This window comes from Streptomyces sp. NPDC037389, from assembly GCF_040636475.1.
GTDB classification, from domain to species: domain Bacteria; phylum Actinomycetota; class Actinomycetes; order Streptomycetales; family Streptomycetaceae; genus Streptomyces; species Streptomyces hesseae.
On record NZ_JBEZUS010000009.1, the window covers coordinates 87,072 to 200,346 of the forward strand.

General features: G+C 72.4%; 104 protein-coding genes (2 of these 104 only partly in view). 42 read left to right on the top strand and 62 right to left on the bottom strand.

Annotated elements, in window-relative coordinates; all coding sequences use genetic code 11:
* Positions 1 to 1,556 carry the 5' portion of a TerD family protein gene (locus tag AB0E98_RS21000; RefSeq protein WP_361704718.1) on the bottom strand. It extends 217 nt beyond the left edge of the window, so only the first 1,556 of its 1,773 coding nucleotides appear in the window; it begins with the start codon at positions 1,554 to 1,556; its stop codon lies beyond the left edge, outside the window.
* A 105-nt stretch (positions 1,557 to 1,661) separates the two neighbouring features.
* Positions 1,662 to 2,258, bottom strand: a complete 597-nt coding sequence (locus AB0E98_RS21005) for a M48 family metallopeptidase (protein ID WP_361704721.1) — start codon at positions 2,256 to 2,258, stop codon at positions 1,662 to 1,664.
* A gap of 244 nt (positions 2,259 to 2,502) precedes the next feature.
* On the opposite strand from AB0E98_RS21005, the gene AB0E98_RS21010 reads away from it, so the two are divergent.
* Together AB0E98_RS21010 and AB0E98_RS21015 are read left to right on the top strand one after the other, a co-directional pair.
* Positions 2,503 to 3,708, top strand: a complete 1,206-nt coding sequence (locus tag AB0E98_RS21010) for a ThiF family adenylyltransferase (RefSeq protein WP_361705264.1) — start codon at positions 2,503 to 2,505, stop codon at positions 3,706 to 3,708.
* On the top strand, positions 3,701 to 5,065 hold the full coding sequence (locus AB0E98_RS21015) for an AarF/ABC1/UbiB kinase family protein (protein ID WP_361704724.1): 1,365 nt from the start codon (positions 3,701 to 3,703) through the stop codon (positions 5,063 to 5,065). The genes AB0E98_RS21010 and AB0E98_RS21015 overlap by 8 nt, the downstream gene beginning before the upstream one ends.
* Before the next feature lie 32 nt (positions 5,066 to 5,097).
* On the opposite strand, the gene AB0E98_RS21020 is transcribed toward AB0E98_RS21015, so the two are convergent.
* From AB0E98_RS21020 to AB0E98_RS21040, 5 genes are all read right to left on the bottom strand, one after another.
* On the bottom strand, positions 5,098 to 5,310 hold the full coding sequence (locus tag AB0E98_RS21020; protein WP_361704726.1) for a hypothetical protein: 213 nt from the start codon (positions 5,308 to 5,310) through the stop codon (positions 5,098 to 5,100).
* A gap of 92 nt (positions 5,311 to 5,402) precedes the next feature.
* The gene (locus tag AB0E98_RS21025) at positions 5,403 to 5,723 is read right to left on the bottom strand and encodes a hypothetical protein (RefSeq protein ID WP_361704728.1); all 321 of its coding nucleotides are present in this window, start codon (positions 5,721 to 5,723) and stop codon (positions 5,403 to 5,405) included.
* Complete coding sequence (locus AB0E98_RS21030) at positions 5,720 to 6,082, bottom strand: WhiB family transcriptional regulator (RefSeq protein WP_229351036.1); 363 nt, start codon at positions 6,080 to 6,082, stop codon at positions 5,720 to 5,722. Before AB0E98_RS21030 ends, AB0E98_RS21025 begins: the two co-directional genes overlap by 4 nt.
* 131 nt (positions 6,083 to 6,213) lie before the next feature.
* On the bottom strand, positions 6,214 to 6,504 hold the full coding sequence (locus tag AB0E98_RS21035; protein WP_361704731.1) for a hypothetical protein: 291 nt from the start codon (positions 6,502 to 6,504) through the stop codon (positions 6,214 to 6,216).
* A 146-nt stretch (positions 6,505 to 6,650) separates the two neighbouring features.
* Positions 6,651 to 8,858 carry an ATP-dependent DNA helicase UvrD2 gene (locus AB0E98_RS21040; protein ID WP_361704734.1) on the bottom strand — a complete coding sequence of 736 codons (2,208 nt, stop codon included), beginning with the start codon at positions 8,856 to 8,858 and terminating at the stop codon, positions 6,651 to 6,653.
* 166 nt (positions 8,859 to 9,024) lie between these two features.
* On the opposite strand from AB0E98_RS21040, the gene AB0E98_RS21045 reads away from it, so the two are divergent.
* Positions 9,025 to 9,267 carry a mycoredoxin gene (locus AB0E98_RS21045; RefSeq protein WP_229351040.1) on the top strand — a complete coding sequence of 81 codons (243 nt, stop codon included), beginning with the start codon at positions 9,025 to 9,027 and terminating at the stop codon, positions 9,265 to 9,267.
* A gap of 107 nt (positions 9,268 to 9,374) precedes the next feature.
* Here the strand turns inward: AB0E98_RS21045 and nudC are convergent, their stop codons facing one another.
* The 5 genes from nudC to AB0E98_RS21070 all read right to left on the bottom strand — a co-directional run bounded on the left by nudC (position 9,375) and on the right by AB0E98_RS21070 (position 19,055).
* Positions 9,375 to 10,316, bottom strand: a complete 942-nt coding sequence (nudC, locus tag AB0E98_RS21050; protein WP_361704736.1) for an NAD(+) diphosphatase — start codon at positions 10,314 to 10,316, stop codon at positions 9,375 to 9,377.
* 65 nt (positions 10,317 to 10,381) lie between these two features.
* Complete coding sequence (locus AB0E98_RS21055; protein WP_361704737.1) at positions 10,382 to 11,821, bottom strand: dipeptidase; 1,440 nt, start codon at positions 11,819 to 11,821, stop codon at positions 10,382 to 10,384.
* A gap of 47 nt (positions 11,822 to 11,868) precedes the next feature.
* Positions 11,869 to 15,162 carry an ATP-dependent DNA helicase gene (locus AB0E98_RS21060; protein WP_361704739.1) on the bottom strand — a complete coding sequence of 1,098 codons (3,294 nt, stop codon included), beginning with the start codon at positions 15,160 to 15,162 and terminating at the stop codon, positions 11,869 to 11,871.
* Positions 15,163 to 15,193: 31 nt separating this feature from the next.
* The gene (locus tag AB0E98_RS21065) at positions 15,194 to 18,496 is read right to left on the bottom strand and encodes an ATP-dependent DNA helicase (RefSeq protein WP_361704741.1); all 3,303 of its coding nucleotides are present in this window, start codon (positions 18,494 to 18,496) and stop codon (positions 15,194 to 15,196) included.
* A 214-nt stretch (positions 18,497 to 18,710) separates the two neighbouring features.
* The gene (locus AB0E98_RS21070; protein WP_361704743.1) at positions 18,711 to 19,055 is read right to left on the bottom strand and encodes an MGMT family protein; all 345 of its coding nucleotides are present in this window, start codon (positions 19,053 to 19,055) and stop codon (positions 18,711 to 18,713) included.
* 260 nt (positions 19,056 to 19,315) lie between these two features.
* Here AB0E98_RS21070 and AB0E98_RS21075 point away from each other — a divergent pair, with 260 nt between their 5' ends.
* The 7 genes from AB0E98_RS21075 to AB0E98_RS21105 all read left to right on the top strand — a co-directional run bounded on the left by AB0E98_RS21075 (position 19,316) and on the right by AB0E98_RS21105 (position 29,569).
* The gene (locus tag AB0E98_RS21075) at positions 19,316 to 21,946 is read left to right on the top strand and encodes a flippase-like domain-containing protein (protein WP_361705267.1); all 2,631 of its coding nucleotides are present in this window, start codon (positions 19,316 to 19,318) and stop codon (positions 21,944 to 21,946) included.
* A 94-nt stretch (positions 21,947 to 22,040) separates the two neighbouring features.
* On the top strand, positions 22,041 to 22,436 hold the full coding sequence (locus tag AB0E98_RS21080; RefSeq protein ID WP_126915918.1) for a helix-turn-helix transcriptional regulator: 396 nt from the start codon (positions 22,041 to 22,043) through the stop codon (positions 22,434 to 22,436).
* A gap of 12 nt (positions 22,437 to 22,448) precedes the next feature.
* Positions 22,449 to 23,216: a molybdate ABC transporter substrate-binding protein gene (gene modA / locus AB0E98_RS21085; RefSeq protein WP_361704745.1), complete on the top strand. Its 768-nt coding sequence runs from the start codon at positions 22,449 to 22,451 to the stop codon at positions 23,214 to 23,216.
* Complete coding sequence (locus AB0E98_RS21090; RefSeq protein ID WP_361704748.1) at positions 23,213 to 25,141, top strand: ABC transporter permease; 1,929 nt, start codon at positions 23,213 to 23,215, stop codon at positions 25,139 to 25,141. The genes modA and AB0E98_RS21090 overlap by 4 nt, the downstream gene beginning before the upstream one ends.
* Positions 25,142 to 25,230: 89 nt before the next feature.
* Positions 25,231 to 26,796 carry an alpha/beta hydrolase gene (locus tag AB0E98_RS21095; protein ID WP_361704750.1) on the top strand — a complete coding sequence of 522 codons (1,566 nt, stop codon included), beginning with the start codon at positions 25,231 to 25,233 and terminating at the stop codon, positions 26,794 to 26,796.
* 126 nt (positions 26,797 to 26,922) lie between these two features.
* Complete coding sequence (locus tag AB0E98_RS21100; RefSeq protein ID WP_361704753.1) at positions 26,923 to 27,912, top strand: hypothetical protein; 990 nt, start codon at positions 26,923 to 26,925, stop codon at positions 27,910 to 27,912.
* Between the two features lie 64 nt (positions 27,913 to 27,976).
* The gene (locus AB0E98_RS21105) at positions 27,977 to 29,569 is read left to right on the top strand and encodes an alpha/beta hydrolase (RefSeq protein WP_361704755.1); all 1,593 of its coding nucleotides are present in this window, start codon (positions 27,977 to 27,979) and stop codon (positions 29,567 to 29,569) included.
* Between the two features lie 56 nt (positions 29,570 to 29,625).
* Here the strand turns inward: AB0E98_RS21105 and moeZ are convergent, their stop codons facing one another.
* The 12 genes from moeZ to AB0E98_RS21165 all read right to left on the bottom strand — a co-directional run bounded on the left by moeZ (position 29,626) and on the right by AB0E98_RS21165 (position 43,365).
* Complete coding sequence (gene moeZ / locus AB0E98_RS21110) at positions 29,626 to 30,804, bottom strand: adenylyltransferase/sulfurtransferase MoeZ (protein WP_361704758.1); 1,179 nt, start codon at positions 30,802 to 30,804, stop codon at positions 29,626 to 29,628.
* Positions 30,805 to 30,867: 63 nt separating this feature from the next.
* Entirely contained in the window at positions 30,868 to 31,638 is a 771-nt protein-coding gene (locus tag AB0E98_RS21115; RefSeq protein ID WP_361705269.1) for a spherulation-specific family 4 protein, read from the bottom strand.
* Complete coding sequence (locus AB0E98_RS21120; protein WP_361704761.1) at positions 31,635 to 32,549, bottom strand: NAD-dependent epimerase/dehydratase family protein; 915 nt, start codon at positions 32,547 to 32,549, stop codon at positions 31,635 to 31,637. The genes AB0E98_RS21115 and AB0E98_RS21120 overlap by 4 nt, the downstream gene beginning before the upstream one ends.
* A 97-nt stretch (positions 32,550 to 32,646) precedes the next feature.
* Positions 32,647 to 33,612 (bottom strand): hypothetical protein, encoded by a 966-nt coding sequence (locus AB0E98_RS21125; RefSeq protein ID WP_361704763.1) that lies wholly within the window; start codon positions 33,610 to 33,612, stop codon positions 32,647 to 32,649.
* A 65-nt stretch (positions 33,613 to 33,677) separates the two neighbouring features.
* A complete protein-coding gene (locus tag AB0E98_RS21130) occupies positions 33,678 to 35,216 on the bottom strand; it encodes a DUF3492 domain-containing protein (protein ID WP_361705271.1) in 1,539 nt (512 codons plus the stop codon).
* A gap of 155 nt (positions 35,217 to 35,371) precedes the next feature.
* On the bottom strand, positions 35,372 to 37,000 hold the full coding sequence (locus AB0E98_RS21135) for an ABC transporter ATP-binding protein (protein WP_361704765.1): 1,629 nt from the start codon (positions 36,998 to 37,000) through the stop codon (positions 35,372 to 35,374).
* Complete coding sequence (locus AB0E98_RS21140) at positions 36,997 to 37,986, bottom strand: ABC transporter permease (RefSeq protein WP_361704767.1); 990 nt, start codon at positions 37,984 to 37,986, stop codon at positions 36,997 to 36,999. Before AB0E98_RS21140 ends, AB0E98_RS21135 begins: the two co-directional genes overlap by 4 nt.
* On the bottom strand, positions 37,983 to 38,972 hold the full coding sequence (locus AB0E98_RS21145) for an ABC transporter permease (protein WP_361705273.1): 990 nt from the start codon (positions 38,970 to 38,972) through the stop codon (positions 37,983 to 37,985). The genes AB0E98_RS21140 and AB0E98_RS21145 overlap by 4 nt, the downstream gene beginning before the upstream one ends.
* 26 nt (positions 38,973 to 38,998) lie before the next feature.
* Entirely contained in the window at positions 38,999 to 40,723 is a 1,725-nt protein-coding gene (locus AB0E98_RS21150) for an ABC transporter substrate-binding protein (RefSeq protein ID WP_361704769.1), read from the bottom strand.
* Positions 40,724 to 40,884: 161 nt separating this feature from the next.
* On the bottom strand, positions 40,885 to 40,977 hold the full coding sequence (locus AB0E98_RS21155) for an Ms4533A family Cys-rich leader peptide (protein ID WP_346429068.1): 93 nt from the start codon (positions 40,975 to 40,977) through the stop codon (positions 40,885 to 40,887).
* A 65-nt stretch (positions 40,978 to 41,042) separates the two neighbouring features.
* Positions 41,043 to 42,380 (bottom strand): DUF3152 domain-containing protein, encoded by a 1,338-nt coding sequence (locus tag AB0E98_RS21160; RefSeq protein WP_361704771.1) that lies wholly within the window; start codon positions 42,378 to 42,380, stop codon positions 41,043 to 41,045.
* Positions 42,373 to 43,365 (bottom strand): alpha/beta hydrolase, encoded by a 993-nt coding sequence (locus AB0E98_RS21165; protein ID WP_361704772.1) that lies wholly within the window; start codon positions 43,363 to 43,365, stop codon positions 42,373 to 42,375. Before AB0E98_RS21165 ends, AB0E98_RS21160 begins: the two co-directional genes overlap by 8 nt.
* A 152-nt stretch (positions 43,366 to 43,517) precedes the next feature.
* Between AB0E98_RS21165 and AB0E98_RS21170 the strand changes: the two genes are divergently transcribed.
* From AB0E98_RS21170 to AB0E98_RS21185, 4 genes are all read left to right on the top strand, one after another.
* Positions 43,518 to 43,748, top strand: a complete 231-nt coding sequence (locus AB0E98_RS21170; protein WP_361704774.1) for a hypothetical protein — start codon at positions 43,518 to 43,520, stop codon at positions 43,746 to 43,748.
* A 182-nt stretch (positions 43,749 to 43,930) separates the two neighbouring features.
* A complete protein-coding gene (locus tag AB0E98_RS21175; protein ID WP_361704775.1) occupies positions 43,931 to 44,569 on the top strand; it encodes a TetR/AcrR family transcriptional regulator in 639 nt (212 codons plus the stop codon).
* Positions 44,570 to 44,768: 199 nt separating this feature from the next.
* Positions 44,769 to 44,996 carry a DUF3107 domain-containing protein gene (locus AB0E98_RS21180; RefSeq protein ID WP_311615121.1) on the top strand — a complete coding sequence of 76 codons (228 nt, stop codon included), beginning with the start codon at positions 44,769 to 44,771 and terminating at the stop codon, positions 44,994 to 44,996.
* 200 nt (positions 44,997 to 45,196) lie between these two features.
* Positions 45,197 to 45,475 carry a hypothetical protein gene (locus tag AB0E98_RS21185; RefSeq protein WP_361704776.1) on the top strand — a complete coding sequence of 93 codons (279 nt, stop codon included), beginning with the start codon at positions 45,197 to 45,199 and terminating at the stop codon, positions 45,473 to 45,475.
* Between the two features lie 66 nt (positions 45,476 to 45,541).
* On the opposite strand, the gene AB0E98_RS21190 is transcribed toward AB0E98_RS21185, so the two are convergent.
* On the bottom strand, positions 45,542 to 46,300 hold the full coding sequence (locus AB0E98_RS21190) for a ferritin-like fold-containing protein (RefSeq protein WP_361704778.1): 759 nt from the start codon (positions 46,298 to 46,300) through the stop codon (positions 45,542 to 45,544).
* Positions 46,301 to 46,821: 521 nt separating this feature from the next.
* Between AB0E98_RS21190 and AB0E98_RS21195 the strand changes: the two genes are divergently transcribed.
* Together AB0E98_RS21195 and AB0E98_RS21200 are read left to right on the top strand one after the other, a co-directional pair.
* Positions 46,822 to 49,410 (top strand): DEAD/DEAH box helicase, encoded by a 2,589-nt coding sequence (locus tag AB0E98_RS21195; protein WP_361704781.1) that lies wholly within the window; start codon positions 46,822 to 46,824, stop codon positions 49,408 to 49,410.
* A gap of 147 nt (positions 49,411 to 49,557) precedes the next feature.
* Positions 49,558 to 50,421: an alpha/beta fold hydrolase gene (locus AB0E98_RS21200; RefSeq protein ID WP_361704782.1), complete on the top strand. Its 864-nt coding sequence runs from the start codon at positions 49,558 to 49,560 to the stop codon at positions 50,419 to 50,421.
* Here the strand turns inward: AB0E98_RS21200 and AB0E98_RS21205 are convergent.
* Positions 50,418 to 51,200, bottom strand: coding sequence for a VOC family protein (locus tag AB0E98_RS21205; RefSeq protein WP_361704784.1), 783 nt, complete (start codon positions 51,198 to 51,200; stop codon positions 50,418 to 50,420). The genes AB0E98_RS21200 and AB0E98_RS21205 overlap by 4 nt on opposite strands.
* Before the next feature lie 278 nt (positions 51,201 to 51,478).
* Here AB0E98_RS21205 and AB0E98_RS21210 point away from each other — a divergent pair, with 278 nt between their 5' ends.
* Positions 51,479 to 51,631 carry a hypothetical protein gene (locus AB0E98_RS21210; protein WP_164737832.1) on the top strand — a complete coding sequence of 51 codons (153 nt, stop codon included), beginning with the start codon at positions 51,479 to 51,481 and terminating at the stop codon, positions 51,629 to 51,631.
* Positions 51,632 to 51,706: 75 nt separating this feature from the next.
* Here AB0E98_RS21210 and AB0E98_RS21215 read toward each other — a convergent pair whose 3' ends face one another.
* The 4 genes from AB0E98_RS21215 to AB0E98_RS21230 form a co-directional block, all read right to left on the bottom strand.
* Entirely contained in the window at positions 51,707 to 52,312 is a 606-nt protein-coding gene (locus AB0E98_RS21215; RefSeq protein WP_311615110.1) for a MarC family protein, read from the bottom strand.
* 205 nt (positions 52,313 to 52,517) lie between these two features.
* Positions 52,518 to 53,381 (bottom strand): PHP domain-containing protein, encoded by an 864-nt coding sequence (locus AB0E98_RS21220; protein ID WP_361704787.1) that lies wholly within the window; start codon positions 53,379 to 53,381, stop codon positions 52,518 to 52,520.
* Positions 53,382 to 53,463: 82 nt separating this feature from the next.
* Positions 53,464 to 54,105 carry a DUF6758 family protein gene (locus AB0E98_RS21225; protein WP_361704788.1) on the bottom strand — a complete coding sequence of 214 codons (642 nt, stop codon included), beginning with the start codon at positions 54,103 to 54,105 and terminating at the stop codon, positions 53,464 to 53,466.
* A 108-nt stretch (positions 54,106 to 54,213) separates the two neighbouring features.
* Complete coding sequence (locus tag AB0E98_RS21230; protein WP_361704791.1) at positions 54,214 to 54,813, bottom strand: suppressor of fused domain protein; 600 nt, start codon at positions 54,811 to 54,813, stop codon at positions 54,214 to 54,216.
* Positions 54,814 to 55,311: 498 nt separating this feature from the next.
* On the opposite strand from AB0E98_RS21230, the gene corA reads away from it, so the two are divergent.
* Positions 55,312 to 56,421: a magnesium/cobalt transporter CorA gene (corA, locus tag AB0E98_RS21235; RefSeq protein WP_361704794.1), complete on the top strand. Its 1,110-nt coding sequence runs from the start codon at positions 55,312 to 55,314 to the stop codon at positions 56,419 to 56,421.
* 109 nt (positions 56,422 to 56,530) lie between these two features.
* Here corA and AB0E98_RS21240 read toward each other — a convergent pair whose 3' ends face one another.
* Complete coding sequence (locus AB0E98_RS21240; protein WP_361705276.1) at positions 56,531 to 57,439, bottom strand: DMT family transporter; 909 nt, start codon at positions 57,437 to 57,439, stop codon at positions 56,531 to 56,533.
* A gap of 120 nt (positions 57,440 to 57,559) precedes the next feature.
* Here AB0E98_RS21240 and AB0E98_RS21245 point away from each other — a divergent pair, with 120 nt between their 5' ends.
* Positions 57,560 to 58,069: a hypothetical protein gene (locus AB0E98_RS21245; protein ID WP_361704796.1), complete on the top strand. Its 510-nt coding sequence runs from the start codon at positions 57,560 to 57,562 to the stop codon at positions 58,067 to 58,069.
* A 25-nt stretch (positions 58,070 to 58,094) separates the two neighbouring features.
* Here the strand turns inward: AB0E98_RS21245 and AB0E98_RS21250 are convergent, their stop codons facing one another.
* Entirely contained in the window at positions 58,095 to 58,913 is an 819-nt protein-coding gene (locus tag AB0E98_RS21250; RefSeq protein ID WP_361704798.1) for a hypothetical protein, read from the bottom strand.
* 185 nt (positions 58,914 to 59,098) lie between these two features.
* On the opposite strand from AB0E98_RS21250, the gene AB0E98_RS21255 reads away from it, so the two are divergent.
* The 3 genes from AB0E98_RS21255 to AB0E98_RS21265 are packed head-to-tail and all read left to right on the top strand — an operon-like array spanning position 59,099 to position 62,230.
* Entirely contained in the window at positions 59,099 to 60,385 is a 1,287-nt protein-coding gene (locus tag AB0E98_RS21255; protein ID WP_361704800.1) for a CBS domain-containing protein, read from the top strand.
* Positions 60,382 to 60,996 (top strand): DUF1003 domain-containing protein, encoded by a 615-nt coding sequence (locus AB0E98_RS21260; RefSeq protein ID WP_361704802.1) that lies wholly within the window; start codon positions 60,382 to 60,384, stop codon positions 60,994 to 60,996. Before AB0E98_RS21255 ends, AB0E98_RS21260 begins: the two co-directional genes overlap by 4 nt.
* A gap of 43 nt (positions 60,997 to 61,039) precedes the next feature.
* A complete protein-coding gene (locus AB0E98_RS21265) occupies positions 61,040 to 62,230 on the top strand; it encodes an Mrp/NBP35 family ATP-binding protein (protein WP_361704803.1) in 1,191 nt (396 codons plus the stop codon).
* Positions 62,231 to 62,290: 60 nt separating this feature from the next.
* Here AB0E98_RS21265 and AB0E98_RS21270 read toward each other — a convergent pair whose 3' ends face one another.
* The 6 genes from AB0E98_RS21270 to sigE all read right to left on the bottom strand — a co-directional run bounded on the left by AB0E98_RS21270 (position 62,291) and on the right by sigE (position 67,413).
* Positions 62,291 to 62,482: a YegP family protein gene (locus tag AB0E98_RS21270; RefSeq protein ID WP_361704806.1), complete on the bottom strand. Its 192-nt coding sequence runs from the start codon at positions 62,480 to 62,482 to the stop codon at positions 62,291 to 62,293.
* 132 nt (positions 62,483 to 62,614) lie between these two features.
* Positions 62,615 to 63,307, bottom strand: coding sequence for a hypothetical protein (locus tag AB0E98_RS21275; RefSeq protein WP_361704808.1), 693 nt, complete (start codon positions 63,305 to 63,307; stop codon positions 62,615 to 62,617).
* A 118-nt stretch (positions 63,308 to 63,425) separates the two neighbouring features.
* Positions 63,426 to 63,884, bottom strand: a complete 459-nt coding sequence (locus AB0E98_RS21280) for a sec-independent translocase (RefSeq protein ID WP_361704810.1) — start codon at positions 63,882 to 63,884, stop codon at positions 63,426 to 63,428.
* 167 nt (positions 63,885 to 64,051) lie between these two features.
* Entirely contained in the window at positions 64,052 to 65,695 is a 1,644-nt protein-coding gene (locus AB0E98_RS21285) for a trypsin-like peptidase domain-containing protein (protein WP_361704812.1), read from the bottom strand.
* A 108-nt stretch (positions 65,696 to 65,803) separates the two neighbouring features.
* Positions 65,804 to 66,604: a zf-HC2 domain-containing protein gene (locus tag AB0E98_RS21290; protein WP_361704814.1), complete on the bottom strand. Its 801-nt coding sequence runs from the start codon at positions 66,602 to 66,604 to the stop codon at positions 65,804 to 65,806.
* Positions 66,601 to 67,413 carry an RNA polymerase sigma factor SigE gene (gene sigE, locus AB0E98_RS21295; RefSeq protein WP_361704817.1) on the bottom strand — a complete coding sequence of 271 codons (813 nt, stop codon included), beginning with the start codon at positions 67,411 to 67,413 and terminating at the stop codon, positions 66,601 to 66,603. The genes AB0E98_RS21290 and sigE overlap by 4 nt, the downstream gene beginning before the upstream one ends.
* Positions 67,414 to 67,600: 187 nt before the next feature.
* Between sigE and AB0E98_RS21300 the strand changes: the two genes are divergently transcribed.
* On the top strand, positions 67,601 to 68,266 hold the full coding sequence (locus AB0E98_RS21300; RefSeq protein WP_361704820.1) for an O-methyltransferase: 666 nt from the start codon (positions 67,601 to 67,603) through the stop codon (positions 68,264 to 68,266).
* Positions 68,267 to 68,480: 214 nt separating this feature from the next.
* On the opposite strand, the gene AB0E98_RS21305 is transcribed toward AB0E98_RS21300, so the two are convergent.
* Positions 68,481 to 68,648 (bottom strand): DUF3117 domain-containing protein, encoded by a 168-nt coding sequence (locus tag AB0E98_RS21305; protein ID WP_126915881.1) that lies wholly within the window; start codon positions 68,646 to 68,648, stop codon positions 68,481 to 68,483.
* Between the two features lie 324 nt (positions 68,649 to 68,972).
* On the opposite strand from AB0E98_RS21305, the gene AB0E98_RS21310 reads away from it, so the two are divergent.
* Positions 68,973 to 69,773: an enoyl-CoA hydratase-related protein gene (locus AB0E98_RS21310; RefSeq protein WP_361704823.1), complete on the top strand. Its 801-nt coding sequence runs from the start codon at positions 68,973 to 68,975 to the stop codon at positions 69,771 to 69,773.
* A 27-nt stretch (positions 69,774 to 69,800) separates the two neighbouring features.
* Here the strand turns inward: AB0E98_RS21310 and AB0E98_RS21315 are convergent, their stop codons facing one another.
* Together AB0E98_RS21315 and AB0E98_RS21320 are read right to left on the bottom strand one after the other, a co-directional pair.
* Positions 69,801 to 70,394: a DNA-3-methyladenine glycosylase I gene (locus AB0E98_RS21315; RefSeq protein ID WP_361704826.1), complete on the bottom strand. Its 594-nt coding sequence runs from the start codon at positions 70,392 to 70,394 to the stop codon at positions 69,801 to 69,803.
* The gene (locus AB0E98_RS21320) at positions 70,391 to 70,837 is read right to left on the bottom strand and encodes a DivIVA domain-containing protein (RefSeq protein ID WP_361704829.1); all 447 of its coding nucleotides are present in this window, start codon (positions 70,835 to 70,837) and stop codon (positions 70,391 to 70,393) included. Before AB0E98_RS21320 ends, AB0E98_RS21315 begins: the two co-directional genes overlap by 4 nt.
* A 115-nt stretch (positions 70,838 to 70,952) precedes the next feature.
* Here AB0E98_RS21320 and folP point away from each other — a divergent pair, with 115 nt between their 5' ends.
* Positions 70,953 to 71,813 carry a dihydropteroate synthase gene (gene folP, locus AB0E98_RS21325; RefSeq protein WP_361704831.1) on the top strand — a complete coding sequence of 287 codons (861 nt, stop codon included), beginning with the start codon at positions 70,953 to 70,955 and terminating at the stop codon, positions 71,811 to 71,813.
* A 61-nt stretch (positions 71,814 to 71,874) separates the two neighbouring features.
* Here folP and AB0E98_RS21330 read toward each other — a convergent pair whose 3' ends face one another.
* On the bottom strand, positions 71,875 to 72,624 hold the full coding sequence (locus AB0E98_RS21330; protein WP_361704834.1) for a TIGR00730 family Rossman fold protein: 750 nt from the start codon (positions 72,622 to 72,624) through the stop codon (positions 71,875 to 71,877).
* A gap of 105 nt (positions 72,625 to 72,729) precedes the next feature.
* Positions 72,730 to 73,809 carry a succinyl-diaminopimelate desuccinylase gene (gene dapE / locus AB0E98_RS21335; RefSeq protein WP_361704837.1) on the bottom strand — a complete coding sequence of 360 codons (1,080 nt, stop codon included), beginning with the start codon at positions 73,807 to 73,809 and terminating at the stop codon, positions 72,730 to 72,732.
* Positions 73,810 to 73,882: 73 nt separating this feature from the next.
* On the opposite strand from dapE, the gene AB0E98_RS21340 reads away from it, so the two are divergent.
* Positions 73,883 to 74,794 carry a hypothetical protein gene (locus AB0E98_RS21340; RefSeq protein WP_361704840.1) on the top strand — a complete coding sequence of 304 codons (912 nt, stop codon included), beginning with the start codon at positions 73,883 to 73,885 and terminating at the stop codon, positions 74,792 to 74,794.
* A gap of 289 nt (positions 74,795 to 75,083) precedes the next feature.
* Complete coding sequence (locus AB0E98_RS21345; protein ID WP_311615063.1) at positions 75,084 to 75,482, top strand: ATP-binding protein; 399 nt, start codon at positions 75,084 to 75,086, stop codon at positions 75,480 to 75,482.
* Positions 75,483 to 75,608: 126 nt separating this feature from the next.
* Here the strand turns inward: AB0E98_RS21345 and dapC are convergent, their stop codons facing one another.
* Together dapC and fdxA are read right to left on the bottom strand one after the other, a co-directional pair.
* On the bottom strand, positions 75,609 to 76,706 hold the full coding sequence (dapC, locus tag AB0E98_RS21350; protein WP_361704842.1) for a succinyldiaminopimelate transaminase: 1,098 nt from the start codon (positions 76,704 to 76,706) through the stop codon (positions 75,609 to 75,611).
* 106 nt (positions 76,707 to 76,812) lie between these two features.
* Positions 76,813 to 77,142, bottom strand: coding sequence for a ferredoxin (gene fdxA / locus AB0E98_RS21355; RefSeq protein WP_229351726.1), 330 nt, complete (start codon positions 77,140 to 77,142; stop codon positions 76,813 to 76,815).
* Positions 77,143 to 77,256: 114 nt separating this feature from the next.
* On the opposite strand from fdxA, the gene AB0E98_RS21360 reads away from it, so the two are divergent.
* Both AB0E98_RS21360 and AB0E98_RS21365 read left to right on the top strand, forming a co-directional pair.
* Positions 77,257 to 78,264, top strand: coding sequence for a GNAT family N-acetyltransferase (locus AB0E98_RS21360; protein WP_361704845.1), 1,008 nt, complete (start codon positions 77,257 to 77,259; stop codon positions 78,262 to 78,264).
* A 62-nt stretch (positions 78,265 to 78,326) separates the two neighbouring features.
* Positions 78,327 to 79,178, top strand: coding sequence for a transglutaminase-like domain-containing protein (locus AB0E98_RS21365; protein WP_361704848.1), 852 nt, complete (start codon positions 78,327 to 78,329; stop codon positions 79,176 to 79,178).
* Positions 79,179 to 79,196: 18 nt separating this feature from the next.
* On the opposite strand, the gene AB0E98_RS21370 is transcribed toward AB0E98_RS21365, so the two are convergent.
* From AB0E98_RS21370 to AB0E98_RS21405, 8 genes are all read right to left on the bottom strand, one after another.
* Positions 79,197 to 79,826, bottom strand: coding sequence for a response regulator transcription factor (locus AB0E98_RS21370; RefSeq protein ID WP_361704850.1), 630 nt, complete (start codon positions 79,824 to 79,826; stop codon positions 79,197 to 79,199).
* A 16-nt stretch (positions 79,827 to 79,842) separates the two neighbouring features.
* The gene (locus AB0E98_RS21375) at positions 79,843 to 80,973 is read right to left on the bottom strand and encodes a sensor histidine kinase (RefSeq protein ID WP_361705279.1); all 1,131 of its coding nucleotides are present in this window, start codon (positions 80,971 to 80,973) and stop codon (positions 79,843 to 79,845) included.
* Between the two features lie 135 nt (positions 80,974 to 81,108).
* Entirely contained in the window at positions 81,109 to 81,849 is a 741-nt protein-coding gene (locus AB0E98_RS21380) for an ABC transporter permease (protein ID WP_361704851.1), read from the bottom strand.
* Entirely contained in the window at positions 81,846 to 82,799 is a 954-nt protein-coding gene (locus AB0E98_RS21385; RefSeq protein ID WP_361704854.1) for an ABC transporter ATP-binding protein, read from the bottom strand. The genes AB0E98_RS21380 and AB0E98_RS21385 overlap by 4 nt, the downstream gene beginning before the upstream one ends.
* 154 nt (positions 82,800 to 82,953) lie before the next feature.
* Positions 82,954 to 86,310 (bottom strand): hypothetical protein, encoded by a 3,357-nt coding sequence (locus AB0E98_RS21390; RefSeq protein ID WP_361704857.1) that lies wholly within the window; start codon positions 86,308 to 86,310, stop codon positions 82,954 to 82,956.
* A 199-nt stretch (positions 86,311 to 86,509) separates the two neighbouring features.
* Positions 86,510 to 86,887: a DUF6113 family protein gene (locus AB0E98_RS21395; RefSeq protein WP_361705281.1), complete on the bottom strand. Its 378-nt coding sequence runs from the start codon at positions 86,885 to 86,887 to the stop codon at positions 86,510 to 86,512.
* Between the two features lie 8 nt (positions 86,888 to 86,895).
* Positions 86,896 to 87,792, bottom strand: a complete 897-nt coding sequence (gene mshB, locus AB0E98_RS21400) for an N-acetyl-1-D-myo-inositol-2-amino-2-deoxy-alpha-D-glucopyranoside deacetylase (protein WP_361704859.1) — start codon at positions 87,790 to 87,792, stop codon at positions 86,896 to 86,898.
* Positions 87,793 to 87,897: 105 nt separating this feature from the next.
* A complete protein-coding gene (locus AB0E98_RS21405) occupies positions 87,898 to 88,092 on the bottom strand; it encodes a hypothetical protein (RefSeq protein WP_126915863.1) in 195 nt (64 codons plus the stop codon).
* 223 nt (positions 88,093 to 88,315) lie between these two features.
* Between AB0E98_RS21405 and AB0E98_RS21410 the strand changes: the two genes are divergently transcribed.
* The 8 genes from AB0E98_RS21410 (at position 88,316) to AB0E98_RS21445 (ending at position 98,458) form a co-directional block, all read left to right on the top strand.
* A complete protein-coding gene (locus AB0E98_RS21410; RefSeq protein WP_361704862.1) occupies positions 88,316 to 90,439 on the top strand; it encodes an alpha/beta fold hydrolase in 2,124 nt (707 codons plus the stop codon).
* Positions 90,440 to 90,660: 221 nt separating this feature from the next.
* The gene (locus AB0E98_RS21415) at positions 90,661 to 91,683 is read left to right on the top strand and encodes an ABC transporter permease (protein WP_361704864.1); all 1,023 of its coding nucleotides are present in this window, start codon (positions 90,661 to 90,663) and stop codon (positions 91,681 to 91,683) included.
* An 81-nt stretch (positions 91,684 to 91,764) separates the two neighbouring features.
* Positions 91,765 to 93,564 carry an ABC transporter substrate-binding protein gene (locus tag AB0E98_RS21420; protein ID WP_361704866.1) on the top strand — a complete coding sequence of 600 codons (1,800 nt, stop codon included), beginning with the start codon at positions 91,765 to 91,767 and terminating at the stop codon, positions 93,562 to 93,564.
* Between the two features lie 80 nt (positions 93,565 to 93,644).
* A complete protein-coding gene (locus AB0E98_RS21425) occupies positions 93,645 to 94,622 on the top strand; it encodes an ABC transporter permease (RefSeq protein WP_361704868.1) in 978 nt (325 codons plus the stop codon).
* A 40-nt stretch (positions 94,623 to 94,662) separates the two neighbouring features.
* Complete coding sequence (locus AB0E98_RS21430) at positions 94,663 to 95,688, top strand: ABC transporter ATP-binding protein (RefSeq protein ID WP_361704870.1); 1,026 nt, start codon at positions 94,663 to 94,665, stop codon at positions 95,686 to 95,688.
* An 11-nt stretch (positions 95,689 to 95,699) separates the two neighbouring features.
* Positions 95,700 to 96,752 (top strand): oligopeptide/dipeptide ABC transporter ATP-binding protein, encoded by a 1,053-nt coding sequence (locus AB0E98_RS21435; protein ID WP_361704873.1) that lies wholly within the window; start codon positions 95,700 to 95,702, stop codon positions 96,750 to 96,752.
* A gap of 167 nt (positions 96,753 to 96,919) precedes the next feature.
* Positions 96,920 to 97,045 (top strand): cittilin family RiPP precursor, encoded by a 126-nt coding sequence (locus AB0E98_RS21440; RefSeq protein ID WP_361704875.1) that lies wholly within the window; start codon positions 96,920 to 96,922, stop codon positions 97,043 to 97,045.
* An 87-nt stretch (positions 97,046 to 97,132) separates the two neighbouring features.
* A complete protein-coding gene (locus tag AB0E98_RS21445; RefSeq protein WP_361704878.1) occupies positions 97,133 to 98,458 on the top strand; it encodes a cytochrome P450 in 1,326 nt (441 codons plus the stop codon).
* Between the two features lie 43 nt (positions 98,459 to 98,501).
* Here the strand turns inward: AB0E98_RS21445 and AB0E98_RS21450 are convergent, their stop codons facing one another.
* The 8 genes from AB0E98_RS21450 to AB0E98_RS21485 all read right to left on the bottom strand — a co-directional run bounded on the left by AB0E98_RS21450 (position 98,502) and on the right by AB0E98_RS21485 (position 107,689).
* Complete coding sequence (locus AB0E98_RS21450; RefSeq protein WP_361704881.1) at positions 98,502 to 99,695, bottom strand: type II toxin-antitoxin system HipA family toxin; 1,194 nt, start codon at positions 99,693 to 99,695, stop codon at positions 98,502 to 98,504.
* Complete coding sequence (locus tag AB0E98_RS21455; RefSeq protein ID WP_361704884.1) at positions 99,685 to 101,322, bottom strand: DUF262 domain-containing protein; 1,638 nt, start codon at positions 101,320 to 101,322, stop codon at positions 99,685 to 99,687. Before AB0E98_RS21455 ends, AB0E98_RS21450 begins: the two co-directional genes overlap by 11 nt.
* A 52-nt stretch (positions 101,323 to 101,374) precedes the next feature.
* Positions 101,375 to 101,785: a hypothetical protein gene (locus AB0E98_RS21460; protein ID WP_361704887.1), complete on the bottom strand. Its 411-nt coding sequence runs from the start codon at positions 101,783 to 101,785 to the stop codon at positions 101,375 to 101,377.
* Positions 101,786 to 101,926: 141 nt separating this feature from the next.
* Entirely contained in the window at positions 101,927 to 103,021 is a 1,095-nt protein-coding gene (locus tag AB0E98_RS21465) for a dipeptide ABC transporter ATP-binding protein (protein WP_361704889.1), read from the bottom strand.
* On the bottom strand, positions 103,002 to 103,997 hold the full coding sequence (locus AB0E98_RS21470) for an ABC transporter ATP-binding protein (protein ID WP_361704891.1): 996 nt from the start codon (positions 103,995 to 103,997) through the stop codon (positions 103,002 to 103,004). The genes AB0E98_RS21465 and AB0E98_RS21470 overlap by 20 nt, the downstream gene beginning before the upstream one ends.
* 11 nt (positions 103,998 to 104,008) lie before the next feature.
* Positions 104,009 to 104,923 (bottom strand): ABC transporter permease, encoded by a 915-nt coding sequence (locus AB0E98_RS21475; RefSeq protein ID WP_361704893.1) that lies wholly within the window; start codon positions 104,921 to 104,923, stop codon positions 104,009 to 104,011.
* A 106-nt stretch (positions 104,924 to 105,029) separates the two neighbouring features.
* Positions 105,030 to 105,953, bottom strand: a complete 924-nt coding sequence (locus tag AB0E98_RS21480) for an ABC transporter permease (protein ID WP_361704894.1) — start codon at positions 105,951 to 105,953, stop codon at positions 105,030 to 105,032.
* Between the two features lie 89 nt (positions 105,954 to 106,042).
* The gene (locus tag AB0E98_RS21485; protein WP_361704897.1) at positions 106,043 to 107,689 is read right to left on the bottom strand and encodes an ABC transporter substrate-binding protein; all 1,647 of its coding nucleotides are present in this window, start codon (positions 107,687 to 107,689) and stop codon (positions 106,043 to 106,045) included.
* Between the two features lie 235 nt (positions 107,690 to 107,924).
* On the opposite strand from AB0E98_RS21485, the gene AB0E98_RS21490 reads away from it, so the two are divergent.
* The 4 genes from AB0E98_RS21490 (at position 107,925) to AB0E98_RS21505 (ending at position 112,561) form a co-directional block, all read left to right on the top strand.
* The gene (locus AB0E98_RS21490; RefSeq protein ID WP_361704900.1) at positions 107,925 to 108,815 is read left to right on the top strand and encodes an SDR family oxidoreductase; all 891 of its coding nucleotides are present in this window, start codon (positions 107,925 to 107,927) and stop codon (positions 108,813 to 108,815) included.
* Positions 108,816 to 108,970: 155 nt separating this feature from the next.
* On the top strand, positions 108,971 to 109,351 hold the full coding sequence (locus AB0E98_RS21495) for a DUF6507 family protein (RefSeq protein ID WP_311615022.1): 381 nt from the start codon (positions 108,971 to 108,973) through the stop codon (positions 109,349 to 109,351).
* A 62-nt stretch (positions 109,352 to 109,413) separates the two neighbouring features.
* Positions 109,414 to 111,903, top strand: coding sequence for a hypothetical protein (locus tag AB0E98_RS21500; protein ID WP_361704903.1), 2,490 nt, complete (start codon positions 109,414 to 109,416; stop codon positions 111,901 to 111,903).
* 13 nt (positions 111,904 to 111,916) lie between these two features.
* Positions 111,917 to 112,561: a hypothetical protein gene (locus AB0E98_RS21505; RefSeq protein WP_361704905.1), complete on the top strand. Its 645-nt coding sequence runs from the start codon at positions 111,917 to 111,919 to the stop codon at positions 112,559 to 112,561.
* A gap of 23 nt (positions 112,562 to 112,584) precedes the next feature.
* Here the strand turns inward: AB0E98_RS21505 and AB0E98_RS21510 are convergent, their stop codons facing one another.
* The gene (locus AB0E98_RS21510; protein ID WP_361704908.1) at positions 112,585 to 113,028 is read right to left on the bottom strand and encodes a hypothetical protein; all 444 of its coding nucleotides are present in this window, start codon (positions 113,026 to 113,028) and stop codon (positions 112,585 to 112,587) included.
* An 80-nt stretch (positions 113,029 to 113,108) separates the two neighbouring features.
* Here AB0E98_RS21510 and AB0E98_RS21515 point away from each other — a divergent pair, with 80 nt between their 5' ends.
* Positions 113,109 to 113,275: the beginning of a DUF6177 family protein gene (locus AB0E98_RS21515; protein ID WP_361704910.1), read on the top strand. It continues 1,306 nt past the right edge of the window; 167 of the gene's 1,473 nt are visible here — the first part of the coding sequence; it begins with the start codon at positions 113,109 to 113,111; its stop codon lies beyond the right edge, outside the window.

Sequence of the window (113,275 nt, forward strand, 5' to 3'; positions counted from 1 at the left end):
ACGACGACGGTGCCGGTGCCCTGGAACTGCATGGTGAACAGCGCCCCGCCGGGGATGCCGTGGCCGTCGATCCGGCGCACCTCGTGGTGCAGCGACTCGTCGAAGGCGAGCACCGCGTCGGCGCTGACGCAGATCGCGTCGTTCTCCAGCTGGATGGGGTGGACGTGCGCGGAGTTCTCGGCGAGGAAGACCTGGCCGCGGCCGGTGCAGCGCATCAGCTGCATCTCCTGGCCGGTGGCGCCGCCGACGATGCGGCCCATGAAGCCGGCGCCCTTGTAGCCGAAGTCGACCTTGCCCTGGTACAGCACCATGCTGCCCTGCCGGGCGAGCACGGGCTGGGGGTCGGCGCCGAGGTCGACCCGGATGAGCTTGGAGTTCTGGAGCGTCCAGCGCTGTCCGGTGGGAACCTCGCGGTACTTGTCCAGCGCCGCCTGGACGCCGGGCACGACGGGCGGGGGCGTGCCGGGGGCCGCCGGGGCGTACGGGCCGGGGTGGCCCTGCTGGGCGGGGGCGTACGGGGCCTGCGGGGCGCCCGGGTAGGGCTGCGCGGGTGCGCCGGGGACGCCGGGCTGCCCGGGGGGCGGGGGCGGCGCGCCGTACGGCTGCTGCGCGGGGTACGCGTGGGCCGGCGCGGCGGCCTGCCGGCCGTACGGGGCGTGCTGCCCCGGAACGCCGGGCGGGCCGGGCGGCGGGACGACACCGGCGGGGGGCGTGTGGCCTCCGCCGGGCGTGTGGCCGGGGGGCGTGTGGCCGGGGGGCATGTGGCCGGCGCCGGAGAAGTAGCCGGGCGGGGCGATGGGCGCGGCGAGGGTGGGGGCGGCGTGCACCTGGGCCGCCGGGGGCGGGGTGCTGCCCGGCGGGGGCGCGAACCCCTGGGCGGGCGCCGGGGACTGGGGCGCTTGCTGGGCGGCGGCAGGCTGCTGCCCGGGCGGGGGTGCGAAGGCCGGGGGCGCACTGGACTGCGCCGGGGGCGCGAAGGCGGGCGCGGCGGCGGCCGGGGCGGGTGCCTCGGCCGGAGCGGGCTCCTCCTCCAGTACCTCGCCACCGAAGTTCGTCAGCAGCGCCTCAAGACCGCCGTCGAAGCCCTGACCGACGGCGGCGAACCGCCAGACGTCCTTGAGGTAGATGTCACCGAGCATTACCGCGCGCTCGGTGGTGAACTCCGTGCCCGTGAAGGAGTAGCGCGCCACCTCCATGCCACCCGCGACGACCCGGAGGTAGCCCGGGCCCGCCTGTGACATCTGGCCGGCGCCGTCCAGCGTCGCCGTGAAGCTGAGCTTGCGGATGTGGGCCGGGACGCGGTCGAGCGTGACCCGGAAGGACTCCGTGTCACCGGCCTGCTCGCCCAGCTGCTGGATGGCCTCCTCCGGCGACTTCGGCTGGTTGAAGAAGACGAAGTAGCGGTCGTCCGAAAGCTTCTCGTCGGCGTCGAGGCCGAAACAGCTGACGTCGAAGGTCAGGCCGGGGCCGCCGATCTGCACTCCCACATACAGATCCGTCCCCGCCGTCAGGTCACTGATCTTGGCCTTGTGGCCGCGCTGGAATTCCCTGGACATGCGTGACGCCCGTCCCCCATCCGTACCCGTGGTGAATGCGTTGCGCCAGGCTAACCGCTGGCGGCGACAGCCGCCGATCCCGGGGCGGCCCGGCTCACGGGCCCGTCACTCGCTGCGGGCCGACGGGAGGTGGGGCAGCCGGTCGGCGGCGACCACGCCCTCGAGGTAGCCCCGGGCGCGCTCGGTGCGCGGGTACGCCTCCAGGAGCCGCCAGAACTCCGGGCCGTGACCGGGGACGAGAAGGTGCGCCAGCTCGTGGAGGAGGACGTAGTCGACGACGTACTCGGGCATGCCCTGGAGACGGTGCGAGAGACGGATGCTGCCCTCGGCGGGGGTGCACGAGCCCCATCGGGTGTTCTGATTCGTGACCCAGCGCACGGAGGCGGGCCGGGCGCGGCCGTCCAGATACTGCTCGGAGAGGCGACGGGCCCGGTCGGCCAGCTCGGTGTCGCCCAGCATCCGCCGGCTCTCCTGCGCCGCGAGCTTGTCGAGCATCACGCCCACCCAGCGCCGCTCCTCCGCGTCCGACATCCGGGCGGGGATGAGCACGATCGTGCGGTCGCCCTCACGGTACGCGGAGACCGTCCTCCTGCGGCGCGTGCTCCGCCGGACCTCGACCGCGTCGGCCTCCTGGCCTCGGGAAAGCGGGCTCGGGGCGCTGCGCGGCGGTCTCGCGGCACTGTGCAGGGGGTCGACGGGCACGCCCCGACGTTACCCGCTGGCGGTACGGGAAGTCCCGCCCCTCCGTCGGTTGTCGGGGAAAGACCCCAAGGAGCGCACGGCTTGTACGACTAACGCCCCCTTCCTGTGGACAACGCCGCGCGGCCGACGGCCGCGGCGGGCAGGCTGTGGCACGGACGAGGGGGGAACCATGCAGACGACGACCACGATCACGACTGCGACCACAGCCACGACCGGGATCGGGCCGACCGGGATCACGCATCCGATGCTCAAGCCCGCGCTGCGCCGGGCCTGGCGCAGCCGGGACACGGTCCAGTTCGGGGTGGCCCCCGCGCACGCGGTGCTGCTGGGGCCGGTCGACACGGCGACGGGCTCCTTCCTCGGGCTGCTGGACGGGACGCGGGGGATGCCCCTGCTCCGTGAGGAGGCCCGGGGGATGGGACTGCCGGAGGGGCGGGCCGACGAGCTGGTGGGGCGGCTGGCGGCGGCCGGGCTGCTGGACGATCCGCGCGGGGGCGGAGCGGAGGCCGCCGCGCTGCGGGGCCGGGGCGGCGGCCTGGAGCGGCTGCGGCCGGACCTGGCCGCGCTGTCCGTGCTCCACTCCGAGCCCGGCGCGGCGCTGCGGGTGATGGCCGCGCGGCAGAGGGCGCGGGTGCAGGTGCGGGGCGCGGGGCGGGTGGGGGCGACGGTCGCGGCGCTGCTGTCCGCGTCGGGAGTGGGCCGGGTCGATGTACGGGACGGCGGCTGTGTGGAGCCGTGGGACGTCGCGCCCGGGGGTGTGGGCGCCGAGCGGACCGGGGAGCGGCGGGACGTCGCCGCGCGGCACGCCGTACGGCTGGCCGCGCCCGTGCCCCCACCCCGGGGCCGGGCGGGCGGCTCCCGGGGCGGGCGCGGGGAACGGGCGGCGGAGGGCACGGAGAAGCCGCTGGGGCTGGTGGTGTTCGCGCCGCGCGACGGTCTGGCGGCCTTCGCGCCGGACCCGGCGGCGGCCGAGGAGCTGATGGCGGCCGGGACCCCGCATCTGTACGCGGGGGTGCTGGAGGCCACCGGCCTGGTGGGTCCGCTGGTGCTGCCGGGCGGGTCGGCGTGCGCGGGCTGTATCGAGCGGGAACGGGCCGAACGGGACGCGGCATGGCCCCGGATGCTCGCCCAGTGGAGGTCCGGGCGCGTCTCGGGGGTACCGTCTTGCGACATGGCACTGGCCACGGTCGTGGCGGGGCTGACCGTGGTGTGGGCGCTCGCCCTTCTCGACGGTGGGGCCGCGCCGGGCGCCGGGGTCCGGCTGGAGCTGGCCCTGCCGGGTCCGGTCTGGCACCCCCGGCCCGTCGCACCGCATCCGCGGTGTCCGTGCGGTGCCGCGGCCCGGGGCGACGGGATGTCCAGGGGTCGCGGAGGTGGCGCACGGGAGAATGACCCGGTAACCGCCGTCCGAGGCGTGGCTGTTCAGCTAGTTGGAGGGGCGCATGTCTGATCTACCCCGCAAGGCGGTCACGCGTACCGTCAAGTTGGCCGCGCTGCCATTGGGGTTCGCGGGGCGCACGGCGCTCGGGCTGGGGAAGCGCATCGGTGGCCGCCCGGCGGAGATGATCGCCGCCGAGTTGCAGCAGCGTACTGCGGAGCAGCTCTTCTCGACCTTGGGGCAGCTCAAGGGGGGTGCCATGAAGCTGGGGCAGGCGCTGTCCGTCTTCGAGTCGGCTCTCCCCGAGCAGATCGCCGGACCCTACCGGGCGGCGCTCACCAAGCTCCAGGAGGCGGCTCCCCCGATGCCGGTGGCCTCGGTGCACGCGGCGCTGGCGGAGCGGCTCGGCGAGGACTGGCGCGAGCTGTTCGAGGAGTTCGAGGACAAGCCGGCGGCGGCCGCGTCCATCGGGCAGGTGCACCGGGCCGTCTGGCACGACGGGCGCGAGGTGGCCGTCAAGGTGCAGTATCCGGGAGCGGGTGACGCGCTGCTCTCCGATCTGACGCAACTGGGCCGGTTCGCCAAGCTGCTGGGGCCGCTGGTGCCCGGGATGGACCTCAAGCCGCTCATCTCCGAGCTGCGCGACCGGGTGTCGGAGGAGCTGGACTACGAGCTGGAGGCGCGGGCCCAGAGCGCCCACGCCCGGGAGTTCGCCGGGGATCCCGATGTGACGGTGCCGGACGTCGTCCACCACGGGGATCAGGTGCTGGTGACGGAGTGGCTGGACGGGGTGCCGTTGTCCGAGGTGATAGCGGACGGCAGCCAGGAGATGAGGGACCGGGCCGGGCAGTTGCTGGCGCGCTTCCTCTTCTCGGGCGCGGCCCGCACCGGGCTGCTCCACGCCGACCCGCATCCGGGCAACTTCCGGCTGCTGACCGGGGACGCGCCCGACGGCCCGCCGGAGAAGTGGCGGCTGGGGGTGCTGGACTTCGGCACGGTCGACCGGCTGCCGAGAGGGCTGCCCGTCGAGATCGGCACGGCGCTGCGGCTGACCCTTGAGGGCAAGGCGGACGCGGTCCATGAGCTGCTGCGCGACGAGGGCTTCGTCAAGCCGGAGATCGAGCTGGACCCGGGGGCGGTGCTCGACTATCTCCTGCCCATCATCGAGCCGGCGCAGGTGGAGGAGTTCACCTTCACCCGGGACTGGCTGCGGGCGCAGGCGACCCGGATCGCCGATCCCCGCTCCCCCGCGTACCAGCTGGCCAGGCAGCTCAATCTGCCCCCGGCCTATCTGCTGATACACCGGGTGACGATGAGCACCATCGGGGTGCTCTGCCAGCTGGGTGCCACGGTACGGCTGCGTGACGAAATGGAGGCGTGGGTGCCCGGTTTCACCACCGACGAGCGCAGTCAGGACACTTCCGCCTGAGGGCGGTCCGGGGCGCCCCGGTCCGTCCCGGCTCACCACCAGGACGAGTCGAGGCGCCCTTCGATAGCTCTGAGGTTGGCGCGGGCACAGTCGTCACAGAAGTAGTGGCGGCTGCCGTTCTCGACGGAGCAGATCCAGGTCGGCGGCGGTGTCCCACCCGGTGCCGGGGCGCCACAGCGAGCGCACGCTACGGGCCTGTCGGCCTTGGGGTCCAGCCGCGCGGATTCATGCGTCTTGCGGTCCACTCCCAGACGATATCCCCGTGAGCGGGCCCGGCGTGGGTGGCGCACCCGAACGGGGTGCGGGGCCGGTCCGAAAGGACCGTCCCCGCGGTGGCTCACTGCATCACGGCCATCGCCAGGGCCCGGCGGGCCCGCAGCGAGGCGCGCTCGGCGCGGCGCTGCATCCGGCGGGCGGCGGCCAGCCGCACGGCCCTCCGTTGGGACTCGGCCTCCCTCAGCCGGTCGTGCATATGAGCCCTGGCCAGGGCTTCTGGGATGAGTTGCATGGCGTGGTTCCTGTTCTGGCGCGAGGCGGTCGCGCCGGTGCGTTCATGGGTGGTGCCGGGGGCGAATGGCTCGGAGGTGGGGTGCATCGTCGGGTCCTGCTTCTTGGGGTCGTGCGTCGGAGGGCGGTCGATGGTGCCGATGGCGGTCATGCGCTGACCGGGTTCTTGCGCGGACGACCACGGGGACGCTTGCGGGCGACGACCACACCCTGGACGAACAGCTCGCCACCCCAGACGCCCCAGGGCTCGCGGCGGTCCTTGGCCCCGGCGAGGCAGGCGGCGCGCAGCGGGCAGGTCTGGCAGAGGGACTTGGCGTACTCGACGTCGGCCGGGGACTCGGCGAAGAAGACCTCCGGGTCATAGCTGCGGCAGGGCACCGGGACGCCGAGGTTCTCAATGGCCTCGTCGAGGTCGGTCAGGGCGGTCAGCGGGGTCAAGGTGTCCTCCGTGGGGACGGGCGGGGGGATCAGGTCGGTCGCTACGGACGGGGTGTGCGCCTTGAGTTGCACGGTGGTGTTTCCTCGTCTGTTGTTCCGGCTGGTGGCCGGGCTGGTTTCCCCCGGCTGGGGGGCAAACAAAAGGGCCGCGGATCCCGGTGTGGGTTCCGCGGCCCTGGAAGGTGCCGACCTGATCATGCCGATCAGGCTGGATCTCTCCAGGGTTCGAGCCCACGGAAGGCCCACGTCTTGGGAAGGTGGTGCGCTGCGTTCAGGGATCCGGCGCCATTGGCGACCGCCGCGACGGCATAGGCCTGGTGCGCCTGTGCCTCAGCTGCTGCCCTTACCTCGGATCCCTTGGTCGGTCGCTGTTCCGGCCGGACCGGGGTGGCGCCGGACAGACCGGTGCCCTGGAAGGCGCCGAGGAAGCCGAGCATGGCGGCGGAGCCGATCTGGCGATCGGTCATTTTGTCGCTGGCCATAAAGCTGATCATTGTCTCCGCCTCCTCTCGGCGTCTCGGGGGACCGCTGTGACACGGTCCAAGTTTTCGGTTTCAGTACAGCACGGAATCAACGGAACCTGAAAGGCCCGTCGCTTCCCTGCTCGGAAGGCTATGGGCACTGCCTCCACACGCGCAAACTATTTTTCCGGAGTTTCTTGGGAGGTGTCCTGGGACACATCCGTCGAGCCCGGATCTTCGCCCGCGCACAGGGCGAGAACGTCGGCTCCGAACTTCCCGAGCTTCCGTCCTCCGACACCTGAGATGCTCGCGAGCTCCGCTTCGGTTCCCGGAACGGCCTCGGCGATCGCGAGAAGCGTCTTGTCGGTGAAGACGCAGAAGGCGGGCTGACCCAGCAGGCGGGCCTGCTCGGCCCGCCAGTCGCGCAGCCGTTCGTGGAGCGCCTCGTCGAGCTCGCAGGGGCAGTCCTCGCAGCGCATCAGTTTGATCTCGCCCGCGTCGGTCAGGGTCCGGCCGCAGACCCGGCACCGGGCGGAGCCGCGCCGTCTGCGCGCCCCGGCGCCCCGCTCGACGCCTCCCTGTCCGGCCGCGGCGGAGTAGGCCGGGCGGACGGCCGCGGAGCCCGGCCGCAGGCCGTTGAGGAAGCGGGTGGGCCGCCGGGAGGGCCGGCCGCCGGGTGTCCGGGACAGCGCCCAGGACAGCGACAGATGGACCCGGGCCCGGGTGACGCCGACGTAGAGCAGTCGGCGCTCCTCCTCCACCTGTTCGTCGGTCTTGGCGTAGGTGATCGGCATCATGCCCTCGGCGAGCCCCACCAGGAAGACGGCGTCCCACTCCAGACCCTTGGCCGCGTGCAGTGAGGCGAGCGTCACACCCTCCACCGTGGGCGCGTGCTGGGCGCTCGCCCGCTCGTCCAGCTCGGCGACCAGGTCGGCGAGGGTGGACTCCGGGCGGGCCCGGACGAAGTCCTCGGCGAGGCGCACCAGCGCCGCCAGGGACTCCCAGCGCTCACGGACCGCCCCCGAGCCCGCCGGGGGCTCGGGCGTCCAGCCCCGCGTGCCGAGGACGGCCCGCACCTGGGAGGGCACGTCGTCGACGCCGGCGAGCTGGGGGTCGGAGTGGCCGCCGGCGCGGGCCGCGCCCCGCAGCAGCAGCCCGGCCTCGCGCACCTCGGGGCGCTCGAAGAAGCGCTCGGCGCCGCGCAGCTGGTAGGGCACCCCGACGTCGGCCAGGGCCTGCTCGTAGATCTCGGACTGGGCGTTGACGCGGTAGAGGATCGCGATCTCGCTCGCGGGCACCCCGGAGTCCATCAGCTCCCGGACCCGGCGGGCCGTGCCCTCGGCCTCGGCGGGCTCGTCCGCGTACTCCCCGTAGACCGGCTCGGGGCCGCGGTCGCGCTGGGAGACCAGCTCCAGCCGGTGCTCGGCGGCCCGGCCGCGGGCCTGGGCCAGCAGCCCGTTGGCCAGGTGGACCACCTGGGGGGTGGAGCGGTAGTCCCGGACGAGCTTGACGACGGTGGCCTGCGGATGCCGGGCCCGGAAGTTCAGCAGGTGGTCGGGGGTGGCGCCGGTGAACGAATAGATCGTCTGACTGGCGTCACCGACCACGCACAGACTGTCGCGGTCGCCCAGCCACAGCTCGAGCAGCCGCTGCTGGAGCGGGCTGACGTCCTGGTACTCGTCGACCACGAAGTGGTGGTACTGGCGGCGGACGGTCTCGGCGATGTCGTGCCGGTCCTGGAGGACGCCCACGGTCAGCAGCAGCACGTCCTCGAAGTCGATCACGCCGCGCTCGCGCTTGAGCTGCTCGTACGTCCCGTAGACCAGGGCGATCTCGGCGGGGTCCCGGGGGGCCTCCCGGCCGGTCTTGGCGGCGACGGCCGGATAGTCCTCGGGGACGGTCTGGGTGACCTTCGCCCACTCGATCTCGGCCGTCACATCGCGCAGCTCATTGCGGTCGAGCCGGATCCGGCAGCGGGCCGCCGCCTCCGCCACCACCTGGACCTTGCGCTCCAGCAGCCGGGGCAGCTCGCCGCCCACCGCCTTGGGCCAGAAGTACTGGAGCTGGCGCAGGGCGGCCGAGTGGAACGTACGGGCCTGGACGCCGCCCGCGCCCAGCTGGCGCAGCCGGCCGCGCATCTCGCCCGCCGCCCGGTTGGTGAAGGTGACGGCGAGCACACTCGAGGGCTGGAGCAGACCGGACCGGACGCCGTAGGCGATGCGGTGGGTGATCGCACGCGTCTTGCCCGTACCGGCGCCGGCCAGCACGCACACCGGACCGCTCAGGGCCGTGGCGACCTCGCGCTGCTCGGGGTCGAGCCCGTCGAGCACCGCGTCGGCCGAGTCCGGCACCTGGGGGAAGAGAGTGGAGTGCGTTGCTGCTGTCACCCCGCCATGCTGCCAGGTCCGGCGGGGCAACCGGGAATGTCGTCCACAGACGGGGCAGGGCGGTCGTACTAATACGGGGATGCGTCGGAAACGCTCGGGAATGCTGGGCCGTGGGTGTGCGTTCTTCCTCCGGAATCTCCCCCGAGGAAGAAGGAGCGCGGGTCGCATGTCGAGCACCGTGACGATGTACAGCACCACCTGGTGCGGCTACTGCCGCCGTCTGAAGACCATGCTGGACCGCGAGGGCATCGCCTACAACGAGATCAACATCGAGCTCGACCCCGAGTCGGCCGCCTTCGTGGAGAAGGCCAACGGCGGAAACCAGACGGTCCCCACCGTGCTCTTCGCCGACGGCTCCACGCTCACCAACCCCTCGCTGGCGCAGGTGAAGGCGAAGATCGGCGCCTGATCCCTGATCTTCCGAGGCAAGGAGCCCCCGCTACGGCGGGGGCTTCCTCATATCCGGATGTCCAACCCGGAGGGAAGTTCACGAACCGTGCCGGCCGGCGGTGCTCCCTACGGGAGCGGCTCGCCGTACCAGAGTTCGATCAGGCGGGCCGCGATGGAGATGCCGGTGGGAGGCAGGACCTCGCCGCTCTCGAACGCGGCCCGCAGCTCGTCACGGGAGAACCAGCGCGCCTCGTGGATCTCCTCGCCGTCCACCTGGATGTCCGAGGACGTCGCCCGGGCCATGAAGCCCAGCATCAGGCTGGACGGGAACGGCCAGGGCTGGCTGGCGATGTACTCCACGTCGCCGACGACGACGCCCGCCTCCTCGGCGACCTCACGGCGCACCGCCTGCTCGATGGACTCCCCCGGCTCCACGAAGCCCGCGAGCGTCGAGAAACGGCCCTCCGGCCAGTGCATCTGGCGGCCCAGCAGCGCCCGGTCCTTCGCGTCCGTGACCAGCATGATCACGGCCGGGTCGGTACGGGGGTAGTGCTCGGCGCCGCAGGCCTGGCAGCGGCGGATGTGGCCCGCGGCCGCGATCACCGTGCGCTCGCCGCAGCGCGAGCAGAAGCGGTGCAGGCGCTGCCAGTTCTCCAGGGCCACGGCGTGGACGAGCAGGCCCGCGTCGCGCGGGGAGAGCAGCAGGCCGGCCTCCCGCAGGCCCGCCGGGCGCGCGGACTGGTCGATGCGGCCGGGCAGCGCGTCCTTCTGGAGCGCGAAGTAGGCCACGCCGTGCTCGTCCTTGCCGAGGAAGTAGCGGTGCGTCTCGGTGACCGGCGCCTCGAAGGCGGGCGTCATCACCAGTTCGGTGCGGCCGTCGGGGGTGTCGTCGATCAGCGCCTGACCGCCGGAGACCACGAAGACCCGCGTCGTGGGGTGGCTCCACGCCGCGGCGAGCCACGCCTCGTCCAGACGGTGGTGCGCGGCACGGTCGATGCCGCTCGCGCCGCTCAGTGCGACGTCGAGCGCATCGGGCCGGGTGGCGGTGAATTCGGTCCAGGTGGTCACGGCTGCTTCCAACTCCCCCTCTTGACAGTGTTCATGCTTCTTGGGCACGGGCCCTCGCTTCGCCACTAGGCGCCGGCGCGGCCGGTGCCCGTGCCCGTGCGGGCCGTTTCGGCCAGGTCCCCCCACAGGTGGGCCGCGGTCTCCACGCCCTTCATGAGCAGGTCCAGCTCGACCTTCTCGTTCGGCGCGTGCCAGCCGTCCGACGGCACCGAGATGCCGAGGAACAGCACCGGGGCGCCCAGCACGTCCTGAAGGTCCGCCGCCGGGCCCGAGCCGCCCTCCCGCGTGAAACGGATCTTCTGGCCGAAGGCCTTGGTCATGGCCCGGACGACCGACTGGAGCGCCGGGTGGTCCAGCGGGGTCAGACAGGGGCGGGTCGAGCCGGTGAACGTGATCTCGTGCCGGATGCCGCCGCCCTGCGGGAGGCGGGCCGCCACCCAGTCGCGCACGGACTTCTGGACGCGGTCGGCGTCCTGGCCCGCGACCAGCCGGAAGGACAGCTTCAGCCGGGCCGACGACGGGACGATCGTCTTGCCTCCGGGGCCCTGGTAGCCACCGCCGATGCCGTTGACCTCCGCCGTGGGGCGCGCCCACACGCGTTCCAGTGTGCTGTAGCCCGCCTCGCCGAGGGTGCCGTGCGAGTGCGCGGCACGCAGCCAGCGCTTCTCGTCGAACGGCAGCTCGGCGATCAGCTCGCGCTCCTGCTCGGTCAGCTCCACGACCCCGTCGTAGAACCCCGGGATCGTCACCCTGCGGTCCTCGTCGTGGAGGGCGGCCGCCAGCCGGGCGGCCTCCGTGGCCGGGTTGGGCACGGCGCCGCCGAAGGAACCGGAGTGGATGTCCTGGTCCGGGCCGTACAGGTCGATCTGGCACTCGGCCAGGCCCCGCATGCCCGTGCACACCGTCGGGGTGTCCTCCGACCACATGCCCGTGTCCGAGACGATCACGGCGTCGCAGGCGAGCCGGTCGGCGTGCGCGGCGATCAGCGCGGGGAAGTTCGGCGAGCCCGACTCCTCCTCGCCCTCGATGATCAGTTTGAGGTTGACGGCCGGGGCGGTACGGCCGGTGGCCGCCAGGTGGGCGCGGACGCCCAGGGTGTGGAAGAACACCTGGCCCTTGTCGTCGGCCGCGCCGCGCGCGTACAGCCGGCCGTCGATCGTCCTCGGCACGAACGGGTCCGTGTGCCAGCCGTCCTCGCGGGCGGCGGGCTGGACGTCGTGGTGGCCGTAGACCAGGACCGTGGGGGCCTCTTCCACGCCGGAGGGCCACTCCGCGAACACGGCGGGGGCGCCGTCGCCGCCGCCCGTCTCCCAGAGCTCCGCCGTCGGGAAGCCCGTCTCCTTGAGCTTCGCCACCAGCCACTCGGCGCTGCGGCGCACATCGGCCGCGTTGGCCGGGTCGGCCGACACGGAAGGGATGCGCAGCCACTCGGCCAGGTCGGCGAGGAAGGCGGCGCGGTGCTCGTCGATGTACGCGCGGACGGCGTTGTCCGGGGCATTGCTCATGCCATCGAGCCTATCCGGACACGCGGGGCGACCAGGACCGGGTTTCCTCACACGTCCTCCCCCAGGAGGATCCGTTCCAGCCCGGCGCGGTCGGGCAGGTCCGGGGGGATCGCCTTCTCGCCGTCGCGGATGTACACGAAAGCGGCCGTCACGGAGGAGAGCGGCAGTCCGTGCTGCTCCGCCCAGGCCAGGCGGTAGATCGCCAGCTGGAGGGGGTCGGCGGTCTGCGCGCGGGCGGTTTTCCAGTCGACGATCTCGTAGCGGTCGCCGTCGGCGTCGGCGTTCGTGTTCCGTTCGCGGTACACCGCGTCAATGCGGCCTCGGATCGTGCGGCCCGCGAGGGTGAGCTGGAAGGGGGCCTCCACCCGGTACGGGGTGCGGCGCGCGTACGGGGTGCGCTGGAATGCCTCCTTGAGCTCGGCCAGGTCCTGCTCGTCGGCGATCTCGCCCGGGTCGACGCCCCCCGGGAGCTCCTCCGGGCCCAGGAAGGGCAGCGGGAGGGCCTCGAAGCGGGACTCCAGCCAGGCGTGGAAGCGGGTGCCCCGGCGGGCGGCGGGCTGGGGGCGGCGCGGCATGGGGCGTGCGAGGTCGCTCGCGAAACCGTCGGGGTCCGCGGCCAGGTGCATCAGCTGGGTGGCGGTCAGGCTGGACGGCAGCAGCACGTCGTGGACCTTGGCGCGGGTGCGCCGGAGCTCGCCGGCGAGAGCGTTCAGGTCGCGGTCCCAGGAGGCGATGGCGCGGGTCTCCTCCGGGGGGAGCGATTGCGTCGTGGGGCCGACGGAGCCCTCCCGGCCCTCCTCCATGGCTTCCATGTCCTTCAGGTGTGCCAGGACCGCCCCGGCCGCCTCTCGGCGGCGCGCCAGGGAAGCCCCGTCCAGGGGCAGGGGCCAGGCATGGTCCGTCTCCTGGTGGAGTGCCGGGTTCTCCGCGTCCTCGGCCGGGGCGTCCGCCCAGGTCTCGATCTCGCCGTGGCCCGCCTCGCAGTGGGCGCGGAGGGCTTCCAGGAACTCCGACGGGCCGCGCGTCCGCTTCTGGTTCGGGCCCCACCAGTGGCCGGAGCCCAGGAGGAGGTTTCGGGGGCGGGTGAAGGTGACGTAGCCCAGACGCAGTTCCTCGGTGTGCTGGTGGGCCTTCATCGCGCCCTTGAAGGCCGTCAGGCCCTTGGCGGTCCAGTCGGTGACGTCGGGGAGGGTGGCGGTGTCGCCGCGCAGGGCGTGCGGGAGGACCTTGGGCTGGGACGTCCAGGAGTCGCGGGACTGCTCGCTGGGGAAGGTCTTCGCCACCAGGCCGGGGACCGCCACCACGTCCCACTCCAGGCCCTTGGACTTGTGCGCGGTGAGGATCTTGACGGTGTCCTCGCCGCCGGGCAGGGAGTTGTCGAGGCCCTTCTCGTACTGCGCGGCCGTGCGCAGGAAGCCGAGGAAGGCGGCCAGGGTGACCTCGCCGTCCAGGGCGGCGAAGCCGGCGGCGACGTCCATGAACCGGGTGAGGGTCTCGCGGCGGCGGGCCGCCAGGGCGTGCGGGGAGGCCGACAGCTCGACCTCCAGGCCCGTCGTGGCCAGGACGCGGTGGAGGACGTCCATCAGCGGGTCGCCGAGGCCGCGGCGCAGGTCGCGGAGCTCGGCCGCGAGGCGGGCGAAGCGGACGCGGGCCTCGGCGGAGAAGGGCAGGTCGTCGCCGGGGTCGGCCGACAGGAAGGTGTCCAGGGCGTCGGCCAGGGATGTCGTCTCCGTGGGGTCCACGCCCTCCACGGCCTCGGCGAGGCGGCGGTCGGGGTCGGTGCCGGTGGGGCCGTAGGGCACGAGCGTCCGGGCGCGGCGGCCCAGCAGGGCCAGGTCCCGGGGGCCGACGCGCCAGCGGGGGCCCGTCAGCAGGCGGACCAGGGAGGCGTTGGCGGTGGGGTCGTGGAGGACCTCGCAGACCGCGACCAGGTCGGCGATCTCGGGCAGGTGGAGCAGCCCCGAGAGGCCGACGACCTCGACCGGGATGTCGCGCCGGACGAGGGCGCCCTGGATCTCGGCGAAGTCGGTGGCCGTGCGGCACAGGACGGCGATGTCGCCCGGGCGGGTGCCGGTGCGGACGAGGTGGGCGAGGGAGTCCGCGAGCCAGTCGAGCTCCTCGGCGTGGGTGGGCAGCAGGGCGCAGCGGACGACGCCGTCGCGCTCGGCGCCCGGGGCCGGGCGCAGGGCCTCGACGCCCTCGTGGCGCTCGCGGAGGGGGGCGGCCAGGGTGTTGGCGAGGTCCAGGAGGCGGCCGCCGCTGCGGCGGTTCTCGCTGAGGGAGTAGCGCCGGGCGGGCTGCCCGTCGGTGTGGGGGAAGTGCCGCGGGAAGTCGTCGAGGTTGGCCACGGAGGCGCCGCGCCAGCCGTAGATGGCCTGGCAGGGGTCGCCGACGGCGGTCACGGCGTGGCCCGTGCCGGCGCCGAAGAGGCCGGCCAGCAGCAGTCGCTGGGCGACGGACGTGTCCTGGTACTCGTCGAGGAGGACGACCTTGAACTGCTCGCGGAGGATGCGGCCCACCTCGGGCCGGGTGCGGGCCAGCTCGGCGGAGCGGGCGATCTGGTCGCCGAAGTCGAGGAGGTCGCGGGAGCGCTTCTCCGCGCGGTACGCCTCGACGAGTTCCAGGAGCTCCAGGCGGGCGCGCACCGTCTCGGGGATCTTGCGCAGGTCCGCGTTGGTGAGCCGGGCGCCGGCGAGGGTCTCCAGGAGTTCGCGGTCGTACGCCCGTAGCCCCTTCGGCTCGACCAGGTGCTCCGCGAGTTCGCCGTCGAGGGCCAGCAGGTCGGTGACCAGGTCGGCGAAAGGGCGGGTGAGGGCCGGGTACGGGCCCGGTGAGAAGCGCAGGACGCGGGCGGCGAGCTGGAAGCGGGTGGCGTCGGCGAGGAGGCGGGAGGTGGGTTCCAGGCCGATGCGCAGGCCGTGCTCCTTGAGGAGCTGGCCGGCGAAGGCGTGGTACGTGGAGATCCGGGGCTCGCCGCCGGTCTCCTTCTCGGAGGGCTCCGCGCCGATACCGGCCCTGTCGACACCGGCCCCGTCGACACCGGCCCCGTCGATACCGGCCCCGTCGATACCGGCCCGGCCGAGGGCCTTGCGGACGCGCTCGGCGAGCTCGCCCGCCGCCTTGTTGGTGAACGTCAGTCCGAGGACCTCCTCGGGCGCGACCTGCCCGGTGCCGACCAGCCAGACGACGCGCGCGGCCATGACCGTGGTCTTGCCGGACCCGGCTCCGGCCACGATGACCTGCGGGGCGAGCGGCGCGGTGACGCAGGCCGTCTGCTCCGGGGTGAAGGGGATGCCGAGGAGCTCCTTGAGCTGCTCGGGATCGGTCAGGCGCGGGGTCACGCCGGTAACGCTAGAGGGACCCACTGACATCTCACTCCACGATCTGCCGGCCCTCGGGCCGGGCACTGCACGAGGCGCGGAACGAGCAGTGGTCGCACTGCCGGCCGGGGCGGGGGGTGAAACGTTCCTCAAGGACCCGGCCCGCGGCCTCGGCGAGCAGATCGCCGACCCATTCGCCGTCGAGGGGCTCCTGCGCCTGGACCTTGGGGAGGGTCTCCCCGCCGTCCTTCTTGGCCGCTCCCTGGCGCAGGTGGACGAGTTCGGCGCCGCCGGGCCGGGGCCGGACGCCGCCGAAGGCGTCGTCCACGGCGCCCTCGGCGACGGCGAGCTGGTAGACGGCGAGCTGGGGGTGGTGTTCGACGTCCTTGGCGGAGGGCGCGCTCTTGCCGGTCTTGAAGTCGACGACGTACGCGCGGCCCTGGGCGTCCTGCTCGACGCGGTCCATGGAGCCGCGGATGCGCACCTGGTACTGCTGTGCCTTGAGGGTGACGTCGAAGGGGTGCTCGGTGGCGACGGCGTCGCGGGCGCGCTCCATCACATGCCAGCGCAGGAAGCGCTCCAGGGCGGCGCGGGCCTGCTCCATCTCCTGCCGCGACTTCCAGGGGGCGTCGAAGGCCAGGGACTCCCAGACGGTCTCCAGTCGCTCCATCAGCACGGCGAGGTCGGCCGGGGTGCGGCCGGAGGCGACCTCGTCGGCCAGGACGTGGACGACGTTGCCGAAGCCCTGGGCGGCGGTGGCGGGGGCGTCCGCCTTCACCTCGCGTCCCAGGAACCACTGGAGGGAGCAGCCGTCCTCGGTGAGCTGGCCGAGGGCGGAGCCGGACAGCGCGAGGGGCCGCTCCGGGTCGCGCAGCGGCACCTCGTTGTGGGTCGGCTCGTCCAGGCCCCACCAGCGGTAGGGGTGCGCGGCGGGGACGAGCGGCTGGCCCTCCTCGTCGCGCAGGGCGGCGAGCCGGGCGAGGCGTTCGGCGGCGGCGGCCCGCAGCGCATCGGAGGCGGCGGGGTCGACGGTGGTGGCGCGCAGCTCGGCGACGAGCGCGGCGACGGCCAGGGGGCGGCGCGGGCGCTGGGTGACGTCGACGGGCTCGGTGCCCGGCTCGGCCAGGAAACGGGAGGGCTGGTCGCCGTCCTCGGCGGCCGCCTTGACCGCCGTGACCACGAGCCGGTCGCGGGCGCGGGTGGCGGCCACGTAGAACAGCCGGCGCTCCTCGGCGAGGAGGGCGCCCGCGCCGAGGGGCTCGGCGATGCCGTCGCGGCCGATGCGGTCGGCTTCCAGGAGCGAGCCGCGGCGCCGCAGGTCGGGCCAGAGGCCCTCCTGGACGCCCGCGACGACGACGAGCCGCCACTCCAGGCCCTTGGAGCGGTGCGCGGTCATCAGCCGTACGGCGTCGGGGCGCACGGCCCTGCGGGTGAGGGTGTCGGCGGCGATGTCCTGGGCGTCCAGCTCGTCGAGGAGGTTCAGGGCGCCGCGGCCGCCGGTGCGTTCCTCCGCGCGGGCGGCGGTCTCGAAGAGGGCGCAGACGGCGTCGAGGTCGCGGTCGGCGTTGCGGCCGGCCGGGCCGCCGCGGTGCGCGGCGCGGCGCAGCCGGGTGGGCCAGGGGGTGCCGTCCCAGAGGTGCCAGAGGGCTTCCTCGGCCGTGCCGCCGCGCGCCAGGAGGGCGCGCGCGCCCGCCAGGAGGGCACCCAGTCGCTGGGCGGGGCGTGCGTACGACGGGTCGTGCGCGACGAGGCGGGCGGGCTCGGCCAGGGCTTCGGCGATGAGGGTGTCCGAGGGGCGCGGCATGCCCTCGCCCGCCGCGCGCTCCTCCTCGCGGAGGGCGCGGCCGAGACGGCGGAGGTCCGCGCTGTCCATGCCGCCCAGCGGGGACGTCAGGAGGGTGAGCGCCGTCTCCGGCGTGAGCCAGGGCCGCGCCTGCGGCGCGGGGTCTCCCACCTGCCCGCCCGTTGCCGCGTCAGGGGCGTCCACCGTGGGTTCCGCCACCGCCCGCAACGCCGTCAGCAGCGGCGCCACCGCCGGTTCGTGGCGCAGGGGGATGTCGTCGCCGTCGACCTCGACCGGGACGCCCGCCGACGTCAGGGCGCGGCGCAGGGACGGTATCGAGCGGGAGCCCGCGCGGACGAGGACGGCCATGTCCTGCCAGGGGAAGCCGTCCTCCAGGTGGGCGCGGCGGAGGATGTCGGCGATGTTGTCGAGCTCGGCGCCCGCCGTCGGGTAGGTGTACGCCTCCACCCGGCCCCCGTCCCGGACGGCCGTGAGCTCGCGGTGGGCCCGTACGGCGGCGGCCGGCAGCCGGGTCAGCGGCATCCGGTGGGTGAGCAGCCGGGTGGCGGCGAGCAGGGCGGCGCCGGAGCGGCGCGAGGTGGTGAGGACCGCGACCGGGGCGGGCGTGCCGTCGGTGCGCGGGAAGTCGTGCGGGAATTCGAGGATGCCGCCGACGTCCGCGCCCCGGAAGGCGTAGATGGACTGGTCGGGGTCGCCGAAGGCGATCAGGGTCCGGCCGCCGCCCGCCAGCGCGCGCAGCAGCCGCGCCTGGGAGGCGTCGGTGTCCTGGTACTCGTCGACGAAGACCGCGTCGTAGCTCCGGCCCAGCTCTGCCGCGACCTCGGGGCGCCCGGCGAGGAGGACGGCGCGGTGGACGAGCTCGGCGTAGTCGAGGACGCCGCGCGCGTCGAGGACGTCCAGGTACTCGGCGAGGAAGGAGGCGGCCGCACGCCAGTCGGGGCGGCCCGCGCGGTGGGCGAAGGCGTCGAGCTCGCCGGGACCCAGGCCCAGCTCCCGGCTGCGGGCGAGGACGGCGCGCATCTCGTCGGCGAAGCCGCGGGTGGTCAGGCAGGCGCGCAGCTCGTCGGGCCAGCGGACCCGGCCGCGGCCCTCCTTGCCCAGCTCCAGCTCGCCCTCCAGCAGCTCGCGCACCATGACGTCCTGCTCCGGGCCGGACAGCAGCCGGGTGGGCTCGACGAACAGCTCGACGTCCTGGTGGGCGCGCACCAGCGCGTAGCAGTAGGAGTGGAAGGTGGTGGCCTGCGGGCCCTGGGCGCCGCCGAGCCGGGCCGTCATCCGGTCGCGCAGTTCGACGGCCGCCTTGCGGCTGAAGGTCAGCACGAGGATCCGCGCGGGGTCGGTGCCCCCCCGCACCCGTTCGGCCACCGCCTCGACGAGCGTGGTCGTCTTGCCCGTACCCGGACCGGCGAGCACCAGCAGCGGTCCCCGCCCGTGGTCAACCACCGCGCGCTGGCACGCGTCCAGCTCAGGAGGGACCACCGGGCCCGGCGGCGTGCGCACGAGGCGGTACGCGCCCGTGGCGGGCCGCTGGTGGGACGACGAGGAGCTCACGTGTGTTGCCGGTCCTGAGGGGGGGAAGGTACGGGTGGTCGGTCGGCCGGGACGCGTCACGGCGAGAAGGGCGACCCCCGACGCTACGCCAGGAGACCCGTGTGGCGCAGTGCGTCCCGGGAGCCTCCGTCCCTCTTCGGTGATCTCATCCGTTCGGGTAACGCCTTGCGGTCACGGGCCGGGGCGCGGCCCGGCGGTGGCGGCCCCCGGGCCGTCAGGTGTGCGGAGTCACATCCGGGGCGCCGTCCCAGCGGGCGCGGGTCATGACGAGCCGGGGCATCCGGACGTCGGCCGCGCGGCCCGACTCCCGCAGCGGGGTGCCCTCGGCGCGGTAGTGGGCCAGGGCCTCCCGCTCATGGCCCGGCAGCAGCACCCCGTCCGCCCGGACGACACGCCACCAGGGCACGGCCCCGCCGTAGAGGGCCATGACACGGCCGACCTGCCGGGGGCCGCCCTCGTCGAGCCATTCGGCGACGTCTCCGTAGGTCATCACCCGGCCCGCCGGAATCAGCTCGGCGACGGCCAGCACCCGTTCCGCGTACTCGGGAAGCTCGTCCATCCGGTGCATACTGCCGCATCGCACCCCGGACGGGCCCTCCCGACCGGCGGAACCAGGCCGTCCACAAGATCACCCAGAGTGCGTCATCGCACTACAGGGCGTACGATCCGGAGTCCGCGCCCCCCGAAATGCACCCTGATACCCCCTTGCCCGGCCGGGCCATGCCACCATCTTCCGGGCGGTGACTGGTGATACGAGACCGAGAAGAGACCGACGAGCAGCAGGGCGCGCAGCCTCCGGACGAGGCCCGCGCCCGCGACGTGCTGCCCTGCGACAGGGACCGCGGCGCGTACCCGTGCGAGGACGGTGAGGGCCACATCGACAAGGTCTCCGGCGACGAGCCGCTGCTCCCCGCCCGTGTCCACCGCCCGGCCGACCTGGTCCGGCTCTTCCTGGGCATCGTGGGCATCGCCCTCGTGCTCGCGCTCGCCGCCTTCGCCCACGCCACCACCTCGGGCCTGGCCCAGGACATCAGCGCGAGCACCGGCAAGGCGCCCCATCTGCTGGCCAGCTTCGCCGGGCTCACGGCGAACATCGCGGTCTTCATCGTCCCGGTGGCCTTCGCCATCGAACGGCTGATCAAACGCGACGGGCTGCGCATCGCCGACGGCGTCCTCGCCGCCGTGCTGGCCCACGGCGTGTCCCTCGCCACCGACCTGTGGGTGGCCGAGTCGGCGCCCGAATCCATCCGCGCCGCGCTCACCCAGCGCGCCCCCGGCGGCGGCTTCACCGACCCGGTGCACGGCTATCTGGCGCCGGTGATCGCGTATATGACGGCCGTCGGCATGTCCCGGCGGCCGCGCTGGCGCGTGGCCATGTGGGCCGTGCTCCTCCTGGACGCCTTCGCGGTGCTGGTCAACGGCTACACCACGCCGTTCTCCATCGCCATCACCGTCCTGATCGGCTGGACCGTCGCCTACGCCACCCTCTACGCCGTCGGCTCCCCCAACGTCCGCCCCACCGGCCAGCACCTCCTCGCCGGGCTGCGGCGCGTCGGCTTCCGGCCGGAGACCGCGCTGCGCGCCGAGGACAACGAGACCGCCGAGCAGCACCCCGACCGGGGCCGCCGCTACATCGTCACCATGGAGGACGGGCCACCCCTCGACGTCACCGTCGTCGACCGCGAGCAACAGGCCCAGGGCTTCTTCTACCGCGTCTGGCAGCGCCTGGCCCTGCGCGGGATCACCCAGCGCCGCAGCCTCCAGTCGCTGCGCCAGGCCCTCGAACAGGAGGCGCTGCTCGCCTACGCGGCCATCGCCGCCGGCGCCAACGCGCCCAAGCTCATCGCCACCTCCGAGCTGGGCCCGGACGCCGTGATGCTCATCTACGAGCACATCGGCGGCCGTCCCCTGGTCTCCGTCCCCACCGAGGAGATCACCGACGAGCTGATGCGGGGCGCCTGGCACCAGCTCAAGGCACTCCAGTCACGCCGCATCGCCCACCGCAGGCTCGACGGCGACGCCCTCCTGGTGGATCGTTCCGGCAATGTGGTCCTCACGGACCTGCGCGGCGGCGAGATCGCGGCCGGCGACCTGGTGCTCCGCATGGACGTCGCCCAGCTCCTCGTCACCCTCGGCCTGCGGGTCGGCGCCGAGCGGGCCGTGGCCACCGCCGTGGAGGTCCTCGGTCCCGACGCCGTCGCCAACAGCCTCCCGCTCCTCCAGCCCCTCGCCCTCACCCGCGTCAACCGCGCGACCCTGCGCCAGCTCGCCCGCGAGCGGGCGCAGCGCGAACGGGACCGGGTGCTGGAGAACGCCCGCCTCGCCAAGGAGGCCCGGGACGCCACCCGCGCCGCCGAGGCCGAGCCCGCCGACGCCAGCCGCAAGGCGCTCAAGGCCGAGCGCCAGGCGGAGAAGAAGGCGATCGACGAGGCCATCGAGGAGGCCCGCGAGGAGGACCTGCTCGCCCAGATCCGCCGCCAGGTCCTGCTCATCCGGCCGCAGGCGCCGATAGAGCCGGTCCGCCTGGAGCGCATCAAGCCCCGGACGCTGATCAGCTTCGTCGCGGGCGCGATCGCCGCGTACTTCCTGCTGTCCCAGCTCACGCACGTCAAGTTCGGCGATCTCGTCGACAAGGCCAACTGGGCGTGGGTCGCGATGGCCGTGGCCTTCCAGGCGCTGACCTACGTGGCCGCCGCGATGAGCCTCCTCGGCTTCGTACCGGAGAAGGTGACCTTCGGCCGGACGGTCCTGGCGCAGGTCGCGGGCTCGTTCGTGAAGATCGTCGCCCCGGCCGCGGTCGGTGGCGTGGCCCTGAACACCCGCTTCCTCCAGCGGGCGGGCATCCGCCCGGGCCTGGCCGTGGCGAGCGTCGGCGCGTCCCAGCTCTTCGGCCTGGCCTGCCACATCATGCTGCTGCTGTCCTTCGGCTATGTGACGGGCACGGAACGCAGCTCCTCCCTGGGCCCCTCCCGGACCGTGATCGGCGGCCTGCTGACGGCCGCGGTCCTGGTGCTGGTGGTCGCCGCGATCCCGGTGCTGCGGAAGTTCGTCTCGACCCGGGTCCGGTCGCTGTTCGCGGGCGTCGTGCCGCGCATGCTGGACGTGCTCCAGCGGCCGCAGAAGCTCTGCTTCGGCATCGGCGGGATGCTGCTGCTGACGGCGGCGAACGTGATGTGCCTGGACGCGTCGATCCGGGCGTTCGGGGGCGACCTCAGCTACGCGAGCATCGCGGTCGTCTTCCTCACCGCCAACGCGCTGGGGTCGGCGGCGCCGACGCCGGGCGGTGTGGGGGCGGTGGAGTTCGCGCTCACGGGTGCGCTGACCTTCGCGGGGCTGCCGGCGGAGCAGGCGGCGCCGGCCGTTCTGCTGTTCCGGCTGATGACGTTGTGGCTGCCGGTGCTGCCGGGGTGGGCGTCGTTCAGCCACCTGACGCGGAAGGGTGCGATCTAGGGGGCCCACTGAACGCCTGGTCCAGGGGGCAGAGCCACCCGGACCAGGCGTTCAGCCTTGCATATGCGAGCCACAGCGACATACCGTGCCGCACATGCGGTCGTACACCATCGGGCAGGCAGCCCGCCTCCTGAGCGTCAGTCCCGACACCGTCCGCCGCTGGGCCGACGCGGGCAGGATCCCCACCCGTCGTGACGAGGCCGGCAAGCGGATCGTCGAGGGGCCCGATCTGGCCGCCTTCTCCGTGAGCCTCGCCGCCGAGGCGAACGAGAGCGACGACGAACCGCACACCAGCGCGCGCAACGCCTTCCCGGGGATCATCACCGCCGTGAAGCTCGGCGACGTGGCCGCACAGGTGGAGATCCAGGCCGGGCCGCACCGGCTGGTCTCCCTCCTCACCCGCGAGGCCGTGGAGGAACTGGGCCTGGCCGTGGGCATGGAGGCCGTGGCCCGGGTGAAGGCCACCAACGTGCACATCGACCGCGCCTGACCAGGAGAGACAATGCCCCGCACCCTCGCACGCACGGCCCTGGCGGCAGCGCTCCTCCTCCCCCTGGCCACGGCCTGCGGCGGCAGCGGGGACAAGAGCGACGACGCCAGGCGGCGGACCACCCTCACGGTCCTCGCCGCCGCCTCCCTCACGGACGTCTTCAAGGAGGCCAAGGCCGTCTACGAGAAGGAGCACCCCGGCACCAAGGTGAACTTCTCCTTCGCCGGCTCCCAGGAGCTCGCCGCCCAGGTGCGCCAGGGCGCGCCCGCCGACGCGCTGGTGACGGCCGACACCAAGACGATGGACGGTCTCGCCCAGCAGACGAACGCCCCCACCACCATCGCGAAGAACCGCCTGACGATCGCCACGGCCCCCGGCAACCCCCAGAAGGTCCAGGGCCTCTCCGACCTCTCCCGGTCCGGCCTCAAGGTGGTCCTGGCCGCCCCCGAGGTCCCCGCGGGCCGCTACAGCAAGAAGGTCCTCGACCAGCAGCACGTCGACGTCAAGCCGGTCTCCCAGGAGCCCAGCGTCCGCGCCGTGCTGAGCAAGGTCACCCTCGGCGAGGCGGACGTGGGCATCGTGTACGTCACGGACGCCACCGCGGCCAAGGGCAAGGTCGCGACCGTCGCCGTCCCCGACGCCCAGAACGCGGTGGCCGCCTACCCCGCCGCGACCCTCAAGGGCTCGAAGCACACCGAGGAGTCGGCCGAGTTCGTCAAGTGGCTCAGCTCGTCCGAGGCCCAGAAGCTCCTCCGTGAGGCGGGCTTCCAGCAGCCATGAGGGCCCGTACGCCCCTGACCCTGGCGATCCCCTCCGCCCTCGCCGCCGGCTTCCTGTTCCTCCCCCTGGCGGGCGTCCTCACCCGCACGCCATGGGGCTCCCTCCCGTCCCGGCTCACCTCCGGCGAGGTCACCCGGGCCCTCATCCTGAGCCTCACGGTCTCGGCGTACTCCCTGGCGCTCTCCCTCGCCCTCGGGGTGCCCCTCGCCTGGCTGCTGGCCCGGGTGGACTTCCCGGGCAAGGCACTCGTCCGCTCCCTCGTGATGCTCCCGATGGTCCTGCCGCCGACCGTCGCGGGCGTGGCGCTCCTCCAGGGCTACGGCCGCCGGGGCGTCCTGGGGTCCTGGCTGGACGAGTGGTTCGGCGTCACGATCCCCTTCACGACCACGGCGGCGGTCATGGCGTCGACCTTCGTGGCCATGCCCTTCCTGGTGATCAGCCTGGAGGGCGCTCTCAGCGGCCTCCACCCCCGCTACGAGGAGACGGCGACTTCCCTCGGCTCTTCCCCCCTCCGAACGTTCCGCACGATCACCCTCCCGATGATCGCGCCGGGCCTCTTCGCCGGAGCGGCGCTCTGCTGGGCGCGCGCGCTGGGCGAGTTCGGGGCGACGATCACGTTCGCGGGCAACCTCCCCGGCATCACCCAGACGCTCCCCCTCCAGGTCTACCTGCTCCTCCAGGACGACCCGGAGGGCGCGACAGCGGTCAGCCTTCTCCTCCTCGCCATCGCGACAGCGGTCCTCCTCACCCTCCGGGGCCGCTGGCCGCAGACGCCGACGGCGGGAGTACGGCCAAGTGCGGGGCACCCGGAACCGGATACGGCAACGGCCGTACATCACGCGGTCCCGGAGGGCCCTCCCCGCCCCGGCCCCGCCCGCACCACCCCGCACCCCCTGCGCACCACGGTCACCGGCGCAGTCCAAGCGGCCCTCGACGCCCCCGCCGGCACCACGATCGCCGTCGTGGGCCCCAACGGCGCCGGCAAGACCACCCTCCTCCGCGCCCTCCTCGGCCTCACCCACCGCGCCACGGCGGACACGCTCACCCTCGGCGGCCAGGACGTCTCGTCCGCCCCGCCCCACCGCCGCCGCATCGCCTGGGTCCCCCAGGACGGCGCCCTCTTCCCGCACCTCACGGCACTCGCCAACACCGCCTACGGCCTACGCGCCCAGGGCACCCCCAAGGGCCGGGCCCACGCCACCGCCCAGCAGTGGCTGAACCACCTGGGCATCGGCCACCTCGCCCACCGCAGGCCCGGCCTGCTCAGCGGCGGCCAGGCCCAGCGCGTCGCCCTGGCCAGGGCCCTGGCCGCCGGTCCGCACCTGCTGCTCCTCGACGAGCCGCTGGCCGCCCTGGACCAGTCGGCCCGCGCCCAGGTGCGCCACGCCCTGCGCACCCACCTCGCCGACTTCCCCGGCGTGTGCCTGATCGTCACCCACGACCCCGTGGAAGCCGTATCGCTGGCCGACCACGTGCTCGTCCTGGAGGACGGCCGTACGACCCAGTACGCGCCCCCGGCCGAGCTGGCCCGGCACCCCCGCTCCCCCTGGGTGGCCCGCATGCTGGGCCTCAACGCCTGGCCGGCCGAGGCGACGGCCGACACCCTCGACCTGGGCAACGGCGCGACCCTGACCACGGCGGACCCACCCCCCACCCCGGGCCCCGGCCTCGCCGTGATCGCTCCCGAAGCGGTGTCCCTCCACACCACCCGCCCCACAGCCACCACCAGCAGCCCTCGCAACGTCTGGCAGGGCAAGATCCGCGAACTCACCGCGCAAGGCAGCAGAATGCGCGTCCTCGTGGACGCGGACCTTGAGATCGTCGCTGAGATCACCCCGGCCGCGGCAGTGGAGCTGAGGCTCGCCGAGGGCACTCCCGTCTGGGTCACCGCGAAGGCGACGGAAGTCGGATTCGTCCCCCGGTAACCCGTACGACCCGTCCCCCATACGGCCCACCCTGCGCGCGCCCCGGCCCGCCCCGCCCAAAAGTGGGAGGCGTGTCCAGATCCGTACGCGTGTCCAGAGGGCGAGCGCTGCTCGCCGCCGCGCTGCTGACCACGGTCACCGGGCTGACCGGGCTCACCGGTTGCAGCGGCGACGCCGACGGCGAGGCGCGGCAGGCGGCGCCCTCCTCCGCGAGCGCCGCCACGGCTGCCGCCGGCGCCGCCCTCCAGAAGCAGAAACCGGACTGGAAGCCCTGCCCGCCCCCCAGCCGCAGCGAGGACGCGGGCACCGCCGGCCGGCCCCCCGGCCCGGACTGGGAGTGCGCGACCCTGCGCGCGCCGCTCGACTACGCCCACCCGGACGGCGAGAAGATCGGCATCGCCATGATCCGGGCGAAGGCCACCGACCAGTCGCGCCGCATCGGCTCGCTCGTCTTCAACTTCGGCGGCCCCGGCGGCTCCGGAGTGACGACGCTCCCGGCGTTCGCCGACGACTACCGCACCCTGCGCACCCGCTACGACCTGGTCAGCTTCGACCCGCGCGGGGTCGGCCGCAGCAGCGGGGTGACGTGCCTGCCGGACAAGGAACTGGACGCGTACTACGCGGCGGACGCCACCCCGGCCACCACCGCCGAACAGAACGCCCTCGTGGGCCGGGTGAAGAAATACGCGGAGGGCTGCCAGAAGCGCTCGGGCAAGGTCCTCCCCCATATCGGCACCACGAACGCCGCCCGCGACCTGGACCTCATGCGCCAGGTCCTGGGCGACGACAAGCTCCACTACTTCGGCGTCTCCTACGGCACCGAACTTGGCGGCGTCTACGCGCACTTGTTCCCCAAGAACGTCGGCCGGGCGCTCATGGACGGCGTGGTGGACCCGTCGAGCGATCCGTTGCAGAGCGCCCTCGCCCAGGCCGCGGGGTTCCAGCTCGCCCTCGGCGACTACATGACGGCCTGCACGAAGACGTCGGACAACTGCCCCACGGAGCAGCAGATCAGCTCGCTCCTCGACCGGCTGGAGAAGAAGCCGGTGCCGGGCAGCGGGGGCCGCGACCTCACGCAGTCGCTCGCCACCGGCGGTATCGCGCAGTCGCTCTACTCGAAGCAGTTCTGGGACTACCTCACCGAGGGCGTCGAGGACGCCGAGAACGGCGACGGGAAGATCCTCCTCATGCTGGGCGACTCCATGAACGGTCGTGGCCAGGACGGCACTTACAGCTCCCTCCAGGCGTCCCTCAACGCCATCACGTGCGCCGACTTCGCCCAGCGCTACACCGCGGACGACATCCGGCGCAGGGCGGCGGAGTTCCGCAAGGCGTCACCGGTCTTCGGGGACTTCATGGGGTGGAGCCTGTTGCAGTGCACCGGTTGGCCCGTAAAGGGCGAATGGCAGACGCCCGATGTCAGCGCGAAGGGCTCGGCGCCCATCCTCGTCGTCGGCAACACCGGCGATCCGGCGACTCCTTACGAGGGAGCGCGCAAGATGGCCCAGGAGCTCGGCAAGGGCGTCGGAGTCGAGATGACGTACCGGGGAGAAGGCCACGGCGCCTACGACAGCGGCAACGCCTGCGTGAAAAGCGCGGTTGACGCATACCTGCTGGAAGGTACTGTTCCGGCACCCGGGAAGGTGTGCTCATAGCACCCATAGCACATCACACCGGTACTACGAACTCCAGCGGCTCGAATGTCAGTGGCCCGCACTACCATCGCCCGCACAGAGTTTCACTCGGACCGTTTTCACCGCGGGCGACGGAGGGGGACAGAGGTGTTACGGACGGCCGAACACCCGGGCCGCAGGGCCAGACTGCTCACCGGCGCCCTGGCCATAGCGGCGTTGCTGGCGGCCCTGATGGCCCTGTGGCAGGCGCAGTTCAGGCCGCTGGCCAGGCAGGACTACTGCTGGGGCACTTGGCCGGAAGAGGGCGGCCCGTTCCGCGGGGAGACCGGTGGCGCCCGGCAGCGCGTGTCCCGGGAGAGCGCGCCGGGTCCCGGCCGTCCCCACGGCCGCTGCACGCTGAGCTGGCGCGGCGGCGACCGCGGGGGCCGCGGCACCGAGCGTCGCCTGGAGGTCCGTTACGGCACGGGCCCCGAGGCGGCGGACGAGCGCCGGGCCTGGCTGACGGGGCTGTTCGCCGGGGGCGACTCGCCGCTCCCGGACGCCCTCCCGGGCTTCGTCACGGCCGCGTCGGGCACGTTGGTGCTGCCGGAGTCGTGCGATGTGCGCGGCCGCCCGTCAGTGGTCACACTGACCGGGTCGTTCCCGGACGCCTCCCCCGCGCGGACGGGCAGGCTCCTGCTGGAGGTGGCCAACCGGGCGGCGAAGGCGACGGGGTGCGCCGGGGAGGCACGGCCGATGGCGTCGCCCGGCGCGCCCGGCGCCTGTGCGATACCGGGCATAGCCGGTCCGGCCGGCACGGGCAGTGCCGAGCCGGACTTCGAGACGTGCGCGCTGGCGGCGACGGACGCGTTCCGCTGGGCGGCCCGGTTCGCGATGACCGCCCGGCCCAGGATCGTCGCCCTGTTCGACGGCCTCACGGGCGACAGCCCGCCCGCGCCCGGCTGGCGGGCCCATGGGCGGATCGAGGCGACGGGCGCGCTCGTACGGGCCGACTGCGCGGGCCGCCCCACGGTGTTCACCATGCGTACGGGCCCCGGCCGCACCGGCACCCGGGCCGACGATCCGCGCCGGGCGTTCCCGGCCTTCGTGGACGCCGTCGCGGGGCGGATCGGCTGTGCGCCCCTGCGCTCCGCCTGACAACGTCCGTACGCCGGGTCCCCAAGGGGCCGGGAAAGGGCGATTCATCCGTAGAGTCGGTGGAATGAGTCCCACACGGCCCCGGGTCACGGCCCTCGCCTCCCTCGCCGCCACCGTCCTCGTGATCGCCCTCGCCGCCACCGGATGCGGTGACAACGGCGGCGACAGAGCCGGCGGCCAGGACGGCGGCAGCGGCAGCGGCGCCGACAGCGGCAATGGCAACGGCGGCAAGAACGGCTCCCCCGTCCCCAAGCTCAGCTGGAAGACGTGCGCCGCCCCCACCGCCGCGCAGGGCGTGGGCAAGGCCCCCGGCAAGGCATGGCAGTGCGCGAAGCTCCCGGTGCCGCTCGACCACTCCAAGCCGGACGGCGCGAAGATCGACCTCGCGCTGATCCGCAGCAAGGCCACCGACTCGTCCCACCGCATCGGCTCGCTGGTCTTCAACTTCGGCGGCCCCGGCGCCTCGGGCGTCTCCGCGCTGCCCTCCCTCGCCGACGGCTACGACACCCTCCACGCCCGCTACGACCTGGTGAGCTTCGACCCGCGCGGCGTCGGCGAGAGCGCGGGCGTGCGCTGTCAGAGCGACAAGGAGCTCGACGCGGCGTACCAGGTGGACGGCACCCCTGACGATGACGCCGAACTCCAGCAGACCCTGGCGGCCAACAAGGCGTTCGTCGACGCCTGCGCCAAGAACTCGGGCAAGGTCCTGCCGTACGTGGACACGATCAGCGCCGCCCGTGACCTCGACCGGATCCGGGCCGCGCTCGGCGAGTCCAGGCTCCACTACTTCGGCATCTCGTACGGCACCGAACTGGGCGGCGTCTACGCGCACTTGTTCCCCAAGAACGTCGGGCGCACCGTACTCGACGCCGTGGTGGACCCGACGCAGGACACCGTGCAGGGCGACCTCGGCCAGACCAAGGGCTTCCAGCTCGCGCTGGACGACTACCTCAAGGACTGCGCCTCGGCGGGCGCCACGGGCGGCGGCGGCCGCTGCCCCACCCTGGACGAGATCACCACGCTCCTCAAGGACCTCGACTCACGGCCCCTGCCGACGAGTCAGGGCCGCAAGCTCACCCAGGACGAGGCGACCAACGGCATCGCGGCGGCGCTGTACTCCAAGGACACCTGGAAGTACCTGACCGCCGCGCTCCAGGAGGCGCGGGTCAAGGGCACGGGCAACACCCTGCTCCTGCTCTTCGACTCCATGGCGGGCCGCGCGCCCGACGGCCGCTACAACAATCTCCAGGCCGCCAACCGGGCCATTTCCTGCGCCGATTCGGAGGACCGCTACGGTGTGGAAGACGTCCGGCGGCTGCTGCCGGAGTTCAAGGCCGCCTCGCCGGTCTTCGGGGAGTCCGCCGCGTGGTCGCTGCTGTCGTGCACGGGCTGGCCGGTGAAGGGCAAGTGGAAGACCCCGGAGGTGGGCGCCGAGGGGGCCGCGCCGATCCTGGTGGTCGGCAACGCGGGCGATCCGGCGACGCCGGTGGCCGGCGCGGCGAACATGGCCGAGAAGCTCGGCAAGGGCGTCGGGGTCCGGCTGACCGTCAAGGGCGAGGGCCATGGCACATACGGCGTCGACGCGTGCGCCACGAAGACCATGGACGCCGCGTTCCTCGACGGCCGGCTCCCGGCGGACGGCACGACCTGCCCGTGAAGCACGGCCGGCTCCGCTCGCCTCTCGGCGAGCGGAGCCGGTTCGCGCCAAAACCGTCAGTACACCGGCTTCTGCGGCTCCACCTGGTGGACCCAGCCGATCACACCGCCGCCCACGTGCACCGCGTCCGCGAAGCCCGCGGACTTGAGCACGGCCAGCACTTCCGCCGAGCGGACACCCGTCTTGCAATGCAGGACGATCTTCTTGTCCTGCGGCAGCCCCTCCAGGGCGCTGCCCATCAGGAACTCGTTCTTGGGGATCAGCCGGGCGCCGGGGATGGAGACGATCTCGTACTCGTTGGGCTCGCGGACATCGATGATGTCGATGTTCTGGCCCTCGTCGATCCACTCCTTCAGCTGGAGCGGCGTGATCGTCGAGCCGGCGGCCGCCTGCTGGGCCTCCTCGGAGACGACGCCGCAGAAGGCCTCGTAGTCGATGAGCTCGGTGACCGTCGGGTTCTTGCCGCAGACCGCGCAGTCGGGGTCCTTGCGGACCTTGACCTGCCGGTAGGTCATCTCCAGGGCGTCGTAGATCATCAGCCGGCCGACCAGCGGGTCGCCGATGCCCGCCAGCAGCTTGATGGCCTCGTTGACCTGTATCGAGCCGATCGAGGCGCACAGCACGCCCAGCACGCCGCCCTCGGCGCAGGAGGGCACCATGCCCGGCGGCGGGGGCTCGGGGTAGAGGCAGCGGTAGCAGGGGCCGTGCTCGCTCCAGAAGACGGACGCCTGGCCGTCGAAGCGGTAGATGGAGCCCCATACGTACGGCTTGTCGAGCAGCACGCACGCGTCGTTGACGAGGTAGCGGGTGGCGAAGTTGTCCGTGCCGTCGACGATCAGGTCGTACTGGGAGAAGATCTCCATCACGTTGTCGGCTTCGAGCCGGGTCTCGTGCAGGACGACGTTCACATAGGGGTTGATCCCCAGCACGGAGTCGCGCGCGGACTCGGCCTTCGAGCGGCCGATGTCGGCCTGGCTGTGGATGATCTGGCGCTGGAGGTTCGACTCGTCGACCTCGTCGAACTCCACGATGCCCAGGGTGCCGACGCCGGCGGCGGCGAGGTACATCAGCGCGGGCGAACCCAGACCGCCCGCGCCCACGCAGAGCACCTTGGCGTTCTTCAGCCGCTTCTGCCCGTCCATCCCGACGTCCGGGATGATCAGGTGGCGGGAGTACCGGCGGACCTCGTCGACGGTGAGCTCGGATGCCGGTTCGACCAGGGGTGGCAGCGACACGGGGACTCCGTAGGTCGGTATGTCAGTACGGTGGTGCTTCCCGTAACACTGCCACGCCCTGTCTCATTCCGAGACACCAGGTCCGATGCGCGAGACGAAGTCGTCCCAGTAGCCGGGCAGGGACTCCCAGGGGTCCAGGGCGTCGCGGTCGGTGCGGTCCGTGAAGTAGACGGTGCCCGCGCCCTGCCAGCGGGCGACGCGCAGCGCCTCGTCCAGGTGGGTGCGCGGCACGCCGTGCACCAGGTGGCAGAAGCGCTCGGGCGGATGGTCGGCCGTCCATTCGGCGGCCCGGGACCAGCGGTAGCCGGACCAGGGGCCCGCGTACGTCACCAACTGGTCGCCGACGTCCGCGTATCCGGGGTTGGGATGGGCGCCGTGGGACAGGACCAGATACGCCCCGTCGAGCAGGGTCCGCAGCGCGCCCGCCATCCGCCGGGTCCCGGAGAGCCCGGCCTCGTCGTCCGGGCAGCGGGCAAGCGTGAAGCCGTCCACCCGGTACCAGTTGAGGTAGCGCTGCGCGTCGGAGAGGAGTTCGCCGAAGGACCGGGTGCCGTGCCGGACGTCCAGGTGGCCCAGCACCCGGACGCCGGACGTGCGCAGCGGGACGACGGCGGACAGCCAGTACGGGTCCTGCCGGGCGCCGGGGCCGCCGCTCGTGCCGTCGGGCTCCACCGGCGCGCCGCCGCCGATCGCCACCCAGTCCAGCGGGAGGCCCGCCCGCTGGAGGCCGCCCCACTCGGCGGGGGCCACCAGCGGATGCGCGAAGCCCGGCACGGCGACCCGGAGCGGGGCCTTCCGGGCGGCGAGGGCGCGGCGGTATCCCGGGGAGATCAGATACGACACGCCGCCTCCATCCAGATGTCGGCCAGCGATTCCTCCAGGGCGATGCGCGGCCGCCAGCCGAGGCGGTCCCGGGCGGTGCGCACGTCGGCCTGCTGCCAGCTGCCGCAGCCGTCCGGGTAGGGGTACGCGGGCGGGGTGCCCAGGTGGGGGTCGTCCAGCTCGTGGAGGGCGCCCCCGAAGCCCGCGACCCGGGCGAGCAGGGTCGCCGCGTCGCGCAGCCGCACGGCGCGGCCGGTGCCGATGTTGACGGCGCCCTGGGCGGCGGAGAGGGAGGCCGCGTGGACGGCCCGGGCGATGTCGCGGACGTCGACGAAGTCGCGCTGTACGCCGAGGCCGGTGAGCTTCAGCTCGTTGTCGCCGCTCTGCATCGCCCGTCTCATGGCCTCCGCGAGCCGGCCCAGCGGCGAGCCGGCGGGGGTGCCGGGTCCCACCGGGGAGAAGACCCGCAACACGATCGCGTCGAGCCCGGAGCCGAGCACCAGCTCGGTGGCGGCGAGTTTGCTCACCCCGTACGGGCCGCCGGGGCGCGGCACCGCGTCCTCGGCGGTGGACGAGCCGGGCTGCGAGGGCCCGTACTCGGAGGAGCACCCCACCTGCACCAGCCGGGCGCCGCAGCCGCTGCGGCGCAGCGACTCGCAGACGGTGGCGACGGCGACGGTGTTGTGCCGGGCGAGGTCGCGGGCCCCGCCCCGGGTGGCGCCCGCGCAGTTGATGACGACGCCGGGGTGGACGGCGTTGAGGAAGCGGGTGAGGGCGCCGGGGCTGCCGGAGGCCAGGTCGAAGCGGACGTCCGCGTCGTCGCCCCGGCCCAGGGCCGTGAGCTGGACGGCGGGGTCGGCGAGCAGCCGGTCGGCCACGAAGCGGCCGAGGTAGCCGTTGGCGCCGAGGAGCAGGACTCTCATCGGTCGGGCCCTCGCTCTCGCCCGGTGGTGCGCGGAGGGGAAACGGTCATCGTGCTTGCTCTCTCTCCTGTCGAAGGGGGGCGGGCGGGTGGTGTCGTCACCGGGGTCCGTGGACCGAGGCCCGGGACAGCGCGGAGACGGCGTGGACCAGCAGGGCGAGGGCCGGCGGGACGCACGCGGCGAGCGACAGGGCGGTGGGGCCGAAGGCCCCGGCCGCCCAGCCGACGGGCCAGCGCAGGGCTTCGCAGCCCGGAAGCCGGGCGGCGAGCAGGGTGAGCGGGGGCAGGGCTTCGGCCGCGGCGGCGGCCAGGGTGGCGGCGACGGCCGCCCGGGGCAGGCCGTGGGCGGTGAGCAGCCCGGCCAGGAAGAGGAGCACGCCGAGCGCGGCCACGGCCGCGTAGTCGAGAACGGGAGCGGCGTGGAGGACGGCGGGGGCGGCGCCGGACGCCGGGCCGGTGCCCGGCAGGGCGGACCTGGCCGGCCACAGGGACGTCAGCAGCGCGCCCAGGAAGAGAGTCAGCGCCACCAGCAGCGCGGGCCGCACTCTTCTGCCGAATTCCGCGAGGTCCCGGCTGGCCGGGAGCGCACGGCGCGCTCTGGCCGCGAACCAGTGCGCGCACCAGGCCGCGGGAGCGGCGGCGCAGGCCAGGGCGAGGGCGGTGGGCGCCGCACCGGCCAGGGCGGCCGGGAGCGGGGTCGGCTGGCCGGCCCAGGCCCGGCGGCCGTGCAGCAGTGCCGCGATCAGCAGGTCGCCCACGAGGGCGTAGGTGATCAGCCAGAGGGAGGCCAGGGCGCCGGCGACGCACCGGCCGCCGCCCAGGGCGGCGCAGGAGCCTTCGCGTCGGCGGCCCCTTTCCCCGGGCGCGGCCCGGACCGCTGCGTCCGACTCCGTGCGTTCCACTCTCGCGTGGAGCTCCTCCGCGAGGGAGAAGACGTCGCGGTGGCGGTAGTCGGTGGCGGCGATGCGGTCGCAGATGCCGCGTGCCTCCAGGCCGGCGGCGATCTCCAGGGGGTCCACTGATCTGGCGCACAGCCTGTGGTGGCGCGTGAGCAGTACCTTCACCGGGTCCGCTTGCGTGCTCGCGTCCGTGGGTGGGCACAACAACTGGTCTTCAGTTATCGACGTCGTCATCGGCGGCCCGCCCAAGTCGGGGAGGCCGAGCGGGAGGTCGCGGAGAGGGGGGCCGCCGCGTGGGAGAAGGGGACGGACGGGTCGGGGGTGCCGAGCTGGACGGGGGCTCGGGAGAGTACCTCCAAGTAGATCGCCCCGAACCCGGCGACGTTCTGCTCGACGGTGAAGAGCTCCAGCGCGCGGGAGCGGGCCGCGGCGCCCAGCCGGGCGCGGCGCTCGGGGTCGCCCAGCAGCGCCAGGCACGCGTCGGCGAGGGCGGCCGGGTCGCGCGGTGGGACGACCAGGCCCGTGCCGCCGATGACTTCGCGGACGGCGCCGACGTCCGGGGAGACCGTGGCGCGGGCGCAGAACATCGCCTCGGCGAGGGCGGCGGGGAAGCCGTCGACGGCTCCGGAGAGGAGGACGACGCTGCCCGTCGCGTAGTCCTCGGGGCCGCAGGCGGGGCCGAAGGACACGCCTTCCGGGGGGGTGTCGGTATCCGGAGGTACCCCCACCACTCTCAGCCGCAGCCCCGGTTCGGCGGTGCGCAGGGTGGCGAGGGCCTCCCACAGGTGGGGTTCGGTCCGGCCGCCGGCCCACACCAGGGTGGGGGGGCCGTCGGTGCGGGGGGCGGCGCGTTCGTCGCCCTCGCCCACGGCCTCGTAGAGGCTGGCGTCCATGCCGGGGTGGACGGTGCGCAGCCGGGAGCGGTCGGCGCCGCCGCGCTCCTGCCAGCGGCGGCCCTGGCCGTCCCCGGCGGTGATCACGGCTGCCTCGGCGTAGATCAGCGCGGTGAGGCGGCGGTGGAAGGCGGAGAGGAGGGTGCGGACGGACGGGGAGAGGTCGGCGGGGGCGGCGGACAGGTAGTACTCGCGGAGCCCGATCTCGTACTCGGTGACGAGCAGGGGGGTACCGAAGAAGCGTTTGGCCAGGAGACCCGGGAGGGCGGCGGAGCCGGCGGAGGTGGCGTGGCACACGTCGACGGCCGCCAGGCCCCGGTCGCCGTCGGCGGTGCCGTACCAGTCGAGGGAGAGCGGGCGCAGGGCGCGCTCGATCAGTCCGGAGACGACGAGGAGGTCGGCGACGCGGGTGCTGTAGGCGGCGGGGTGGGCGCCGGGTGCGCGGCAGGCGGTCTCCAGGGCGCGCAGGGCCAGTTCGGAGCGGAGGGCCACCGCGAGGCCGCCTTCCTCGCGGGCGAGGTCGGCGAGGCCGCCCAGGCCGTCGGCGAAACGGTACGCCTGATCTCCCGGCAGCGTGATGGCCGCCGCCAGGTCCCCGAAGTGCGCGGTGAACCGCCGTCTCTGGTCGCGCCCGTACGCGCCGTAGGCCCGTCCGCCACCGCCGGGGGCGGGTCCGCCCCACAGGGGGGCCGCTCTCACTCGCCGGACGTTGCCCGGCAGCGCGTACCAGCCGCTGTCCTCCTGACGGGCCGTCCGGCTCAGTGCGTAGAGCTCGAAGTCGTGCTGGCCGAGCCCGCGCACCAAGCGGTCGCACCACTCTCCGCCCTCGCCGGCGGCGTATGGGTAACCGCCCTCGGAAAGCAGTCCCACGCGCACGAACACACCCCCGTTCTCCCTTGTCGGCAACCGCCGTTACGGCAGCGGGGAGCACGCTATGCGCGCTTCCCGGTGGCGCGGCGGACGGTTGTCCGTCGCGCCACCGGAAGGGGTGAACAGAAGTGACTTTCGGCCAGATGCGGCGTTGTTCCGCGCTATGCGGTGGCTTCCGCCGGTTCGAGCCGGGGCACCGCCGCCAGCAGGCCCTGGGTGTAGGCGTGCCGGGGCCGCTCGTAGACGGTGTCGGCGGGGCCCTCCTCGACGATCCGGCCGTCCCGCATGACGACGAGCCGGTCGCTGACCTGGCGGACGACGGCGAGGTCGTGGGCGATGAAGACCACGGCCAGTCCGAGCTCGCGCTGCAACTCGCCCAGCAGCCGCACGACCTGCGCCTGTGTGGTGACGTCGAGGGCGGAGACGGGCTCGTCGCACACGATCAGCTTCGGTTCGGGGGCCAGTGCGCGGGCGATGCCCACGCGCTGCCGCTGGCCACCGCTGAACTCGTGCGGGTAACGGTGGTAGGCGTCGGGGTCGAGGCCCACGCGCTCCAGGAGTTCCCGTACGCGGGCGACGACCCGGGCGTCGTCCAGCCGTCCCGCGGCCCGCAGCGGGTCGGCGATCGACTCGCCGATGCTGCGGCGCGGGTTGAGGGAGGAGACGGGGTCCTGGAAGACCATCTGGAGCTCGTTGCGGAAGGAGCGCAGCTCACGCTCTTTCAGGCCGCCGATGTCGCGGCCCCGGTAGCGCAGCTCGCCGCCGGTGGGCTCCAGCAGGCGGACCAGCATCCGGCCGAGAGTGGTCTTGCCACTGCCGGATTCGCCGACGACGCCGACGGTCTCCCCGGCCCGGATCGTGAGCGACACGTCGTCGACGGCGGTGACGGTCTTCTTCCCTCGCCCGAACTCCCGCCGGAGGCCGGAGGCTTCGAGCAGGACGGGGCGGTCGTCCTCCGGAGCGGTGGCGGTCTCGCGGCGGATGTTTACGCGCGGGACGGCCGCCAACAGTTCACGGGTGTAGTCCTCGCGGGGCCGGGCGAGGATCTCGTGCGCCGGGCCGTGCTCGACGGCTCGTCCGTCCTTCATCACCAGCAGTTCGTCGACGCTGGAGGCGGCCACGCCCAGGTCGTGGGTGACCAGGATGAGGCCCATGCCGGTCTCCTCGCGCAGCTCGCGCAGGAGGCCGAGGATCTGGGCCTGGACGGTGACGTCGAGGGCCGTGGTGGGCTCGTCGGCGACGAGGAGCCGGGGGTCGCAGGCGAGGGCCATGGCGATGAGGGCGCGCTGGCGCATGCCGCCGCTGAACTCGTGCGGGCGGGAGCGGGCGCGCCGGGCGGCGTCGGGGATGCCGACGCGGTCGAGGACCTCGACCGCGCGGGCGCGGGCCGCGCGGCGTCCGGCGCCCGGGTGGTGCAGCCGGTGGACCTCGGCGATCTGGTCGCCGATGGCCTGGTACGGGTCGAGCGAGGACAGCGGGTCCTGGAAGACCATGGCGGCCGTTCCGCCGCGCAGCCGCCGCAGGGCGGCGTCGTCGGCCGCCCGGACGTCCTGGCCGGCGACGCGCACGGTGCCGGTGACCTCGGCGCCGGTGCCCCGGTGGAGGTCGAGGAGGGCGTAGGCGGCGGTGGACTTGCCGGAGCCGGACTCGCCGACGACGGCGAGGGCGCCGCCGGGGGCGAGGGTGAAGGAGAGCCCGGAGACGGCCTGGACGCCGCCCCCTGTGCCAGTGGGGAAGCGGACGGACAGGTCGTCCACGACGACCAGGGGCGCATCGGTAACGACCGTCATCGGAGCACCACCCTTCGGTCGGCGGCGGCGTAGAGCAGGTCCGCCACGATGTTGGCGATCACGACGGCGGTTCCGGTGACCATCACGACGGCGACGACGACCGGCAGGTCGATGGTGCGGGTGGCGTTCACCAGGAGCTGTCCGATGCCGGGCAGACCGAACATCATCTCGGTGAGCACGGCGTTGCCGAACATCGACCCGAAGTCGGCGGCGGTGAGCGCGACGACGGGTGCGACGGCGCCTCGCAGGGCGTGCCGGCCGATCAGGGAGCGCTCGGTGGCCCCGTAGGCGCGGAAGGTGCGGATGTGGTCCTCCGCCAGCGTCTCCAGCATGGAACTGCGGGTCAGCCGGGCGTATTTCGCCGACTCCAGGAGGCCGAGGGCGAGCCAGGGCAGCAGCATGTTCCAGGCCCACTGCTCGGGGTCGTCCATGAGCGGCACATAGGCCGGGAAGGGCAGCCACTCCAGGTAGGCGCAGAACAGCATCAGCAGGCCGAGGCCGCTGATGAAGACGGGGGTGGCGGTGCCGGCGAGGGTGAGCCAGGTGAGCACGCGCTCGGTGGGGCCGCCTCGGCGGAGCGCGGACAGCAGTCCGGTGCCGGTGCCGAGCAGCAGCCAGACGACCATGGCGCCGACCGCGAGGGAGGCGGTGGCGGGCAGCCGCTGGACGATCAGGTCGGTGACCTGCTGATCGTTCTGGTACGACAATCCGAAGCACGGCGCCTGGCAGTGGAGGACTCCGGTGCCGGTGGAGTAGTCGTGTCCGGTGACGATGCCCTGGAGGAAGTGCCAGTACTGCACGTACACGGGGTCGTTCAGGGAGAGCTGCTCGCGGACCTGGCTGATCTGTTCGGGGTTGCAGCGGGGGCCGCAGGCCAGGCGCGCGGGGTCGCCGGGGGCGATGTAGAAGGTCGCGTAGACAACGGCGGAGAGGACGAGGACGACGGCGAGCGCGCCGAGGGCGCGCCGCAGGAAGTAACCGGTCATACCGCGCCTCCCGCGCCGCTCGTACGGGTCGTGCGCCGCTTGCGGCCGACGCCGAGCCGGGACGCCTGGCGCGGGTCGAGCGCCGTGCGCAGCCCGTCGCCGAAGAGGGTGAAGGCGAGGGTGGTGACGAAGAGCATGAGGGCGGGCAGCAGGACGTACATGGGGTCGGCGCGGAACCAGGTGGTGGCCGTGGAGAGCATCTGTCCCCAGGAGGGGGTGGGCGGCTTCACGCCGACGCCGAGGAAGGACATGCTCGCCTCGATGACGATGTTGGCCGGCAGCAGCACGGCCGCGTAGGTGATCACGGGGGCGGCGAGCGAGGGCAGCAGTTCCCGGCGGGCGATGCGGCGCCGGGAGGCACCGGTGAGCCGGGCCGCCGAGACGAAGTCGAGCTTCGTCAGGCTCAGGGCCTGGGCGCGGACGAGCCGGGCCATGCCGCCCCAGTTGAGCAGTCCGATGGCGATGACGAGCAGCACGGGGCGGGGGAAGTCGGCCGGGACGACGGCCATCAGGGCGATGGCGAAGACCAGCAGGGGCATGGCCACCATGACGTCGGTGAGGTGGCCGAGCGCGCTCTCCACGGCGCGGCTGCCGAGCGCGGCCGCCAGGCCCACGGCGAGGCCGATGAGCACCTGGACGAGCGTGGCGCCGACGCCGACGAGCAGCGAGACGCGGGCGCCGTAGAGGAGGCGGACGAACAGGTCGCGGCCGGTGCCGGGTTCGACGCCCAGCCAGTGCTCGGCGCTGATGCCGCCGAGGCCGCCGAGCGGGACGCCGCCGCGGGCGGAGTCGACGAGGGTGTCGTGGTAGCTGTTGGGGTCCTGGCCCTCCAGGGCGGCCAGCAGGGGCGCGCCGAGGGCGAGGAGTGCGAGCAGGCCCAGCACGGCGGCGGCCGCGAGCGCGGACTTGCGCGCGCGCAGCCGACGCCATACCTGCCGGGCGCCGGAGGCGGGAGCGGTTCCCGCCTCCGGTTCCTGGGTGGTGATCGGTGTTGTGGTGATCGGTGCCGTGGTCACTTGACGGCGACCTGGGAGACGTCGAGGACACCGGTCCAGTCGCTGATGACGACGTTCTTGACGTCCTTGCCGACGAGGCGCTTGTAGACCGGGTGGAAGAGCGGCACGGTCAGCGCCCGGTCGCCGATCCTCTGGTCCAGGGCGCCCCAGCGCTTGGCGGCGGCGTCATGGTCGGTGATCTTGTTGATCTCGTCGATCTCGTTGTTGACCGCGGAGTCGTCGAGGCGGGAGGCGTTGAAGTTGGCGCCGTCCTTGACGATCTGCCGGCCGTCGAAGACCGGGGCGAGGAAGGGGCCGCCGGAGGGCCAGTCGGCACCCCAGTGGGCGAGGAAGAGATCGGGCTGCTTGTCGACGCTGTGGGTCTTCTCGTCGTAGTCGTTCTCCTCCAGGCCCTCCAGCTTGACCCGGATGCCGGCCTCCTTGAGAGCGGCCTGGAGCGCGGTGGCGATCTCGGGGCTGGTCTCGAAGTTCTGGGCGGTGGAATGCGTCAGCGTGATGTCCAGGCCGTCCGCGTAACCGGCCTCCTTCAGCAGCTCCTTGGCCTTCGCGGCGTTGCCGTCGGCACCGGCCGGGAAGGGGTCGTGAGGAGTGAAGCCGAAGGACTTCTGGTTGGGCAGGAAGGTGGTGGCGGGCTCGGCCAGCGCGGAGCCGCCGGCGGCGTTGGCGACGCTGGTGCGGTTGACGGCGTAGGCGACGGCCTCGCGCACCTTCGGGTTGTCGAAGGGCTTGGACCTGGGGTTGAACGCCAGGTAGTTGGTGTAGCCGAAGTGGCCGGTGCCGACGCGGGCGGCCAGCTTCTTGTCGCCGGTGACCTGGGCGAGCTCGGCGGGGCCGAGGTTGGTGTCGGTGGTCACGGCGGCCGCGTCGGCGCCCTGGCCGGCGGAGAGCCGCTGGTTGATGACCGCCGGGGCGAGGCCGGACTTGACCTCGATGCGGTCGGGGTAGGCGTGGCGCTCCTTGTCGGTCTCCTCGGACCAGTTGGGGTTGCGCTCCAGGACCATCTGCTCGCCGTCGTTGGTGTTCTTCACGACCTTGTACGGGCCGGAGGAGACGGGGTGCTCGGCGTACTTGGCGCCGGTGTCCTTGGCCTTGGGGACGGGGGCGAACTGGGTGGAGGTCGCGAAGTAGGGGAAGTCGCCCTCGGACTTCTTCAGCTTGAAGACGATGGTCTTCGCGTCGGGGGTCTCGATGGAGTCGAGGCCCTTCTTCTCCTTGTAGGGGCCCTGGTAGGTGTCGCCGCCGATGAGCCAGTCGCGCAAGTAGGGGGCGCCGCCGGAGAGTTCGGGGGCGAAGGAGCGCTCGACGCCGTACTTGACGTCGGCGGAGGTGATGGGCGTGCCGTCCTCGTACTTCAGCCCGTCCTTGAGCTTGTACGTCCACGTCTTCGCGTCGTCGCCGGGCGTGCCGGTGTCGGTGGCGAGGTCGGGGACGACCTTGGTGCCCTCGGCGCCGTTCTCACGGTTGCGGGTGGTGAGGGTGCGGTAGACGAGCGAGGGGATGTTGCCGCCGCCGGAGGTGTAGAGGCGGGCGGGGTCGAACTGCTTCTGCGGCGCTCTGTTGAGGACCGTGAGCGTGCCGCCCTTCTTCGGCGCGCCGTCGGCGCCGCCGCCGGCGGAGTCACCACCGCTCCCCTTCGGGCCGCACGCCGCCGCGCCGCCGATCAGGACCACGCTGACGGCGGCCGCGGCCACGCGGCGGGATATGACGGACAGTTGACGCATGACAGGTCAGGCCTTTCGCGGGAATGCGAGGGGGAAGGAGCGCGGAACGCGTCCCCGGAAGGCGGCAGGAGAAGAGCGCGCGGAAGCGCCCGTACCGCCCCCGGCGGACGCGGCGCGTGAAGGCGCGCGGAAGTACGCGGGGAGATGCCGGAACAGGTCGTTCAGCGACAGTGAATGTCGGCGACGGAGTGCGCGGCCACGCCGATCAGCGCCAGCTCGAAGGCGGCGTTCTCGAAGGCGGGGCGGGACGACATGCCGAGAAGACTGAACGAATTTTCGCCCAGCCGCAAAGGTGTCTCAGGGAGCGAGACCCATCGTCTCAGGAACCGGACCCCGGAAAGGGCCAGGCGTTGGGGCGGCAGGTCTTCCCGTCGGTCGTGAGGAACTTGGTCTGCTGCATCATCACGGGCGCGAGCGCGCCCTCCTTGGCGCAGGACTCGTGGTCGTGGCCGAGGCGGTGGCCGACCTCGTGGTTGATCAGCATCTGCCGGTACTCGTGCATCCGGTCGCCGAAGGTCTGTGAGCCCTGTGCCCAGCGGTAGGCGTTGATCATCACGCGGTCGGTCGCGGCCGAGTCGCAGGAGACGTTGTCCTCGGTGGTGTCCAGGCCGGACTTGGCGCACCAGGCGGCCGTCGTCTTCGGGCTGGCCAGGGTGACGACGAAGTCGGCGTCGCCGGAGGAGACGCGCTCGAAGGTGCGCTTGCCACCGTGGCCCCAGCTGCGGTCGTCGTTGAGGGTGCGGTGGACGGCGGTGGCGAAGAGCGAGCCGTCGAACGGCAGGCCCTTCTCCACGTCAACGCGGTACCGGAGAACATCACCCTTACCAGGCGCCTTGTCATGACCCGCCACGGCCACGAATTCACCCGAGGCCCCCGCGTCGGCCTCCAGCGGGTACTTCTTCGCCATCTTCTGCTCGTACGTGGCGGGCACCTCGGCGCCGCCCTTGGGCGTGGGCCTGCTGTCGGAGCGCGAGGCCGTGTCGGGGTCCACGCGCTTGCCGACGTCCGCGGCGCGCGCCCGCGCCGCGTCGTCCCCGCCGTCCCGCAGCTGGACGGTCACCGTCACCGCGAGGACGGCCGTCACCACGGCCGCCGCGACGCCGGTCACCGTCCGCCCGACGCCACCGCCGCGGCCTCCGGCACCACGGGCCGCCGCGCGCCCGCCCCCACGGCGGGGCCGGGGCGGGGCGGGTGCCACGGGCGGGGCGGGCTCGGCCGACGGTCCGGGTGGCGGATCGCCGTGGAGGGCGTCGGCGGGCACGTATCCCGTGGTGAAGCGGGTGGCTCCGGCCGGCGGGGCGGCCGGCCCGGCCACGCCCTGGGCGCGCTGGGCGCCGATGACGCCCCAGCCCAGCACCGGCTCCCGCGGCTCGGCGGCCGTGCCCGGAGTGAAGCCCGAGCTGTAGCCCGCGTGGTAACCGGCGTCGTAGTCGTGGCCGAATCCCGCGTCGAAGTCGGCGGCGAGCTCCTCGGCCTCCCTGCCGGAGGCGGTACCGCGCCGGCGCCCCGGGCCGGGGCCGGGCACGGGCTGCCCGGCGTCGGGCAGCGAGGCCCCGGGGCCGGGCCCGCCCTCGGTACGGCGGCGGGCCGAGCCGGGAGCGGCGCCCGCGGCGGCCCCGTGGGGCGGCCGGTCGGCGCGTGCGCTGTGTTTACCCACGGGGCGGGGCGCTCCGTTCCGGTGTCGGTGTCGTGACGGTGTCCGCGAGCAGGTCCCGGAAGGCGCGAGCCACCGTGTCCGGGTCCTCCATCATCGCGACATGCCCCGCCTCGAGAAGCGTCAGCAGCCGCGAGTCGTGGAAAGCCTTGCTCGCGCGGCGGGCCATGCGGATGGAGACGAGCTGATCGCGCACTCCGTACACGAGCAGAGTAGGGGCAAGGACCTTCTCCGCCTGACGCCACAGCGAATGCTGTCCGCCGAGCGTGTACGCGTCGACGATGCCACGCGCCGAGCGGGCCATGACGTCCCAGAAGTAGGGGAGCTCCAGGCGCCGCTCGTATTCGGCGACGGCCAGGGCGAAGCCCTCGGGTGTCACCCGGCCGGGATCGCCGTAACAGAGGGCGAGCACCTCGCGGGTGCGGCGCTCGGCCGTCCACTCCTTCGTCATCCGGGCGAAGAGGGAGACGACGCCGGGCACGGCGAGCAGCCCGGTGGGCACCGCCGTGCGCTGGGGGCGCAGCTCGGGCAGGGCGGGCGAGACGAGGGTGAGCGTACGGACGAGGTCGGGGCGGACCGCGGCGACGCGGGTGGTGACGGCGCCGCCCATCGAATTGCCGAACAGGTGGACGGGGCCGCGGCCGCTGCTGTCGAGATGGCGGATGACCGCTCGCGCGTACCCCGTGATGGAGTAGTCGCCGTCCTCCGGCGGGGGCGCGTCACCGAAGCCGGGCAGGTCGAGGGCCTCGCCGTCGACGGTGTCCGCGAGCCGGTCCATCAGCTGGGACCAGTTCTGCGAGGAGCCGCCGAGCCCGTGGACGAAGAGCGCGGGCGCCAGCCCGGCGCGGACGGGCGGGCGGGAGCGGACCGTCAGCGTGACCCCGGGCAGGGCCACCGTGCGCAGCGTCTCCCCCGGCCTGACCCGCGAGGACCGCGTGGGCGGCACCACGGGCACGGCACCGGTGTCCGGCGACTCGGTCGATGACATGCGGGCAATGTTACGAGACGATCACGCCGGGGCCCTTGTGGTGGGGGTCACAGATCGCCTGGCGGTGCGGGGCGCTCTCTCCTAGGCTGCCCAACAGGGAGTATCAAGGAGTAAGAGGGGCGTTCATCCCGGATCACCGGAAGGGATCCCTTATGCCAGTCGACCCGGCCGACCCGGACACCTTTGAGGAAGCACTCGACGACGAGGCGGTTGCCATGGAGTTCGACGCGGAGACCCCGGAGGCGGATGCCGCGGAGCAGCACGCGGACCTGTCCCCGCACGAGGACGACCCGCTGTCGAGCGTCGACCCGGACGCGGCGAACGCGGCGGACGTGGCCGAGCAGGCCCGGGTGGTGGACCTGGACGAGGACGACTACCGCTGACTCCCGGGGCACCTGTGGTGATAATCAGCGATTTGTCGATTTCCCACAGCATCCGGTCCATGAAATTCTCCGCTCCTACCGCGCACGCCCCGGTTACCCAAAAGTACGATGGCGGGCGCGTGCACACCGGGCACCTCCCGGCTGCCGCCGGGGGGAGCACAGAAAACGACATGGGAGGCGGCGTGACAGCCATCGAGCAGACCGAGGCGCGCCCGCGTGGCACCCGCCTGCCGCGCCGAGCCCGACGCAATCAGCTTCTGGGCGCGGCCCAGGAGGTCTTCGTGGCGCAGGGGTACCACGCGGCCGCGATGGACGACATCGCCGAGCGCGCGGGCGTGAGCAAGCCGGTCCTCTACCAGCACTTCCCCGGCAAGCTGGACCTCTATCTGGCCCTGCTGGACCAGCACTGCGACAACCTCCTCCAGGCGGTCCGCACGGCACTCGCCTCCACCAGCGAGAACAAGCAGCGCGTGGCGGCCACCATGGATGCCTACTTCGCCTACGTCGAGGACGAGGGCGGCGCCTTCCGTCTGGTCTTCGAGTCCGACCTCACCAACGAGCCGGCCGTGCGCGAGCGCGTCGAGCGGGTCTCGCTGGAGTGCGCGGAGGCGATCAGCGAGGTCGTGGCCGAGGACACCGGCCTGTCGAAGGACGAGGCCATGCTGCTGGCCGTGGGCCTCGGCGGCGTCTCCCAGGTGGTCGCCCGCTACTGGCTCTCCAGCGAGAGCACCGTCCCGCGCGAGACGGCCGTCCAGCTGCTGACCTCGCTGGCCTGGCGCGGTATCGCGGGCTTCCCCAAGGTCGGCCACGAGCAGGCTTGACGCACAGCGCCGGCGCACCGGCGCCGGGCGCCGTCCCCCGCGGCCGGGCGTGTCCGAATGATGTTCGCTGCGAGCGTGCGGGCGAGGCCCGGCGGACCGCCCGTACCGGGCTAATGTGTGGAACGTACGGCGCGGCTGGTCCGCGCACCCCTCCCCTGGGCTCAGCCATGGGGGACCCCAACCTTCGGAGGGACAGACCGTGGAGGTCAAGATCGGCGTGCAGCACGCGCCCCGCGAGATCGTTCTGGAGAGCGGGCTGGCTGCCGAGGAAGTCGAGCGTGTGGTGGCCGAGGCGCTCGCCGGCAAGTCCGCGCTGCTGAGCCTGACGGACGACCGCGGCCGCAAGGTCCTGGTGCCGGCCGACCGCCTGGCGTACGTGGAGATCGGCGAGCCCGCGGTCCGCAAGGTCGGCTTCGGCGCCATGTGACCCGCTTCGAGCGGAATTGAACGGCGGGGCCCCGGTGCGGAATTCACCGGGGCCCCGCCGTTGTTCCTACGCGATACAGGGCCCGGAACGGGGGCGCACCGAGATCGTCGCCGAGGGTTGCCCCGGGGTGTCCCGGGGTAAGACCGCTACGACCGATTTGCACCCCGCTTCTCGGCCACCTCACTGGGAGGGTATTGAGCATGATCCTCTGGGAAGCGCTCGGCTCGGTCCTCATCGGTCTCGCCGTCGCCTGTGCGGCCCTGCGCTGGCTTCCCGCGCGCTTCGGGCAGATCCGCTCCCGGGGCCTGGCCCTGTCCACCGGACCGGGTGCCGCCCTCTTCGGCGCCCTCCTGGGCCATTCCGTGCTGGGCCCGGGCCACACCCTCGCCACGCTGGGCGTCTCCCTGGGCGTCTGCGTGGCGCTGCTCTCGCTGCTGCTGCGCCCCACCGGCCGGCCCCGCCGCTCCGCCACGGCCTGACGACCGCGGTCCGCGACGGGATACCGGTGGTGGTGAGCGTTGACCGTCCCGCTGCTCCGGCGCCTGTTACGCGGCCAGGCCCAGCGCGGCCATGCGCTTGGTGTGCGCCTCGGTGATCCGGGAGAACATCTTCCCGACCTCGGCCAGATCGAAGCCGTCGGCCACTCCGCCCACGAGCATCGTCGACAGGGCGTCCCGGTCGGCGACCACGCGCTGCGCCTGCGAGAGCGCCTCGCCCATCAGCCGGCGCGCCCAGAGCGCGAGCCGCCCGCCCACCCGGGGCTCGGCCTCGATCGCGGCACGCACCTTCTCGACCGCGAAGGAGGCATGGCCCGTGTCGTCGAGCACGGCCAGCACCAGCGCCCGGGTGTCGGAGTCCAGCCGCGCCGCGACCTCACGGTAGAAGTCACTGGCGATCGAATCGCCCACATACGCCTTGACCAGGCCCTCCAGCCAGTCCGAGGGCGCGGTCAGCCGGTGGAACTCGTCCACGCCGGCGGCGAAGGGCTCCATGGCCGCGGTCGGCGGCGCGTCGATCGCCTCCAGCCGGTCCCGCAGCCGCTGGAAGTGCTGGAACTCGGCCGCGGCCATCTTGGCCAGGGCAGCCTTGTCGTCCAGGGTCGGCGCGAGCTTGGCGTCCTCCGCCAGCCGCTCGAAGGCGGCCAGCTCACCGTAGGCGAGGGCACCGAGCAGATCGACGACGGCAGCCCGGTACTGCGGGTCCGCGGATGCCGTGGCCCAGTCCTGGGCGGCGATTCCGGTGTGCTCCCCGGCGTCCGGGGAGACGGGCTCGGTGGCGTTCTCTGGCGTGTCGGGCGTCTCCATGCAGCGAACGATAGCCCGCCACGCGACACGGCGAACCCCCTGGTCAGACAGTTCATCCCGATCCGGACACCCGATTGTCCGGACACACATGCGCCTTTCCGGGGTACAGTGCTAATAGGCCAGCCGAGTATTCGGCAGGCCGAACTCATGCTGTGTCTTCTGGAGGCGAGTCTCCAGGACTCCAGCGGATGCCCGGTCGGTGGCCCGATCGGCTTCCACACAACCGACCGCCCTCCGCGGGGTGCGCACGAGTCGTACGCACCTGGAGGGATCCGCTCGCGGCACGTGTGCTCGAGCGAAGGCAGTGGTCCCGCGCCGCGCCCGGCCCCCACCCGGTGGCCGGCTCAGTACCCTCGCGCGGTCCGTACGTCCCTCACGTACGACCCCCTTCGCCGCCTCGTCGCGCCGCGTCTCACAGAAGAGGCAAGACTCTGTCCACTTTCCGTGACCTCGGGATTCTGTCCGAAACCGCCGAGGCCCTTGAGGCCGTCGGCATCGTGAATCCGTTCCCCATCCAGGAGATGACGCTTCCCGTCGCGCTCTCCGGCTCCGACGTCATCGGCCAGGCCAAGACCGGCACCGGCAAGACCCTGGGCTTCGGCCTGCCCCTGCTGGAGCGCGTCGTCGTCCCCGCCGACGTGGAGGCGGGCCGGGCCAAGCCCGAGCAGCTGACCGACGCCCCGCAGGCCCTGGTCGTCGTCCCCACCCGTGAGCTGTGCCAGCAGGTCACCAACGACCTCCTCACCGCCGGCAAGGTGCGCAACGTCCGCGTCCAGGCCATCTACGGCGGCCGCGCCTACGAGCCGCAGGTCGAGGCGCTCAAGAAGGGCGTCGACGTGATCGTCGGCACGCCCGGCCGACTGCTCGACCTCGCCGGCCAGAAGAAGCTGAGCCTCGCGCACGTCAAGGCGCTCGTCCTGGACGAGGCCGACGAGATGCTGGACCTGGGCTTCCTGCCCGACGTCGAGCGCATCATCAACATGCTGCCGGCCAAGCGGCAGACCATGCTGTTCTCGGCCACCATGCCGGGCGCGGTCATCTCGCTGGCCCGTCGCTACATGTCGCAGCCCACGCACATCCGCGCCACCGCGCCGGACGACCAGGGCCAGACACACGCCAACATCGCCCAGCACATCTTCCGCGCCCACAACATGGACAAGCCGGAGATGGTCGCCCGCATCCTCCAGGCCGAGGGCCGCAACCGCGCGATGATCTTCTGCCGCACCAAGCGGACGGCAGCCGACATCTCCGAGCAGCTCACCCGCCGTGGCTTCGCCGCCGGCGCCGTCCACGGCGACCTCGGCCAGGGCGCCCGCGAGCAGGCGCTGCGCGCCTTCCGCAACGGCAAGGTCGACGTCCTGGTCTGCACCGACGTCGCCGCGCGCGGCATCGACGTCGACGACGTCACGCACGTGATCAACTACCAGTCCCCCGAGGACGAGAAGACCTACCTCCACCGCATCGGCCGCACCGGCCGCGCGGGCAAGTCGGGCACGGCCGTCACGCTGGTCGACTGGGACGACGTCCCGCGCTGGAAGCTCATCAACAAGGCGCTGGAGCTGTCGTTCGACGACCCGGAGGAGACGTACTCCACGTCCCCGCACCTGTACGAGGCGCTGAAGATCCCCGCCGGCACGAAGGGCATCCTGCCCCGCTCCGAGCGCACCCTCGCCGGCCTCGCGGCCGAGGAGATCGAGGACCTCGGCGAGCCGGGGGGCCGTGGCCGTGGCCGTGACGGTGGGCGGGACGGCAGCCGTGACGGTGGGCGGGACGGTGGCCGCCATGGCGACCGCGACCGTGACCGTGACCGCACGGAAGAGGAGCGTCCGGCCCGTACGCCGCGCCAGCGGCGCCGTACGCGGAACGGCACGCCGATCGGCTCGGACGCCCCGGCGGCCGGTACGACCGTGACCCCGGCCGAGCCGGCTGCCGCGCCGGCCGAGGCCGTGTCCGGTGTTTCCGGTGCCCCGGAGACCCCGGCCCGTCCGCGTCGCCGTCGCCGCACACGTGGCAGCGCGGGTACGAACGCCGGTGCGGCCACGGCCGTCGCCACGGCGCCCGCCGTGACCGCTCAGCCGGCTCCGGCCGCCGCCCCGGTCGCCGCCGCCCCCGCGGCGGAGCCCGAGGCCCCCGCCCGCACGCGCCGCCGCCGCACCCGGCCGGCCGTCGCCCCGGTGACCGACACCGTCGACTTCCAGACCGTCGAGAGCGCCGCGGCGGCCCTGGCCGTCCCGGCCGCCCGCGTGGCGGAGGCCGTGGAGACGGTGGAGTCCACCGAGGCGAAGCCGAAGCGCACGCGTACCCGCACGGCCAAGAAGGCCGTCGCCGTGGTCGAGCCCGTGGTCGAGCCCGTGGCCGTGGCCGTCGAGACGGCCGAGGTGGCGGAGACCAAGCCGAAGCGGACGCGCACGACGGCGAAGAAGGCCGCCGAGGCCACCGTCGACACCGCCGAAGCGACCGCCGAGGCCAAGCCGACGCGTACCCGCACGGTCCGGAAGGCCGCTGAGGCCGTTGTCGACACCGCTGCCGCCGAGGTGACGGAGACGAAGCCCAAGCGCACCCGCGCCACGGCCAAGAAGGCCACCGAGGCCGTCGTCGAGACCGCCGCCGAGGCAGCGGAAACCACGCCCAAGCGGACCCGCACCACCGCGAAGAAGGCTGCCGAAGCCGCCGTCGACACCGCCGAAGCGGCCGAGGCCAAGCCCAAGCGGACCCGCGCCACGGCGAAGAAGGCCGTCGAGGCCGTCGTGGACACCGCCGATGCCGCCGAGGCGAAGCCGAAGCGCACTCGCGCCACCGCCAAGAAGGCCGTGCCCGCCGAGGCCGTCGTCGACGCCGCCCCCGAGGCGACGGAGACGAAGCCCAAGCGCACCCGCGCCACGGCCAAGAAGGTCGCCGAGGCCGTCGTGGACACCGCCGAAGCGGCCGAGGCCAAGCCCAAGCGCACCCGCGCCACCGCCAAGAAGGCCGTCGAGGCCACCGAGGCAGCGGAAACCACGCCCAAGCGGACCCGCACCACGGCCAAGAAGGCCACCGAGGCCGCCACCGACGTGGCCGAGGCCAAGCCGAGGCGCACCCGCGCCACGGCGAAGAAGGCCACCGAGGCCTGATCCCGAACCCGAGCGCCGGGTGGGCTGATTGTCAGCCCACCCGGCGCTCGGGCGTATCCGGGCCCGGGAGTAAGGCCAGGAGCAGGGCCGGGAGCGGGGCCGGGGACCCCCTCCGGGCCGTCATCCGCCCCGCGCTAGCCTCGTGCCATGAGCCGGCCTCCCTTCCTCGCCCTCCCGCCGTGCGCCGAGGCATACCTCCTCACCACCGCCCGCGGGGAGTTCGCCGTGCACGACGCCCGCCCCACCTCCCCGCCGCGTGGCACCGCCCTCCTCGTGCCCGGATTCACCGGCAGCAAGGAGGACTTCATCGCGCTGCTCGAGCCGCTCGCCGCGGCCGGGTTCCGGGTGGTGGCCGTGGACGGGCGGGGGCAGCACGAGAGCCCGGGGCCGCGCGACGAGGCCGCGTACACGCAGGACGAGTTGGCCCGCGACGTCCTCGCGCAGGCGGCCGCGCTCGGCGGTGACGTGCATCTGCTCGGGCACTCGCTCGGTGGCCTGATCACCCGCGCCGCCGTGTTCACGGACGCGTCCCCCTTCCGCTCGCTGACCGTCATGAGCAGCGGCCCCGGCGCGATCTCCGCCCCGCAGCAGGCCCGTACACGCCTGCTCGTCCAGGCCCTCGGCCTGCTGGACATGGAGAGCGTCTGGCGGGAGATGCAGCGCGAGGGGGCGGAGGGCGCGTCGGCCGCCGACACCCCGTCGGAGCTGACGGAGTTCCTGCACCGGCGCTGGCTGCGCACGGTTCCCGAGCAACTGATGGCGACCGGCGTCCAGTTGACGGTCGAGCCCGACCGTACGGCCGAGCTGGCGGGGGTGCCGCTGGCCAAGCACGTGGTGTCCGGGGAGCTGGACTACGCCTGGCCGGTGCCGGAGATCGACGCGATGGCCGAGAAGCTGTCGGCGGTCCGTACGGTGATCCGGGGCGCGGGGCACTCCCCCAACGCCGAGCAGCCTGCCGCCACGGCCGAGTCGCTCGTCCGCTTCTGGGAGGACGCCGCCGCGGCGGCCTAGCGGCCCGTCTTCTCGGTGACAGTGAAGAGGCCCCCCTCGGAGTCCCGCAGGGTCGCCTCGCGTCCCACCCGTGAGCGGGCCGGCTCGGAGACGACCGCGCCGCCCTCGGCGAGGGCGGCCTCCACGGCCTTCTCGACGTCGCCGACGCAGAAGTACACGTGCCAGCGGGGGCGGATGCGCGGGTCGGGGTCGGCCTCGACGGCCCCGCCGCGCAGCGAGGCCACGGTGCGGCCGCCCGCGCGGACGGTCACGGCGTCGTCCTCGTAGCGGACCTCGCAGCGGCCGGGGCGGTCCATCGCCCAGTCGAAGACCTCGCCGTAGAACATGGCGGCGGCGAACGCGTCGCGGGTACGGAGTTCCAGCCACGCGGGCGCGGAGCCGGAGCCGATCCGCCAGCCGGGGAGGTTCTCGCCCTCCCAGAAGCCGAAGACGGCGCCCATCGGGTCCGCCGCCAGGACGACGCGGCCCCGACCGACCGCGAGGGGACCGACCGCGACCGTGCCGCCTCGCTCCCGGACCCGGGAGGCCACCATGTCGGCGTCGTCGACGGCGAAGTACGAGGTCCAGGAGACGGCCACGCCCAAGCTGCTGGCGGCGTCGCTCAGCCCGGCGACGGGCTTGCCCTCGGAGATCGCGACGGAGAAGCCCTCGCCGAGCGTCCCGGCCCGGAACGTCCAGCCCATCACGGCCGCGTAGAAGTCCTGCGACGCCTTGAGGTCGGCGGTCAGCAGGCTCACCCAGCAGGGCTGCCCCAGCCCGGCACCCTCCGTGGCAGCCATCGGCGATCGCCTCGTTTCCGTGTCCGGGGGTGTCCACGTCCGGGTGTTCCGGGACCAGCGTTCCACTCGCTCCTCTCGAACGCACTCCGGCACGCGCGGCCGCCAGGGGTCGATCGGTCACCACCCGGTCACTCATTAGTCATGTTAAAAATTTCTTTAGCGTAGGGAATGTTTCGAGGGTTAAACTCGTTGGACACTCTTGGAACGCGCGTCGCAACGTCGCCGCGTGCGTCACTGTTCACAGTTCTCCGCAGGAGGATCAGACGAAGGGAGAAGCCTTGCGCTTCGAAATCATGCGCCTGGACGACGTCGACGGCACCGCCGTCGACAGCACCGTCGTGGACGCCGCCTCCGTCAACCGGATCGTGCAGCAGGCCGCCTCCATCGGCCAGCGCATATACATCCGCCCAGCCGACTCCTCGGTCCGGTAGCGCCCACGCGCTCCGGAAAGCCGAACGCCCCTGTACGACGACCGTACGGGGGCGTTCCGCGTTCGCGGGGAGGCGTCAGTGGTGCTGGATCACCTGCGTGATGCCGTTGATGATCTGCTGCACGGCCAGCGCCGAGAGCATCATGCCGGCGAGGCGGGTCACCAGCACCACACCGCCGTCCTTGATCACACGGATGATGTGCAGCGAGTTCCGCATCACCACCCACAGCACGACGTGGATCGCCGCGATGGCGCACCACACCGAGACCTGCGAGGCCACCGAGTCGGCGCGCTGCACCGCGAGGATCACCGAGACGATCGCACCGGGGCCCGCCAGCAGCGGCATGCCCAGCGGCACGAGCGCGACATTGACGTCCTTGGTCTGCTTGGGCTCCTCCGACTTGCCGGTGAGCAGGTCCAGCGCGACCAGCAGCAGGAGCAGACCGCCCGCGATCATCAGGGCGGGGGTGGTGATGTGCAGATAGTCGAGGATCTGCCGGCCGCAGATGCCGAAGAGGGCGATCACGCCGAAGGCGACGGTAGCCGCCTGCCAGGCCATGCGCCGCTGGACCTTGGCGGGGCGGCCCGAGGTGAGGGCGAGGAAGATCGGCGTGATCCCGGGCGGGTCCATGATCACGAACAGGGTGAGGAAGAGGGAACCGAAGACAGCGATGTCGAACACGTGAGGGCCTTGCGGGTGCGGAGCGAGCAGGAGCGGTGGGGGAGGTACGAGGGGGCGCCTCGGGAGGGGCCGGGGAGGGCGTGCGCGAACGGCTCGTACGCCTCGGACGGTCGCCGCGTGCGCGTGGACGCGGTGAGAGGGGAGGAGACGTACGGGCGCGCTCATCCGCCCGTGGACGGACGGCCTGGCCCGGAGCGCGGAGTGGTCAGCCGCCGGCGCCCGGGACGGGGAACGCGCCCGTCGCACGGCGCGTGATCTCCCCGTAGATCTCCGGGTCGGTCGTGTACTCGCCGAGGCGGCAGCTCTTACGGCTGCCGTGGTAGTCACTGGAGCCGGTGGGCAGCAGGCCGAGTTCGGCGGCAAGACCCCGCAGCCGGGCGCGGGTGGCGGCGTCGTGGTCCATGTGGTCCACCTCGATGCCGTCCAGGCCGGCCGAGGCGAGCTCGGCTATCCGGCCCTCGGAGACGCAGTTGCCGCGCTTGAGGGCGAGGGGGTGGGCGAGCACGGTGACGCCGCCGGCCGCCTTGACCAGGCGGATGGCGTCGAAGGGGTCGAGCTCGTGCTTCTCGACGAAGGCACGGCCGTCACCGGCGAGCCACTCGGAGGTGAAGGCGTCGGAGACGCTGTCGATCACGCCGAGCTCGATCATGGCCGTGGCCACGTGCGGACGGCCGACGGCCCCGTCGCCGGCGATGCGTGCGACGCGCTCCCAGGCGACGGGCACGCCGAGCTCGTTGAGCTTGGCGACCATGGCGCGGGCGCGCGGTTCGCGGTCGTCGCGCACGAGCTCGCGCTCGCGGGCGAGCTCCGGCTCGTGGGGGTCGAAGAGGTAGGCCAGCATGTGGACGCTGAAGCCGTCGGGGCCCTCGAAGCGGCAGGAGAGCTCGGCGCCGGTGACCAGGGTGAGCCCGGCGGGGAGGGCCGCGATGGCCTCGGCGTGCCCGCCGACCCCGTCGTGGTCGGTCAGCGCGACGACGTCCAGTCCGGCGGCGGCGGCGTTGCGCACCAGCTCGGCGGGGGTGTCCGTACCGTCCGAGGCCGTGGAGTGGGTGTGCAGATCGATGCGCACGACACGACTCCCGACAACGACCGGAACAGACAGGACCGGTTCAGGATAACGGGCGCGGCTGTGGGCAATCGTCCCGCTGGACTCAGGGCGACAGGATCCGCGGCGACAACGCCCCGCACGGCAGAAGATCGACCTCCGCCCCCGCATCCCGCAGATCCGTCAGCACGAGCTCGTCGTACATCAGCAGTCCCGACCGCTCGGGCCACACGATCGCCCACAGCCACAGCCCCCGCGCCTCCCCCGCGAAGACGGCCCGGTCGCCGGGGGCGCCCTCGACGTGCCAGAGGGGGGTGGGGCGCCCGGCCGCGTGGACCTTGGCGTGCGGCGAGCGGTCGACGCGGAGGTACGGGCCGGGGTCGGGGCCGTCGACGCCGGCGTAGCGCGCGCCGAGGCCCACGCCGAGCTCCTCGGCCACGAGCAGCAGCTCACCCGGGCCGCCCAGCGGACTGGGCCCCGAGCAGGCGACGGCGGTCGCCCGCGCGCCCGCGCGGTCGTCGCCCGCGCCGGCCACACCGGTGAAGAGCCAGCCGACGGGCAGGGGCCATGGCATCCAGACCGGCACCCGGGCCCGCCCCACCGCGACGGCCAGTGCCTCGACGCTCGGCGGGACGACCGGTTGCAGAGGGTGCACGGTGCCGTGCACGGCGCACTGCCACGAGTCGGCGAAGAGACCGGGCGCGCGCACCCGGCCACCGCACTTCGGGCAACTGGGTTCGCCCCTCATAGCCTCCAACGGTCCTACCAGGGCGCCCCCGCGTCAAGGACGATCACCCGTCCGGAGTCGGGGCGTCCCCACCCTTCGGGACACCCCGGGCGGCGTGGCGCCCGCCGGTCACCCGCCGAGCGGCACCCCGGCGCGCAGCGGGTCGCGCAGATCCGTGCCGTGTCGCAGCCACCGTTCCTCCAGCGCGGCGGCGCCCTGGACGCGCTTCCACGCGGCCTCGTTGGGTGTCATCGGCAGCAGGGGCAGGAAGCGGACGGGATCCAGCGGAGCGTCCAGTTCCAGGTCCTCGACCAGACCGCCGGACTCCGCGACGAGCACGGAGGTGAAGGGCGCCCCGGGCCAGAGCGGCTCGCCGGTGTCCAGCGAGGCGCCGGGCGCCACCACGAGCCCCTCGACCTGGGGTGACGCGGCGAGGACGGCGAGCGGGCGGAGCACCTTGTCCGTGTCGGCGCGGCCGGCGCGCACGGAGAGGACCAGTTCGGCGCGGGGGCCGCGCAGGGGGTCGGCGAGGGTGGCCGTGGGGTCGGTCATGGGCTGGGCGGACATGCCGAGGGTGGCGTAGCGGACGATGTCCCCGGAGTCGTCGGAGTCAAGGAACCGGAGGACCTCGATCCGGTCGGTGCCCAGGAAGGTGATCGCGGCACGCGCGTCGGGTGCACCGAGGGCCGTCAGGAGCCGGGCCTCGACCAATGCGAGAACGTCTGACATGCAGTGAGCATAGAACGCGTATCGAACAGGCAAAGCGGGGCCTTGACGCGCCGGGGCACTGCTAGCCTTGACTCGCCTCGGCCTCTGGTCAAGGCATGACGTTCGTCCCTTACGTGGGGACCGGCCGGAGGAGGTGGGGCTGCGGTGGATCCTAGTCGACCGTGCAGTACCGGCAGTTCTCCCGTCTCCTCGCCCCGGACGCGCGTCACCCTGTGATCTGAGGCCTTCCACGACCGGCCCCTCCGCCGGACGGAATCCCGGAAGTCCCTTCACACCCGCGGCACTTGACGGAAGAGCGCCTTCCCCTCGCTTTGTTCCGTGTTCTCCGCAGTTCTCTGCGAACTCTCCGCGAACTGCCGTCGGCCGCCACGCACCGCGCGTAGCGCCGCCTGATTCGCGGACGTGATCCCCCGCGCCACGGGCGCCCGGCCACGTCCTCCTTCCAGGCAGCGTTGTACCCGCGTAGCGGCCCGCGGCCGGCCCGTGAAGGAGCCAGCCATGTCGATGATCCGTGACCTGCGTGCCGCCGTCCGCCCCGCCCTGCGCCGGGTGCCCGCCCAGGGCGGCGGTTACGGCACCACCCGTGACGCTTCGGTCAGCAGTGCCGTCGTGGACAGCGCCGTCTACCGCGACGGCAAGCGCGTCAGCGAGCTCGTCAGCCCCGCCGAGGCGCTGCGCCGGGTGCGGAACACCGGTGGCTTCGCGTGGATAGGGCTGCACGAGCCCACGGAGGCGGAGTTCGCCGGGATCGCCCGCGAGTTCGGGCTGCACCCGCTGGCCGTGGAGGACGCGGTCCACGCCCACCAGCGGCCCAAGCTGGAGCGCTACGACGACACGCTCTTCACCGTCTTCAAGACCATCCACTATGTGGAGCACGCCGAACTCACCGCCACCAGCGAGGTGGTGGAGACCGGCGAGGTGATGTGCTTCACCGGCCCGGACTTCATCATCACCGTCCGGCACGGCGGCCAGGGCTCGCTGCGCGCCCTGCGCCACCGGCTGGAGGAGGACGCCCAGCTGCTCGCCAAGGGCCCCTCGGCCGTGCTGCACGCCATCGCCGACCAGGTGGTCGACGGCTACATAGCCGTGGCCGACGCCGTGCAGGACGACATCGACGAGGTGGAGATCGACGTCTTCTCCGAGCCCAGCAAGGGCAGCCGGCGGGGCGGCGACGCGGGCCGCATCTACCAGCTCAAGCGCGAGGTGCTGGAGTTCAAGCGCGCGGTGACCCCGCTGATGCGGCCGATGCAGCTGCTGAGCGAGCGGCCGATGCGGCTGGTCGACCCGGACATCCAGAAGTACTTCCGCGACGTCGCCGACCACCTGGCGCGCGTGCACGAGCAGGTGGTCTCCTTCGACGACCTGCTGAACTCCATCCTCCAGGCCAACCTCGCGCAGGCGTCGGTGGCGCAGAACGAGGACATGCGCAAGATCACGTCCTGGGCGGCGATCTTCGCCGTCCCGACGATGATCGCCGGGATCTACGGCATGAACTTCGACAATATGCCGGAGCTGCACTGGAAGTACGGCTATCCGGCGGTCATGGCGGTCACGGTCGCGATCTGTGTGATCATCCACCGCGGCTTCAAGCGGAATGGGTGGCTGTAGGGCGGTCTGACGGACGGATGCCGGGTCGCCCTCCCGGCCGGGGGTCCGGGGGCTTTCCCTCGGGGAACACAGCAAGCGGAACGGGTGGCTGTAGGCGCGTCCCAGATCTTTAAACCCCGGACTCCGGGGCCACCGCGTCCTTCTTACGACCGCCCATGATGACCAGCGCCAGCCCCGCCATGATCACGGCCAGCGCCGGATACGCCACCGCGGGCGGCTCCTGCCCCAGCCACAACGCCGCGATCAGCGCCGCCCCCGGCGTCTCCAGCAGGATCGCCGTGGACGTGACGGACGGGCCCAGGCCCTTGACCACCCGGTTGATCAGCGAGTGGCCCAGCAGCTGGGCCGCGACCGTGAGCACCGCCAGCTTCAGCCACGTCTCCCCGCTGTAGCCGCCGAGGGACACTCCCCCGCACAGGCACGCGGCGAGCAGCAGCACCGTCGTGGTCGTGTAGCAGACGTAGGTGTACGCGACCGTGCCCACCGTCCGGCGCACCTCCGCGCCCAGCAGGACGTATCCCGCGGCCGCGATGCCGCCCGCCAGCGCGAGGGCGTCCCCGGCGAGGGCGCGCGGGGAGAGGGACATGTCGACGCCCGTGAGCGTCAGCACGCCGAGGAAGGCCAGCGCGGTGCCGGCCCAGACCAGCGCGGGCGGGCGGTGGCCGCGCAGGCGCAGCAGCAGGGTGGTCCAGATGGGCGTGGTGGTGACCAGCGCGGTGGACGACGCGACGGAGGTCATCTGGAGGCTGGGCAGCCAGACCCCGAAGTGGACGGCGAGCAGCGCTCCGGCGGCGACGGCCAGCAGTGCCGTCCGCCGGCCGATGCCGCGCAGTTCGGCGCGGTGGCGTCGGCGGAGCAGGGCGACGGGGGTGAGCGCGCCGACGGCCATGGCGTTGCGCCAGAAGGCGATGGCCAGGGCGGGGGCGGCGGTGGCCGCGATCAGCGGCGCGGAGAGGGAGACGCCGGCGATCGCGACGGCGAGGAGCAGCAGCTCCGTGCGGACGGAGGCCACCGGCACGCCGGGGGCCGGGTCCGGGCCGGCCGGTCCGGGGGTCGTCCTGGGCGTCGGTATCGCGTCGCGTCTCGCTCGGGCAGCACTCACGAGCCCAGCCTAGGGCGCGTGCGTAAGGTAGGGCGCATGACGTTGACGCAGGCGCTGATCGAAGAGGCCACGAAGAAGTCCGGCCTCATCTGGGTGAAGGGTCCGGCCGGGCCCAGCAGGGCGCTGTGGCACGTCTGGCACGAGGGTGCCGTGCATCTCGTGGGCGGCCCGGGCGAGCAGCCCGTGGACGAGCTGGGGCTCGCCGAGGGCGCCACGGCCACCGTCACGGTGCGCAGCAAGGACAAGGGCGGGCGGCTGGTCTCCTGGACCGCGTCGGTGAGCGAGCTCCCGGCGCGCGGGGAGGAGTGGGCGGCGGCCGTCGCCGAGCTGAAGGGCAAGCGGCTCAACGCGCCCGGCGCGGAGGGGCTGGAGGAGCGCTGGGCCGAGGAGTGCCGGGTGCTGCGGCTGGCGCCGTCCGGTGCCACCGCGGACCTGCCGGACGGTTCCCTGGCGGCGGTCCCGCTGGCGACGCCGGCGACGACGCGCGAGCCCATGCCGGCGGCACTGCCGCGGCTGCTGCGCCGGGGACGCCGCGCGGGGCGCTGAATACCCGCGCCGGGCATCCCGCGCGTCACCGCCCCGGGTTCGCGCCCTCTCCCGATGACGGGAGCGCGCCGCCCGAGGGGATGCGCATCTGCTTGCCGTAGTCGACCGTCTGGTTCTTGTCGGGGACGGCGAGGGCGAAGTCCTTGCCCCAGCCGTCCAGCTCCAGCTGCCCCGCGCCGCCGGCGCGCTGTACCCGCACGGGATACGGGGTGCCGCCGAGGGAGACGTCCATCGTGCCGCCGCCGCCCTTGGCGCCCGTGACCCGGATGGTGCGGACGCCGCCGACCGTGCCGTGGTCGCCGCGGGCGAGGGTGCCGTGGAGGGTGAGCAGGCCGTCGAGGAGGACGTCCTTGTCGGTGAAGCCCCGGAACTGCTGGTAGGCGGGGTCGTCCGAGGGCACCTTGACGTACTTGTCGTCGAGCTTGCCCGCGGCGGCGGCCGCGTCCCCCTTGGCCGGGGCGGAGGGGGCGGGCGCCTTCGAGGGCGCCGGCGTGGACCCCTTGGCCCAGAACCCGGCGGGCGCCTTGAGGTAGAGGTCGTCGCCCACGCGCAGCAGCTCGAAGGAGCTGGCGGCGGAGGAGGACACCCGGCCCGTGCCGCCGTTCTTCTTCAGCCGCATGTCGATGCGGTACGTACGGCCCTGGCTGACGACGTTGCCGGACAGGTGGACGGCCTCGGCGCCCCGCGCGGCGGTGCGGGCCTTGTCCTGGATGGCGGCGGGTTCGAGCTTGCCGACGCCGTTGGTCCCCGCGTCGGGGTCCTCGCTGCCGCCGCCGCAGGCCGTGAGCACGGCCGACAGGCCGACGCACAGGGCTCCCACGAGAGCCGCGTTCCGCGTTCGCACCTCTGCTCCTGTCCTCCGGTCACCGGTGGGCTACGGCGCAGCGTACCCGTGCCACCGAGGAGCGGAAGCGGGGAGTCCGTACAGGATCCGTAGAGGCTCCGTACGGCCGTCTCTCCCGCGCCCGGCGAAGCCGGTCACGTTAGCCTGAATCGGACACCACCCGGCCTGGGAGGAGGTACGCGGCCATGGCAGCAGGCGCCCCCCGGGTGTTCGTTTCGCACATCTCGGGCGTGGCGGTCTTCGACCCCAATGGGGACCAGGTGGGCCGGGTCCGCGATGTCGTGGCGATGCTGCGCGTGGGCAAGCGGCCGCCCAGGGTGCTGGGGCTGGTCGTGGAGGTGGTCAGCCGCCGGCGGATCTTCCTGCCCATGACCCGGGTCACCGGCGTGGAGTCCGGGCAGGTCATCACCACGGGCGTGGTGAACATGCGGCGGTTCGAGCAGCGGCCCACGGAGACGCTGGTCTTCGGCGAGCTCTTCGACCGCCGGGTGATGCTCGTCGGCACGGACGAGGAGGTGACCGTCCTCGACGTGTCCGTCACCCAGCTGCCCGCCCGCCGGGACTGGGAGATCGACAAGGTCTTCGTCCGCCGGGGCAAGGGCGGCGCCCTGCGCCGCAAGGGGGAGACGCTGACGGTGGAGTGGTCCGCCGTCACGGGCTTCTCGCTGGAGGAGCACGGCCAGGGCGCCGAGAACCTGCTGGCCACCTTCGAGCGGCTGCGCCCCGCCGACCTGGCCAATGTGCTCCACCACCTCTCCCCCAAGCGGCGCGCCGAGGTCGCCGCCGCCCTGGACGACGACCGGCTCGCGGACGTCCTGGAGGAGCTGCCGGAGGACGACCAGATCGAGATCCTCGGCAAGCTGAAGGAGGAGCGGGCCGCCGACGTCCTGGAGGCCATGGACCCCGACGACGCGGCCGACCTGCTCTCCGAGCTGCCGGAGGAGGAGATGGAGCGGCTGCTGACGCTGATGCGGCCTGACGAGGCGGCCGACGTCCGGCGGCTGATGTCCTACGAGGAGCTGTCGGCGGGCGGCCTGATGACCACCGAGCCGGTCGTGCTGCGCCCGGACGCGACCGTCGCCGACGCGCTGGCGCGGGTGCGCAACCCCGACCTCTCCCCCGCGCTCGCCGCCCAGGTGTACGTGTGCCGCCCGCCGGACGAGACGCCGACGGGCAAGTACCTGGGCACCGTCCACTTCCAGCGGCTGCTGCGCGACCCGCCGTTCACGCTCGTCGGCTCGCTCACCGACACCGAGCTGCGGCCGCTGCCGCCGGACACCCCGCTGCGCGCCGTCACCAGCTATCTGGCGACGTACAACATGGTCGCCGTGCCCGTCGTGGACGACAGCGGCTCGCTGCTCGGCGCGGTCACCGTGGACGACGTCCTCGACCACCTGCTGCCGGACGACTGGCGGGAGACCGAGCTCCACCACGGCGCGTTCGGCATGGACCTCCCGGGCGGCGCGCCATGAGGCCCGGGGACCGCGACCGGGCCCGCACCACGGCGCCGGCGCTGCGCGCGGACCGGTCCGCCGAGCGGGTCAAGGCGGAGTCGGCGGCCGTGCACCCCCACCCCCACGGGCCGCCGCGCGCCCGGCTCGACCTGCCGCGGGTGAAGCGCGCCCGCTGGCTGCCGGAGTACGACCCGGAGGCCTTCGGCCGGATGTCGGAGCGGATCGCCCGTTTCCTGGGCACGGGCCGCTTCATCGTCTGGATGACGGTCTTCATCATCCTCTGGGTCCTGTGGAACACCACGGTCCCCGGGGACCTGCGGTTCGACAGCTACCCGTTCATCTTCCTGACGCTCGTGCTGTCCCTCCAGGCGTCGTACGCCGCACCCCTGATCCTGCTGGCGCAGAACCGCCAGGACGACCGCGACCGGGTCAATCTGGAGCAGGACCGCAAGCAGAACGAGCGCTCCATCGCGGACACCGAGTACCTGACGCGGGAGATCGCCGGGCTGCGGATGGGCCTCGGCGAGGTCGCGACCCGGGACTGGATCCGCTCGGAGTTCCAGGACCTGGTCAGGGAGCTGGAGCAGCTCCGGGTATTCCCGGCGGAGAGTGAGGAAGGCGACCGCTGAGAGGCTTTCCCGAGGCCCTGTGCCGAGCCGTACCATCGGAGCTATGGCTACCGACACTCCCCCAGAGTCTTCGACCTGGGAGGTACCCCCAGACACCGCCGCGCCGAGTGAGGACGCGATCCGCGCCGAGCTCGCGACGGTCAACGACCCCGAGATCCAGCGCCCCATCACCGAGCTGGGGATGGTCAAATCGGTGGAGATCGCGGCGGACGGTACGGTCGCGGTGGCGGTCTATCTGACGGTCGCCGGCTGCCCCATGCGCGACAAGATCACCTCGATGGTGACCGAGGCCGTCTCGCGGGTCGAGGGCGTCACGGGCGTCACCGTCGAGCTGGACGTGATGAGCGACGAGCAGCGCCGCGAGCTCGCGTCCTCCCTCCGCGGCGGCCAGGCCGAGCGCGAGGTGCCCTTCGCCAAGCCCGGCTCGCTGACCCGCGTCTACGCGGTCGCCTCCGGCAAGGGCGGCGTCGGCAAGTCCTCGGTGACGGTCAACCTGGCCGCCGCCATGGCGGCCGACGGCCTGAAGGTCGGTGTCGTGGACGCCGACATCTACGGCCACTCGGTGCCCCGCATGCTGGGCGCGGACGGCCGTCCCACCCAGGTCGAAAACATGATCATGCCGCCGTCGGCGAACGGTGTGAAGGTCATCTCCATCGGCATGTTCACCCCGGGCAACGCCCCGGTGGTCTGGCGCGGCCCCATGCTCCACCGCGCCCTCCAGCAGTTCCTGGCGGACGTCTTCTGGGGCGACCTGGACGTGCTCCTCCTCGACCTGCCGCCGGGCACGGGCGACATCGCCATCTCGGTGGCCCAGCTGGTCCCCAACGCCGAGATCCTCGTGGTGACGACCCCTCAGCAGGCCGCCGCCGAGGTCGCCGAGCGGGCCGGCTCGATCGCCGTGCAGACCCACCAGAAGATCGTCGGCGTCGTGGAGAACATGTCCGGGCTGCCGTGCCCGCACTGCGACGAGATGGTCGACGTCTTCGGCACGGGCGGCGGCCAGAAGGTCGCCGACGGCCTCACCCGCACCACGGGCACGAACGTTCCCGTCCTGGGCTCGATCCCGATCGACGTCCGGCTGCGCGAGGGCGGCGACGAGGGCAAGCCGGTCGTCCTGAGCGACCCCGACTCCCCGGCGGGCAGCGCGCTGCGCGCCATCGCGGGCAAGCTCGGCGGGCGGCAGCGCGGCCTGTCGGGCATGTCGCTGGGCATCACGCCGCGCAACAAGTTCTGACGCGTCACGCGGTGGGGCGCCGGGCGGATCCCGTCCGGCGCCCTCCGCATGCCGTGGGCGCTACTTCTCCTGGTGTCCCAGGTCCTTCACGGGGGCCGTCGCGGCGTTCTGCTTCACCGACTCGATGCCCTTCTCGCACGCCGACTTGCTGTTGTAGGCCTCGCCTACGGCGATGATCTCGCCGTTGCCTGCCTTCAGCCGGTAGCGGTAGTGGCCGGCCCTGTCCTCGTACATCTCGAACTTGCCCGTCATGGCGCGTCACCTTCCCGGAAGTCGGCCCCCTGCGGGCATTCAAGCCCGGCTCCACGGGGCACGCAGCCCGGGACGGCCCGACGGGTGACCGGGGACCGATGACCGGGGACCGATGATCCGGCCGGGCCCGGGTCAGTCCGCGGCGTAGACCCTGATGTCCGGGATCACCGCGAAGCCCATGCCGTACGCGCTCATGCCCCGCCCGTACGCGCCTAGGTGCACACCCTCCGCCGAACCGGCGAGCACCCAGCCGTACTCCGACTCCCGGTAGCGGAAGTCCGTGGGCACCCCGTCCACCGGGAGCGACAGCGTCGTCCAGGCCGGGTCGTCCAGATGGTCGGCGAGCTCCCAGGCGAGGGCCGTCTGCTGGTCCAGCCAGTCCTGGCGCAGGGCGCGCTCCATCTGGGAGGGCCAGGTGCAGGCCAGCAGCCCCGAGCCGGCCAGCCAGGCGGCCGAGGAGACCGAGGTGGCCTCCAGCACGCCCGTGCCGTCGGCGCTGCGCCGCACCGGGCGGCTGGCGACGGTGACCACGACCGCGAAGCGCTGGGTGGCGGTGTCGTGCTCGATCCGGCCCATCCGCAGCTGCGGCTCGGCACCATGGCCCGTGGAGCCGTGCTCCACGGTGCCGTCGGCGGCGGCGCCGACCTGCATCAGCCAGCGCGGCCCGGTGTAGGCCTCGTCCAGGCCGTACCACGGGAACGACGCCAGGAGATAGCCGTCCACCGAGCGCCGGCTACCGGGCCCGCCCTGCCCGTCCGGCGTACCGGCGGCGGACGCGTCGGCCTCGCCGGCCCCTCGCGCCCCTGCCCGACTCGTCGTCTCCATCTGCGCGGCGCCTCCTCATAGCCCCGTCGTCCTGGGCGGACCGGCCGCTCGCTCCCGACCGCACCCCAAACAAAGGGAGGATAGCCACCCCCGTCAATGGGGCCCCGCATCGACGGGCTCAGGTGGCGTCGGCGTCGTACGGAGGACGCTCCCCCGGCTGAATGCCGCTCTCGCGCTTCTTGAGCAGGTCCGGGGTGCCGGAGCCGGCGGAGGAGCCGGCGGAGGAGCCGGCGGACGAGGGGGCCGTCCGGCCGTGCGCCGCGTCGGTGACCTCGGCCATCTCGGCCATCTCGGACTTGAAGTCGAAGCCGTTGCGGATCTCCTTCAGGCCGAGCTCGTCCTTGTCCAGCACGTGCTTGCGCACGAACGTCTTGGGGTTGAGGTCCTCGAACTCGAAGTCCTTGAACTCGGGACCGAGCTCGGTGCGGATGTCTTCCTTGGCGTTCTCGGAGAACTGCCGGATCTTGCGCAGCGTGCGCGACACGTCCTGGATCATCTTCGGCAGCTTGTCGGGACCGAAGATGAGCACGGCAAGGACGATGAGCGTGATCAGCTCGAGGGGTCCTATGTCGAGCACGTTGCTCAGCTCCTTGGGGGCGTCGATGGCCGGGAAAGGCCGGGTATCACGGTACCTGGCCCGCAGGGGGCGACGGGAGACACGCCGGTCAAAATCGGGCGAAGGTTCGGAGATCGGTGAGCGCGCGGTGGGCGGCGGATGGGCCGCCCCGGCCCCTCGGCCGCTGGTCAGCCGCTGGTCGCGGAGCCCAGTGTCAGCCGGGCGATCTGCTCCCGGCCCTCCCGTTCGAGGGTCAGGGAGAGGCTGTCGCCCGGACGGTGGCCACGGATCTTGACGATCAGCTCCTGGGCGGCGTGCACGGGGACGCCGTCCACCTTCTTGATGACGTCGCCGGCCCGGATGCCCGCCTTCTCGGCGGGACCGCCGGGGGTGACGGCCGGGGCCTTGGAGCCGTCGGCGTTCACCCGTGCGCCGTCACCCGCATAGGCCATGTCGAGTGACACGCCGATCACCGGATGGGTGGCCTTCCCGGTGTTGATCAGCTCCTCGGCGACCCGCCGCGCGGAGTTGATCGGTATCGCGAAGCCCAGGCCGATGCTGCCGCCCTGGCCGCCTGCCCCGCGGGACTCGGAGTCCCCGGCGGAGCGGATGGCGCTGTTGATGCCGATGACCCGGGCCTGGGAGTCCATCAGGGGGCCGCCGGAGTTGCCGGGGTTGATCGGGGCGTCGGTCTGGAGGGCGTCGACGTAGCTGATGTCGCCGCCGTCCTGCTTCTTGCCGCCGGCGGTGATCGGGCGCCCCTTGGCGCTGATGATCCCGGTGGTGACGGTGCCGGCGAGGTCGAAGGGCGCGCCGATCGCGATGACGGAGTCGCCGACGCGCACGGAGTCGGAATTGCCGAGGGGGAGGGGGGTGAGGCCGGACACGCCGGACACCTTGATCACGGCGAGGTCGTAGCCGCCGTCGCGGCCGACGAGGTCGGCCTTGGCGGTCTGGCCGCCGTTGAACGTCACGGATATGGAGCCGCCGCCGGACGCGGCGGACTGCACGACGTGGTTGTTGGTGAGGATGTGCCCCTTCTTGTCGAGCACGAAGCCGGTGCCGGTGCTCTGGTCGCCGCCGCCGCGCACGTGGATCGTGACGACGCCGGGCAGCGCACGGGCGGCGATCCCCGCGACGCTCCCGGGCGCGCGATCGACGCTCCCGGCCCCGGACTGCGGCAACGTCACCCGCCCGGCGACTCCGCCGTCCCGCTCCAGATACATCCCGACCCCGCCCCCGATCCCCCCGGCGACCAACGCCACGACGGCGGCCCCGACCACGATCCGGCCACGCGCCACGGTCACCCGCTTGCCGGGCTCGGCGCCGTACGCCGCCGTCGGCAGCGCGCCGCCGACGGCCCAGGGGTCGTAGGCCCACGGGTCGGGGGGAAGGGCGGAGTTCGGGGGTGCGGGGTGCGGCTGGGGCTGCGGTTCCGGCTGGGGCTGCGGTTCCGGCTGGGGAGCCGCCTGCGGCTGAGGCACCGGGTACGGGATGTGCTCGGCGGCCGGGCCGGCCGGGGGCTGCGGCCGCGTGGCCGGTTCGGCGGGCGGCGGGGCGTACACCGCAGGGGCCATCGGGGGCGGCGTCGCCCCCGGTGCCAGCGGGGTGCCCTGGGGCGGGGTCAGGGCGGGGCGTTGGACCGGAGGGGCCGGGGCCCAGGGGCCGGGGCGGCCGTAGGGCGGGGTGCTGTAAGGGTCCGGGGCGTGCAGCGGCGCGGCGGGGGTGTCGCCCGGGCCCGCGAGTGGCTGCGGCGGGACGCCCTCCGGTGTGCGCCGGCGGTGCCACCAGTGCGGCTTGGGCGCGGACGCCCGCGCCTTCCCCTCGTCCATTCCTCTCCCCACCGTTCGTCGCCGAGGCGCGCATGCTCGAAACACGCGCGCCCCACAGACGATTACACCAGGTCCCCGGCCATGTGCGGAGGGGGGAGGCCGCCGCGGTCAGCGGGGAGGCACCACCGGTGCCGAGGGCGCCGACGACTTGGCCCGCGGCTGCGCGGCGAGGGTCGCGGGCTTGCGGACCAGCGGCGGCAGCATCCGCGTGCCGGAGGGGCGCAGCAGGGAGACGCCCGCGACCAGTGGGGCCGCGAACGTCGCCGACAGTTCCTGCGCCGTCGGCTGCGTCCGGCCCAGGTCGCGCTGGTCGTACCGGTCCAGGGGCACGCCCTGCGCCGACCCCAGCGAGCTCGTGGCCGCGCTGGTGCCGTCGCCACGGGCCTGCCCCGACGCCACGGGCGTCTCCAGCGGCTGCGCCCCGGCGAGGGCTATCGCGGCCAGCGAGACCGCCCCGGCCGCCGCGAAGGCGAACCGGCGGCCGCGCGAGCCGCCCTGCCCCACCGGATGGGTGCGGAAGCCCCGGTCACGCGGCTGGGGGCCGACCGCCGGAAGCAGGACGAAGGCCTCCGCCCCGGCGCCGAAGGCGCCTCTTCCCACGACCGGGGCACCGCCTTCACCCCCGTCACCGGACGGCCCGGGCCCGGGGCCGGGCGGGCCGCCGCCCACGCCGCCCGGCAGCCCTTGCAGCCGGGCGAGCAGCGAGTCGGAGAGCGGCGGCGGTGCGGCCTCCGCGAACACGCTTTTGAGCCGACGCTGCGCGTCGGCCTCCGCTTTGCATGTCCAGCAGGTGGCGAGGTGCGCCAGCACCCGCTCCCGCGAATCGTGCCCCAACTCCCCGTCGACGAGGGCAGCGAGGCGGTCGCCGAGATGGTGCTCGGCGGGGGACTGACCGCCGGAGGTGGTCACGCGATCCCGACCTCCCCACCGAGAGCCCCCATGGCCTGAACGGCATGGGAGGTACCCCCACCGCCGGAGGCCACTCCCGCCACCGCGCGCTGCTCGGCCCGGGCGGCGGGCGAGCGGTGCTGGAGCGCCTTGCGGAGGTGGGAACGGCCGCGGTGGATACGGCTGCGCACGGTGCCGAGCTTGACGCCGAGGGTCGCGGCGATCTCCTCGTAGGAGAGCCCCTCGATGTCGCACAGGACGACCGCGGCGCGGAACTCCGGCGCGAGGGTGTCCAGCGCCTGCTGGACGTCCGCGTCGAAGTGGGTGTCGTTGAAGTGCTGCTGCGGGGACGGCTCACGGCTGGGCAGCCGCTCGGCGGCGTCCTCGCCCAGCGCGTCGAAGCGGATGCGCTGACGGCGCCGGACCATGTCGAGGAACAGGTTCGTGGTGATCCGGTGGAGCCAGCCCTCGAACGTCCCCGGGGTGTACGTGGACAGGGAGCGGAAGACCCGCACGAAGACCTCCTGTGTGAGATCCTCGGCGTCGTGCTGGTTTCCGGTGAGCCGGTAGGCGAGACGGTAGACCCGGGCGCTGTGCGTGCTGACGATCTCCTCCCAGCTGGGCGGAGTCCACGCCTGCTGCGCATCCGCGTCGGTGGCGAAAGTCGCGGTGGTCGCGGTGCGGGCGGCGTTGGAACGGTCAGCGGTGTAGGTCACGGATTTCGGCTCGGGAGCTGACCGGCGGAAGCGCCTGAGCACTCCCCGGCGGTCGCCGTCCGCAGCCGCACCTCCCCTGTCGGCTCTGGTGGTGTCCAGTGGAGCCCCTACCATATCCACCTCGCCCGTTAGCTCCGGATAAGCATTTTTGACCCGGTTTTTGGTCTTGATCCGTTGTCATCCGTGACGAACGGCCCGCGCCGGTGGTTCCCGCCGGACTCCGCCCCCTCCGTCGGCGTCCCGTACCCATCAACGCCCGGTCCCATCTGCGGGTTCCCATGGGCAGCGGATACAGTCACGGTTGCGTCGACCACGGGGACAGGAGAGGGCCATTACCGGCAACCAGCAGACGAGCTGGGCGTTCGCCGATGTGTTCGTCGCCGAGGACGAGGCACTGCGCTGGGCCCGGGACCGGGCCTACGAGGCGGGGCTCACCTCGGTGTCGAACGGCACCGGTGGGGCGCTGCGCCTGCTCGCCGCCGCTGTGGACGCCAAGGCCGTCGCCGAGATCGGCACCGGCACCGGGGTCTCCGGCATCCACCTGCTGCACGGCATGCGGCCGGACGGGGTGCTGACCACCGTGGACAGCGACCCGGAGTGCCAGCAGTTCGCCCGCCAGGCCTTCCGCGCCGCGGGCTTCGCCGGCAACCGGGCGCGCTTCATCCCCGGCCGGGCCCTGGAGGTGCTGCCCCGGCTCGCGGACGGCGGATACGACCTGGTCTTCTGCGACGGTGACCGGACGGAGTTCCTCGACTACCTAGCCGAATCGTTGCGCCTGCTGCGCCCGGGCGGGCTGGTCTGCTTCGAGGGCGTCTTCGCGGACGGCCGTACGGTCGACTCGGCCGTGCCGCCCGCCGAGGTGCAGCGGCTGCGCGAACTGCTGCGGGCCGTCCGGGAGTCCACCGCGCTCGTACCGTCCCTGCTGCCGGTGGGCGACGGGCTGCTCTGCGCCGTCAAGCGCGGCTGATCGCGCGACGGAGCGACGGGGCGGGGCAGGGCGGTGCAGGGCGAGGCGGGAACGGCGGCCGGGTACGGCCCGGCGCCGTACGGCCCGCCCCTCGGCACCGGCGGGCGGGCCGGCATCCGGATGCGGATACGCCGCCGCCCCGGGACCGGGACGAAGCCGGGTTGCCGGGGCGGTGCGGGAGAATTCTGGGCCCGTGGCCTATGAGGCCTGGGCGTCAGACGACGACCTTCTCCAGGGCCTCGCCGAGGGCCTTGGCCTCGTCGGGGGTCAGCTCGACGACGAGACGACCGCCGCCTTCGAGCGGAACCCGCATGACGATGCCCCGCCCCTCCTTGGTCACCTCGAGCGGGCCATCGCCCGTCCGCGGCTTCATGGCCGCCATGCTCGTTCCCCTTCCTGAAACCAGCTCATCGTCAGCCGACGGCCCCGGAAAGGGCACGCGTCACCGGCATCGAACACATTGCTTCCAGGCCATTATCCCGCATCGCGCGACCCGATGACCAACATCAGTCCGCATCCCTTTGGCAACGCGCTGCCGCAAAACCACCCAATTCGGGGATCGCGAGGTATTCCTGCATCGCTCTCACGGCCGTCTCGGCGGCTGATTCTTTGACGCAGGTCACATATCCGGTCCCGATGATCTCCGGCATCCTGGGCACGCATCCCCACTTCTCGCACCGCAGCCGACCCAGGGAGGGACCGCACCATGGCGGACACCGTGCTCCACGAGGTGACCGACGGGCTCGCGACGATCACGCTGAATCGTCCCGACGCCATGAACGCGCTGAACACCGAGACGAAGATCGCCCTCCGCGACGCCCTGCGCCGGGCAGGCGAGGACCCCGCCGTACGGGCGGTGCTGCTGACCGCCACCGGGCGGGCCTTCTGTGTGGGCCAGGACCTCAAGGAGCACGTGACCTCGCTGGCCGCCGACCGTGAGAACGGAACCCGGTCGGCCATGGACACCGTCGAGGAGCACTACAACCCCATCGTCACCGCCATCACCCGGATGCCCAAGCCCGTCGTGGCCGGGGTCAACGGCGTGGCGGCGGGCGCCGGCGCGGGCTTCGCCTTCGCGGCGGACTACCGCGTGGTCGCGGACTCGGCCTCCTTCAACACGTCCTTCGCCGGGGTCGCGCTCACCGCCGACTCGGGCGTCTCCTGGACCCTCCCCCGGCTCATCGGCCGCGGCCGCGCCGCCGACCTGCTGCTCTTCCCCCGCAATGTGAGCGCCCAGGAGGCGTACGAGCTGGGCATCGCGAACCGGGTCGTCCCGGCGGCCGAGCTGGCCGTCGCGGCGACGGAGGTCGCCCGCCGGCTGGCCGAGGGGCCGACGGCGGCGTACGCGGCGATCAAGGAGTCGCTCGCCCACGGGGCGGCGCACGGTCTGGAGGAGACCCTGGCCAAGGAGGAGGAGCTCCAGCGCGCGGCGGCCACGACGGAGGACCACGGCATCGCCGTGGCGGCGTTCCTGGCGAAGGAACGCCCGCGCTTCGTGGGCCGGTAGAGCCGACAGGGCCGGCAGGGAGGGGATTCAGCCCTTCCGCGCGTGACAGTCCGCCAAGTGGTCGTTCACCAGCCCGCACGCCTGCATCAGCGCGTACGCCGTCGTGGGCCCCACGAAGCGGAAGCCCTGCTTCTTGAGGGCCTTGGCCAGCGCCGTCGACTCCGGCGTGACCGCCGGGACGTCGGCCGCCGAACGGGGCGCGGGCCGGGTGGCGGCGTCGGGGGCGTGGGACCACACCAGGGCGTCCAGCTCCCCCGGCGCCAGCTCCGCGGCGGCGCGCGCGTTGGCCAGCGTCGCCGCGATCTTCGCGCGGTTGCGGATGATGCCCGGGTCGGCCAGCAGCCGTTCGGCGTCCTCCTCCGTGAAGGCGGCCACCTTCTCGATGGAGAAGCCCGCGAACGCGGCCCGGAACCCCTCGCGGCGCCGCAGGATCGTCAGCCACGACAGCCCCGACTGGAAGGCCTCCAGTGATATCCGCTCGAAGAGGGCGTCGTCGCCGTGGACCGGGTGGCCCCATTCGGTGTCGTGGTAGACGCGGTAGTCCGCGAGGGTCTCCGCCTCCAGCCCCCAGGGGCAACGGGCCAGGCCGTCCGCCCCGATGACGACTCCACTGCCGCTCATGACGTCTTCCCCCGGCTGTCCTGCGGTTGCTGCTCCTCCTGCGGTTCCTGCCGCTCCTGCTCCCGCTGCTCCCCGCCCGGCCGCTCCTCCGCGCCGCTCTCGCGCTCCAGCAGCCCCTGCACCCCTATCGCCGCCGCCTGCGCCCCGGCGAGCGCGGCCTCCAGCTCGGCGATGCGGGCGTCGCGCTCGGCGAGCTCCGCGCCGAGGCGGTCCAGGGCGTCGTCGGTCTCGGCCATGCGGTAGCCGCGCAGGGCCAGGGGCAGGCGCAGCGCCTCGACGTCGGCCCGGCCCAGCGGCCGGCCGGCGGGCAGCGGCCAGGCCATCCGGTCGTGGGCGGCCTCGGGCAGGGTGTCCCCGCCACCGCCGTCACCGCCTCCCCCGGCGACGGCGAGCGTGACCGCGGCGACCACCACGACCAGCGCGATGAGCAAGAACCAGAACACGGCCGTCCCCTCGTTGCGTCCACAGGCCGGCGTCGGCCAAACCGTCGACTCCGATCGTGCCATGCCGCACTGACAGTTAAGGTCGCTGGCGGACCAGGGAGAGGAAGAACGGAAAATGCTGCGGCTTGGACGACGCGAGTTCGACACCCACGAACCGGTGATCATGGCGATCGTCAACCGGACCCCGGACTCCTTCTACGACCAGGGCGCCACGTTCAGCGACGAGCCGGCGCTCGCCCGGGTGGAGCAGGCCGTGGCCGAGGGCGCCGCCATCATCGACATCGGCGGGGTCAAGGCGGGCCCCGGCGCCGAGGTGACGGCCGAGGAGGAGGCCCGGCGCACGGTCGGGTTCGTCGCGGAGGTCCGGCGGCGCCACCCGGACGTGATCATCAGCGTCGACACCTGGCGGCACGACGTCGGCGAGGCGGTCTGCGAGGCCGGGGCGGACGTGCTGAACGACGCGTGGGGCGGTGTGGACCCCAAGCTGGCCGAGGTGGCCGCCCGTTACGGCGCGGGCCTGGTGTGCACCCACGCGGGCGGCGTGGAGCCGCGGACGCGGCCGCACCGCGTCGAGTACGACGACGTGATGGCGGACATCCTGCGGGTGACGCTGGGGCTGGCGGAGCGGGCCGTGGAGCTGGGCGTACGGCGCGACGGCATCATGATCGACCCCGGGCACGACTTCGGCAAGAACACCCGCCACTCGCTGGAGGCCACGCGCCGGCTGGGCGAGATGACGGAGACGGGCTGGCCGGTGCTCGTCTCGCTGTCCAACAAGGACTTCGTGGGCGAGACGCTGGACCGGCCGGTCAAGGAGCGGGTCCTCGGGACGCTGGCGACGACGGCCGTCTCGGCGTGGCTCGGCGCGCAGGTGTACCGGGTGCACGAGGTCGCGGAGACGAAGCAGGTGCTCGACATGGTGGCGTCGATCGCGGGCCATCGTGCGCCGGCCGTCGCCCGGCGGGGGCTGGCCTAGCGTTCTTGAGCGCCGGGACGGGCGGCGAACACGGCCCGTCCGGCGCTCGAGAAAGGCGCGATCAGGTGCCCGCCTCCTTCGTGACGACCCCGATCGCCTCCTCCACGTCGTCCGTGATGTGGAAGAGCTGGAGGTCCCCGGCGCTCACCTTGCCCTCGGCGACGAGCGTGTTCTCCAGCCAGTCGAGCAGGCCCCGCCAGTAGTCGGTGCCGAAGAGGACGATGGGGAAGCGGGTGACCTTCTTCGTCTGGACGAGCGTGAGGGCCTCGAAGAGCTCGTCGAGGGTGCCCAGTCCGCCGGGCAGGACCACGAAGCCGCTCGCGTACTTCACGAACATGGTCTTCCGGACGAAGAAGTACCGGAAGTCGACCCCCAGGTTCACATAGGGGTTGAGGCCCTGCTCGAAGGGCAGCTCGATGCCGAGGCCCACCGAGACCCCGCCGGCTTCCGTCGCACCCTTGTTGGCGGCCTCCATCGCGCCGGGCCCGCCGCCGGTGATGACGGCGAAGCCCGCCTCGACGAGGCCGCGCCCGATGGCCACCCCGGCCTCGTAGTCCGGCGAGCCGGGCTTCGTACGGGCCGACCCGAACACGCTGATAGCCGGTGGCAGTTCGGCGAGCGCGCCGAAGCCCTCGACGAACTCGGACTGGATGCGCAGGACCCGGAAGGGGTCCTCGTGGACCCAGTCCGCCGTCCCCCGGGTGTCCAGCAGATGCTGGTCCGTGGTGCCCGCCTGCATCTGGCCGTGCCGGCGGACGACCGGCCCCCGGCGCTGTTCCCGTCGCCCGCGCGACGCCTCGGGACTGCCCATGCCGTGCTCCCTCCGCCGCGGGCCGCAGAACCCGCGGTTCGTCGGTCTCGTTGCGCTTCAGCGTAGGTGGTGGCCGCCGGGACGCCGTCCCCCCGGGCGACCGGATCAAGCCGTCAGCCAGGCCCGCAGCCGCTCCTCGCAGTGGGTGATCTTCGCGGTGTCCACGTGCTCGTCCCGCTTGTGGGCGTAGAGGGGGTCGCCGGGACCGTAGTTGACGGCGGGCACGCCGAGGGCGCTGAAGCGGGCCACGTCCGTCCAGCCGAACTTGGGCCGTGCCGTGCCGCCGACGGCCGCCATGAACGCCATGGCCGCCGGGTGGTCGAGGCCCGGGCGGGCGGCGCCGGAGTGGTCGTCGACGACGAACTCGATGACGCCGCAGTCCGCGAAGACCTCGTGGACGTGCGCGAGCGCTTCCTCCGGCGTGCGGTCGGGGGCGTAGCGGAAGTTCACCGTCACGGTGCACTCGTCGGGGATGACGTTGTTGGCGACGCCGCCCTCGATCCGTACGGCGTTGAGGCCCTCGTGGTACTCGAGCCCGTCGACGACGGGGCGGCGCGGCTCGTAGGCGGCGAGGCGGGCGAGGACGGGGGCGGCGGCGTGCACGGCGTTGGAGCCCATCCAGCTCCGCGCCGAGTGGGCCCGCTCGCCCGTCGTGCGCAGCAGGACGCGCAGGGTGCCCTGGCAGCCGCCCTCGACCTCGCCCTCGGAGGGCTCCAGGAGGATGGCGAAGTCGCCCGCCAGCCAGTCGGGATGGGCCTCGGCGACATGGCCGAGGCCGTTGAGGTGGGCGGCGACCTCCTCGTTGTCGTAGAAGACGAAGGTGAGGTCGCGGTTGGGCTCGGGGACGGTCGCGGCGACGCGCAGCTGCACGGCGACGCCGGACTTCATGTCGCTGGTGCCGCAGCCCCACAGGATGCCGTTCTCGTCCAGGCGGGAGGGCACGTTGTCCGCGATGGGCACGGTGTCGATGTGCCCGGCCAGGACGACCCGCTCGGCGCGGCCCAGGTTCGTACGGGCCACGACGTTGTTGCCGTGCCGGTCGACCGTCAGGTGCGGCAGCCCGCGCAGCTCGGTCTCGATGGCGTCGGCGAGTGCTTTCTCGTCACCGCTCTCGGAACGGAAGTCGACGAGCCGGGCGGTGAGGGCGGCGGCGTCGAGGGACAGGTCCAGTGCGGGGTGATCCATGCGGCGAGCCTAACGCGACGCCCGGTACGGTCCGGAGGGGCCGCCGGGCGGTCTCTCAAGTAACGTGGCCCGCATGTCCGGGATCAACGTCACCCGCCGTGGCCGCCTGCTGCGCACCGTGGCCGCCTGCGCCGTGCTGCTGGCGCTGGCCGGCTATCTGGTGGCGCAGCTGATCACCGGTGGGCCCGGGGCGCCGCGCTGCACGATGCGGGCGAACGGGCAGACGTACTCCCTCTCCCCCGAGCAGGCGGTCAACGCGGCGACGATCTCCGCCGTGGGGTCGGCGCGCGGGCTGCCGGAGCGGGCCGTGACGATCGCGCTGGCGACGGCGATGCAGGAGTCGGGGCTGCGCAACATCCACCACGGCGACCGCGATTCGCTGGGGCTCTTCCAGCAGCGGCCGACCCAGGGCTGGGGCACGGCCGCGCAGATCACGGACGCGGTCTACGCGTCGGGGAAGTTCTACGACCATCTGGTGGAGGTGCCGGGCTACTCGCGGCTGCCGCTGACGGTGGCCGCACAGAAGGTGCAGCGCAGCGGTTTCCCGCAGGCGTACGCCAAGCACGAGCCGGACGCGTCGTTGCTGTCGTCGGGGCTCACGGGCCGCACAGCGGCCTCGTTCAGCTGTACGAAGAGCCCGAGCGACGGCAAGGCCGGCGATCCGGTGGCGGTGCGGTCGAAGCTGAGCCGCGAGTTCGGGGTGAAGGCCACCCCGTCCGTGACCGGGGACGGCCGGGCCGGGGTGGCCGGCGGCCGCACGGTGACCGTGCCGGTGCGCCCGGGGCCGGACGACGAGACCCCGTCGCGGCGCGGCTGGGCGGTGGCGTCCTGGGCGGTGGCCCACGCGGCGGAACTGCGGATCGAGCGGATCTCCTTCGGCGGCCGGGTGTGGTCGGCGGAGAATTCGGCGGACGGCTGGCGGAAATCGGCGGAAGAAGCGGGCGGCGACGGCACGCCGGCGGTTCGGATCACGACCGTTCAGTAGTACGACCGTCCCCTCGCCGGGAGTACCCGCCGCATACGGGAGTTGCCGGTTCGACGGCAATCCGCACGCGTTCTCGACCCGACCCCAACTCCCTTGTGAATAAAGGCTTTTCGGGCTTCCGTATCGATTGACAACCTGCCCGGTATGGCGGGTTTTCAGTGCTCCCGATAATGCGACGCATTACTCAGTCTTTACCTTGGTCCACCGCAACCTTCGCCGGGCTCACGCGGTAGTCACTGCGTCCGCACGCCGGACAGCAACCGACTTCCCACTCCGCCAAAGGAGCAACATGTCCCTCCCCCTCACGCGCCGGATCGCCCGGGTGGCCCTGCTCGTCGCTGCGGGTGCCGCTCCCGTCGTCGGCGCGGCCGGCTCCGCGAGCGCCGCGGACCTCACCAAGGCCACGGATCTGGCTCCGGTGAGCGCGCTGGACACCACCACCGTGAGCAAGGCGGCCGGTGCCACCTCCCACACGGCCGGCAGCATGGCGACGGGCGTCGGGCAGCAGGCCGTCGGCACGGCCGTACCGATGGCCTCCCACGCGGTGCACAAGGCCGGCAACGAGACCGTTCCGGCCGCCAACAAGGCCGCGGGCAACCTCGTGGGCGGCGCGGCCTCGGCCGTCGGCGGCACCGCACAGGGCGTGACCAAGGGCGGCGTTCCGCAGCTGCCCGGCGTCGGCGGCTGATCCGTCCGTCGGAAGCGGCGGCGTCACAGCACCGGAGTGGCGGCGTCACACAGCGGCACCGAGGGGCCCGGGAGCGAAAGCTCCCGGGCCCCTCGTCTTGCGCGGCGCGCGCGGCGTGCGTAGGCGCTACTCGGCCAGACGACGGACCGCCGCCTCCACCCGCTCATCGGTGGCGGTGAACGCGATCCGTACGAACCGCTCGCCCGCCCGGCCGTAGAAGTCACCCGGCGCGACGAGGATGCCGCGCTTGGCGAGCCCGTCGACCGTCTCCCAGCACGACTCGTCGCGCGTGGCCCACAGGTACAGCGACGCCTCGCTGTGCTCGATCCGGAAGCCCGCGGCCTCGAAGGCGGCGCGCAGCGCGTCCCGGCGGCGGGCGTAGCGGGCCCGCTGCTCGGCGACGTGCGCGGAGTCGCCCAGGGCCGCCACCGTGGCGGCCTGGACCGGGGCGGCGACCATCATCCCGCCGTGCTTGCGGATCTGGAGCAGCTCACCGAGGACGGCCGGGTCGCCGGCGATGAACGCGGCGCGGTAACCGGCGAGGTTCGAGCGCTTGGAGAGCGAGTGGACGGCGACGATCCCCTCGTACGAGCCGCCGCAGACGTCCGGGTGGAGCACGGAGACCGGGTCGGCCTCCCAGCCCAGCTCCAGGTAGCACTCGTCGCTGAAGACCAGCACGCCGTGCTCGCGCGCCCAGGCCACCGCCCGGCGCAGCTCGTCCTTGGACAGGACGCGGCCGGTGGGGTTGGACGGCGAGTTCAGCCAGAGGAGCTTCAGGCCGGCCGGGTCGAGCTCGGTCGGGTCGTCGTAGACGACGGGCTCGGCGCCCACCAGGCGCGCGCCGACCTCGTAGGTCGGGTAGGCGAGGCGGGGGTAGGCGACCTTGTCACCGGGGCCGAGGCCCAGCTGGGTCGGCAGCCAGGCCACCAGCTCCTTGGAGCCGACGACCGGCAGCACATTGGCGTGCGTCAGGCCCCGGGCGCCCAGGCGGCGCTCCACCCAGCCGGTCAGCGCGTCGCGCAGCGCGGCCGTGCCCCACACCGTGGGATAGCCGGGGCTGTCGGCCGCGTCGGCCAGCGCCCGCTGGACCACGGCCGGGACCGGGTCGACCGGGGTGCCCACCGACAGGTCCACGATGCCGTCGGGGTGGGAGGCCGCGGTGGCCTTGTAGGGCTCGAGCCGGTCCCAGGGGAAGACGGGGAGGCGGGAAGAGACTGCGCTCACGGTGCTCGCTGCTCGCTCTCGTGCGCTAGGGGTGGCCGGTGGGGGGAAATGCCGCGGGCCCCGTACGGCGATGGCCGTACGGGGCCGCGGTGAGGACCGCTGTCGGTCAGTGCTCCGGGTTGATGTCCGCGGGCAGAGAGGCGATGAAGGGGTGGTCGCGCTCGATCAGGCCCAGCTTGGAGGCACCACCGGGCGAACCGAGCTCGTCGAAGAACTCGACGTTCGCCTTGTAGTAGTCCTTCCACTCCTCCGGCGTGTCGTCCTCGTAGAAGATCGCCTCGACGGGGCAGACCGGCTCACAGGCACCACAGTCGACGCATTCGTCCGGGTGGATGTACAAGGACCGGGAGCCCTCGTAGATGCAGTCGACGGGGCACTCCTCGATGCACGCCTTGTCCTTCACGTCGACACAAGGCTGCGCGATGACGTAGGTCACGCTGTCGTTCCTCCTCGGTAGGGCTCATCTCGCGCGGGAGCGCGGCGTCGTCGATGCCCACACCTAGTATCTCCCTCCCCGGGCACATGACGAACAAGAGGGGCGGACGGAGCTGTGGAATTCACCACGGGCGGAAGACTGGAGGTCCGGATCTCCACGGCAGATGTGGGAAAAAGGGTCTCCGTACGGCGGCTGAACGACTCCGGGAGTTCTCCGGAGCGTTTCACCGACGCGGTGGGCCTACTGACCTCCTGGAGCGACGGTGTGCTGCGAATCACACGGCGTACCGGGGAGGTCGTGGAGGTTCCGGAGGCTTCTCTGGTCGCGGGCAAGGTCGTCCCCATGGCACCCGCCCGGCGGCGGGGGCCCGCCGCCGGGCTGCGTGAGCTCCAGGAGGTCGCGGCGCGCGGCTGGCCCGCACGCGAGACCGCCCGGCTGGGCGGCTGGACGCTGCGCGCGGCGGGCGGCTTCAGCTCCCGGGCCAACTCCGCCCTGCCCCTCGGCGACCCCGGGCTGCCCCTGCCGGAGGCCCTGGACCGGGTGGCCGCCTGGTACGCGGAGCGTGGCCTGCCGGCGCTCGTCCAGGTCGTCACCGGTCACCCGGACGCGGACGAGCGGCTGGACGCGGAGCTCGCCCGGCGCGGCTGGACGGCCCAGTCGCCCGCCGTGACCCGGACGGCCGCGCTGGCGCCGATCGCCGACGCCGTGGCCCCCGGCGCGGGTGACGTACGGATCGCCCGTGAGCCGGACGCGGCCTGGCTCGCGGCTTACGGGCGGAGCGGCGCGGACCCGGTGGACGCGCGGGCCGTGCTGGGCGGCGGGCCGTCGGTGTGGTTCGCGACCGTGCCGGGAGCCGCCGGGGAGCGCCCGGCGGCCATCGCGCGCTGTGTGGTCGACGGCCGGTGGGCCGGGTTCATGGCCCTGGAGGTGGCCCCGGAGCGGCGCCGGGAGGGGCTGGGCACGCTGGTCATGGCCCGGCTGGCCCAGGAGGCGCTGCGCGAGGGCGCCTCGGCGGCGTATCTCCAGGCCCTGGCGGACAACACGGCCGCGGCCGGGCTCTACGACGAGCTCGGTTTCACCACCCACCACGCCTACCACTACCGTCGCGGCCCCGAGCACTGACACGGTCGCACCATGGACAGTGGCGGTGGCTGCGCCACCGCCCCGAGGGGTACGAGGCACGCATGTACGACGACACGACCGCCCGGCGGCACCGCTTCGCCGGGGCCGCCCGGGACGACCGGCCCGACCTGGCGCTGCTGTGCCTGCTGATCTCCGCCGAGGCCGAGGCCGTGGCGGGCGGGGAGCTGGGCGAGGACGCGACCGACGCAGCGCAGATGGAGCTCGACCGGCTCGCCGGGTCGCTGCCCGCGCTGGGCCGCGGGGTGGCACCGGCCCGCTGGGCGGACGCCCTGGCCACGCTCCTCGGCGAGCGCTGCGGCTTCCACGGCGCGCCCGCGGACTACCGGCGGCTGGAGTCCTCGCTCCTGCACGAGGTGCTCCGGCGGCGGCGCGGGCTGCCGATCCTGCTGTCCGTGGTGTGGATAGAGGTAGCCCGCCGGGCGGGCGCGCCCGTGTACGGGGTGGCGCTCCCCGGCCACTTCGTCGTCGGCATCGGCGACCCGCGGGGCGAGCATGTGCTCGTCGACCCCTTCGACGGCGGCCGGATCCTGTCCGAGGAGGACGCGGGGCTGCTGGTCGCGGGTGCCACGGGCACCCCGCTGACGCCCTCGATGTTCTCCCCGGCGGTCCCCCAGGAGATCGTGCTGCGCGTCCTGAACAACATCCGCGCCTGGGCGGCGGCGCGGCCCGAGCGCAGTGACGTCCAGCTGTGGGCCGTCGAGCTGTCCCTCCTCCTGCCCAGCCACCCCGCCCGGCTCCGCTACGAGCGCGCCGAGCTCTTCGTCGAGCGCGGTGACTTCGCGCGGGGGGCGCGGGAGCTGGAGGAGTACGCGGAGGTCATCGCGCCGGTCGAACCGGACGCGGCGGAGTCCGTCCGCCACCAGGCGCTGGCGGCGCGGGCGATGCTCAACTGAGGGCGGGGTGGGGCACCGTCACAGCCACCCCTTGTCCCGCGCGATCCGTACCGCTTCCGCACGGTTCCGTGCCCCGGTCTTCTGGATCGCCGTCGACAGATAGTTCCGCACCGTCCCGTGCGAGAGGTGCAGCGCCCGCGCCAGCTCCACGTTCGTCGAGCCGTCGGCGGACGCGGTGAGGACCGCGCGCTCGCGGTCGGTGAGCGGGTTCGCCCCCTCGGCGAGCGCGGCCGCCGCCAGGGTCGGGTCGATGACGCGCTCGCCGCGCAGCACCCGCCGCAGCGCGTCCGCCAGCTGGGCCGCCGGGGCGTCCTTCACCAGGAACGCGTCCGCGCCGGACTCCATGGCCCGGCGCAGATAGCCGGGCCGGCCGAAGGTCGTCAGGATGACGACCTTGAGCCCGGGCAGTTCCCGCCGCAGCAGCGCCGCCGCGTCGAGCCCGGTCATCCCGGGCATCTCGATGTCCAGCAGCGCCACGTCGAGGGACGTGGCGCGGGCCGCGTCCAGGACCTCGTCGCCCCGGGCCACCTGCGCGACGACCTCGATGTCGTCCTCCAGGCCGAGAAGCGCGGCCAGCGCCTCCCTGACCATCGACTGGTCCTCGGCGAGGAGGACACGAATATTCCCGGGCGGCGGTGCTGAAGTCACAGCGACAGGGTAGAGGTCAGACGGCCACCCGCCGCGAGAGCGGTACGCACGCCCGCAGCCGGAATCCGCCGCGCGCGCCCGGGCCGGTCTCCAGCCTGCCGTCGGCGAGGGCGAGCCGCTCGCTCAGCCCGGTCAGCCCGTTCCCGTAACCGCGCCCCGGACCGCGGCCGTTGTCGGTGACGGTCAGGCACATGTCGTCGCCCGTCTCCGCGAGCGTCACCTCGCAGCGCGTGGCACCGCTGTGCCGGACGACATTGGTCACCGCCTCGCGCAGCGCCCACGCCAGGGCGCCCTCCTCATCGGGCGGCAGATCGGGGTGGCCGTCCGCGGCCCGGCTCAGGTCGGCGGTGATGCCGGCGGCGGCCAGGGCGGTACGGACCCCGGCGAGCTCGGCCTCCAGGGTGGGGCGGCGAAAGCCGCTCACCGCCTCCCGGACGTCCACCAGGGCCTGCCGGCTCACCCGCTCGATGTCGGCGACCTGCCGGGCCGCGTCCTCCGGCCGGTCCGGGAGCATCCGCCCGGCCAGCTCGCTCTTGAGCGTGATCAGCGAGAGCGAGTGGCCGAGCAGATCGTGGAGGTCGCGGGCGAGCCGCAACCTCTCCTCGTTGGCGGCGAGATGGGCCACCGTCGCCCGTGCCTCACGCAGCGCACGGGTCGTCAGGGCCATCTGCCGCACCCCCACCATCGCGAAGCCGCCGAGCAGAGCGGGGACGACGAGCGCCACCACGAACTCCGCCACCGGGCCCCGCATGCTCGCGCCGACGGCCACCAGTACCCCCGTGACCAGTGGAACGGCGAGGCGAGCGAGCTTGGTGGGGAAGACCGCCCCGCAGGCGATGCTCGAGAAGACGAAGAGCACCAGCCAGGGGGTCCCCAGAGTGAGGGACAGGACGAGGGCCAGACTCAGCATCACCCCGATCCAGCCGAGCACCTTGGGCCGGTCCAGGGCCCGGGAGGTGTGGCGGAAGACCAGGGTCAGGTAGGCGGCCACGAAGGCCGCCAGGCCCACGCCGCCCAGGACGTCGCCGACCAGGGTGTGGTGGTCGCCGAGGACGTCCTCCGCCGGGGCGGCGAGGTAGAAGAACCAGATGGAGATCCACAGCAGTTTGATCACTATCTGGCGGCGGTTCTCGGGCTGGGAGCCCATGCCGTTGTGGGTCTCGGCGGCCGACGGGTCGTCCTCGGTCTCCATGACGGCGCGCCAAGGGTTCCAGCGTCGCTCGCGTCCGGCCATCGGCCCCTCTCTCCCTCCGTCCGTCCCTCGGACCCGTCCCGCGTCGGCTCAGGCCTTGCGGGTGTCCTTGCGGTAGAGCCAGGCCGCGCAGCCGGCGAAGACGACAAGATAAGCCAGCAGCAGGCCGACGTCCCTCAGGTGCGGCGCGTCGCCGCCCTCGATGGCCTGGCCGAGCGCCGCGTAGGCGTGGGTGGGCGTCCACTTGGCGATGGACTGGAGCCAGTCCGGGAAGGTCGTGGTCGGCATCCACAGGCCGCCCAGGATGGACAGCGCGAAGTAGACGATCATCGTGACCGGCCGGACGGCGTCACCGGAGACCAGGTAGCCCAGGGCCACACCGAGCGCGGCGAAGACGATGCTGCCGGCCCAGATGGAGCCCGTCAGCGCGCCCCACTGCCAGGCGTCGAGCCGGACGTGCTTGACGGCCGCGGCGATGGCGAAGACGACGAGGATGGAGGGGAGGGAGACCACGGCGGCCGAGGCCACCTTGGCGGACACATAGCCGCGGCCGGGCAGGGCGGTGAGGCGCAGCTGGCGCACCCAGCCCTTCTCGCGCTCCTTGGCGATGCGCTCGCTGTTGCCGACGAGGACGGCCGTGATGGCGCCGAAGGAGGCCATGGAGACCATCATGATCAGCGGCAGCGTCAGCCGCGTGCCCTTGACGAGCTCCTCCTCGCTCGCACCGCCGGCGATGATCAGGAAGAGCAGCGCCGGGTACATCACGGAGAAGAACATGAACTTCTTGTTGCGCAGGGTGCGCGTTATTTCCAGCTTGACGAGAGTCTTCATCGGGCCGCCTCCTCGGCGGTCGCGGCGTCGTTGATGGCGAGGAAGGCCTGCTCCAGGCCGAGGCCCGCGACCTCGAGGTTGCGCGGGTAGAGGCCCAGCCCGTAGAGGGCGTGGACGGTGGCGTCGGCGTCGTGGGACTGGATGCGCACGGTACGGCCGGACACCTCCAGCGAGGCGAGGAACGGCAGCTCGCGCAGCGCGCCCTCGCCGACCGGCTGGTCGAGGTCGAAGACGATCCGGCGGGCGCCGGCCTTGGCCTTGATCTCGGCGGCCGAGCCGTCGGCGAGCAGCGTGCCGCCGCGCAGCACGATGACGCGGTCGGCGATGGCGTCGGCCTCTTCGAGGTAGTGGGTGGCGAAGAGGACCGTACGGCCCTGGCGCGTCTGCTCGCGCATCACGCCCCAGAACGCCTGGCGGGCCGAGACGTCCATGCCGGTCGTCGGCTCGTCCAGGACGATGAGGTCATTGGCGCCGGCCGTGGCCATGGCGAAGCGCACGCGCTGCTCCTGGCCGCCGGAGAGCTTGTTGACCATGCGGTCGGCGATACCCGTGAGGTCGGCCGCCGCCAGCACCTGGTCGACGGGGAACGCCTTGGGGTGGAGGTCGCAGGCGAGCTTCACGATCTCCCGGACCTTCACCTCCTCCATCAGCCCGCCGCTCTGGAGCATGGCGCCGACGCGGCCCTGGAGGATGGCCTCCTGCGGCGTGGTGCCGAAGACCTCGACGCGCCCGGCGTCGGGGTTGCGCAGACCCAGCAGCAGGTCCAGGGTCGAGGACTTGCCCGCGCCGTTGGGGCCGAGCAGGGCGACGGTCTCGCCCGGGTAGAGGTCGAGGCTCAGATCGGCGACGGCGCGCACGGTGCCGTAGTTCTTGCTGACGTTCTCAAAGCTGACCACGGGGGCGCCCGTGCGGCGCCCGTCCCCCGTGTTGACGCTTGCAGTAGTGGTCATGGAGAACATCTTCGCTGGTCAGGGGGTGCTGTCGGCAGTGTCGGACGTCGTGGGCCGGGGATGACAGATGTCATGCGCCAAGCCGTGCCCGGACGCGCACGAGCCCCCGTGCCGCTGGGGCACGGGGGCTCGTGCGTACGCGAGAGGGGCTCGCTCAGCCCGTCTGCTGGATCGTCCCGACACGCTCGGCGAGCGTCTTGCCGCGCAACGCCTTGCCGAGGGCGCCGGCGACATCCTGCGGGGTGACGGGCTTCTTGGTGCCGTCGCCGCGCTGGATGAGGACGCCGTCGAACTTCTTGCCGTAGAGCTTCTTGAGCTCCTCCAGGTCGTAGCTCTCGACGAGCTTGCCGCCCACCTCCTTGACGGAGAGGATCTTCGGCAGCGAGAGCTCCGGCCCGAACTGGATGGCGTGGGCCGCGTCCGCCTGCACGGTGACCAGACCGGACATCGCGGGCTTCGCGAACTCCTGCATCATCCGGTCGACCTCGGCGTTGGTCACCTTCGGCTGCTGCGAGGACGTCGTCAGCTCGACGGGCTTGTCCTTGCCGGTGGCGGCGCGGTCGCGGTAGGCCTGGGAGATCGCCTTGACCGACTTGTCCACGTCCACGCCCTCGTACGGCTGCCCGTAGACGGCGACGGCCTTGCCCGGCTCGAACTTGATCGTGCCGTCCGTCGCCGAGCCGGACTCGCCGGCCAGCGACTTGAGGGCGGCGGCGACCTTCTCCTCGTCGACGTTCAGGGTCGGCTCGGCGGCATGGGTGTTGCCGATGAGCGAGCCCAGCACGGTGACGGGGTTGTAGTCCCGCCCGGACGCGGCGCGCACGGTGGCCTGGGTGTCGATGGACAGGCCCGCCACGGAGGGCTTGAGGGCAGCCGGTTTGCCGCCGATGGAGAGCTTCAGCGGGGCGGTGGCGCGGTCGCCGAGGGCCGAGTCGAGCTTCTTGACGGCCTCGTCCTTGGACTTGCCGCCGATGTCGACGCCGAGGACGGTGGTGCCGTTCGGTACGTCGGCGTGGTCGAGCAGCAGCCCCGCGGCGTAGGCGGCGGCGACCAGGCCGATGACCCCGCCGCCCAGGAGGACGAGCTTGGAGCGGCCCTTCTTCTTGGGCGCGGGCTTGGGCGCCGCCTTGGCGGCCGGCTTGGCAGGCGGGGCCGGCGGCTTGGGCACGCCGGTACCGGACTTCGCCGGCGGGACCGGCGGGCCCGGGACGGCGGGCTTCGGCTTGGGCACGGCGATGCGGGGCGCACCGGCGTCCGCCGGGGGCACGGTCGGCACCCCGCTGACCAGCGTCTCGCCGACCGGCTTCGGTACGGGCCCGGACGGCACGCCCGGTGCGCCCGGCGCGCCCGGCGCGGGCACGCCGACGTGAGCGGAAGCGGAGGGGGAAGCGGAACCCTTCGGTCCACGCTTCTTGCCCCTGCCCTTGCCCGCGCCGCCACCCTGCGGGGCGCCGCCCTGCGGGCCCGGCGGCGGGACCACGGGAACGCCCTGACGCGGCGTGTCGGTACGCCCGGTCGCGAACGCGGCACCCCCGGCGGGCACACCACCGATGGTGGGGCCGACGGTGGGCATGGACATCTGCTGGGTGGTCCCCGCGTTCGGCACACCGCCGCCCGCGGCCGCACCGCCCTTGGCACCCGGCCCACCGTGACGGCCCTTGCCGCCCGGCTGCGGCACGGCACCGGTCGTCGAGGCGTCACCGGGCCACTGCGCACCGCCGTTGGCACCGGGCGCGCCGGGAACACCCGGACCGCCCGGGTGGCCCTGGCCACCGGGCCGCGGCATGCCGCCGGTCGTCGCGGCGTCACCCGGCCACGGGGCGCCACCGTTGGCACCGAGGCCACCGGTCGCACCGGGAACACCCGGCTGCGGAACGGCACCGGTCGTCGAAGCATCACCAGGCCACGGCGCACCGCCGCCCACGGCACCCGGACCACCCGGACGGCCCTTACCGCCCGGCTGCGGCATGCCGCCCGTCGCCGAAGCGTCACCCGGCCACGGGGCGCCACCGTTGGCACCGGGACCACCGACCGCGCCGGGCACGCCCGGCTGCGGCACGGCACCCGTCGTCGAGGCATCGCCCGGCCACGGCGCACCACCGTTGGCGGCGCCCGGGCCACCCGGCTGCTGTCCGCCACCGGCCGTCATACCGTCACCCGGCCACGGGGCACCGCCCTTGCCGGCGGGGCCGCCCGGCTGGGGCACGGCACCGGTCGTCGAGGCATCGCCGGGCCACGGCGCGCCGCCGCCCACGGCACCCGGACCACCGGGGTGACCGTTGCCGCCGGGCTGCTGCGCGCCACCAGGCGCCGCACCGTCACCCGGCCACGCCGCACCGCCGCCCGCCGCACCCTGACCGCCGCGGCGACCCTTGCCGCCCGGCTGGGGCACGGCACCCGTCGTCGAGGCGTCACCCGGCCACGGCGCGCCGCCCGTCGGCACGGGGTCGTTCGGGTGCTGCATGGCGCCCGCCGGGGTGGACGTGCCGGGCCAGTCGTCGCCGGCGGCGGCCGCGCGGCGGCGGGCCGCGCCCTTGCCCGTGGGGAGGTTCTGCTGCGCGCCACCGGTCGGCGTACCGTCACCCGGCCACGGGGCGCCGCCGTTGCCGGCGGGGCCGCCCGTCGGGGGCATGCCGCCGGTCGGCGCGGGGGCGCCCTGCCACGGGGCGTCGGCGCCGGGCACGGGCGGCTGCGGCATCGCGCCGGTCGTCGAGGCGTCACCCGGCCACGGCGCACCCGCACCGCCGTGAGCGGCGCCGGGGGCGCCCGTCGTGGCGCCGGCGCCCGGTACGGGCGGCTGCGGCATCGCGGCGGTGGTGGAGGGGTCCTGCGGCCAGGAGGCGCCGGAGTCGGCGGCCGGGGCGGGGTTGCCGCCGTACGCGCCACGGGCTGCCGCGCCGCGGCGCGGCAGCGGCGGGGCCTGCTTGCCGGCGGCGCCGGCGCCCGCGCCGCCCGCGGGCGGCTGGCGGCGGGCCGCGGCGGGCGGCGGGGTCGTCCCGGAGGACTTGCGCGGCGCGAACCAGTCGCTCGGCGCGGAACCCGAACCGGAATCGGAAGCGGAACCCGAAGGGGAGCCCGCGGCGGCGGCCGCGCCGGCCGCCGCCGCGGGGGTCTTCTTCGTCGGCTTGGGGCGCGTCGGCAGACCGGACCTACCGGCCCCGGCGGGCGCGGAAGCGGAGGGCGCGGCGGGCGCGGCCGGACCGGAGGTCGCGCCGGGCCCGGACGGCGGCGCGGCGGCGGCCGCGTCCGCGGCGCCGCCCTCGTTGTCGACGGTGGTGCGCATGACGACGGGCGGAATGGGGCGCGAGCCCGGGATGTTGATGCGGATCCGCGTCGTCATCGTGGTCTCGGTCTTCGGCTCGTTCGGCCTGGCGGCCGAGGCCGGCGAAGCGGCCGGGCCCGGTGCGGGCTCCTCCCCCTGGGGGGTCCCGTAGGGCGTGGTGCCCGAGGGGTAGGCGGCACCGCCGCGGCCCTGGGCCCCGGAGGACGAACTGTCAGATGCACGGCTCAAAGCAGGATCTCCCGGTTACTCTTCGCCGCCCTCTTTTGACCTCGCTTGGGGTCGCCCATGCCGGAGGCCAGGGGAGGCTCGGCGGCGCGCACCACCATACTGGGGACCACGGGCCGGTATTCGACGACTGCTGGATCACTCCCCCGACCGGCCGGATGACAGTCGGGTAGAAATCATCACGACACTTCCCAAGTCGGGCCTAAGCGCCGTCCGGTTGCGGCACTTTCGCAACCGTGGCGCACATCACAGCGACACCCATGCCGCCCAGGAGGTACGCGTACGAGCCCAGGCCGGCCCCGAAGAGGAAGTCGCCCTCCGGCCGGCTGGCCGCCAGGATCAGCACGGAGACGATCCAGCCCGTGCCGGCCGCCGCGCCGCCCATCCGGCTGCGGGTGGCGACCACCGAGCCATAGCACAGCCCGCCGACGGCGAGGAGGGCCAGCAGCAGTCCGCCGGGGAACCAGCCGCCCTGGACGAGGGCGCCCGCGACGCCCGTGACGAAGCCGAGGACGGCGAGGCCCAGGTAGGCGGCGAGGCGTCCGGGGCCGGGCACGGTGAAGAGTCCGCTGTTGTCCATGGGCCCGGTCACGCACCCGTCCCGGCGAACAGGTCGTCCTCGCGGGCGCCCGGGGCCGCCCCGGACCCGCCCCGGACGAGCCGGTAGTACTCGATGGGGAAGAGCGGCTGGCCCAGGTCGTTGGAGAGGGCGAAGAAGGGGCCGTCCACGGCGATCTGCGTGGCGTGCGCGCGCATCGCCGCCGCCTTCCGGTCCGCGTGGGCGGAGGCGTCGACCGCCGCCGTCACCTCCTCGTCGGGCAGCACGCCGGGGACGTCGTCGACGGAGGCGATGCCGGGGAAGAGGTCGCCCTCGCGGCCGGCCTCGCGCAGCCGGGCGAAGCCGGCCTCGACCACGGAGCGCGGGACGCAGTTCCAGTAGATCTTCGCGATCGCGTGGGGGTCGCCCAGGTCGCGGCGGAAGGCCGGCTCGGCGGCGAGGTCCGCGGCGCGCATGGCGACGCGGTGGGCCTGGATGTGGTCCGGGTGGCCGTAGCCGCCGTTCTCGTCATAGGTGACCAGGACCTGGGGGCGTACCCGGCGGATCACCTCCACGAGGGACGCGGCGGCCTCGTCCACATCGGCGCGCCAGAAGCAGTCCGGGTGCTCGTTCTGCGGGGCGCCCATCATGCCGGAGTCGCGGTAGCGGCCGGCCCCGCCGAGGAGGAGGTGGTCGGTGACGCCCAGCTCGGCCATGGCGGCGGCCAGTTCGCCCTCGCGGTAGGAGCCGAGGGTGTCGTCCCGGTCGGCGGTCAGGTGCGCCAGGGCGGGCGGGATCACCTCGCCCTCCTCGCCGAGCGTGCAGGTCACCAGCGTGACGTGGGCACCCTCGGCGGCGTACTTGGCCATGGTCGCGCCATTGTTGATCGACTCGTCGTCCGGGTGCGCGTGCACCAGGAGCAGCCGGCGGCCGGGAAGATCGGTCATGGGGACAGCCTACGGTTGACGGCGGCCCGCCGGGCCGTCGCCCGCGACCGCCGCGCCCCGCACCCGGCCGCCGGTCGCCCCGGACGGCCCGGCCCGTTCGGCCCGTCAGAACTTGATGTTGCTGACCATGGCCGTGACGCTGGATGTGAACTGGTGGATGGTCGGGCCCACGGAGGAGCTGGCGAGGTAGAACCCCAGCAGCACGCAGATCGCGGCGTGGCCCGTCTTCAGCCCGGATTTCCGGACCAGCAGGATGACGATGATCGCCAGCAGCACCACCGCCGAAATCGAGAGTGCCACAGCGGCTCACCTCCAGGGACGCGCGGTCGGACGGACGGCTTCGAGCGGATGGCATACGAATGCCCGAAGGCACGCGGACACCGAGGTTCGTACCCACTATGCGCGAGCGATCATAACTTTCCGTGCGCGTGCATGACTCGGAGCACAGGAGCAAACACGGGGCGCACGGCGAGTTCTCGCCGTCTTGGGTGAACCCGGTGGTAGGGCCCGTAGGCTCCCCCGCATGACCGGACAGCTCTCGTTTCCCCGTCAGCACGCCCGTACTCAGCGCTTCACCCTGGGCGCGCCCCGTTCCTTCAGCGTCTCCCCGGACGGCACACGTGTCGTCTTCCTGCGCTCCCGCGCGGGCACCGACCGGGAGAACGTCCTGTGGGTGCTGGATCTGGAGGAGGGCCGGGAGTATCCGGCCGCCGACCCGTACGCGCTGCTGGAAGGCGCGGACGAGGAGCTGTCCGCCGAGGAGCGGGCACGTCGCGAGCGCAGCCGCGAGGGGGCGGCGGGCATCGTGGCGTACGCGGTTGACGCCGCGGTGGAGGTGGCCGCGTTCGCGCTCTCCGGACGGCTGTTCTCCGCCGAGCTGCGGAGCGGCACGGTCCGGGAGCACCACGTCCCGGGCCCGGTGAGCGACCCCCGGCCGTCCCCCGACGGCCGGCACGTGGCGTTCGTCGCGCACAACTCCCTTCAGGTGGTGGAGGTCGGCGGCGACGACCACGGCCGGGTCCTGGCCGAGCCGGACGGGGAGACCATCTCCTGGGGGCTGGCGGAGTTCATCGCGGCCGAGGAGATGGACCGTTCGCGCGGCTTCTGGTGGTCGCCGGACAGCGACGCGCTGCTGGTCGCCCGCGTGGACGACGCGCCCGTGCGCCGCTGGTGGATCGCCGACCCGGCCCACCCGGAGGCGGCGCCCGCCGAGGTCGCCTACCCGGCGGCCGGCACCCCCAACGCGGAGGTGTCGCTCTCCCTGACGGGCCTGGACGGCACGCGGACGGACATCGAGTGGGACCGCGAGCGCTTCCCCTATCTCGCGCGGGTGCACTGGTCGGCCGACGGGCCGCCGCTGCTGCTCGTCCAGGCCCGTGACCAGCGGACCCAGGTGTACCTGGCCGTCGACACGGCCTCCGGGGCCACGCGGGTCCTGCACACGGACGAGGATCCGAAGTGGCTTGAACTTTTCGACGGCGTGCCCGCGTGGACGCCCGCCGGGGAGCTGCTGCGGATCAGCGACGAGAGCGGCGCCCGGGTCCTGATGACCGGCGACCGGGCGCTGACGGGACCGGATCTTCACGTTCTGGCGGTGCTGGACATCGGGGAGGACGACGTCCTGATCTCCGCCTCCGCCGGAGCGGGAGCCTCCGATCCGGAGCTGGGCGAGGCCCATGTGTACCGGGTCGGCGGGCGGGGCGTGGAGCGCGTCTCGGAGGGCCGGGGCCGGCACTCGGCGGTCCGTACGGGCGCGGTGACCGTCCTGGCGTCGGCGGACCCGGAGCGGCCCGGGACGGAGGTCCGGGCGCTGCGCGACGGCAAGCAGATCTCCTCCGTGGTCTCCCACGCCGAGACGCCGGTCCTGGCCGCCCGGCCCCGCTTCGTCGGGGCGGGCGCCCGCCGGATCCCCACCGCCGTGCTGCTGCCGAGCGGTTACCGGGAGGGCGACGGCCCGCTGCCGGTGCTCATGGACCCCTACGGCGGGCCGCACGGGCTGCGCGTCGCCGCCACGCACAACGCCCATCTGACCTCGCAGTGGTTCGCCGACCAGGGCTTCGCGGTCGTCGTCGCGGACGGCCGGGGCACCCCGCACACCTCGCCGGCCTGGGAGAAGGCCGTCCACGAGGACTTCGCGGGCGCCACCCTGGACGACCAGGTGGAGGCGCTGCACGCGCTGGCTGAGGAGTTCCCGCTGGACCTCGGCCGGGTGGGCATCCGCGGCTGGTCGTACGGCGGCTATCTGGCGGCCCTCGCGGTGCTGCGCCGCCCCGACGTCTTCCACGCCGCCGTGGCGGGCGCGCCGGTCACCGACTGGCGGCTGTACGACACCCACTACACCGAGCGCTATCTGGGCCTGCCCGAGGAGCGGCCGGAGGTGTACGCGCGGAACTCCCTGGTCACCGACGACGGTCTGTCGTCGCCGGCGGATCAAACCCGTCCGCTGATGATCGTCCACGGTCTCGCGGACGACAATGTGGTCGCCGCGCACACCCTGCGGCTCTCCTCGGCGCTGCTGGCGGCGGGCCGTCCGCACGAGGTGCTGCCCCTGTCGGGCGTGACGCACATGACCCCGCAGGAGCAGGTGGCGGAGAATCTGCTGCTGCTCCAAGTTGACTTCCTCAAGCGGTCGTTGAAGATCAACTGACCCTCCTGGGGTGACACCGGGCGCGGCGTGCTCGACCTGCTGTCAAGCACGCCGCCACCTCAATACGCACAACCTTCGCTCAAGATGCGGCAGAAGACCGCATCCCACGCACCGGCCCCCTTGACTGCACCGCGCGCCCATTGCGAAAGTCCGCTCAGCTCACCCGTGTTGGTGATTGCCACTAGTGGCCGTGGTGACGAGAGTTGCGGGGGATGTGCGCGATGACGAGTCCTTCCCAGAGCCCTTCCGAGGCGCCTCCCCCGGCCTCCCCATCCGCCGAGGCCGCCGTCGCGGGAACGGCCGGGCTCGTGGGCCGATCGCCCGGGCAGCTGATGTGGCGGCGCTTCAGACGCGACCGCACCGGCGTCGTCTCCGCCTGGATCGTGCTGTTCTTCTTCGTGGTCGCGGTGGCGGCCCCGCTGATCTCCCTGCTCTACGGCAAGGACCCCACGACGACGTACGGGCTCAACGAGACCGGGCTGCTCAATCAGTACGGTTATCCGGTCCGGCCCAACGGCGGGATCTCCGGGGAGTTCTGGTTCGGCATCGAGCCGACCCTGGGCCGCGACGTGCTCACCCAGCTCGTCCACGGCATCCGCACCTCGCTGCTGATCGCCGCCGCGGCCACCGTGCTGTGCGTGGTCACCGGCATCGTCGTCGGGGTGACCGCCGGGTACGTCGGCGGCCGGACCGACTACTTCCTGGGCCGCTTCATCGACCTGCTGCTGGCCTTCCCGGCCCAGCTGTCGTTCGTCGCCTTCACGCCCGTCGTCTACTCCCTCTTCGTCAGCCCCGGCAAGGAGACCCCCACCTATCTGCGGGTGATCACCCTGATCCTGGTGCTGTGGGTGCTGGGCTGGATGGGGCTCGCGCGGCTGTTGCGCGGACAGGTGCTCAGCCTGCGGGAACGGGAGTTCATCGAGGCGGCGAAGGTCACCGGCGCCTCGCCCTGGCGGATCATCACCAAGGAGCTGCTGCCCAACCTCTGGACGCCGATCCTGGTGCAGGCGACGCTGATGCTCCCCACCACCGTGACGGTCGAGGCGGGGCTGTCCTTCATCGGCGTGGGGATCCTGGAGCCCACACCCGACTGGGGCCGGATGTTCGCCAACGGTGCCAAGTATTACGAAAGCGACATCACCTATATCTTCTTCCCCGGGCTCGCGATGATCGTCTTCGTGGTCGCCTTCAATCTGCTCGGGGACTCGGTCCGGGACGCCTTCGACCCCCGGACCCGACGCTGACGGCCCACCGGCCACGCGTCACCGCCATGGCATGTCACGATCCGTCCGGCGAACAGGCAGGTGCAGCGATCCATGACTCGAATGTCAAGGTCCCTCAGGTCAAGAGTCCGGCTCTCGGCCGTCGCCGTGGCGGCGGGCGCGGTGGTGCTCTCCGCGTGCAGCAGCGGAGGCGGTGGCGGCGGGGACGGTGACAAGAGCCAGGGGCCGGGCGAGGACAAGACCAGGTCCGCCAACTACTCCATCGGCACCAAGGCCGACTCCACCGGCCCCGCCCCCGAGGTCCAGGGCGCCAAGAAGGGCGGCACGGTCGGCGTCCTCCAGCGCGACGCCTTCAACCACCTGGACCCGGGCCAGATCTACTACATCGACGTCCTCACCAACCAGATGCTCTACAACCGCACCCTGACCTCCTACAAGACGGACGACAAGGGCCGGGTCAAGATCGTCGGCGATCTGGCCACCGACGCGGGCACGGCCTCGGACGGCGGCCGCACCTGGAAGTTCACCCTCAAGGACGGCCTGAAGTTCGAGGACGGCTCGCCGATCACCGCCAAGGACGTCCGCTGGGGCGTCGAGCGGCTCTACGCCTCCTTCGAGACGGACGGCCCCCTCTACATCCCGCAGTGGCTCTCCGGCGACGGCAACGACTTCCGCAAGGCGCTGCCCGACGGCCCCTACAAGGGACAGCACCTGCCGGCGTCCGTCCTGGACACCCCGGACGACAAGACGGTGATCTTCCACTTCCGCGCGCCGCACGCCGACACCCCCTTCGCCACCGCCATGCCCAACATCGGCCCGGTCAAGGCCGAGAAGGACACCCAGCAGAAGTACGACAACGCGCCCTTCTCCTCCGGGCCCTACAAGGTCGGCGACTACAAGGTCGGCAAGTCCCTCACCCTGGTGCGCAACGAGCACTGGGACGCGAGGACGGACCCCATCCGCCACCAGTACGCGGACAGGTTCGAGATCAGCTTCGGCCACCAGTACACCGACTCCACCCGGCGCTTCCTGGCCGACCAGGGCGCCGACAAGAACACCATGTCGTTCAGCAACGCCGTCGCCCCGGAGATGACGGAGAAGGTCCTCGCCCAGCCCGACACCAAGAACCGCCGGCTGCTGGAGATCCAGCCGTACGTCGACTACATCAGCTTCAACACCGACCGCCTCAAGGACGTGCGGGTCCGCAAGGCGCTGGCCTACGCCATGCCCAACGGGCAGATCCTCCAGCAGAACGGCGGGGCGACCGCCGGGGTGATCGCCACCAACTTCCTCTCCCCCGCCATGGACGGCTACCAGCCGACCGACCCCTTCGGGAAGAAGGCCAAGCCCGCCGGCGACCCGGAGAAGGCGAAGGAGCTGCTGAAGGAGGCCGGAAAGCTCGGCCAGGAGGTCGTCTACGCCTACGCCAACACCGACGTCCAGCAGAAAGTGCAGGTCGTGGTCGTCCAGGCCCTGGAGCGGGCGGGCTTCAAGGTGCAGCGCAAGGAGATCGACTCCAATGTCTGGCGCACCGAGATCGCGAAGGTGAAGAACGACTACGACCTCTACCGCACCTCCTGGGGCGCCGACTGGCCGGTGTCCTCGACCGTCGTCCCGCCGCTCTTCGACGGCCGCCAGATCGCCGACGGCGCCCAGAACTACGGCCACCTCGACGACTCCAAGGTGAACGCGGAGATCGACCGGATCAGCGCCCTGCCCGACGTCAAGCAGGCGGCCCCCGCGTGGCAGAAGCTCGCCGACAAGATCCTCACCGAGGACGTACCGGGCGTGCCGACCTTCTACAACAACCAGTTCTCGCTGTGGGGTTCCAACCTCGGCGGGATCAAGTACCACCCGGTGTACGGGAGCGTGGACCCGACCGCCGTGTTCGTGAAGCAGTGACCGCGGGGCGGGACGGGCCCCGCGCCCGTCCCGCCCTCCCCCTTCCCCTCCCCGGACGCCTGACGAAGAACGCGAGCGCCATGCTGAGATTCCTCGCCCGCCGAACCCTCGGCGCGATCGTCATCATCCTGCTGATCAGCGCGATCACGTTCTTCCTCTTCTTCGCGCTGCCCGCCGAGCCCGCCCTGATGTCCTGCGGCAAGAACTGCACCGCCGACTCCCTCGCGGTGATCAACAAGAACCTCGGCCTCGACCAGCCCGTGCCCGTCCAGTACTGGCACTACATGGTGGGCCTCTTCGCCGGCCGCGACCTCACCGTCGGCCACTGCCCGGCCCCCTGCTTCGGCTACTCCTTCTCCAACCAGCAGCCGGTCTGGGGCACGATCGTCGACCGCTTCCCCACCACGCTCTCCATCACCCTCGGCGGCGCGGCCGTCTTCCTGACCGTCGGCGTGGGCATCGGCATGCTCGCCGCCGCCTTCCGGGGCACCTGGATCGACAAGGCGGTCAGCTCCCTGTCCCTCCTCGGCAACGCCCTCCAGATCTACTTCGTGGGCGTCATCGCGCTGGCTGTACTGGTCAGCGGGCTCCACTGGATGGACAACCCCGCCTACTACCCGATCACCGACAACCCGGTGAAATGGTTCACGGGCATGATCATCCCCTGGCTGGTGCTCTCCATCATCTTCATCGCCAACTACAGCCGGATGACCCGCTCCCAGATGATCGAGCAGCTCGCCGAGGACCATGTGCGCACCGCGCGCGCCAAGGGCCTCGGCAGACGCGCGGTCTTCTTCCGCTACGCGTGGCGCGGGGCGATGGCGCCGATCGTCACCATCTTCGGCATCGACCTGGGCTCGCTGTTCGGCGGGGCGATCATCACGGAGTTCACCTTCAGCCTCCACGGGCTGGGGCGGCTCGCGGTCTCCTCCGTCAGCGAGACGGACCTGCCGACGCTGATGGCCGTGATGCTCGTCGGCTGCACGGCGATCGTCATCGCCAACATCGTCGTCGACGCGGCGTACGCGTTCATCGACCCGAGGGTACGGCTGGCGTGACCGAGGGCGAGCCCCGGACCCGACCTGGAGAAACCGACACGTGACCACCACCCGGCCCTTCCTCGCCGTCAAGAACCTCCGCATCCGCTTCGCCACGGAAGACGGCACCGTCCACGCCGTCGACGACCTCTCCCTCGAACTCCACCACGGCCGCACCCTCGGCATCGTCGGAGAGTCCGGCTCCGGCAAGTCCGTCACCGGGCTCGCCGTGCTGGGGCTCCACGAGCCGCGCAGCACCGCGATCGAGGGCGAGATCCTCCTCGACGGCCAGGAGATGACCGCCGCCCCCGAGTCCGTCCTGGAGAAGCTCCGCGGCGACAAGGTCGCGATGATCTTCCAGGACTCGCTCACCGCCCTCTCGCCCTACTACACCGTCGGCCGGCAGATCGCCGAGCCCTTCCGCAAGCACACCGGCGCCTCCCGCCGCGACGCGCGCCTGCGCGCGATCGAGATGCTGGAGAAGGTCGGCATCCCCAACGCCGCGCTGCGCGTGGACGACTACCCCCACCAGTTCTCCGGCGGGATGCGGCAGCGCGCGATGATCGCCATGGCCCTGGTCTGCGACCCCGAACTGCTGATCGCCGACGAGCCGACCACGGCCCTCGACGTCACCGTCCAGGCGCAGATCCTCGATCTGCTGGGGGACCTCCAGCGGCAGTCCGGTTCGTCGATCATCCTCATCACCCACGACCTGGGCGTCGTCGCCAACACCGTCGACGACCTGCTGGTGATGTACGCGGGCCGCGTCGTCGAGCGCGGCCCGGTCCGCGAGGTGCTGCGCGAGCCCTATCACCCCTACACCTGGGGCCTGCTGGGCTCGATGCCGCGCCTCACCTCGGACGTGGACGCGCCGCTCACCCCCATCCCCGGCACCCCGCCGAGCCTGCTGGCGCCGCCGCCCGGCTGCCCGTTCCGGCCGCGTTGCGCGTACACCTCCCTCGTCGGGGGTGACCGGTGCCGAACGGAACGCCCGGAGGCGCCGGCGGGCCGCGGAGCCGCCTGCCATCTCACGGCCGGACAGCGGCAGACCGTCTTCACCGAGCAGATCAGGCCCCGACTGGGCTGAGGAGCACCTTTATGACCCACAGCATTCCCCCGCAGGACGGCCGGCAGCCGCTGCTCGTCGCCGAGGGCCTGACCAAACACTTCCCGATCATGGGCGGTTTCCCGGTGAAGCGGAAGGTCGGCGCCGTCCAGGCGGTGGACGGGGTCGACCTGACCGTACGGGCCGGGGAGAGCTTCGGCCTCGTCGGCGAGTCCGGCTGCGGCAAGTCCACGACGGGCCGGCTGCTGACCCGGCTGCTGGAGCCGACGGCCGGCCGGATCCACTACCGGGGCGAGGACATCACCCACGCCGACCGCAGACGGCTGGCCCCGATCCGCTCCGAGATCCAGATGATCTTCCAGGATCCCTACTCCTCGCTGAACCCCCGGCAGACCGTCGGCAAGATCATCTCCGGGCCCATGGAGATCAACGGCATCGCTCCCCCGGGCGGCCGCGAGGCCCGGGTGCGCGAGCTGCTGGAGGTCGTCGGCCTCAGCCCCGAGCACTACAACCGCTTCCCGCACGAGTTCTCCGGCGGCCAGCGGCAGCGCATCGGCGTGGCCCGAGCGCTGGCGCTGGAACCCAAGGTGATCATCGCGGACGAGCCGGTGTCGGCCCTGGACGTCTCCATCCAGGCCCAGGTGGTCAATCTACTGGCCCGGCTCCGGCGCGAACTGGGCATCGCGTTCCTGTTCATCGCGCATGACCTGGCCGTCGTACGGCACTTCTCCCAGCGCGTCGCGGTGATGTACCTCGGCAGGATCGTGGAATCCGGCGACCGCGACGACATCTACCGCCGCCCCCGCCACCCGTACACCCACGCGCTGCTGTCGGCGGTGCCGGAGGCGACGGACGCCGACGAGAGGCGGGTGGGGGCACCTCCCGGCGGTAGCCGGGGGAGGATCCGGCTGACCGGGGACGTCCCCTCCCCGATCCTGCCGCCGTCCGGCTGCCGATTCCGTACGCGCTGCTGGAAGGCGCGGGAGAAGTGCGCGGAGGAGGTGCCTCCGCTGGTGCCGGCCGAGGGCGACGGGGAGGGGCATCTGACCGCGTGCCACTTTCCCGAGTTCCGGCCCGGCCCGTAATGAGAGGCTCCGGGTTACGGTGAAGGAGCGCGCGAAACCGGCGCACAGCAAGCGGAACACCACCCGCCGAACCATGCGCGCGGGATTCCTGTCAACTCTTGTTATCCCAGAGGCACATGCCTACTGTCTCCCCCATCGCAGAGCGGTGGTGGCCACACCAGGAAGCGATGCCTCAAGGAATCGACGAGCTCGAGAAGGAGGTGCACGCCATGCGCAAGATGATCCTCACCGGGGCCCTTTTCGCCCGGCTCACTCGTAAGGACCGTCTCACCCTGCCGTACTCGTACTACTAAACCGGCACGGTGACCTCAACCGGTGGCCGCGGCAGCGATGCCGCGGCCACCGGCCTTCCGTCCACCGACCGAACTGACGAGGCGTCCATGACCACCGCCGCTTCCCCCGGCACCGGCGCCGGCATCCCGGGCCCGGGCGGGGACAAGTACCTGGGAAATCTCCACGCGTTCAGCACGGACCCGCTCGGCTTCCTGACCGAGTGCTCCCGCACCTACGGGGACGTGGTGCGGCTCGGCGCCAACAATGTGCTGCTGACCTCGCCGGGCGACGTCGAACGGATGCTGGTCGACCGGAACGCGAAGTTCTCCAAGGCCAGCGCGGACACCCGGCGCGGCTCGCGCCGCCAGGGCTTCCCGCTGTCGACCATGAACAGCGACGGCGCCACCTGGCAGGCCAAACGGCACCGGATGCAACCCGCCTTCGGCCGCAAGCTCTCCACCAAGGCGGCCGAGATCGTCGCCGACCAGGGCGAGCGCATGCTCGCCGGCTGGCGCCCCGGCGCCTCTCGTGACCTCCAGGCCGACGTCTCCGTGCTGACACTGCGGCTGGTGACGTCGCTGATGTTCGGCGACGAGTTCGGCGAGGAGGACACCGCCGAGATCGCCCGGCTGGTCTCCCCCATCATGGACCTGTCCACCTCCCCCGTGCTGCTGCCCGAGTGGGTGCCCACCCCGCGCAAGCTGCGCATCCGGCGCTCGATGGCCCGCGTCGACCGCACCCTGCGCGCACTCGCCGCCTCCCCCGCGGCCGCCGACCCCGACCGGGCGCCCGTCCTCCACGCGCTCGTCCACGGCGACCCGCCCCCGACCCCGGACGAGCTCCGCGACGAGCTCGCCACCCTGATCATGGCCGGGTTCGAGACGACGAACGACGCCGTCGTCTGGACGAGCGTCCTCCTCGCCCAGCACCCAGAGATCGCCGAACGGGTACGGGCGGAGGCCGAGGCCGCCTTCGCCGCCACCCCGGCCGGGCTCGCCCGCATGGAGGCCCTGCCGTACACCAACGCGGTGGTCCGCGAGTCCCTGCGGCTCTACTCGCCGGTCTGGCTGACCAGCCGGGACGCCATGGAGGACATGGAGTTCAGCGGCCACCTGATCCCCGCCGGGACAACGGTGACCGTCAGCCAGTGGGTCGCCCACCGCGACCCCCGCCACTGGGAGGACGCCGAGGAGTTCCGCCCCGAGCGCTGGACGGGCAAGGGCCCGTCGGTGCCCCGCGGTTCGTACTTCCCCTTCGGCCTCGGGCCGCGTGTCTGCATCGGCGCGGCCGTCGCGACGACGGAGACGGTGCACATCGTCGCGGACATCTGGCGCCGCTACCGCCTGGAGCTCATCCGCCCCGAACGGATCCGGCCTCGACCGGCCTTGGCCTTGCAGCCGATGGGGGTGGAGGTCGTAGCGAGGGAGTGGTAACCGTCGCTCCGGACCTCCGGCCCGTTGGGCGACTCGGCCCTCTTCACCTGCTCAACAAGGGCAAGCTCCCCAGACGCTGACGGACGGATACCTCGACAAAGTCCGGAACGGGACAGTCCTGTCGCACCCCTGGCCATGCCGTCACCATTGCCTCCGCCGTCTCACGCACTGTGTCGACGACCTCCCGTGTGGACAGCCTGAGAGCCTGAGCCAGGGCAAAAAAGTTCTCAACGGTGATCACGTCGGGGTTGGTGGTGCCACCGAGCGGAAACGCGAGCCGGTGATCGGTTTCGGGATAGGCCGTGACACACACCAGGTCGTACGCCGGAGACAATCGTGCCCGCCTGCCGAACGGATAGCGCAACGTCCAGTTCTTCAGATGCGCGTCGGCATTGCCCATGACCACCATGGCGACCAGCCGGCGCACATACTCCACCGCGTCCTCAGGCGGGCACAGCGCGGCGATGGCACGGCCGATCCCCTCATAGCTCGCCTTGTCGTATTTAGCATCCGTCGCGACCTCGCGTACTTGAGCGAAGTCCTCCTGGTGCACCCGAGTACCGTCCACCCGGTCGAAGCGGCGTACGGCCAGGACCATGTCCGTGGGGCCGACCGCGCCCGCGGGCAGATTCTTCAGCTGCTCGCCCGTCTCAAGACGTGACTCGGGAACCTCGATCCCCGCTCGGGTGGCCCATTGCAGCATGGCGTACTCGTTCGCGGGTACGTCCGGAAACCTCTGGTCGGGGAGTTTGACCATCCAGTCGCCCCCGGCACCGGTTGCGGGCAGCACCAGCGCCTTGCCCTCGTAACGCATGGAGAACTTGGGCTGCACACCCGCGAAGGAGAACCTCAGCGCATGCTCGTGGCGGCATTCCTCGCTCCCCTCGTGATCAGGAAGACCATCAAGAGGAACATCCGGCACAACGCGTACCGCGCCCGGGAGATCGCCGCCTACATGGCACAGCAGCACGAAGTCGTGAATCCGCTTCTTGCCCAGAGAACGAGCGACCAACTGCCGCAGACCACTTCCCGCCTCGGGCAGAAGACCCGCGAACCACTCCGGCACTCCGCCGCTGGCCGACCGGCGCTTGCGCGGGTCCCGCTCGAAACCCTGCCCGAGAACCGGATGATCCGGGTTCAGGTCCTCGTAGTCGAACCAGGTGTTGCCCCGATGGTAGCCAAGCGTGCCGACCCTCCGGTCTCCCAGGAATACGGACGCTGTGACGTCACTCCGCATCATCGCCTCCCCACATGTCGGCGTCGAACCACGCCTCCGGCTCCGGGCCGTCGGTGAAACCCCACAAGGCCATGGACTGGACATGGTCTGCGATGATTCGGCCTGTGATTTCTGCCCGCCGGAGCAGAAAAGCGTCATCCTGCCGGTCCTTCAGCAGCTTCAGCGCCTCCGCGTCCACACAGTGCGAGTGGAGGGCAGCCTCGTCCTGATGGTCGAGCAACAGCTCCCGCGCCCCTGAGCCGCCCGCCGGATGGACAAGCCGTCCAGCCACCGACCGGTTACCGGCCGTGATCGACAGCAAGGGTGAAGCACCACTGTCCAGCAGGTCCACGAACAGCCGAGTCCGGTCGAGCCGCATCCCTCGGGAATAGTGATTCCCGTCCGGGTCCTCCACGTCGGCCAGAAGGACAGGGCGCGCCGACAGCAGACCCAGAACGTTGATCTTTGCCTGGGCCCGGTTCAGCGCGACCTGGGTGAGATCGGGCTGCCAGTGTTCTCCTCCCGGCGGGAGGAGAACAAGGAGCCTGTTCGCGCTGGCCACCGGATCTTCCTCGACGGCGCTCGCATTGCGCCGCAGCGCGACAGTGTTTCCCTGCGGTGTCGCGCCTCCGACGGACCCGCGCCAGATCCATCGGCGCAGCAATTCGGCCCCCCGCCCCTCGGGGCGGCCGAACAAGGCCACGTACCGGGTGAGGACGGGGACGAAGAGGGCGTACGGCAGAAGTCGAAGGTGGGGGATCCCGGCGTCCGTACGAAGAAAGTCGACTACCAGCCGCAGGGATTTTTCCGTCTGCGCGAAGGCACGGTGCCGGTCGGCGTCATCCTTGAACTCGTGCCGGAAATCACGATCCACCTTGCCACCCCGCACCGCCATCACGCTCTGCATGAGTATCTGCGCTGTGAAGTCACCGAACTCCAGCAGGGCGACACGCTCTCGTAGCGCCTCGATGTCCGACGGCTGCACGTCCAGCGGAGCGGAGTGCAGGGCCCTGAAGACTTCTGCTCGCTTGAGGCTCTTACCGGATGTGTTGATCCGGTCAAAGATCTCGGTCAAGGCCCGCTCGTCGTCGCCTTCGATCTCATACATGGGGATCTCGTAGGTACGGATGGCGGTACCCACCGCGTCACAGAGATCAAAGTCCTCTTCGGTGAGCCAAGGCCGTGCACGCTGCCATGAGAGCAGCCGGCGGTTGTCACCCGCCACCCACACAGGCAGCCAGTGATCGGCTGCACGGCGGGCATGAGGAGCCGACAGGAACTTCTTCTCCCGCAGGTCGTAGAAGATACGGAATCGGCGGTCCACGGTTTCATCCGATGCGGAAAGAGCGCCAAGAAGTGTGGTGAGACGCTGTTGCCCATCGACGACCCAAAGAGCGTCGAATCGTTCGGGGACGGAAAGCCTCAGTTCGCCCAGAGTCACCTCGTCCGCCGGAGCGGGCCTGTGCCACATCAGCAGATTACCGATCGGATAGCCCCGCAGAATGCTGTCGAAGAGGCGCTCGGCATCCGTCGCCTCCCAGCGGTACGAACGCTGGAATCGGGGAATCCGGATACGCCCGCTCCGCGCCCATTCGATCAGCTGGGGCGGAGCCACCCGGCTCACCTTCGGCTGAGTCACTCCCGCCATGATCCGCCTTCCGGAGCGTTCGCGTCGCAGGCCGGGCTCTGAGTCACTTGATTCATCGCAGCTCGCTCAGTCGGGTGCCGTCCTCCGTGAGGAACGCTCTCCAGCCGTTCTGCGGATTGCCCGCCAGAGCGGTCGCGGCACCGGACGGTGTGGTGTGGACACTGCCGTCCTCCAGCCGCAGATCACCGTTGTCGAGCACGACCACATGGTGTATCCGGCCGAGATTGCGGCGATGCCACACCAGCCTCTGGCCCGCGGTCAGCCGCCCGTCGGCCAGGAGCGGCGCAAGTGTCTGATCGCGGACAGTGCCACGTGAAGTCTTCTTCTCCGGAGCGGTGGCCGCATCATCACCCTCCAGGCCGAGAAGCCTGCGCAAGGTGCTGTTGGGCGTGTCGACGAACGGCTTCGCCAAGCTCTGGAGTTGGGCGAATACCTCGTCGTCGACCCGGATGGTACGCGTCATCGACTATCACTCCACAGGCATGCAACTGTGTCAGCTGCTCAGCATAGCTGAATCAGAGGTCCGTCCATATGCGGTTCGCAGAGGAATCCCTTCGCGACGGCGCCCCGCCCCCGCCGGCGTATCCGGCGGTGCCGAACAACCTCACGCGTCCCCGGAATCCGTCGGAACGACACTCCTCTCCGCGGCGAAGTGACAAGCCGACGGATGCGCCACCGCCCCTCCACCCCGAAACCACTCCGGCACCTCCAGCCCCGGCACGACCTCCGCACACTTCTCTCGCGCCTTCCAGCACCGCGTACGGAAACGGCACCCCGAAGGCGGGTCCGCCGGGGACGGAATGTCCCCGGCCAGCAGGATCCTCCCCCGGCTACCGCCGGGAGTTGCCCCCATGCGCCGCTCCCGCGCCAGCGGATCCGGTACCGGCACAGCGGAGAGCAGCGCCTGCGTGTACGGATGCGTGGGGTGGTCGTAGATCTCCCGGTCCGTTCCCACCTCCGCGAAGCGCCCGAGGTACATCACCGCGACCCGGTCGGAGATGTGCCGCACCACCGACAGGTCGTGCGCGATGAAGACGTACGACAGCTCGAACTCCTCCTGGAGCCGCGCCAGCAGGTTGACCACCTGTGCCTGCACCGAGACGTCCAGCGCCGAGACCGGCTCGTCGGCCACGATCACCTCGGGCCGTAGCGCCAGCCCCCGCGCGATGCCGATCCGCTGCCGCTGGCCCCCGCTGAACTGGTGCGGATAGCGGTTGATGTGCTCCGGACTGAGCCCGACCACGTCCAGGAGCTCCCGCACCCGCTGCCGCCGGCTGCCCTTGGGCGCGGCCTCGGGGTGGATCTCGAAGGGTTCCCCGACGATGTCGCCGACCGTCATACGGGGGTTGAGCGAGGTGTACGGGTCCTGGAAGACCATCTGGATGTTGCGGCGGACCGCCTTGAGCGCACGCCCGGACAGGCGGGTGATGTCCTCGCCCTTGTAGAGGATCCGCCCTGCGGTCGGCCGCTCCAGGTGGACGAGCAGCCTGGCGACGGTGGACTTGCCGCAGCCGGACTCCCCCACGATGCCGAGCGTCTCACCGCGCCGCAGTTCGAAGGAGAGGTCGTCCACGGCGTGGACGGCGCCGACCTGTTTCCTGAAGAGGATGCCCCGGTGCAGCGGGTAGTGCTTGACCAGGTCCCGTACCTCAAGGATCGCCTCTCCCCCGGCTCCTGCCTCAGCCTTTACCGGACTCACCGAGGGTCTCCTTCCAGAAGTGGCAGGCGCTGCCGCGCCCCGGGGCCACGTCGAACAGCGGTGGCCGGTCGGTGCGGCAGATGTCCTGGGCCAGGGGGCAGCGCGGATTGAAGGGGCAGCCGGGCGGAATGGCGGTCAGGCTGGGCGGCATGCCCTTGATCGCGTAGAGCTCCCGGCCCTTGCGGTCCAGGCGGGGGATGGAGTCGAGCAGGCCCTTGGTGTACGGGTGGGCGGGCGCGGCGTACAGCTCGCGCACGGGGGCGGTCTCGACGATGCGGCCCGCGTACATCACCGCGATCCGGTCGGCGACGTCGGCGACGACGCCCAGGTCATGGGTGATCAGGATGAGCCCCATGTTGTACTCGCTCTGCAACTCCGCCAGCAGGTCCATCACCTGGGCCTGGACGGTGACGTCCAGGGCGGTGGTCGGCTCGTCGGCGATGATCAGGTCCGGCTCCAGGGCCAGCGCCATCGCGATCATGATGCGCTGACGCATACCGCCCGAGAACTGGTGGGGGTAGTCCCCGACGCGCTCCTTCGCCGCCGGGATGCGGACCCGGTCCATCAGCTCGATGGCCCGGGCGCGGGCGTCCTTGCGGGTCATGCCCTCGTGGACCTCGTACATCTCGCCGAGCTGGGCGCCGACGGTCATCACGGGGTTCAGCGCGGAGAGCGCGTCCTGGAAGATCATGGCCAGCTTGGCGCCGCGGATCCGGCGGCGGTGCTCCTCGCCCATGGTGAGCAGGTCACGGCCGCGGAAGAGGACCTCACCGCCGGTGACCCGGCCGGGCGGCGAGTCGAGGATGCCCATGACGGCCTGCGCGGTCACGGACTTGCCGGAGCCGGACTCGCCGAGCACCGCCAGGGTCTCACCGGCGTCGACGAAGTAGCTGACGCCGTTGACGGCCTGGGCCACCCCGTCCCGGGTGCGGAACTCCACGCGCAGGTCGCGTACGTCGAGCAGTGCAGTCGTCATATCGCATTCCCTCAGCGCAGCTTGGGGTCGAGGGCGTCGCGCACCGCGTCGCCGAGCATGATGAACGCGAGCACCGTGATGCTCAGCGCCCCCGCCGGCCACAGCAGCATGTGGGGGGCGTTGCGGATCTGGATCGAGGCGTTGGAGATGTCGATCCCCCAGGAGACGGTGGGCGGCCGGAGGCCGACGCCGACGAAGGACAGGGTCGCCTCCAGCGCGATGTAGGTGCCCAGCGCGATGGTCGCGACGACGATGACGGGCGCGACGGCGTTGGGCGCGATGTGGCGGAGCAGCAGGCGCGCGTTGCCGGCGCCGAGGGCGCGCGCGGCCTGGACGTAGTCGTGCTGTTTGGCGCCGACGACCGCGCCGCGGGCGATCCGGGAGATCTGCGGCCAGCCCAGCAGCACGATGAAACCGACGACCGGCCAGACGGATCCGCTGGGGACGACGGAGAGGAAGACGAGTCCGCCGAGGATGATCGGGATGCCGAAGAAGATGTCGGCGAGCCGGGAGAGCAGCGCGTCCCACCAGCCGCCGTAGAACCCGGCGAGTCCGCCGAGCACGCTGCCGAGCAGCGCGGCCCCGGCGGTGGCGCAGACGCCGACGGTGATGGAGGCCCGCGCGCCGTGGACCGTACGGGTGTAGACGTCGCAGCCCTGGGTGTCGAAGCCGAAGGGGTGGCCGGGCGCGGGGCCGTCCTGGGCCCTGGCGAGGTCGCAGCTGAGCGGGTTGCCGCCGGCGACGGCGCCCGGCCAGATGGCGATGAGGGCGAGGAAGGCGATGACGAGCGCGGAGACGAGGAAGACGGGGTTGCGGCGCAGGTCGTGCCAGGCGTCGGACCAGAGGCTGCGGGCCTTGCCACTGCCGGTGCCGCCGGGGACGGGGCCGTTCTCGAGGGTCGCCGCGTCGCTGGTGGCCAGGGTCATGGCGCCGCCGTCGCCGGGTGTGATGGTGGCGTTCGGGTCGGAGGGGTCGGCGGACGGGGGGCCCGGGGGGCCTTGGGGCGATCCCGGGGGAAGTGGAGGCGGCGTGTCAGGCATAGCGGATCCTCGGGTCGAGCACGGCGTAGAGGAGGTCGACGAGCAGGTTCGCCATGAGGAAGACGATGACGAGGATGGTCACGAAGCCGACGACGGTGGGCGAGTTCTGCCGGAGGATGCCCTGGTAGAGCTGGAAGCCGACGCCGTGGATGTTGAAGATCCGCTCGGTGACGATGGCGCCGCCCATCAGGGCGCCGATGTCGGTGCCGATGAAGGTGACGACGGGGATGAGGGAGTTGCGCAGCAGGTGCCGGGTGATGACGCGGTGCCGGGGCAGGCCCTTGGCGACGGCGGTGCGGAGGTAGTCGGCGCGGGAGTTCTCGGCGATGGAGGTGCGGGTGAGGCGGGTGACGTAGGCGAGCGAGGTGAGGGCGAGCACGACGCCCGGCAGGAGGAGTTCGCCGAAGGGCGCCTCGGGCGATACGGACGGGGAGGCCACCGCCCATTTGACGCCGATGAGGTACTGGAGCACATAGCCGCTGACGAAGGTCGGCACGGAGACCACGATCAGGGTGAGCAGCAGCACGGTGGTGTCCAGGGAGCGGCCGCGGCGCAGTCCGCTGAGGAGGCCGAGGGTGACGCCGATGACGATCTCGAAGAGGATGGCGACGATCGTGAGGCGTACGGTCACGGGGAAGGCGTCTGCCATCAGCTCCAGGACCTCCTGCCCGTTGAAGGCGGTGCCGAAGTCGCCGGTGAGGATCTGCCCCATGTAGTGGGCGTATTGGAGCCACAGGGGCTTGTCGAGGTAGAGCTCCTGGCGGATGCGCGCGGCGGTCGCGGGGTCGGGCGCCTTGTCGCCGAAGAGCGCGGCGATGGGGTCGCCGAGGGCGTAGACCATGAGGAAGATCAGGAACGTGCTGCCGATGAACACGGGGATCATCTGGAGCAGCCGCCGGATCACATACCGCCCCATCAGGACTCCTGACTGTCGTGGCCGATGGACTGACCGAGGAACTGACCGAGGGACTGACCGAGGGACTACTCGACCGGCTGCTTGACCGGCTACTTGACGGTGATCCGCTCGTAGACGGGCACGCTGAAGGGGTTGAGCTCGACGCCCGTGATGTCGGTGGAGTAGCCGGCGCTGCCGTTCTGGTACCAGAGCGGGATGGCGGGCATCTGGGCGGCGAGGATCTTCTCCGCCTGCTGGAACTTCGCGACGGCCTTGACCGTGTCGGATTCGGCGTTGGCCTCGTCGACGAGCTTGTCGAAGCCCGGGTCGCTGAACTTCCCGTAGTTGGAGGAGGCGTCGGTGTAGTAGAGCGGCTGGAGGAAGTTCTGGACGAGCGGGTAGTCCATCTGCCAGCCGGAGCGGAACATGCCGGTCATCCGGTGGTCGGTGATCTGATTGCGGAAGTCGGCGAAGGTTCCGACGGGGTTGACGGTGCAGGCCTGGTCCTTGCCCAGGGCGTTGTTGATGCTGTTGCAGACGGCGTCCATCCACAGCCGGTGGGAGCCGGTGTCGACGTTCGAGGTGATGGTGACCCGGCCGCCGGGGAGCCCGCCGCCGTCCTCGATCAGCTTCCTGGCCCGGGTGGGGTCGTAGCCGCAGGCCTCCCCGCACAGCCCTTCCTTGTAGCCGCCCTTCGCGCCGAGGACGGGTGAGGTCCAGTCGGTGGCGGGGGTGCGGGTCCTCCGGTAGATCTGTTCGGTGATCTGCTTGCGGTCGATGGCCATGGACAGGCCCTGGCGGACCTTCTCCATGCCGGGCTTGTTCCAGGCGGGGTCGTACATGGGGAGGACGAGGGTCTGGATGATGCCGGCGGGCTGGTTGATGTAGCGGTCGCCGAGGTCCTTTTCGACGTTCTTCAGCTGGGCGCTGGGGATGTCGTCGACGAGGTCGATGTTGCCGGCCTGGAGGTCGGTGTAGGCGGTGTTGTTGTCGGTGTAGACCCGTAGCTCCACTCCGCTGTTGCGGGCCTTGTCGGGCCCCGCGTAGTGGTCCCAGCGGGTGAGCCTCATCTGGGAGCCCTTGGTGTACGAGTCGATGAGGTACGGCCCGTTGCCGATGGGCTTCTTCAGCCATTTCTCGTGCTGGTCGAAAAAGGCCCTGGGCAGCGGCGCGTAGGCGGAGTAGCCGAGGGTGTCGGGCCAGGTCGAGAACGTGGTGCGCAGTGCGACGGTGAAGGTCCGCTCGTCCTTGACGGCGAGGCCGGAGAGGGTCCTGGCGGTGGGGGACCCGGTGGCGGGGTGGACCTTGCCGTAGCCCTCGATGTCCTCGAAGAAGGAGGCGTTCTTCTGTTTGTTGTCGACGAGGGCCGCGTAGTTCCAGGCGTCGACGAAGGATCTCGCGGTGACCTTCTCGCCGTCGCTGAAGGTCCAGCCGTCCTTGAGGGTGATGGTGAAGTGCCGCTGGTCGGGGCTCGCGATCTTCTCGGCGACCATATCGACGGCGGCGCCGGTGCGGGGGTCGTAGGCCTTCAGCCCGCGGAAGATCATGTTGAGGACCTTGCCGCCCTGCACCTCATTGGTGTTGGCGGGCTCCAGCGGCCCCTGCGGATCGCCCCACGAGGACCGTACCGCTCCCACGGCGGTGCCGCCCCGGCCCCCGCCGCAGCCGCTCGTCGCACCCGCCAGCAGGACGGCGGCCGCGCAGGCGGCGAGCCCGGCGGCGGCCCTGGCGCGTGTGCCTCGACCGCGTGGCCGCATGGGTGCCTCCTCTGGTGGGCGGGGGTGGGCGGGGTCCGACCGGGGTCGAACACCCCCAAATAACACCTCATGCGATGTCAGATTGTGACCCTTCCCAAGGGGTTTGTCATAGAAACCGCCCATATGCGGGAGTGACGATGGCAGCCGGGTGGGGGCAGGGATATGGGGCACGACAGGGGGGCTCCACCGCACGAAAGCGCACGAGAGCACACGAGAGCGCACGAGAGGCCCCGGGATGCCCGCCACCGCCCACCCCCACGCCCACCCTCACCCGCCGCACCCCCACAAGACCTGGTTCATCACCGGCACCTCCTCGGGCATCGGCCGCCAGCTGACCGAGCTGCTGCTCGTCCGGGGCTGCCGCGTCGCCGCGACGGCGCGGCGGACCGAGACCCTGGACGACCTGGCGGCGGAGCACGGCGACCGGCTGCGGGTCCTCTCCCTGGACGTCACCGACACACCGGCCGTCCGGCGGGTCGTCGACGAGGCGTTCGCGGTGTTCGGCCGGGTGGACGTCGTGGTGAACAACGCGGGCTACGGGCTCTTCGGCGCGGCCGAGGAGCTGACGGACGAGCAGATCGCCCGGCAGCTCGCCACCAATCTCACCGGCTCGATCCAGGTGGCCCGGGCGGCGCTGCCCCACCTGCGGAAGCAGGGCGGGGGCCGGATCGTCCAGATCTCCAGTATCGGCGGCCAGATCGCCTTCCCGCTGCTGAGCCTGTACCACGCCACCAAATGGGGCATCGAAGGGTTCTTCGAGTCGCTGAGCCAGGAGGTCGCCCCCTTCGGCATCCAGACCACGATCGTCGAACCGGGCGCGATCCGCACCGCCTTCGTCGACCGGAGCCTCGACCGGGCGGCTCCCCTGGAGGCGTACGAGGACACCGACCTGGGCGAGTACCGCCGCAGCATGCTGGCCGGGACCGCGATCGACCCCATCGGCGACCCGGCCAGACTGGCCCGCGCCGTCATCGACAGCGCGGACCAGGACCCGGCGCCGGGCCGTCTCGTCCTCGGCAGCGACGCGTACGAGCTGGGGCGGGCGGCGCTGGGCCGGCGGCTGGCCGACCTGGAGGCGCAGCGGGGGGTGGCGTACTCGACGGACGCGGAGGACGGGCGGGGATGAGGGCAGGCCGAGGGGGGCTGAGGGGGTGTTCGACGCCGGCCAACGCGCCCGGGCGCCGGGAAACAGGATTGTCAGTCGGTTATGGCAGGGTGTCACATACAGGCATCACGTACAGACATCGACAGCACGGCGGGGGAACGGGGACAGGGGAGGCCATGACGGCGTGGGACATCCGTCCGGCTGAGGTCGGCGGAGTGCTGAGCAGGACGGCAACGGCGGCCGAGGGCCTGTCGAAGGCGGGCGAGAGTGTGCAGAAGACCCTGCCGAGCGCCGCGACGGCGGCGGGCACGATCAGCGGCATGGTCTGCGGCCCCGTGCCGAGCGGCCCTGTCGCTGGGGCACTGGCGGAGTTCGCCAACAAGTGGTCGAGCGACCTGACCTACATCGCCAAGCGCACGGCCGCCTCGCTGAACGGCGCGTCCGAGGCCACGCGCCATTACGTCGAGGGTGATGTGGAGATGGCCGCGACCGCCCAGAGCGATGCCCTGAAGGAGCCCAAGATAGACATGCCCGGGCAGGACGGTGGCAAGAAGTGAGCGACGAGGAACTCATCGTCCCCTCGGGAATACCCCAGTTCACCGGTAACGTCGACACGCTGGTGTCCGACGCGAAGACACTGGCCTCGGACGCCAAGGGCTTCCGCGACTCGGGCGCGTCCGTCCACTCCACGTTCCAGGGCCTCCAGGCCTGTTACAAGGCACCCGAGGCGGAGAAGCTCTTCGCGACGACGGCTCCGGTGGCGACGAAGGCCGGCGCGTTCGCGGGCGACCTCGAGAAGGTCTCCGGCGCGCTGAGCACGTACGCGACCGAGATACGCCCGCTGGCCAAGAAGCTCGGCGACCTCAAGGACGAGGCCACGGCCTTCGTCAAGAGCGTCGAGGGCGACGACCACTGGCGCCGGGACAAGAAGAAGGTCGACCACAACAACAACCTGTGGCGCAGCGTCAACGCCACCGTCGCCGCCTTCACCGACGCCGAGCGCGCCTGCCACGACACGATCGTCGCCCTGGTCGGCGGGGAGAAGCTCGTCGTCGACGACGGCTCCCACAAGCCGAACATGTACGGCTACAAGGCGAGCGACCTCGACCACGCCGAGTCGACGCCCTGGGGCTCGATGGCGGAGCGCGAGTACACGGGCATCGCCTGGCTGGGCCACCAGATCAAGAGCTTCGTCTGGGACGGCTTCATCGTCGACGGCGTCTGGGGCACGATCACGGGCCTGGGCACCCTCGTCGGCACCGACGGCTGGGACAAGGCCGGCCAGGCCTGGACGGGCCTCGCCAAACTCGCCACGGGCCTGGTCATCACCGCCTCACCGCTCGGCGCCGCCTACTGGATGACTCCCGCCGACAAACTCCCCAGCTGGCTGCGCGACTCGCGCACGGCGATGAAGGAAACGGGCAAGGCCCTCGTCGCCTACGACCAGTGGGGCAAGAACCCGGCCCGCGCAGCGGGCGGGGTCACCTTCAACGTTCTCACCACGGTTTTCACGGGCGGATCGGGCGCGGCGGCAAAGGGTGGCGCTGTCGCGAAGACGGTCGGCGCGTTGAGCAAGGTCGCCAAGGTCGTCGACCCGATGACGTACGTGGGCAAGGCGGGCAAGTTCACCTTTGTGAAGGTGGGCGATCTGATGTCGGGGCTGAAGAACCTCAGGGTGGGCTCGACGGTCCACTTCGCCGAGGGCACGTTCAAGGTCACGGACGAGGCGGGCGCCGCCGCCCTGCCGAAGCGGCCGGCGAGCGTGCCGGAGAGCGCGGTCCCGTTCCTCGACCCGAAGAACAAGGTCGTCTACCTCGACAAGGAGAGCGGCAAGTTCTTCAACGAACACGGCAAGGAGCTCGCGCCCCCGAAGAAGGAACCTTCGGCAGCGGAACGTTCCGCCGAGGCTGCTAGGCCGGCCGAGCAGCCCCACCACTCCACGGTCTCGGGCCACGAGCAGGTCCCGGCGGGCGTCGGCGCCCGCACGGGCGGCGACGCGACGGCGTCGGCCGCGCGCGGTGGGGAGCACATACCGGCGGGCGGGCACGCGCCGGGGGGCGGTATCGGCCACACACCGGGCGGGGCCACGCAGCACGTGCCGGGTGGATCGGCTAGCGAGCACGTCCCTGGTGGGCCGACCGGTCACACGCCGGGCGGCGGCGCGGGCGGCCATACACCTGGCGGCGCCGGTCACGACCTCGGCCGGGAGCCGTCGGCGAGCCATGGCGACTCCCGGATCAGCCATGGCGAGAACCCGGCCCATGGCCATGGCGAAGCGCCTGCAGGCGCTCACGGCGATGTCCCGTCGGGAGGTCATGTTGATGGCCCGACAGACGGGCACAGCTTCCCTGGTGGTGGCAGCAGCGGCGGACAGCCGCCGACAGAGCCTGGAGGTACGGCTCCGCGTGCCACGGGGCAGAACCCGATCGACGAAATACCTCAGGACCGCTATCGCCGGGGCACGGACACGGTGGGCGCGCCCTCTGAGCCTCTGCGCCCCGAGCAGGAACCAAAGCTCGTCGAAGCTATGACGCGAGCGAAGATGGACCTGATGGACCAGGAACGCGCCCTGAAGGTCCTCCGCAAGCAACCTCGAGGCGCCGAGATCGCAGACTTGATATCTCGCGGACACCTCAGCCATGTGCCGGATTACCGTGAAATCCTCAACATGTGCAAGCAGGGACCCAAACCCAAGGTGGGCGACAGAGGAATGGTTCCTGCCGCATACATGGCGCTGAGTCATGCGACCGAGTTGCAAAGCCGCGGCTTCAAAGACCTCGCTTTCGAGCTCAAGGACGACGTGACCGGCCTTGACCTGGATGTGGCTACCGTCCACCCCGACGGCGCAGCACACTACGGTTACCAGCTCAAGGATGTGGACACCATTGATGGCATCAAGACTGCCGCAAGAAAGGCCGCCAAGCAGCTCCACTCGGGTGTCGCTACACAGAAGGTCGCCCTACTCGACGTACATCAATCCATAACGGACTTCAGCGCTAAGATGCTCAAGGAAGTTGAATTCCAGGCTCGGGTATCTGGGTCAACGTTCCATCTGCGTTTCAAAGACGGATCCATCACCGTCCCGCCCAACGGCTCCGTTTTCCCGTAAGGAAGAGATATCCATGTCGACCCTGATGCGCTCGCCGCGCGAGTGCGGCTCCTGGTTCTGGGACCTCGAGGAGGTGGCGGAGCCCGGCCTAGAATCCGCATTGGCCACAGCAGCAAGAATGACGGATGTTCTGGCAAGACATGACCTCCTCACCCCCCACCGCCTCGAATACGACTGGTACGTACTCGACCACGGTGGTATCGACATCAGGACCAACATCGCGTTGACAGTACCGCTGGGTGACCCACGCCTACCGGACCGAATTCTTGCAAGTCGCCCTTCAGGCTTCCCCAACGCCGAAGTCTATGACGTCAATATCGTGGGTGCGGGAACTTGGATCGACGCTACGGGAAAGAGCCGCCGCGAGCCCCGACTCGTCGACCTCTCTGTCTCTCCCGTGCCCGTGGGCCTCTCTGCCGAGCTCAGCGTTCACCACGATATCTGGGGTGAACTCGACTTCGCCGGCAAGCCGCACCCGGATATCTATCGGCAGAACGCGCCGCGTCTGACAGCAGCTCTACAGGAACTGAACTCCATGCTCGGTGTGACCGCCCAGCCCGGTGAGGCCACGTACTTTGGGTTTGCCACCCAACTGGGCATCGCAACCCCCGAAACCCTCGATGACGGTACGGGGCCTGACGTCACCGACAAACTCTGACCAATCGAGGCGCGCCATGCGCGTCAGGCCAGGCCCGCCAGGAAGGGGACGAGTTCGGACCCGGCAGACCGCAGTGGCTGCCGGGCGATGGCACCCGCCTCCGCCACCAGGAGATCTGGTGCGTCATCCTCGTAGAACCGAAGTTGCCCCACGGGGCCGTTGACGATGGCGGTGTGGGCGGCAAGGCGGCTCAACAGCTGGTCCAGCTCAGACAGTTCCTCGGCGTGCACTTCCTGCCTGACCGTAACGGACCAGCCGCGCGGGCCCCGCGCCAGCGCGCCGAACAGGACTCCGCCGATGCGCGACGCGGGACCCCGGCCGGCCAGCAGCGGCTCGCATTCGCTGCCGTCACCATCCGACGAACCGACGTCCTGGAGGCCCAGGTGCCACCGAAGGTCGTCGAGGACCTCCTCCGGCACAGCATCCCCCAGCTCCCAGGCGAGCTGGAGCTCGTACAGATCACTCATGCGCGCCAGCCTAAAAGCCGCGCCTGGAGACGAACCCGGGCCCGTCGCCCCCGCCCACCAGGAAGGCACCAGGAAGCCACATGAAAGACGTCATAGCCCTCACCCCCAAGATGCCCGATTCCTGGGCCGTCGTGGCCGGGCTCTACGCGGGTGGGCCCGATGTCGAGGCGGCCGGGGTCAATGGCGGGGCCGTTGTGCAGCTGCGGGCGGCGGACGGGCGGCCGTTGGTATCCGTCGAGGCGCCGTT

Coding starts and splice junctions, on each gene's coding strand:
- AB0E98_RS21225 (WP_361704788.1), bottom strand. CDS start 54,105: ATGAGGGGCGAACCCAGTTGCCCGAAGTGCGGTGGCCGGGTGCGCGCG.
- AB0E98_RS21015 (WP_361704724.1), top strand. CDS start 3,701: ATGTCTGATCTACCCCGCAAGGCGGTCACGCGTACCGTCAAGTTGGCC.
- AB0E98_RS21485 (WP_361704897.1), bottom strand. CDS start 107,689: ATGCGGCCACGCGGTCGAGGCACACGCGCCAGGGCCGCCGCCGGGCTC.
- AB0E98_RS21385 (WP_361704854.1), bottom strand. CDS start 82,799: ATGACCACTACTGCAAGCGTCAACACGGGGGACGGGCGCCGCACGGGC.
- AB0E98_RS21425 (WP_361704868.1), top strand. CDS start 93,645: ATGCTGAGATTCCTCGCCCGCCGAACCCTCGGCGCGATCGTCATCATC.
- folP (WP_361704831.1), top strand. CDS start 70,953: ATGCTGCGGCTTGGACGACGCGAGTTCGACACCCACGAACCGGTGATC.
- dapE (WP_361704837.1), bottom strand. CDS start 73,809: ATGGATCACCCCGCACTGGACCTGTCCCTCGACGCCGCCGCCCTCACC.
- AB0E98_RS21460 (WP_361704887.1), bottom strand. CDS start 101,785: ATGACGCGTACCATCCGGGTCGACGACGAGGTATTCGCCCAACTCCAG.
- AB0E98_RS21470 (WP_361704891.1), bottom strand. CDS start 103,997: ATGACGACTGCACTGCTCGACGTACGCGACCTGCGCGTGGAGTTCCGC.
- AB0E98_RS21490 (WP_361704900.1), top strand. CDS start 107,925: ATGCCCGCCACCGCCCACCCCCACGCCCACCCTCACCCGCCGCACCCC.
- AB0E98_RS21395 (WP_361705281.1), bottom strand. CDS start 86,887: ATGGACAACAGCGGACTCTTCACCGTGCCCGGCCCCGGACGCCTCGCC.
- AB0E98_RS21155 (WP_346429068.1), bottom strand. CDS start 40,977: ATGTCGTCCCGCCCCGCCTTCGAGAACGCCGCCTTCGAGCTGGCGCTG.
- AB0E98_RS21310 (WP_361704823.1), top strand. CDS start 68,973: ATGGCGGACACCGTGCTCCACGAGGTGACCGACGGGCTCGCGACGATC.
- AB0E98_RS21505 (WP_361704905.1), top strand. CDS start 111,917: ATGTCGACCCTGATGCGCTCGCCGCGCGAGTGCGGCTCCTGGTTCTGG.
- AB0E98_RS21315 (WP_361704826.1), bottom strand. CDS start 70,394: ATGAGCGGCAGTGGAGTCGTCATCGGGGCGGACGGCCTGGCCCGTTGC.
- AB0E98_RS21265 (WP_361704803.1), top strand. CDS start 61,040: ATGGCTACCGACACTCCCCCAGAGTCTTCGACCTGGGAGGTACCCCCA.
- AB0E98_RS21055 (WP_361704737.1), bottom strand. CDS start 11,821: ATGAGCAATGCCCCGGACAACGCCGTCCGCGCGTACATCGACGAGCAC.
- AB0E98_RS21025 (WP_361704728.1), bottom strand. CDS start 5,723: ATGACCGCCATCGGCACCATCGACCGCCCTCCGACGCACGACCCCAAG.
- modA (WP_361704745.1), top strand. CDS start 22,449: ATGCCCCGCACCCTCGCACGCACGGCCCTGGCGGCAGCGCTCCTCCTC.
- AB0E98_RS21035 (WP_361704731.1), bottom strand. CDS start 6,504: ATGATCAGCTTTATGGCCAGCGACAAAATGACCGATCGCCAGATCGGC.
- AB0E98_RS21045 (WP_229351040.1), top strand. CDS start 9,025: ATGTCGAGCACCGTGACGATGTACAGCACCACCTGGTGCGGCTACTGC.
- AB0E98_RS21195 (WP_361704781.1), top strand. CDS start 46,822: ATGACGCTTCCCGTCGCGCTCTCCGGCTCCGACGTCATCGGCCAGGCC.
- AB0E98_RS21285 (WP_361704812.1), bottom strand. CDS start 65,695: ATGGACGAGGGGAAGGCGCGGGCGTCCGCGCCCAAGCCGCACTGGTGG.
- AB0E98_RS21270 (WP_361704806.1), bottom strand. CDS start 62,482: ATGACGGGCAAGTTCGAGATGTACGAGGACAGGGCCGGCCACTACCGC.
- AB0E98_RS21140 (WP_361704767.1), bottom strand. CDS start 37,986: ATGACCGGTTACTTCCTGCGGCGCGCCCTCGGCGCGCTCGCCGTCGTC.
- AB0E98_RS21415 (WP_361704864.1), top strand. CDS start 90,661: ATGACGAGTCCTTCCCAGAGCCCTTCCGAGGCGCCTCCCCCGGCCTCC.
- AB0E98_RS21105 (WP_361704755.1), top strand. CDS start 27,977: ATGAGTCCCACACGGCCCCGGGTCACGGCCCTCGCCTCCCTCGCCGCC.
- AB0E98_RS21275 (WP_361704808.1), bottom strand. CDS start 63,307: ATGGAGACGACGAGTCGGGCAGGGGCGCGAGGGGCCGGCGAGGCCGAC.
- corA (WP_361704794.1), top strand. CDS start 55,312: ATGTCGATGATCCGTGACCTGCGTGCCGCCGTCCGCCCCGCCCTGCGC.
- AB0E98_RS21205 (WP_361704784.1), bottom strand. CDS start 51,200: ATGGCTGCCACGGAGGGTGCCGGGCTGGGGCAGCCCTGCTGGGTGAGC.
- AB0E98_RS21090 (WP_361704748.1), top strand. CDS start 23,213: ATGAGGGCCCGTACGCCCCTGACCCTGGCGATCCCCTCCGCCCTCGCC.
- AB0E98_RS21245 (WP_361704796.1), top strand. CDS start 57,560: ATGACGTTGACGCAGGCGCTGATCGAAGAGGCCACGAAGAAGTCCGGC.
- mshB (WP_361704859.1), bottom strand. CDS start 87,792: ATGACCGATCTTCCCGGCCGCCGGCTGCTCCTGGTGCACGCGCACCCG.
- AB0E98_RS21375 (WP_361705279.1), bottom strand. CDS start 80,973: ATGGGCTCCCAGCCCGAGAACCGCCGCCAGATAGTGATCAAACTGCTG.
- AB0E98_RS21190 (WP_361704778.1), bottom strand. CDS start 46,300: ATGGAGACGCCCGACACGCCAGAGAACGCCACCGAGCCCGTCTCCCCG.
- AB0E98_RS21365 (WP_361704848.1), top strand. CDS start 78,327: ATGTACGACGACACGACCGCCCGGCGGCACCGCTTCGCCGGGGCCGCC.
- sigE (WP_361704817.1), bottom strand. CDS start 67,413: ATGGTAGGGGCTCCACTGGACACCACCAGAGCCGACAGGGGAGGTGCG.
- AB0E98_RS21480 (WP_361704894.1), bottom strand. CDS start 105,953: ATGGGGCGGTATGTGATCCGGCGGCTGCTCCAGATGATCCCCGTGTTC.
- AB0E98_RS21330 (WP_361704834.1), bottom strand. CDS start 72,624: ATGGGCAGTCCCGAGGCGTCGCGCGGGCGACGGGAACAGCGCCGGGGG.
- AB0E98_RS21445 (WP_361704878.1), top strand. CDS start 97,133: ATGACCACCGCCGCTTCCCCCGGCACCGGCGCCGGCATCCCGGGCCCG.
- AB0E98_RS21410 (WP_361704862.1), top strand. CDS start 88,316: ATGACCGGACAGCTCTCGTTTCCCCGTCAGCACGCCCGTACTCAGCGC.
- AB0E98_RS21475 (WP_361704893.1), bottom strand. CDS start 104,923: ATGACCCTGGCCACCAGCGACGCGGCGACCCTCGAGAACGGCCCCGTC.
- AB0E98_RS21170 (WP_361704774.1), top strand. CDS start 43,518: ATGCCAGTCGACCCGGCCGACCCGGACACCTTTGAGGAAGCACTCGAC.
- AB0E98_RS21455 (WP_361704884.1), bottom strand. CDS start 101,322: ATGGCGGGAGTGACTCAGCCGAAGGTGAGCCGGGTGGCTCCGCCCCAG.
- AB0E98_RS21150 (WP_361704769.1), bottom strand. CDS start 40,723: ATGCGTCAACTGTCCGTCATATCCCGCCGCGTGGCCGCGGCCGCCGTC.
- AB0E98_RS21165 (WP_361704772.1), bottom strand. CDS start 43,365: ATGTCATCGACCGAGTCGCCGGACACCGGTGCCGTGCCCGTGGTGCCG.
- AB0E98_RS21495 (WP_311615022.1), top strand. CDS start 108,971: ATGACGGCGTGGGACATCCGTCCGGCTGAGGTCGGCGGAGTGCTGAGC.
- AB0E98_RS21305 (WP_126915881.1), bottom strand. CDS start 68,648: ATGGCGGCCATGAAGCCGCGGACGGGCGATGGCCCGCTCGAGGTGACC.
- AB0E98_RS21230 (WP_361704791.1), bottom strand. CDS start 54,813: ATGTCAGACGTTCTCGCATTGGTCGAGGCCCGGCTCCTGACGGCCCTC.
- AB0E98_RS21440 (WP_361704875.1), top strand. CDS start 96,920: ATGCCTCAAGGAATCGACGAGCTCGAGAAGGAGGTGCACGCCATGCGC.
- AB0E98_RS21135 (WP_361704765.1), bottom strand. CDS start 37,000: ATGACGGTCGTTACCGATGCGCCCCTGGTCGTCGTGGACGACCTGTCC.
- AB0E98_RS21435 (WP_361704873.1), top strand. CDS start 95,700: ATGACCCACAGCATTCCCCCGCAGGACGGCCGGCAGCCGCTGCTCGTC.
- AB0E98_RS21260 (WP_361704802.1), top strand. CDS start 60,382: ATGAGGCCCGGGGACCGCGACCGGGCCCGCACCACGGCGCCGGCGCTG.
- AB0E98_RS21510 (WP_361704908.1), bottom strand. CDS start 113,028: ATGAGTGATCTGTACGAGCTCCAGCTCGCCTGGGAGCTGGGGGATGCT.
- AB0E98_RS21200 (WP_361704782.1), top strand. CDS start 49,558: ATGAGCCGGCCTCCCTTCCTCGCCCTCCCGCCGTGCGCCGAGGCATAC.
- AB0E98_RS21380 (WP_361704851.1), bottom strand. CDS start 81,849: ATGAAGACTCTCGTCAAGCTGGAAATAACGCGCACCCTGCGCAACAAG.
- AB0E98_RS21070 (WP_361704743.1), bottom strand. CDS start 19,055: ATGGACGAGCTTCCCGAGTACGCGGAACGGGTGCTGGCCGTCGCCGAG.
- AB0E98_RS21185 (WP_361704776.1), top strand. CDS start 45,197: ATGATCCTCTGGGAAGCGCTCGGCTCGGTCCTCATCGGTCTCGCCGTC.
- AB0E98_RS21255 (WP_361704800.1), top strand. CDS start 59,099: ATGGCAGCAGGCGCCCCCCGGGTGTTCGTTTCGCACATCTCGGGCGTG.
- AB0E98_RS21120 (WP_361704761.1), bottom strand. CDS start 32,549: ATGAGAGTCCTGCTCCTCGGCGCCAACGGCTACCTCGGCCGCTTCGTG.
- AB0E98_RS21010 (WP_361705264.1), top strand. CDS start 2,503: ATGCTCAAGCCCGCGCTGCGCCGGGCCTGGCGCAGCCGGGACACGGTC.
- AB0E98_RS21450 (WP_361704881.1), bottom strand. CDS start 99,695: ATGCGGAGTGACGTCACAGCGTCCGTATTCCTGGGAGACCGGAGGGTC.
- AB0E98_RS21420 (WP_361704866.1), top strand. CDS start 91,765: ATGTCAAGGTCCCTCAGGTCAAGAGTCCGGCTCTCGGCCGTCGCCGTG.
- AB0E98_RS21340 (WP_361704840.1), top strand. CDS start 73,883: ATGTCCGGGATCAACGTCACCCGCCGTGGCCGCCTGCTGCGCACCGTG.
- AB0E98_RS21080 (WP_126915918.1), top strand. CDS start 22,041: ATGCGGTCGTACACCATCGGGCAGGCAGCCCGCCTCCTGAGCGTCAGT.
- AB0E98_RS21345 (WP_311615063.1), top strand. CDS start 75,084: ATGTCCCTCCCCCTCACGCGCCGGATCGCCCGGGTGGCCCTGCTCGTC.